At 71.4% G+C, this 115,343-nt stretch carries 93 protein-coding genes, 2 tRNA genes, 2 rRNA genes, 1 other RNA gene and 1 pseudogene (1 of these 99 running past the window's edge); 66 read left to right on the plus strand and 33 right to left on the minus strand.

Annotated features, from left to right (window positions below):
• Positions 1-73: ribosomal RNA gene (locus ACIQZN_RS04940) — 23S ribosomal RNA — on the plus strand; the annotation flags it as partial.
• 79 nt (positions 74-152) lie between these two features.
• A 5S ribosomal RNA gene (gene rrf, locus ACIQZN_RS04945) occupies positions 153-269 on the plus strand.
• A gap of 94 nt (positions 270-363) precedes the next feature.
• Here rrf and ACIQZN_RS04950 read toward each other — a convergent pair.
• From ACIQZN_RS04950 to ACIQZN_RS04970, 5 genes are read right to left on the minus strand one after another with little or no spacing between them, the layout of a single operon-like run.
• Positions 364-1,674: a DUF58 domain-containing protein gene (locus ACIQZN_RS04950; RefSeq protein WP_403988467.1), complete on the minus strand. Its 1,311-nt coding sequence runs from the start codon at positions 1,672-1,674 to the stop codon at positions 364-366.
• A gap of 11 nt (positions 1,675-1,685) precedes the next feature.
• Complete coding sequence (locus ACIQZN_RS04955) at positions 1,686-2,702, minus strand: AAA family ATPase (RefSeq protein ID WP_403988469.1); 1,017 nt, start codon at positions 2,700-2,702, stop codon at positions 1,686-1,688.
• Positions 2,699-3,907, minus strand: coding sequence for a DUF4350 domain-containing protein (locus ACIQZN_RS04960; RefSeq protein WP_403988471.1), 1,209 nt, complete (start codon positions 3,905-3,907; stop codon positions 2,699-2,701). Before ACIQZN_RS04960 ends, ACIQZN_RS04955 begins: the two co-directional genes overlap by 4 nt.
• Positions 3,904-4,590: a DUF4129 domain-containing protein gene (locus ACIQZN_RS04965; protein WP_403988472.1), complete on the minus strand. Its 687-nt coding sequence runs from the start codon at positions 4,588-4,590 to the stop codon at positions 3,904-3,906. The genes ACIQZN_RS04960 and ACIQZN_RS04965 overlap by 4 nt, the downstream gene beginning before the upstream one ends.
• Before the next feature lie 4 nt (positions 4,591-4,594).
• Complete coding sequence (locus tag ACIQZN_RS04970; RefSeq protein WP_403988474.1) at positions 4,595-6,067, minus strand: glycerophosphoryl diester phosphodiesterase membrane domain-containing protein; 1,473 nt, start codon at positions 6,065-6,067, stop codon at positions 4,595-4,597.
• Positions 6,068-6,207: 140 nt separating this feature from the next.
• On the opposite strand from ACIQZN_RS04970, the gene mtnA reads away from it, so the two are divergent.
• The 7 genes from mtnA to ACIQZN_RS05005 all read left to right on the plus strand — a co-directional run bounded on the left by mtnA (position 6,208) and on the right by ACIQZN_RS05005 (position 14,706).
• Positions 6,208-7,353, plus strand: a complete 1,146-nt coding sequence (gene mtnA, locus ACIQZN_RS04975; protein WP_403988476.1) for an S-methyl-5-thioribose-1-phosphate isomerase — start codon at positions 6,208-6,210, stop codon at positions 7,351-7,353.
• A 4-nt stretch (positions 7,354-7,357) separates the two neighbouring features.
• Positions 7,358-8,047: a two-component system response regulator MtrA gene (mtrA, locus tag ACIQZN_RS04980; RefSeq protein ID WP_005316841.1), complete on the plus strand. Its 690-nt coding sequence runs from the start codon at positions 7,358-7,360 to the stop codon at positions 8,045-8,047.
• 1 nt (position 8,048) lies between these two features.
• The gene (mtrB, locus tag ACIQZN_RS04985) at positions 8,049-10,088 is read left to right on the plus strand and encodes an MtrAB system histidine kinase MtrB (protein WP_403988479.1); all 2,040 of its coding nucleotides are present in this window, start codon (positions 8,049-8,051) and stop codon (positions 10,086-10,088) included.
• Positions 10,089-10,173: 85 nt separating this feature from the next.
• A complete protein-coding gene (locus tag ACIQZN_RS04990; RefSeq protein ID WP_403989141.1) occupies positions 10,174-11,943 on the plus strand; it encodes an LpqB family beta-propeller domain-containing protein in 1,770 nt (589 codons plus the stop codon).
• A 66-nt stretch (positions 11,944-12,009) separates the two neighbouring features.
• Complete coding sequence (locus tag ACIQZN_RS04995; RefSeq protein WP_403988481.1) at positions 12,010-12,756, plus strand: ComF family protein; 747 nt, start codon at positions 12,010-12,012, stop codon at positions 12,754-12,756.
• 322 nt (positions 12,757-13,078) lie between these two features.
• The gene (gene hpf, locus ACIQZN_RS05000; protein WP_403988483.1) at positions 13,079-13,768 is read left to right on the plus strand and encodes a ribosome hibernation-promoting factor, HPF/YfiA family; all 690 of its coding nucleotides are present in this window, start codon (positions 13,079-13,081) and stop codon (positions 13,766-13,768) included.
• Positions 13,769-13,953: 185 nt separating this feature from the next.
• Complete coding sequence (locus tag ACIQZN_RS05005; RefSeq protein ID WP_365681963.1) at positions 13,954-14,706, plus strand: response regulator transcription factor; 753 nt, start codon at positions 13,954-13,956, stop codon at positions 14,704-14,706.
• A gap of 39 nt (positions 14,707-14,745) precedes the next feature.
• Here the strand turns inward: ACIQZN_RS05005 and ACIQZN_RS05010 are convergent, their stop codons facing one another.
• Positions 14,746-15,921: a winged helix-turn-helix domain-containing protein gene (locus ACIQZN_RS05010; RefSeq protein WP_403988486.1), complete on the minus strand. Its 1,176-nt coding sequence runs from the start codon at positions 15,919-15,921 to the stop codon at positions 14,746-14,748.
• A 10-nt stretch (positions 15,922-15,931) separates the two neighbouring features.
• Positions 15,932-16,522, minus strand: coding sequence for a GNAT family N-acetyltransferase (locus ACIQZN_RS05015; protein ID WP_403989143.1), 591 nt, complete (start codon positions 16,520-16,522; stop codon positions 15,932-15,934).
• 251 nt (positions 16,523-16,773) lie between these two features.
• On the opposite strand from ACIQZN_RS05015, the gene secA reads away from it, so the two are divergent.
• Positions 16,774-19,593, plus strand: coding sequence for a preprotein translocase subunit SecA (gene secA, locus ACIQZN_RS05020; protein WP_403988488.1), 2,820 nt, complete (start codon positions 16,774-16,776; stop codon positions 19,591-19,593).
• A gap of 388 nt (positions 19,594-19,981) precedes the next feature.
• Here the strand turns inward: secA and ACIQZN_RS05025 are convergent, their stop codons facing one another.
• A complete protein-coding gene (locus ACIQZN_RS05025) occupies positions 19,982-20,401 on the minus strand; it encodes an Rv3235 family protein (RefSeq protein ID WP_403988490.1) in 420 nt (139 codons plus the stop codon).
• 285 nt (positions 20,402-20,686) lie between these two features.
• Between ACIQZN_RS05025 and ACIQZN_RS05030 the strand changes: the two genes are divergently transcribed.
• The 3 genes from ACIQZN_RS05030 to ACIQZN_RS05040 all read left to right on the plus strand — a co-directional run bounded on the left by ACIQZN_RS05030 (position 20,687) and on the right by ACIQZN_RS05040 (position 27,373).
• Positions 20,687-21,193, plus strand: a complete 507-nt coding sequence (locus ACIQZN_RS05030) for a DUF6912 family protein (RefSeq protein WP_403988492.1) — start codon at positions 20,687-20,689, stop codon at positions 21,191-21,193.
• 39 nt (positions 21,194-21,232) lie between these two features.
• Positions 21,233-21,910, plus strand: a complete 678-nt coding sequence (locus tag ACIQZN_RS05035; protein WP_403988494.1) for an HAD family hydrolase — start codon at positions 21,233-21,235, stop codon at positions 21,908-21,910.
• 459 nt (positions 21,911-22,369) lie between these two features.
• Positions 22,370-27,373, plus strand: coding sequence for an NAD-glutamate dehydrogenase (locus ACIQZN_RS05040; protein ID WP_403988496.1), 5,004 nt, complete (start codon positions 22,370-22,372; stop codon positions 27,371-27,373).
• Between the two features lie 196 nt (positions 27,374-27,569).
• Here ACIQZN_RS05040 and ACIQZN_RS05045 read toward each other — a convergent pair whose 3' ends face one another.
• Positions 27,570-28,340 (minus strand): ABC transporter ATP-binding protein, encoded by a 771-nt coding sequence (locus tag ACIQZN_RS05045; RefSeq protein ID WP_403988498.1) that lies wholly within the window; start codon positions 28,338-28,340, stop codon positions 27,570-27,572.
• Positions 28,333-29,271, minus strand: a complete 939-nt coding sequence (locus ACIQZN_RS05050) for an ABC transporter permease (protein ID WP_403988500.1) — start codon at positions 29,269-29,271, stop codon at positions 28,333-28,335. The genes ACIQZN_RS05045 and ACIQZN_RS05050 overlap by 8 nt, the downstream gene beginning before the upstream one ends.
• Positions 29,272-29,429: 158 nt before the next feature.
• Here ACIQZN_RS05050 and ACIQZN_RS05055 point away from each other — a divergent pair, with 158 nt between their 5' ends.
• The 5 genes from ACIQZN_RS05055 (at position 29,430) to ACIQZN_RS05075 (ending at position 37,168) form a co-directional block, all read left to right on the plus strand.
• Complete coding sequence (locus ACIQZN_RS05055) at positions 29,430-30,053, plus strand: TetR/AcrR family transcriptional regulator (protein ID WP_403988502.1); 624 nt, start codon at positions 29,430-29,432, stop codon at positions 30,051-30,053.
• A gap of 206 nt (positions 30,054-30,259) precedes the next feature.
• Positions 30,260-33,793, plus strand: coding sequence for a CDP-glycerol glycerophosphotransferase family protein (locus tag ACIQZN_RS05060; protein WP_403988504.1), 3,534 nt, complete (start codon positions 30,260-30,262; stop codon positions 33,791-33,793).
• A 156-nt stretch (positions 33,794-33,949) separates the two neighbouring features.
• A complete protein-coding gene (locus ACIQZN_RS05065) occupies positions 33,950-35,167 on the plus strand; it encodes a glycosyltransferase family 39 protein (protein ID WP_403989145.1) in 1,218 nt (405 codons plus the stop codon).
• Between the two features lie 41 nt (positions 35,168-35,208).
• On the plus strand, positions 35,209-36,723 hold the full coding sequence (locus ACIQZN_RS05070) for a methyltransferase domain-containing protein (RefSeq protein ID WP_403988506.1): 1,515 nt from the start codon (positions 35,209-35,211) through the stop codon (positions 36,721-36,723).
• Between the two features lie 70 nt (positions 36,724-36,793).
• Positions 36,794-37,168, plus strand: a complete 375-nt coding sequence (locus tag ACIQZN_RS05075; RefSeq protein ID WP_403988508.1) for a hypothetical protein — start codon at positions 36,794-36,796, stop codon at positions 37,166-37,168.
• A 63-nt stretch (positions 37,169-37,231) separates the two neighbouring features.
• Here ACIQZN_RS05075 and ACIQZN_RS05080 read toward each other — a convergent pair whose 3' ends face one another.
• From ACIQZN_RS05080 to ACIQZN_RS05100, 5 genes are all read right to left on the minus strand, one after another.
• Positions 37,232-39,388, minus strand: coding sequence for a CDP-glycerol glycerophosphotransferase family protein (locus ACIQZN_RS05080; RefSeq protein WP_403988510.1), 2,157 nt, complete (start codon positions 39,386-39,388; stop codon positions 37,232-37,234).
• Between the two features lie 310 nt (positions 39,389-39,698).
• Complete coding sequence (locus ACIQZN_RS05085) at positions 39,699-40,574, minus strand: carbohydrate ABC transporter permease (RefSeq protein WP_403988512.1); 876 nt, start codon at positions 40,572-40,574, stop codon at positions 39,699-39,701.
• Positions 40,571-41,986: a carbohydrate ABC transporter permease gene (locus ACIQZN_RS05090; RefSeq protein ID WP_403988514.1), complete on the minus strand. Its 1,416-nt coding sequence runs from the start codon at positions 41,984-41,986 to the stop codon at positions 40,571-40,573. Before ACIQZN_RS05090 ends, ACIQZN_RS05085 begins: the two co-directional genes overlap by 4 nt.
• 4 nt (positions 41,987-41,990) lie before the next feature.
• A complete protein-coding gene (locus ACIQZN_RS05095) occupies positions 41,991-43,361 on the minus strand; it encodes an ABC transporter substrate-binding protein (RefSeq protein WP_403988516.1) in 1,371 nt (456 codons plus the stop codon).
• 288 nt (positions 43,362-43,649) lie between these two features.
• Positions 43,650-47,048: an FHA domain-containing protein gene (locus ACIQZN_RS05100; protein ID WP_403988518.1), complete on the minus strand. Its 3,399-nt coding sequence runs from the start codon at positions 47,046-47,048 to the stop codon at positions 43,650-43,652.
• A 388-nt stretch (positions 47,049-47,436) separates the two neighbouring features.
• Here ACIQZN_RS05100 and ACIQZN_RS05105 point away from each other — a divergent pair, with 388 nt between their 5' ends.
• The 4 genes from ACIQZN_RS05105 (at position 47,437) to ACIQZN_RS05120 (ending at position 52,435) form a co-directional block, all read left to right on the plus strand.
• The gene (locus ACIQZN_RS05105; protein ID WP_403988520.1) at positions 47,437-49,110 is read left to right on the plus strand and encodes a serine/threonine-protein kinase; all 1,674 of its coding nucleotides are present in this window, start codon (positions 47,437-47,439) and stop codon (positions 49,108-49,110) included.
• Positions 49,111-49,287: 177 nt separating this feature from the next.
• Positions 49,288-50,529 carry a protein kinase gene (locus ACIQZN_RS05110; RefSeq protein WP_403988522.1) on the plus strand — a complete coding sequence of 414 codons (1,242 nt, stop codon included), beginning with the start codon at positions 49,288-49,290 and terminating at the stop codon, positions 50,527-50,529.
• Positions 50,530-50,587: 58 nt separating this feature from the next.
• Positions 50,588-51,694 carry a peptide chain release factor 2 gene (gene prfB / locus ACIQZN_RS05115; protein ID WP_403988524.1) on the plus strand — a complete coding sequence of 369 codons (1,107 nt, stop codon included), beginning with the start codon at positions 50,588-50,590 and terminating at the stop codon, positions 51,692-51,694.
• Between the two features lie 126 nt (positions 51,695-51,820).
• The gene (locus tag ACIQZN_RS05120) at positions 51,821-52,435 is read left to right on the plus strand and encodes a hypothetical protein (RefSeq protein WP_403988526.1); all 615 of its coding nucleotides are present in this window, start codon (positions 51,821-51,823) and stop codon (positions 52,433-52,435) included.
• A gap of 8 nt (positions 52,436-52,443) precedes the next feature.
• Here ACIQZN_RS05120 and ACIQZN_RS05125 read toward each other — a convergent pair whose 3' ends face one another.
• Positions 52,444-52,641 carry a hypothetical protein gene (locus tag ACIQZN_RS05125; RefSeq protein WP_403988528.1) on the minus strand — a complete coding sequence of 66 codons (198 nt, stop codon included), beginning with the start codon at positions 52,639-52,641 and terminating at the stop codon, positions 52,444-52,446.
• A gap of 267 nt (positions 52,642-52,908) precedes the next feature.
• On the opposite strand from ACIQZN_RS05125, the gene ftsE reads away from it, so the two are divergent.
• The 11 genes from ftsE (at position 52,909) to ACIQZN_RS05180 (ending at position 64,220) form a co-directional block, all read left to right on the plus strand.
• Positions 52,909-53,598, plus strand: coding sequence for a cell division ATP-binding protein FtsE (gene ftsE, locus ACIQZN_RS05130; RefSeq protein WP_161211420.1), 690 nt, complete (start codon positions 52,909-52,911; stop codon positions 53,596-53,598).
• A gap of 23 nt (positions 53,599-53,621) precedes the next feature.
• Positions 53,622-54,539 (plus strand): permease-like cell division protein FtsX, encoded by a 918-nt coding sequence (ftsX, locus tag ACIQZN_RS05135; protein WP_403988530.1) that lies wholly within the window; start codon positions 53,622-53,624, stop codon positions 54,537-54,539.
• A 68-nt stretch (positions 54,540-54,607) separates the two neighbouring features.
• Positions 54,608-55,795, plus strand: a complete 1,188-nt coding sequence (locus ACIQZN_RS05140) for a S41 family peptidase (RefSeq protein ID WP_403988532.1) — start codon at positions 54,608-54,610, stop codon at positions 55,793-55,795.
• A gap of 18 nt (positions 55,796-55,813) precedes the next feature.
• On the plus strand, positions 55,814-56,302 hold the full coding sequence (gene smpB / locus ACIQZN_RS05145) for an SsrA-binding protein SmpB (protein ID WP_403988534.1): 489 nt from the start codon (positions 55,814-55,816) through the stop codon (positions 56,300-56,302).
• A 123-nt stretch (positions 56,303-56,425) separates the two neighbouring features.
• Positions 56,426-56,813, plus strand: a transfer-messenger RNA (tmRNA) gene (gene ssrA, locus ACIQZN_RS05150).
• Between the two features lie 211 nt (positions 56,814-57,024).
• Complete coding sequence (locus ACIQZN_RS05155) at positions 57,025-57,420, plus strand: hypothetical protein (RefSeq protein WP_403988536.1); 396 nt, start codon at positions 57,025-57,027, stop codon at positions 57,418-57,420.
• Complete coding sequence (locus tag ACIQZN_RS05160; RefSeq protein WP_403988538.1) at positions 57,421-59,619, plus strand: glycosyltransferase; 2,199 nt, start codon at positions 57,421-57,423, stop codon at positions 59,617-59,619.
• The gene (locus tag ACIQZN_RS05165; RefSeq protein WP_403988540.1) at positions 59,616-60,869 is read left to right on the plus strand and encodes an acyltransferase; all 1,254 of its coding nucleotides are present in this window, start codon (positions 59,616-59,618) and stop codon (positions 60,867-60,869) included. Before ACIQZN_RS05160 ends, ACIQZN_RS05165 begins: the two co-directional genes overlap by 4 nt.
• A 129-nt stretch (positions 60,870-60,998) precedes the next feature.
• A complete protein-coding gene (locus ACIQZN_RS05170; protein WP_403988542.1) occupies positions 60,999-62,330 on the plus strand; it encodes a nitrate/nitrite transporter in 1,332 nt (443 codons plus the stop codon).
• Between the two features lie 129 nt (positions 62,331-62,459).
• Positions 62,460-63,629 (plus strand): uroporphyrinogen-III synthase, encoded by a 1,170-nt coding sequence (locus ACIQZN_RS05175; RefSeq protein WP_403989147.1) that lies wholly within the window; start codon positions 62,460-62,462, stop codon positions 63,627-63,629.
• Positions 63,630-63,650: 21 nt separating this feature from the next.
• The gene (locus ACIQZN_RS05180) at positions 63,651-64,220 is read left to right on the plus strand and encodes a GNAT family N-acetyltransferase (RefSeq protein WP_403988544.1); all 570 of its coding nucleotides are present in this window, start codon (positions 63,651-63,653) and stop codon (positions 64,218-64,220) included.
• On the opposite strand, the gene ACIQZN_RS05185 is transcribed toward ACIQZN_RS05180, so the two are convergent.
• Positions 64,217-64,756, minus strand: coding sequence for a GNAT family N-acetyltransferase (locus ACIQZN_RS05185; RefSeq protein ID WP_403988546.1), 540 nt, complete (start codon positions 64,754-64,756; stop codon positions 64,217-64,219). The two genes, ACIQZN_RS05180 and ACIQZN_RS05185, sit on opposite strands and share 4 nt — an antisense overlap.
• Before the next feature lie 105 nt (positions 64,757-64,861).
• Between ACIQZN_RS05185 and ACIQZN_RS05190 the strand changes: the two genes are divergently transcribed.
• The 3 genes from ACIQZN_RS05190 (at position 64,862) to ACIQZN_RS05200 (ending at position 69,734) form a co-directional block, all read left to right on the plus strand.
• Entirely contained in the window at positions 64,862-67,240 is a 2,379-nt protein-coding gene (locus tag ACIQZN_RS05190; RefSeq protein WP_403988548.1) for a HelD family protein, read from the plus strand.
• A gap of 426 nt (positions 67,241-67,666) precedes the next feature.
• On the plus strand, positions 67,667-69,100 hold the full coding sequence (locus tag ACIQZN_RS05195) for an NAD-dependent malic enzyme (protein WP_383299383.1): 1,434 nt from the start codon (positions 67,667-67,669) through the stop codon (positions 69,098-69,100).
• 352 nt (positions 69,101-69,452) lie between these two features.
• Positions 69,453-69,734, plus strand: coding sequence for an HU family DNA-binding protein (locus ACIQZN_RS05200; protein WP_017237029.1), 282 nt, complete (start codon positions 69,453-69,455; stop codon positions 69,732-69,734).
• Positions 69,735-69,827: 93 nt separating this feature from the next.
• On the opposite strand, the gene murA is transcribed toward ACIQZN_RS05200, so the two are convergent.
• Positions 69,828-71,168: a UDP-N-acetylglucosamine 1-carboxyvinyltransferase gene (gene murA, locus ACIQZN_RS05205; protein ID WP_018100785.1), complete on the minus strand. Its 1,341-nt coding sequence runs from the start codon at positions 71,166-71,168 to the stop codon at positions 69,828-69,830.
• Between the two features lie 275 nt (positions 71,169-71,443).
• Here murA and ACIQZN_RS05210 point away from each other — a divergent pair, with 275 nt between their 5' ends.
• From ACIQZN_RS05210 to ACIQZN_RS05245, 8 genes and pseudogenes are all read left to right on the plus strand, one after another.
• Positions 71,444-72,004 carry a YqgE/AlgH family protein gene (locus ACIQZN_RS05210; protein WP_018100784.1) on the plus strand — a complete coding sequence of 187 codons (561 nt, stop codon included), beginning with the start codon at positions 71,444-71,446 and terminating at the stop codon, positions 72,002-72,004.
• A 29-nt stretch (positions 72,005-72,033) separates the two neighbouring features.
• Entirely contained in the window at positions 72,034-72,321 is a 288-nt protein-coding gene (locus ACIQZN_RS05215) for a DUF3039 domain-containing protein (RefSeq protein ID WP_161211408.1), read from the plus strand.
• Between the two features lie 256 nt (positions 72,322-72,577).
• The gene (locus ACIQZN_RS05220) at positions 72,578-74,197 is read left to right on the plus strand and encodes an IS200/IS605 family accessory protein TnpB-related protein (RefSeq protein WP_403988551.1); all 1,620 of its coding nucleotides are present in this window, start codon (positions 72,578-72,580) and stop codon (positions 74,195-74,197) included.
• Between the two features lie 221 nt (positions 74,198-74,418).
• Positions 74,419-74,544, plus strand: a pseudogene (locus tag ACIQZN_RS05225) (carbohydrate ABC transporter permease); the annotation flags it as partial.
• A 4-nt stretch (positions 74,545-74,548) separates the two neighbouring features.
• Positions 74,549-76,180, plus strand: a complete 1,632-nt coding sequence (locus ACIQZN_RS05230; RefSeq protein ID WP_403988553.1) for a beta-N-acetylhexosaminidase — start codon at positions 74,549-74,551, stop codon at positions 76,178-76,180.
• Between the two features lie 305 nt (positions 76,181-76,485).
• Positions 76,486-77,382 carry a xanthine dehydrogenase family protein subunit M gene (locus ACIQZN_RS05235; RefSeq protein WP_143616248.1) on the plus strand — a complete coding sequence of 299 codons (897 nt, stop codon included), beginning with the start codon at positions 76,486-76,488 and terminating at the stop codon, positions 77,380-77,382.
• Positions 77,379-78,884, plus strand: a complete 1,506-nt coding sequence (locus ACIQZN_RS05240; protein ID WP_403988555.1) for a 2Fe-2S iron-sulfur cluster-binding protein — start codon at positions 77,379-77,381, stop codon at positions 78,882-78,884. The genes ACIQZN_RS05235 and ACIQZN_RS05240 overlap by 4 nt, the downstream gene beginning before the upstream one ends.
• Entirely contained in the window at positions 78,881-81,217 is a 2,337-nt protein-coding gene (locus ACIQZN_RS05245) for a xanthine dehydrogenase family protein molybdopterin-binding subunit (protein WP_403988557.1), read from the plus strand. The genes ACIQZN_RS05240 and ACIQZN_RS05245 overlap by 4 nt, the downstream gene beginning before the upstream one ends.
• Before the next feature lie 54 nt (positions 81,218-81,271).
• Here the strand turns inward: ACIQZN_RS05245 and ACIQZN_RS05250 are convergent.
• Positions 81,272-81,346, minus strand: a tRNA-Cys gene (locus tag ACIQZN_RS05250).
• 183 nt (positions 81,347-81,529) lie between these two features.
• On the opposite strand from ACIQZN_RS05250, the gene ACIQZN_RS05255 reads away from it, so the two are divergent.
• The 4 genes from ACIQZN_RS05255 to ACIQZN_RS05270 all read left to right on the plus strand — a co-directional run bounded on the left by ACIQZN_RS05255 (position 81,530) and on the right by ACIQZN_RS05270 (position 86,933).
• Positions 81,530-82,993 carry an MFS transporter gene (locus tag ACIQZN_RS05255; protein ID WP_403988559.1) on the plus strand — a complete coding sequence of 488 codons (1,464 nt, stop codon included), beginning with the start codon at positions 81,530-81,532 and terminating at the stop codon, positions 82,991-82,993.
• Between the two features lie 190 nt (positions 82,994-83,183).
• On the plus strand, positions 83,184-84,965 hold the full coding sequence (locus ACIQZN_RS05260; RefSeq protein WP_403988561.1) for a DEAD/DEAH box helicase: 1,782 nt from the start codon (positions 83,184-83,186) through the stop codon (positions 84,963-84,965).
• Between the two features lie 431 nt (positions 84,966-85,396).
• Complete coding sequence (locus tag ACIQZN_RS05265; protein ID WP_403988563.1) at positions 85,397-86,038, plus strand: IclR family transcriptional regulator; 642 nt, start codon at positions 85,397-85,399, stop codon at positions 86,036-86,038.
• Positions 86,039-86,159: 121 nt separating this feature from the next.
• Positions 86,160-86,933: a PDZ domain-containing protein gene (locus ACIQZN_RS05270; protein ID WP_403988565.1), complete on the plus strand. Its 774-nt coding sequence runs from the start codon at positions 86,160-86,162 to the stop codon at positions 86,931-86,933.
• 13 nt (positions 86,934-86,946) lie between these two features.
• Here ACIQZN_RS05270 and ACIQZN_RS05275 read toward each other — a convergent pair whose 3' ends face one another.
• The 5 genes from ACIQZN_RS05275 to ACIQZN_RS05295 are packed head-to-tail and all read right to left on the minus strand — an operon-like array spanning position 86,947 to position 91,171.
• Positions 86,947-87,912: a glycine betaine ABC transporter substrate-binding protein gene (locus tag ACIQZN_RS05275; protein WP_403989149.1), complete on the minus strand. Its 966-nt coding sequence runs from the start codon at positions 87,910-87,912 to the stop codon at positions 86,947-86,949.
• Between the two features lie 8 nt (positions 87,913-87,920).
• On the minus strand, positions 87,921-88,790 hold the full coding sequence (locus ACIQZN_RS05280; RefSeq protein ID WP_403988567.1) for an ABC transporter permease: 870 nt from the start codon (positions 88,788-88,790) through the stop codon (positions 87,921-87,923).
• On the minus strand, positions 88,787-90,007 hold the full coding sequence (locus ACIQZN_RS05285; protein WP_403989151.1) for a betaine/proline/choline family ABC transporter ATP-binding protein: 1,221 nt from the start codon (positions 90,005-90,007) through the stop codon (positions 88,787-88,789). The genes ACIQZN_RS05280 and ACIQZN_RS05285 overlap by 4 nt, the downstream gene beginning before the upstream one ends.
• A 28-nt stretch (positions 90,008-90,035) precedes the next feature.
• Positions 90,036-90,683, minus strand: a complete 648-nt coding sequence (locus ACIQZN_RS05290; protein WP_147974598.1) for an ABC transporter permease — start codon at positions 90,681-90,683, stop codon at positions 90,036-90,038.
• A 14-nt stretch (positions 90,684-90,697) separates the two neighbouring features.
• Positions 90,698-91,171, minus strand: coding sequence for an Lrp/AsnC family transcriptional regulator (locus tag ACIQZN_RS05295; protein WP_073964974.1), 474 nt, complete (start codon positions 91,169-91,171; stop codon positions 90,698-90,700).
• 129 nt (positions 91,172-91,300) lie between these two features.
• Between ACIQZN_RS05295 and hppD the strand changes: the two genes are divergently transcribed.
• Positions 91,301-92,446, plus strand: coding sequence for a 4-hydroxyphenylpyruvate dioxygenase (gene hppD / locus ACIQZN_RS05300; protein ID WP_161210500.1), 1,146 nt, complete (start codon positions 91,301-91,303; stop codon positions 92,444-92,446).
• A 69-nt stretch (positions 92,447-92,515) separates the two neighbouring features.
• On the opposite strand, the gene ACIQZN_RS05305 is transcribed toward hppD, so the two are convergent.
• Positions 92,516-94,219 carry a tetratricopeptide repeat protein gene (locus tag ACIQZN_RS05305; protein WP_403988570.1) on the minus strand — a complete coding sequence of 568 codons (1,704 nt, stop codon included), beginning with the start codon at positions 94,217-94,219 and terminating at the stop codon, positions 92,516-92,518.
• Between the two features lie 97 nt (positions 94,220-94,316).
• On the opposite strand from ACIQZN_RS05305, the gene ACIQZN_RS05310 reads away from it, so the two are divergent.
• Positions 94,317-95,684 carry an FAD-binding oxidoreductase gene (locus ACIQZN_RS05310; protein WP_403988572.1) on the plus strand — a complete coding sequence of 456 codons (1,368 nt, stop codon included), beginning with the start codon at positions 94,317-94,319 and terminating at the stop codon, positions 95,682-95,684.
• 26 nt (positions 95,685-95,710) lie between these two features.
• Here ACIQZN_RS05310 and ACIQZN_RS05315 read toward each other — a convergent pair whose 3' ends face one another.
• Positions 95,711-96,187, minus strand: coding sequence for an SsgA family sporulation/cell division regulator (locus ACIQZN_RS05315; protein ID WP_403988574.1), 477 nt, complete (start codon positions 96,185-96,187; stop codon positions 95,711-95,713).
• A 223-nt stretch (positions 96,188-96,410) separates the two neighbouring features.
• Here ACIQZN_RS05315 and ACIQZN_RS05320 point away from each other — a divergent pair, with 223 nt between their 5' ends.
• Entirely contained in the window at positions 96,411-97,424 is a 1,014-nt protein-coding gene (locus ACIQZN_RS05320; RefSeq protein ID WP_403988576.1) for an RDD family protein, read from the plus strand.
• Positions 97,425-97,500: 76 nt separating this feature from the next.
• Positions 97,501-98,166 (plus strand): RDD family protein, encoded by a 666-nt coding sequence (locus tag ACIQZN_RS05325; protein WP_391268342.1) that lies wholly within the window; start codon positions 97,501-97,503, stop codon positions 98,164-98,166.
• Here the strand turns inward: ACIQZN_RS05325 and ACIQZN_RS05330 are convergent.
• Complete coding sequence (locus ACIQZN_RS05330; RefSeq protein ID WP_403988578.1) at positions 98,159-98,446, minus strand: hypothetical protein; 288 nt, start codon at positions 98,444-98,446, stop codon at positions 98,159-98,161. The two genes, ACIQZN_RS05325 and ACIQZN_RS05330, sit on opposite strands and share 8 nt — an antisense overlap.
• A 417-nt stretch (positions 98,447-98,863) precedes the next feature.
• On the opposite strand from ACIQZN_RS05330, the gene ACIQZN_RS05335 reads away from it, so the two are divergent.
• Both ACIQZN_RS05335 and ACIQZN_RS05340 read left to right on the plus strand, forming a co-directional pair.
• The gene (locus ACIQZN_RS05335; protein ID WP_403989153.1) at positions 98,864-101,212 is read left to right on the plus strand and encodes an immune inhibitor A domain-containing protein; all 2,349 of its coding nucleotides are present in this window, start codon (positions 98,864-98,866) and stop codon (positions 101,210-101,212) included.
• Between the two features lie 124 nt (positions 101,213-101,336).
• Positions 101,337-101,663 carry a hypothetical protein gene (locus ACIQZN_RS05340; protein ID WP_403988580.1) on the plus strand — a complete coding sequence of 109 codons (327 nt, stop codon included), beginning with the start codon at positions 101,337-101,339 and terminating at the stop codon, positions 101,661-101,663.
• A 5-nt stretch (positions 101,664-101,668) separates the two neighbouring features.
• On the opposite strand, the gene ACIQZN_RS05345 is transcribed toward ACIQZN_RS05340, so the two are convergent.
• Both ACIQZN_RS05345 and ACIQZN_RS05350 read right to left on the minus strand, forming a co-directional pair.
• Entirely contained in the window at positions 101,669-102,253 is a 585-nt protein-coding gene (locus ACIQZN_RS05345; RefSeq protein WP_403988582.1) for an isochorismatase family protein, read from the minus strand.
• A gap of 160 nt (positions 102,254-102,413) precedes the next feature.
• Positions 102,414-103,742, minus strand: coding sequence for a nicotinate phosphoribosyltransferase (locus ACIQZN_RS05350; RefSeq protein WP_403988584.1), 1,329 nt, complete (start codon positions 103,740-103,742; stop codon positions 102,414-102,416).
• A gap of 90 nt (positions 103,743-103,832) precedes the next feature.
• Between ACIQZN_RS05350 and clpS the strand changes: the two genes are divergently transcribed.
• From clpS to ACIQZN_RS05390, 8 genes are all read left to right on the plus strand, one after another.
• Positions 103,833-104,147: an ATP-dependent Clp protease adapter ClpS gene (gene clpS / locus ACIQZN_RS05355; RefSeq protein ID WP_403988586.1), complete on the plus strand. Its 315-nt coding sequence runs from the start codon at positions 103,833-103,835 to the stop codon at positions 104,145-104,147.
• 48 nt (positions 104,148-104,195) lie between these two features.
• Complete coding sequence (locus ACIQZN_RS05360; protein ID WP_403988588.1) at positions 104,196-104,780, plus strand: DUF2017 domain-containing protein; 585 nt, start codon at positions 104,196-104,198, stop codon at positions 104,778-104,780.
• 317 nt (positions 104,781-105,097) lie between these two features.
• A complete protein-coding gene (locus ACIQZN_RS05365) occupies positions 105,098-106,546 on the plus strand; it encodes an amino acid permease (protein ID WP_403988590.1) in 1,449 nt (482 codons plus the stop codon).
• A 92-nt stretch (positions 106,547-106,638) separates the two neighbouring features.
• Positions 106,639-107,070 (plus strand): Mov34/MPN/PAD-1 family protein, encoded by a 432-nt coding sequence (locus tag ACIQZN_RS05370; protein ID WP_391268334.1) that lies wholly within the window; start codon positions 106,639-106,641, stop codon positions 107,068-107,070.
• 123 nt (positions 107,071-107,193) lie between these two features.
• Positions 107,194-107,319 carry a putative leader peptide gene (locus ACIQZN_RS05375; RefSeq protein ID WP_265547502.1) on the plus strand — a complete coding sequence of 42 codons (126 nt, stop codon included), beginning with the start codon at positions 107,194-107,196 and terminating at the stop codon, positions 107,317-107,319.
• A 130-nt stretch (positions 107,320-107,449) separates the two neighbouring features.
• Positions 107,450-107,728 carry a MoaD/ThiS family protein gene (locus ACIQZN_RS05380; RefSeq protein ID WP_018105612.1) on the plus strand — a complete coding sequence of 93 codons (279 nt, stop codon included), beginning with the start codon at positions 107,450-107,452 and terminating at the stop codon, positions 107,726-107,728.
• Complete coding sequence (locus ACIQZN_RS05385; RefSeq protein WP_403988593.1) at positions 107,728-108,678, plus strand: PLP-dependent cysteine synthase family protein; 951 nt, start codon at positions 107,728-107,730, stop codon at positions 108,676-108,678. The genes ACIQZN_RS05380 and ACIQZN_RS05385 overlap by 1 nt, the downstream gene beginning before the upstream one ends.
• Before the next feature lie 243 nt (positions 108,679-108,921).
• On the plus strand, positions 108,922-109,674 hold the full coding sequence (locus ACIQZN_RS05390; protein WP_403988595.1) for an MBL fold metallo-hydrolase: 753 nt from the start codon (positions 108,922-108,924) through the stop codon (positions 109,672-109,674).
• Positions 109,675-109,754: 80 nt separating this feature from the next.
• Here ACIQZN_RS05390 and ACIQZN_RS05395 read toward each other — a convergent pair whose 3' ends face one another.
• Positions 109,755-111,014, minus strand: coding sequence for a PTS transporter subunit EIIC (locus ACIQZN_RS05395; RefSeq protein WP_403988597.1), 1,260 nt, complete (start codon positions 111,012-111,014; stop codon positions 109,755-109,757).
• A gap of 264 nt (positions 111,015-111,278) precedes the next feature.
• Complete coding sequence (locus ACIQZN_RS05400) at positions 111,279-112,538, minus strand: PTS transporter subunit EIIC (protein WP_403988599.1); 1,260 nt, start codon at positions 112,536-112,538, stop codon at positions 111,279-111,281.
• Between the two features lie 223 nt (positions 112,539-112,761).
• Between ACIQZN_RS05400 and ACIQZN_RS05405 the strand changes: the two genes are divergently transcribed.
• From ACIQZN_RS05405 to rdgB, 4 genes are all read left to right on the plus strand, one after another.
• Positions 112,762-112,995, plus strand: coding sequence for a glucose PTS transporter subunit EIIB (locus ACIQZN_RS05405; RefSeq protein WP_018517946.1), 234 nt, complete (start codon positions 112,762-112,764; stop codon positions 112,993-112,995).
• 99 nt (positions 112,996-113,094) lie between these two features.
• Complete coding sequence (gene rph / locus ACIQZN_RS05410) at positions 113,095-113,832, plus strand: ribonuclease PH (protein WP_018105618.1); 738 nt, start codon at positions 113,095-113,097, stop codon at positions 113,830-113,832.
• Positions 113,833-113,955: 123 nt separating this feature from the next.
• Positions 113,956-114,348, plus strand: coding sequence for a hypothetical protein (locus ACIQZN_RS05415; RefSeq protein ID WP_403988602.1), 393 nt, complete (start codon positions 113,956-113,958; stop codon positions 114,346-114,348).
• Positions 114,349-114,380: 32 nt separating this feature from the next.
• Entirely contained in the window at positions 114,381-114,983 is a 603-nt protein-coding gene (gene rdgB / locus ACIQZN_RS05420) for an RdgB/HAM1 family non-canonical purine NTP pyrophosphatase (protein WP_403988604.1), read from the plus strand.
• Positions 114,984-115,028: 45 nt separating this feature from the next.
• On the opposite strand, the gene ACIQZN_RS05425 is transcribed toward rdgB, so the two are convergent.
• Together ACIQZN_RS05425 and ACIQZN_RS05430 are read right to left on the minus strand one after the other, a co-directional pair.
• Positions 115,029-115,102, minus strand: a tRNA-Leu gene (locus tag ACIQZN_RS05425).
• A 14-nt stretch (positions 115,103-115,116) separates the two neighbouring features.
• Positions 115,117-115,343, minus strand: the final stretch of a protein-coding gene (locus ACIQZN_RS05430; protein ID WP_403988606.1) for an HNH endonuclease signature motif containing protein. It continues 613 nt past the right edge of the window; 227 of the gene's 840 nt are visible here — the last part of the coding sequence; its start codon lies off the right edge, out of view; its stop codon occupies positions 115,117-115,119.

Genomic DNA, 115,343 nt, shown 5'->3' on the forward strand with positions numbered 1-115,343 from the left:
GTTGATAGGCCAGATGTGGAAGCCCGGTAACGGGTGGAGCTGACTGGTACTAATAGGCCGAGGGCTTGTCCTCAGTTGCTCGCGTCCACTGTGTTAGTTCTGAAATAACGAACAGCCGTGTTTTCATCCGGTTGGTTCAAATTTCATAGTGTTTCGGTGGTCATTGCGTTAGGGAAACGCCCGGTTACATTCCGAACCCGGAAGCTAAGCCTTTCAGCGCCGATGGTACTGCAGGGGGGACCCTGTGGGAGAGTAGGACGCCGCCGAACAATCATTGTGGGAAAGCCCCGTGCCATTGGCACGGGGCTTTTCTGCGTTTCAGCCCGGGCAGACCAGACGGGTCCGCCCTCCCGTCGCTCGTGCCTACAGGCGCCCCGCCGCTTTGAGTGCCAGATAGGCATCGGCGAGTGCGGGTGCGAGATCGTCCGGTGATGCATCGACAACGACCACACCGTGGCTCCTGAGTTGGTCCGCAGTGCGGCGACGCTGGGCCTGGGCCTCGACACCGGCGGCCGCCTCGTACATCGCGTCCACTGTTCCGCGCGCGCCGGCCATCTCCGCGATGCGCGGGTCGCTCACCGCTGCGATCAGCACCGTGTGCCGCTGGGTGAGCTGAGGCAGTACGGGCAGCAGCCCCTCCTCGACAGGAGCCGCGTCGAGGCTCGTCAGGAGTACAACGAGCGAACGCCGAGGAGCCTGCGCGATGGCCTCGGCGATGAGCCCTCGCGCATCGGTCTCGACGAGCTCCGGCTCCAGCGGTGTCAGGGCGTCGACCACGGCCGGCAGGACGTCCCCGGCCGCCCGGTCCTGGACCCTCGCCCTCGTACGGCGGCTGTAGGCGAGGAGGCCGACACGGTCGCCGGCGCGAGTGGCGAGTGCGGTGAGGAGCAAGGTCGCGTCCATCGCCGCGTCGAGGCGAGGCACATCGCCGACCCGGCCCGCCGAAGTGCGGCCGGTGTCGATGACGACCAGGACGTGCCGGTCGCGTTCCGGGCGCCAGGTCCGTACGGCGACCGTGGACTGGCGGGCGGTCGCGCGCCAATCGATCGACCGGACATCGTCGCCGGGAACGTAGGCGCGCAGGCTGTCGAACTCCGTGCCCTCCCCGCGCGTGAGCACGCTGGTACGACCGTCGAGTTCGCGCATTCTGGCGAGCCGCGAGGGGAGATGCTTCCGGCTTGTGAACGGCGGAAGGACGCGCACCGTCCAGGGCACCCGATGGCTGCCCTGGCGTGCGGCCAGGCCGAGGGGCCCGTACGAGCGGACGGTGATCTGTTCGGCCCGGCGGTCACCGCGGCGGGTGGGGCGCAGCATCGTGCTGATGCGCCTTCGCTCGCCGGGCGGGACAGCCAACTCGTGGCGGGAGGCGGACGACTCGGTTCCGGGTAGCCAGCTGCTCGGCGGCCAGGCATCGCGGAGATGTGCCCGCAGCAGGCGGCGGGAAGGGTTGACTACGGTGAGTTGCACTTCTGCCCGGTCACCAAGTCGAACGGATGTATCACCGGATCGGGTGAACTGAAGCGTTCGCACTGGCGCTGCCAGGGCATAGTCGCACAGAATTGCCAGTGAGAGCGGGGCATTGACCGCGAGCATTCCCGTCCAGCTCGGGGCCACGATGCCTACAGGGAGTGATCCCAGAGCCGCCAGCAGGGCGGCACGTCCGGTGAGGGCCACGGCTCATCGCCTCATCGAGGTACGGGGACTTGGGCGAGCACAACGGTGATGACGGAGTCGGGGGTGACCCCTTCCATCTGGGCTTCGGGGCGCAGTTGGATGCGGTGCCGGAGCGTCGGGAGGGCCAGCGCCTTCACATCGTCCGGGGTCACGTAGTCGCGGCCGGTGAGCCAGGCCCACGCTCGGGCGGTGGACAGCAGGGCGGTGGCTCCACGGGGGGAGACACCGAGAGAGACCGAGGGGGACTCACGCGTGGCACGACAGATATCGACTACGTAGCCGGCGATTTCGGGGGAGACAGCCGTCCTCGCGACCGCGGCGCGGGCGGCTTCGAGGTCGGCGGGCCCGACGACCGGTCGGATGCCCGCAGCCTTCAGATTACGGGGATCGAACCCATCGGCATGGCGGGTCAGGACAGCGACCTCGTCGGCACGCGTGGGCAATGGGACGGTCAGTTTCAGCAGGAACCGGTCCAGTTGGGCTTCGGGGAGGGGGTACGTGCCCTCGTACTCGACCGGGTTCTGTGTCGCGGCGACGAGGAAGGGGTCGGGCAGCGGACGGGGCGTGCCGTCGACGGTGACCTGACGCTCTTCCATCGCCTCCAGCAGAGATGACTGCGTCTTGGGCGGGGTCCGGTTGATCTCGTCTGCGAGGAGGAGGTTGGTGAAAACGGGGCCGGGCTGGAAGGAGAACTCGGTCGTGCGCGCGTCATAGACGAGGGACCCGGTGACATCGCTCGGCATCAGGTCGGGTGTGAACTGCACCCGCTTGGTGTCCAGTTCGAGTGACGCGGCGAGGGCTCGGACCAGCAGGGTCTTGGCCACGCCGGGGACGCCTTCGAGGAGGACGTGCCCTCGGCAGAGCAGGGCGACGACGAGTCCGGTGACGGCGGGGTCCTGGCCGACCACGGCCTTGGCGATCTCGGAGCGCAGCACCTCCAGAGCGGCGCGGGCTGCGTCGTGCGTGTCGGCGGCGGCGGGCCCGGCGGTTCCAGTTGTCCCGGTGGGCGCGGGAGGCGGGGCGCTCATGAGGTTCGGAACTCTCTTTCGAGGGAGTCGAGTTGGTCTGCCAGAAGTACGAGGGCCCGGTCATCGGAGGGGCCTGGGCCGAAGAGTAGATCGCTGAGGTTGCTGTGGGCCGGTCCGAGGCGTGCGGAGAGAGCGGGGAGGAGCACTGCGGGGGAGTGAGCGTCTCCGGGGGAGACACCGGCGAGTGGTGCCAGCGCGGTGCGCGTCGCGTGGCGGAGTGATGCGGCGGCGCGGTCGCGAGAGTTGGTTCTGCGGCTGAGCCGGGCTCGGCCCTCGGTGGACTCGGAGGCCCGGATGGCCACGGGTAGGCGCTCGTCGACGAGGGGGCCCAGGCGGCGGGCGCGCCAGACCGCTGCGAGCACGGCGGCGATGGCGAGTTGCAGTATGCCCCACCGCCAGCCGGACGGGATCAGCTCGATGAGGCTGCTCCGGCCGTCCGTGCTGTCAGTGGCGGAGGGATCGGTGAGCGAGGGGAGGTACCAGACCAGATGAGGGCGGGAACCGAGGAGTTGCAGGGCCAGGGACGCGTTGCCCTGGTGGTCGAGGCGTTCGTTGTACAGGAAGTCGGGGGAGCCCAGCAGGACGGTGTCGCCGGCTGCGGGCCGGCGCAGAAGGAGCACCGAGGAAAGGCCCCCTGCGGGGTAGCAGGCATCGGTATCAAGGCCCTCAGTGCCAAGGTGCTCGGCGTCGTAGCGGATGCCGCCCGTCTCGACGGCTCCGGCCCTTCGGGCCGCGGGCAGGGAGCAGTCCGGGGGCCGTGCGACCACGGGTACGGAGGGCTTCGCCCGCACACCGGGGGCCAGGGTGTCGAGGGAGGGGGAGTCGGCGCCGAGGAGCACGGTGCGGCCGGTCGTGCGGGCGGTCGCTGTGCGCAGAGCCCGCTGCTGGTGGGGCGTCAGCAGGTTGGGGCCGGTGACCAGAAGGGTCGTGTCGGGGCCGGTCGCGGATGCCGCGTCCCGGACGGTGGTGACGACGCGGACGGATATGCCGTGTTCCTTGAGGAGTTCGGCGATGGCTCTGCTGCCGTAGCGGTCCGCCGAGCGGGGGTCGAGGCGGCCGTGCTGGTCCCCGGAACGGGCGGCTGCCAGGGCTGTCGCGGCGACGACGAGCAGGAGGACGGCGAGCAGCACTCCGCGGGAGCGGCGCCATATCTCTTGAGGCGTGACGGATATGGAGGTGGAGGGGGCGGTGGCGGCCGGGGTCATTCGGCAGCCCCCTCGCGGGCGCCGGTGAGTCGCGGTGTGGCGGTTTCGACGGCGCGGTCGAGGTCGAGCAGAGTCAGGTACGCCGTCCGGTCGGCGGAGCGGCCCCCGTATGTGACGTCGTCGAAGACCCGGGCCGCCGCCCGCAGCCGTGTGTCGTACGGGGGAAGGGTGCGGCCCGCCTCCGCGGCCGCTTCGTCGGCGGTGCGTCCGGGGCGGGGGTCCAGCAGAGCCCGCTCTTCGAGGGAGCGGACGAGGGCACGCATCCGTTCCTGGACGGCCTGGTTCCAGCGGTCGGCTGCCGCGTGGACCTCGGCGGCTGCACGGTGCTCCGCGGCGCTGCGCGGGCCGTGCGTGAAGAGCGCTTCGGTGCGCCTCCGGCCGGGGTGCGGGGCGCCCAGCCGCCACCGGAGCGCGGCGGCGAGGGCGATGACGATCACGAGGAGAACGACCAGGCCGGCAGCCCCGCCCGGTGCGACGACGGAGGCCGCTGAGATGAGATCGCCGAACCAGGTCCACAGGTGGTCCAGGGCCCGTTGGAGGGGGTTCGGGTCGTTCTCGTGGTACGCGCCCTTGGACAGTTCGCGTCGGGCCGCCTCCCGGGCGGGGAGGCGGCCGGTGTCCACGGGGGCGCCGCCGCTCGTTCGTACCAGCAGTCGTGCTGCCGCCTCGCCCGCCCCCGGCACGGTGTCAGTTCCTGTTGTCGAAGCCGGGCAGGCCCGCTGCCTTGGCCAGGTCGAGGTCGAGCGCTTCGCGGCGGATGCGCTGGTCCACGTAGAGAAGGGCCATGACGCCGGCGGAGAGCGGATACGTGAGGGCGGCGGCGACCACGTCACCGATGGCGGAGACGATCAGGAACGGCCAGCCGAACTCGGTGGCTTCCCCGGAGAGGAAGGAGCTCAGGGTGCCGTCGTCGACGCCCACCGCGACGATGCCGAAGGGGATGGCGACCACCAGACCGACGATGAGCGTCAGCAGCCAGGTCAGGGCGAGAACGCCGAACGTCCGCCACCAGGCGTCACGGACCAGCTTCGCGGAGCGTCGCAGGGAGGCGGCGATCGGCTGCCGCTCCAGCATCAGCGCGGGGGCGGCCAGGCTGAAGCGGACCGACAGCCAGAGGAAGACGGCGGTCGCGGCGAGCAGCCCGAGCAGTGCGAGACCGGCTCCCGCGGTGTCGCCGATCAGGAACCCGGGCAGGATGCCGGCGGTCATGATCGCTCCGCCCATGACGGCGAGCAGGAGGGTCAGTCCCAGCATGGGGAGCAGCCGGGGGCGGGCTTCGGCCCAGGCTTCGGACAGGGTGACCGGGCGCCCCAGCACCGAGCGGCTGATCACCACGGTCAGCACCGACGTGGTGAAGATCGTGGCCAGCATCGAGATCAGCAGGGTCGGGGCGAGGTCGAGGAGGCTGTAGCGGAGCGATTCGGTGGCCTGGCGCAGCGCCTCGGAGCCGGTGGCGTTGCGGTCGACCGAGGGAGCGTCGGGCAGCAGATAGCGCTGGATGAGGAGGATGGCGGCCTGGGCGATCACGGAGACCGCGAGCGTGATGCCGAGGACCGTGCGCCAGTGGGCGCGCATGGTGGAGACGGCGCCGTCGAGGATCTCGCCGATGCCGAGCGGCCGGAGCGGGATGACGCCGGGTTTCGCCGCCGCCGGCGGCGGGCCGCCCCAGCCGGATCCTCGCGGCGGAGTGCCCCAGCCGGATCCCTGCGGCGAGGTGTTCCAGCCGGGGCCCGTGCTGGAACCGGAGCCGTGTGCCCGGGTGCCCCAGCCCGTGTTGGGCGGCGGGGCGGTGGGGCCGGTTCCGGTGGGGCTCGGAGGGGACCACTGGCCGGCGGGCGGCTGCTGGGCGGCCCAGGTTCCCGAGGGGGCGGTATCGTCGGCCGGTTCGGAGGGGCGGGGGATGCCTGTGTCGGGGCGGCCCGGCTCCCGGCCGGTCGTTTCCTGGCCCGCTGCTTCCTGGTCGGCTGCTTCTTGGCCTTCGGGCTTCCGGCGGTCCGGCTCCTGATCGGCCACTTGCCGGTCTGCCGCTTCTCGACGTGCCGGGTCCTGATCAGGCGATTCTCGGTCGGCCGGGGCGCGGTGGTCCGTTGCGTGGTCGTTCGTCCGCTGGTCGTCGGAGGGGGCGGATCCGGGCGAGGCCCAGCCCGGAGTGTCGTTCATTGTCGCTCCTTCGCGGTCCTGTCCGCGCGGCGCGGCGTCAGGCTGGCAGCCATCGTGCCACGCGTCGTTGCCGTCCGGCCCCGGCCCTGTGACCGGCTCGTGCCTTCAAGTCCGGGCGGGTCACCGGGCAGACTGGATGGATGGCTGATCAGGACGCGCAATCGCCGGTGGGCAGCGAGGCCGCCGGACTACCCTCAATTCGCTGGGACGAGCCTCCGGAAGGCCCCGTGCTGGTGCTCCTCGACCAGCGGCGGCTGCCCGCGGAGGAGACGGAGCTGGTGTGCACCGATGTGCCGGCTCTGGTGGCCGCGATCAGGACGCTCGCGGTACGGGGTGCGCCCCTGCTGGGGATCGCCGGTGCCTATGGCGTGGCCCTGGCCGCGGTGCGGGGCTATGACGTGGCGGAGGCCACCGGGCTCCTGGAGCGGGCGCGGCCCACCGCCGTGAACCTGGGATACGGCGTGCGCCGGGCCGCCGCGGGGTACTGGGCGGCGCTCGACAAGGGGGCCGGACAGGAGCGGGCGGGAGCGGTCGCACTGGCGGAGGCCAGGGCGCTGCACCGGGAGGACGCCGAGGCCAGCCGACGGATGGCCGGGCACGGGCTCGCGTTGCTGGACGAGCTGGTTCCGGGCGGGGGCCACCGGCTGCTGACCCACTGCAACACGGGGGCGCTCGTCTCCGGGGGCGAGGGCACCGCGTTCGCGGTGGCGCTCGGGGCCCACCGGGCGGGGCAGCTGAGGCGGCTGTGGGTGGACGAGACCCGTCCGCTGTTGCAGGGCGCCCGGCTGACCGCGTACGAGGCGGCGCGCAACGGCATGCCGTACAGCCTGCTCACGGACAATGCGGCGGGGTCGCTGTTCGCCGCGGGGGAGGTGGACGCCGTGCTGATCGGGGCGGACCGCATCGCCGCGGACGGGTCGGTGGCCAACAAGGTGGGGAGCTATCCGCTGGCGGTGCTCGCCAAGTACCACCACGTACCGTTCATCGTGGTGGCGCCGACGACGACCGTGGATCTGCTCACGGCGGACGGGGCGTCCATCGCCGTGGAGCAGCGTTCCGGGCGCGAAGTGACGGAGCTCACAGTCCTGCCGCGCGGAGCGGGGGACGAGGAGGCGGGCGGAATGCTCGTCGCCCCAGTGGGGACCCAGTCGTACAACCCCGCCTTCGATGTCACGCCGCCGGAGCTGGTCACGGCGATCGTCACGGAAGAAGGCGTAATCTCGCCGGTCACGGGGGCCGGGCTGGCAGAGCTGTGTGCCAGATCATCGCAGGTAACGATTAGCTAATGGGATGATGTCGTTTATGAAGGGACGCGTCCTTGTCGTCGACGACGACACCGCACTGGCCGAGATGCTCGGGATTGTGCTGCGTGGTGAGGGTTTCGAGCCGTCGTTCGTAGCGGACGGCGACAAGGCACTTGCTGCATTTCGAGAGGCGAAGCCGGACCTGGTCCTGCTCGACCTCATGCTGCCCGGCAGGGACGGCATCGAGGTCTGCAGGCTGATCAGGGCCGAGTCGGGTGTGCCGATCGTCATGCTCACTGCCAAGAGCGACACGGTTGACGTGGTGGTGGGCCTGGAGTCCGGGGCCGACGACTACATCGTCAAGCCGTTCAAACCGAAGGAGTTGGTGGCCCGGATCAGGGCACGTCTGCGCAGGTCCGAAGAGCCGGCCCCGGAGCAGCTGACCATCGGGGACCTGGTCATAGACGTCGCCGGGCACTCGGTGAAGCGGGACGGGCAGTCCATCGCCCTGACGCCGCTGGAGTTCGACCTGCTGGTCGCGCTCGCCCGCAAGCCGTGGCAGGTCTTCACCCGTGAGGTGCTCCTGGAGCAGGTCTGGGGTTACCGGCACGCGGCGGACACCCGTCTGGTCAACGTGCATGTGCAGCGGCTCCGCTCCAAGGTCGAGAAGGATCCGGAGCGGCCGGAGATCGTCGTGACCGTCCGTGGTGTCGGGTATAAGGCCGGACCGAGCTGACATGTCCCTGGGTAGCACTGCTCCGAAGCCCGGGGAGCCGGGAGTCCGTGCGGAGCGGGCTGCCGGTTCAGGGCACACCTCGTCCCCCGTCGAGCGCTTCCTGCAGGGCGGCCGGTTGTTCCAGGACCGGGCGCCCGGCGGGCCGGTGCCGCGTCTGCTGATGCGCTGGGTGCGGCGTCCGCTGCTGCCGGCCGTGCGGCTGTGGCGGCGCAACCTCCAGTTGCGCGTCGTCGCGGGCACGCTGCTGATGTCGCTCGGAGTGGTGCTCCTGCTCGGCCTCGTCGTGATCGGGCAGGTGCGCAACGGCCTGCTCGACGCGAAGGGCAAGGCGGCCCAGACACAGGCCGCGGGCGGGTTCGCGGCCGCCCAGGAGAAGGCCAACGCGCCGCTCACCCCCGTCGCCGGCGAGGTCGACGACGCGGCGGACGGCACGACCGAGAACAACTCCTGGCGCACCGAGCTCGTCGACCAGCTCGCCAGTGGCGGCAAGAACGCCTTCAACGTGATGGCGCTCAGTGCCGACGAGGGGGCCCGGGCGCCCCGTGGCTCGGGATACGTCAAGGCGTCGAGCCTTCCGCAGAGCCTGCGGGACGCGGTGAACAAGGGCCCCGGTGCCTTCCAGACGTACACGCTGATCCAGTACGAGAACGGGCAGGAGTCCCAGCCCGGCCTCATCGTCGGCAAGCGCCTCTACGACATCGACCGCGACCCGTACCAGCTGTACTACGTCTTCCCGCTCACGCAGGAGGAGAAGTCCCTGAACCTGGTCAAGGGCACGCTGGCGACCGCCGGCCTGTTCGTGGTGGTGCTGCTGGGTGCCATCGCCTGGTTCGTGGTGCGCCAGGTCGTCACCCCCGTACGCATGGCCGCAGGCATCGCCGAACGGCTCTCCGCCGGCCGGCTCCAGGAACGGATGAAGGTCACCGGCGAGGACGACATCGCCCGGCTCGGTGAGGCGTTCAACAAGATGGCGCAGAGCCTCCAGCTCAAGATTCAGCAGCTGGAGGAGCTGTCCCGGATGCAGCGGCGGTTCGTCTCGGACGTCTCGCACGAGCTGCGTACACCGCTGACGACGGTACGGATGGCCGCCGACGTCATCCACGAGGCGCGGGCCGACTTCGACCCCATAACGGCCCGGTCCGCCGAGCTGCTGGGCGACCAGCTCGACCGCTTCGAGTCACTGCTCTCCGATCTGCTGGAGATCAGCCGCTTCGACGCCGGTGCCGCCGCGCTGGAGGCGGAGCCGATAGACCTGCGGCAGGTGGTGCGCCGGGTGATCGGTGGCGCCGAGCCGCTCGCCGAGCGCAAGGGCACCCGGATCCGGGTCGTCGGCGACGAGCAGCCGGTGATCGCCGAGGCCGACGCGCGGCGCGTCGAGCGCGTCCTTCGCAACCTCGTCGTCAACGCCGTCGAGCACGGCGAGGGGCGCGACGTGGTCGTGCGGATGGGCGCGGCCGGCGGAGCGGTCGCCGTCGCCGTCCGGGACTACGGCGTCGGGCTGAAGCCCGGCGAGGCGACCCGGGTCTTCAACCGCTTCTGGCGGGCCGACCCGGCCCGGGCCCGGACCACCGGCGGCACCGGCCTGGGCCTCTCCATCGCGGTGGAGGACGCCCGGCTGCACGGCGGCTGGCTCCAGGCGTGGGGCGAGCCCGGTGGCGGTTCGCAGTTCCGGCTGACGCTGCCGCGTACGGCGGACGAGCCGCTGCGGGGCTCGCCGATACCACTGGAGCCGGAGGACTCGCGGCGCAACCGGGAGAGCCGGGAGCGGGCCGAGGACGCCTCCACGGACACCTCCGCCTCGGGCGGCGGGCACCGGCTGCTGGCCGTGCCCTCGCAGCACGCCGGTACGGGCCGTGCCCCGCTGCAGGTGCCCGGCCGGGCCGCCGTGCCGGCCAGGACCGCGCCCGCGTCGGTGCACCCGGCGGCCCTGCCGGGCAACGGGGCACGGGTGGTGCCGCGTCCCTCGGAGGAGCGGCAGGCCGGTCACAACGACTCTCCGGGGCGTGAACCGGGGCGGGAGGACACGATCCGTGAGGACTGACCGTCGTCAGGGCGGCCGTGGGCGTGTGGTGGGGGTGACCGTGCTGGTCGGGTGCGGCGCGCTCGTGCTGTCGGCGTGCGGCTCGATGCCCGTGTCCGGGGACATCAAGGCCGTCGACGCCTCGCAGCCCGGCGACTCCCAGGTGCAGGTGTACGCGGTCGCCCCCAGGGACGGCGCCACCCCGAACGAGGTGGTCGACGGCTTCCTGGAGTCGATGACCAGCGACGACTCCGACTTCCGGACGACGCGCAAGTACCTCACCAAGGAGGCGTCGCGCCGGTGGAAGCCGAGCGCGGAGACCGCCGTGCTGGCCAAGGCGCCGAACCGGAGCGACCGCCCGGTCCACGACCACGACCGCACCACGACCGAGGTCTCCTACACCCTCACCGGGGAGCAGGTGGCGACGGTCGACGAGCAGAACGCGTACCAGCCGCTCGTCCCCACGGACTTCTCCCGCACGCTCCACCTGGTGCGGGAGAAGACGCCGGACGGCAAGGAATGGCGCATCGACTCCGTGGCGGACGGCCTGGTGCTCGGCCAGTCCGACTTCAAGCGGCTGTACCGCTCGGTCAATAAGTACTACTTCGCGACCGGGCGGTCCGACGCGGAGGCCACCCTCGTCGCCGACCCTGTCTACCTCCGCAACCGGACCGACCCCTCGACCGGGATGGACACGGTGACGCAGGCGGTCCGCAGCCTTCTGCGGGGGCCGACCGACTGGCTGCGGCCGGCCGTCGCCTCGCGCTTCCCCAAGGGGACGGACCTCAGGAAGGGTGTCGGCTCGCTGACGCCCGACGACCGCAACGTCCTGAAGGTCCCGCTCGACAAGAACGCGGACGGGACCGGGCAGCGGGACTGCCGGATGATGGCCTCGCAGGTTCTCTTCACCCTCCGGGACCTGACCTCCGCGCGGGTCGAGCAGGTGGAGTTGCAGCGTTCCGACGGTTCGCCGCTGTGCGTGCTCGACGCGGACCAGGCCGAGGAATACGCCCCCGACGGCTCCTCGGGCGGACCCGACAGCCAGTACTTCGTCGATGCCAAGGGCCGGGTGGAGCGCATCCCGGGCAGCACCAGGGGCAGCGGCGAGCCGGAGCCGGTGGTCGGCCCCTTCGGCAGCGGCGCGCTGAAGGTGAGCGCGGTCGGCGTGGCCCGGGACGAGCAGTCGGCGGCGGTGCTCTCCCAGCACAACGAGTCGCTCTACGTGGCCTCCATCGCCTCGGACGGCGAGCTCCCCGTACCAGCCCTGACGAGCAAGGCGGCCGACCCCGATGACCGGCTGACGGCGCCCAGCTGGGACGGCCGGGGCGATCTCTGGGTCGCCGACCGCGACCCGGAGAACTCCAGGCTGCTGAGGCTGCCCCACGGCACGGACAAGCCGCAGGAGGTGACCGTGCCGAGCCTGGGCGGCAGCCGTATCGCCGGGCTGCGGCTCTCCTCGGACGGGGTGCGCATAGCGCTGCTGCTGACCAAGGACGGCCACACGACGCTGAAGATCGGCCGGATCGAACGGCTCGGCCCGGAGGACGACGCCGAGGTGTCCGTGGTCGACCTGCGTCAGGCGGCGCCACAGTTCGCCGATGTGACGGCGGTGTCCTGGTCCGGCCGCAGCCGCCTCGTGGTCGTCGGCAAGGAGCAGGGCGGTGTGCAGCAGGTCCGTTACGTGCAGACGGACGGCTCGACGCCCTCCTCGGGCGTCCTGCCCGGGGTGAACCAGGTGCTGGCCATCGCCGCCGCCGACGACGAGCAGCTGCCGCTGATGGCGGACACCTTCGGCGACGGGATAGTGAAGCTGCTCCCCGGGGACAACTGGCAGACGGTCCTCAAGGAGGGCTCGGCGCTGGTCTACCCGGGCTGACACCGCCGCCCTCCGGGGTTTTCCACAGGGGTGGCCCGCCGGCTCCCGGAGGGGCACAGTTGAGGTGTGCGGGGGTGGTGGCGGGAGATCAGCGGGCTCGTGCTTCCGGTGTCCTGCGGCGGCTGCGGCAGGGCGCGGGCGGAGCTGTGCGAGGCGTGCGGCGTACAGCTGCACGGAGGTGTGCCGCGCCGGGTGCGGCCCTCGCCGGAGCCGACCGGGCTGCCCGAGGTGCATGCCGCCGCCGGATACGAGGGCGCGGCGCGGGCGGTCCTGCTCGCCCACAAGGAGCGCGGCGTGCTCGCGATGGCGCGCCCGCTCGGCCGGGCGCTGGCGGGTGCGGTACGGGCCGGAGCCGGGCGGGATCCGGACGGGCGGCCTCTGCTGCTCGTACCGGTGCCTTCCGCGCGCCGGGCCGTCGCGGCGCGCGGGCACGACCCGGCGCGGCGTATCGCTCTGGCGGCGGCCGCCCAGCTGCGGCGGAACGGCGTCCCGGCGACTGTCGCCGCGGTGCTGCGGCAGCGGCGGGGAGTGGCCGACCAGTCGGGTCTGACCGCGGCGGAGCGCCGGGCCAACGTGGCCGGGGCGCTGGATGTGGCGGCCGGGGGCGGGAGGCTGCTCACCGCCGGACGGGTGGTGCTGGTGGACGACCTGCTGACCACGGGGGCCACGCTGGCCGAGGCGGCCCGGGCGCTCGACGCGGCCTGCGGGCGCGCGGGGTCCCGCGTGCGCGACGCGGCCGTGGTCGCGGCGCCCCCTCCGGCCTTCGACGCAGCATGTCCCGCCGGTCGGAAAATAAACCGGAACTGGAACTGAACTTGCATCGTTGCAGGTAGTGAGTGGGTAAAAAGACCTGAACGGAGGTACGTGCGAGTAGCGGGTGCCGACATCCGTCCGAGCAGGCTATGTTCGGTTGTGAGGAATGGTGAATGCCGGCCCTCGACGAATGCACCATCAGGTTTCAGGCAGGCGACCCACCAGTGGTTCGGAAACCGGAAATCGGGTGGGGTGAAACCCTTCCGGCTGGGGAGGAGGAGGTGGAAGTCACCGAGTCCGCGGTCCCGGCCCATCACCGGGACCAGGTGCAAAAGGGAGATGCTCCGCCGCCGAGCGGAGCGATCCGGGAACGGAGTTCTGCGTGGACATCGTCGTCAAGGGCCGCAAGACCGAGGTGCCCGAGCGGTTCCGCAAGCACGTGGCCGAGAAGCTGAAGCTGGACAAGATCCAGAAGTTCGACGGCAAAGTGATCAGCCTCGACGTGGAGGTGTCCAAGGAGCCGAACCCTCGTCAGGCAGACCGCTCCGACCGGGTGGAGATCACGCTCCGCTCGCGTGGACCGGTCATCAGGGCAGAAGCGGCCGCAGGCGACCCGTACGCAGCGCTGGACCTGGCCACCGGCAAGCTGGAGGCCCGGCTGCGCAAGCAGCACGACAAGCGCTACAGCCGCCGGGGCACGGGACGCATCCCCGCTGCCGAGGTCGGAGAGATGGTGCCGGACGCGGCGTCCTTCAACGGTGACGGCGAGCTGATTCCCGACGAGACGGCACAGCCCGTACCCACCACCAGGGTCGGTTCGCTGGAGGTGCAGGGCGAAGGACCGCTGGTGATGCGCGAGAAGACGCACGTCGCGGCGCCCATGTCGCTCGACCAGGCCCTCTACGAGATGGAACTGGTCGGACACGACTTCTATCTGTTCGTGGACAACGAGACGAAGGAACCCAGTGTCGTCTACCGGCGGCACGCCTACGACTACGGTGTCATCCACCTGAGGACCGACCCGCTGGCCGCCGACGAGGCGGGCGGCGCGGGCGGCGCACTCGGCGGCTGACGCCACCATCGAGTGGTGCCCCTGGAGCGTCCGCACGCCCCCAGGGGCACCCGTCTGTCACCAAGTCATCACCGCACTGCCGTCCCGGCATGAAATCATGGCGACCCAAGCCAATCGGTGCTCTGTGAACTGCCGTTGGCGGACCGTTCGTGAATTTCAGGCCGTGGCCTTCAGGGGGAGGAACGATGGCGGACACCTTCGGGCCCGTGCGCGACGCGAGTGATGCCGACGACGCACGGGACCTCGGCGGTGCGGACCGGGACGGCGGCTACCGCAAGGAGCCCATCCGGGTCCTGGTGGTGGACGACCACGCGCTTTTCCGCAGAGGCCTGGAGATCGTCCTCGCGCACGAGGAGGACATCGAGGTCGTCGGCGAGGCCGGGGACGGCGCCGAGGCGGTCGACAAGGCGGCCGATCTGCTCCCGGACATCGTGCTGATGGATGTGCGGATGCCCCGGCGCGGCGGAATCGAAGCCTGCACGTCCATCAAGGAAGTGGCACCCAGCGCGAAGATCATCATGCTGACGATCAGCGACGAGGAAGCCGATCTCTACGAGGCGATCAAGGCCGGCGCCACGGGTTATCTCCTCAAGGAGATCTCCACGGACGAGGTGTCCACCGCTATTCGCGCGGTCGCCGACGGGCAGTCCCAGATCAGCCCGTCCATGGCGTCGAAACTGCTCACCGAGTTCAAGTCGATGATCCAGCGAACCGACGAACGACGGCTGGTACCGGCGCCCCGGCTGACCGAACGGGAACTGGAAGTCCTCAAACTGGTCGCGACCGGCATGAACAATCGCGATATCGCGAAGCAACTGTTCATTTCCGAGAACACCGTGAAGAACCACGTCCGCAACATTCTGGAGAAGCTCCAGCTCCACTCCCGCATGGAAGCGGTCGTCTACGCCATGCGGGAGAAGATCCTGGAGATCCGGTGAGCCGGTGAGCCGGCGCGACGGCCGGCGCACCGGGCGCGGTCACACCAGGAGGCGGGCGATCTCCGCCGCGAGCGGCCCGCGCAGCTCCGGCGCTTCCACCCGCTCCAGCCGGACGTCCGTGCAGCCGACCCAGGACGCCGCCTCCACCAGGGCCTGAGCCATCGGTGCCACGGCCTTCGTACCCGCCAGGGACACCTGCCGGGCGATCAGCGTCGTCCCTTCGCGGGCCGGGTCGACCCGCCCCTGGAGCCGCCCGCCGGCCAGCAGCGGCATCGCGAAATAGCCGTGCACCCGCTTCTGCTTGGGCACGTACGCCTCAAGGCGGTGGGTGAAACCGAAGATCCGCTCGGTCCGCGCCCGCTCCCAGACCAGCGAGTCGAACGGCGAGAGCAGCGTCGTCCGGTGCCGGCCCCGGGGCTCGGAGGCCAGCGCCGCCGGGTCCGCCCAGGCCGGCTTCGACCAGCCCTCCACGGCCACCGGCACCAGCCCGGAATCCGCCACCACGGCGTCGAACTGCTCGCCCTTGAGGCGGTGGTAGTCGGCGATGTCCGCCCGGGTGCCCACGCCCAGCGACTGCCCGGCGAGCGCGACGAGGCGGCGCAGGCACTCCGCGTCGTCCAGGTCGTCGTGGAGCACGGTGTCGGGCAGGGCGCGCTCCGCGAGGTCGTAGACCCGCTTCCAGCCGCGCCGCTCGGTGCACACCACCTCGCCGTACATCAGGGCCCGTTCGACGGCCACCTTCGAGGCGGACCAGTCCCACCACTCCCCGCCGTTCTTCGCGCCGCCCAGCTCCGTCGCCGTCAGCGGGCCCTCGGCGGTCAGCTGCTTGATGACGGTGTCGTACGCGCCGTCCGGCAGGTCGTGGGACCACTGCGGCCGCGCCCGGTAGGCGCGCCGGCGGAACGCGAAGTGCGGCCACTCCTCGACGGGCAGGATGCACGCCGCGTGCGACCAGTACTCGAAGGCGCGACCGCCCGACCAGTACGCCTCCTCGACGGTGCGCCGCCCGATCGCGCCCAGGCGCGCGTACGGGATCAGCTCGTGCGAGCGGGCCAGCACCGAGATCGTGTCCAGTTGTACGGCGCCGAGGTGGCGCAGCACCCCGGGCACCCCCGACCGGCGGTCCGGTGCGCCCAGGAAGCCCTGGGCCCGCAGGGCTATCCTGCGGGCCTGGTCGGCGGAGAGTTCGACTGCGGGTGGCTGCACAGACGTCATGCTCCGCACTCTAGGGGGCGGCACTGACACCGCTGGGCGGTACGTAGGCGGCGGTGCCCGGCAGCCCCAGGTCGGCGGGGAGCAGCGCGCCCGTCCACGCATTGCGGCGCACGCCCTTGTTGAGCAGCCCCGAGCGCTGCTCGCCCTCCATGCGGAAGCCCGCGCGCAGCGCGACGGCCCGCGACGGGTCGTTGCCGGTCTCGGCCTTCCACTCCAGCCGGTCGCAGCCGAGCGCGGTGAAGGCCCACCGGGCGGCGCACAGCACGGCCTCGGTCATGAAGCCGCGGCCGCGCTGCTCCTTCGCGGTCCAGAAGCCGACCTCGTACAGGCCGGGGCCGGTGCGGCGGTTCATGCCGAGCGCGCCTATCAGCGGCCCGCCCTCGCGGGGCACCACGGCGAAGTTGTACATCGAGCCGTCCCGCCAGCCCTCGGGCGAGAGGCGTTCCGTGAAGAACTCAGCGTCGGCGCGGGCGTACGGCGAGGGGACGACCGTCCAGCGCTGGATGTCCGGGTCCTGGCACGCCTCGTACACCGCGTCGGTGTCGGCGGGGGTGAAGGGGCGCAGCAGCAGGCGGTCGGTGGTGAGGGTGATCGGTTCCAAGGGTTCCATGAAGGGATTCTGGTGAGGTGCCGGTGAGGGCGCGAGTACTTTTCGTGATTCCCCGGCACCTTCGGTGCCCTTCGTCCGTTGACTCTGAAGGGCACCGCGGGGAGAACGCGGTGGCAGCCCTCCCGGCGCGGCGTGGTCCTCGCTTACGATGACCGTTGCGGTGGGGCCCACCTGCCGTGCCCGTGCCCGAGTCCATCACACGACCCAGTGCCCAGGCCCGACCGGCAAGGAGACCAGCCTCAGTGTCCGTCTTCAACAAGCTCATGCGTGCAGGCGAAGGCAAGATCCTGCGCAAACTGCACCGCATCGCGGACCAGGTCAGCTCCATCGAAGAGGACTTCGTCAACCTCTCCGACGCCGAGCTGCGGGCGCTCACCGACGAGTACAAGGAACGGTACGCGGACGGCGAGAGCCTGGACGACCTGCTTCCCGAGGCGTTCGCCACCGTCCGCGAGGCGGCCAAGCGCGTCCTCGGCCAGCGCCACTACGACGTCCAGATCATGGGCGGCGCCGCGCTGCACCTCGGATATGTGGCCGAGATGAAGACCGGTGAGGGCAAGACCCTCGTCGGCACGCTGCCCGCGTATCTGAACGCCCTGTCCGGCGAGGGCGTCCACCTGATCACGGTGAACGACTACCTGGCCTCGCGTGACTCCGAGATGATGGGCCGGGTCCACAAGTTCCTGGGCCTCAGCGTCGGCTGCATCATCGCGAACATGACGCCGGCCCAGCGCCGCGAGCAGTACGCCTGCGACATCACGTACGGCACGAACAACGAGTTCGGCTTCGACTACCTCCGCGACAACATGGCGTGGTCGAAGGACGAGCTGGTCCAGCGCGGCCACAACTTCGCGATCGTGGACGAGGTCGACTCGATCCTGGTGGACGAGGCCCGTACCCCGCTGATCATCTCCGGCCCGGCCGACCAGGCCACCAAGTGGTACGGCGACTTCGCGAAGCTGGTCACGCGCCTCACCAAGGGTGAGGCGGGCAACCCGCTCAAGGGCATCGAGGAGACCGGCGACTACGAGGTCGACGAGAAGAAGCGGACCGTGGCGATCCACGAGTCCGGTGTCTCCAAGGTCGAGGACTGGCTCGGCATCGAGAACCTGTACGAGTCGGTGAACACCCCCCTCGTCGGGTACCTCAACAACGCCATCAAGGCCAAGGAACTCTTCAAGAAGGACAAGGACTACGTCGTCATCGACGGCGAAGTCATGATCGTCGACGAGCACACCGGCCGTATCCTCGCCGGCCGCCGCTACAACGAGGGCATGCACCAGGCGATCGAGGCGAAGGAGGGGGTGGACATCAAGGACGAGAACCAGACGCTCGCCACGATCACCCTGCAGAACTTCTTCCGCCTCTACGGCAAGCTCTCCGGCATGACCGGTACGGCGATGACCGAGGCCGCCGAGTTCCACCAGATCTACAAGCTGGGCGTCGTGCCGATCCCGACAAACCGGCCGATGCAGCGCGCCGACCAGTCCGACCTCATCTACCGCACCGAGGTGGCCAAGTTCGCCGCGGTCGTGGACGACATCGCCGAGAAGCACGAGAAGGGGCAGCCGATCCTGGTCGGCACCACCTCCGTCGAGAAGTCCGAGTACCTCTCGCAGCAGCTCTCCAAGCGCGGCGTCCAGCACGAGGTGCTCAACGCCAAGCAGCACGACCGGGAGGCGACGATCGTCGCCCAGGCCGGCCGCAAGGGCGCGGTGACCGTCGCGACGAACATGGCCGGACGAGGCACCGACATCAAGCTCGGCGGCAACCCGGACGACCTCGCCGAGGCCGAGCTGCGCCAGCGGGGCCTCGACCCCGTCGAGCACGTCGAGGAGTGGGCGGCCGCGCTTCCCGCCGCGCTGGAGAAGGCCGAGGAGGCCGTGCGGGCGGAGTTCGAGGAGGTCAAGGAGCTCGGCGGGCTCTACGTCCTGGGCACCGAGCGGCACGAGTCGCGCCGCATCGACAACCAGCTGCGCGGTCGTTCCGGCCGTCAGGGCGACCCGGGCGAGTCCCGTTTCTACCTGTCGCTCGGTGACGACCTGATGCGGCTGTTCAAGGCGCAGATGGTCGAGCGCGTCATGTCGATGGCCAACGTGCCGGACGACGTGCCGATCGAGAACAAGATGGTGACGCGGGCGATCGCGTCGGCGCAGTCGCAGGTCGAGCAGCAGAACTTCGAGACGCGTAAGAACGTCCTGAAGTACGACGAGGTGCTCAACCGGCAGCGTGAGGTCATCTACGGCGAGCGGCGCCGGGTCCTGGAGGGCGAGGACCTCCAGGAGCAGATCCGCCACTTCATGGACGACACGATCGACGACTACATCCGCCAGGAGACGGCGGAGGGCTTCGCCGAGGAGTGGGACCTCGACCGGCTGTGGGGCGCGTTCAAGCAGCTCTACCCGGTGAAGGTCACCGTCGCCGAGCTGGAGGAGACCGCGGGGGACCTGGCCGGGGTCACGGCGGAGTTCATCGCCGAGTCGGTCAAGGAAGACATCCACGAGCAGTACGACGAGCGGGAGAAGACGCTCGGCTCCGAGATCATGCGTGAGCTGGAGCGGCGTGTGGTGCTGTCGGTCCTGGACCGCAAGTGGCGTGAACACCTCTACGAGATGGACTACCTCCAGGAGGGCATCGGCCTGCGGGCCATGGCGCAGAAGGACCCGCTGGTCGAGTACCAGCGCGAGGGCTTCGACATGTTCAACGCCATGATGGAGGGCATCAAGGAGGAGTCCGTCGGCTACCTGTTCAACCTGGAGGTCCAGGTCGAGCAGCAGGTCGAGGAGGTGCCGGTCGAGGACGCGGCGACCTCGCTGTCCAAGGAGGACGCGGTGCCGGCCTCGCGGCCGGAGATCCGGGCGAAGGGGCTGGACGCTCCGCAGCGGCCGGATCGGCTGCACTTCTCCGCTCCCACGGTTGACGGGGAGGGCGGGGTCGTCGAGGGCGACTTCGCGAATGTGGACGGTGGGTCGGGGGGCTCCGGAGCGGGGTCGGATGGGCTTACTCGGGCGGAGCGGCGTAAGGCGCAGAAGTCTTCTGGGGGGCGGCGGCGTAAGAAGTAGCTTGCGCTGACGTTGTGGTTGTGGCTGGGCCGGGCACCGGGTGGTGTCCGGCCCAGCCGTGTTTGGGGTGGGGTGGGCGGTGCGGGTGGGTGTGCCTGCGGCGGGCTTCCCCTACCCGCCCCTTCCCGAAACCGGGGCTCTGCCCCGGGCCCCGCGCCTCAAGCGCCGGCGGGGCTGGGTGGGCGGCGGGGCTGGATGGCCGGTGGGGCTGGGTGGGCGGCGGGGCTGGATTATGGGCCCGTACGGGGCCTGTGCGGCTCTGTACGGGCTTCCCGGCCCTGCTGGCGGCCCCTTGGGCCCTTGGGGCACCGGGTCCTTTTGCGGGGCCCCAGGCCCCTCAAAGGGGCCCGTCACCCCGGCGGGCCTCGCGAGCGCCGGGCTCGTCGGCTCACCTTGTCCGCATCGGGGTGTTGCCCAGTTCCACCGCCGCGCAGCGCCAGCGGAGGTCTGGGCCCTGTTCCAGGCGGAAGGCCATGGCTCGGACTTCCTCGCCTGCGGCGATGCTCGCGCATGCCTCCACCACGCCGGGGGCCGGCTGGGCTCCTCGGCACATGCGGATGACCGGGCGGGTGCCTCGGGTGCGCAGAGGTGTCGTGGGGGCCAGTTCTGCCAGTTGGTCGTAGGCGTCGCCGATCGTGTGGCCCAGCATCCAGTGGACCGGGCGCTGGCCGCTCAGGACCGCCAGCAGGCGTTCCGCGAACCAGTGGTGGGGGCGCATGCGCCTCGGTACGCGGTGGCGCTGGGCGGGTACGGCTTCGGGCCTGCGGGTGTCCTGGCGTCCTGCGGGCCGGGTCCTGTTCGTGGTCATCTGTCGCCCCCGTGCTCCAGAGGCCCGGATATACCGGGCGGTAACTTCTGTTGGTGATCTTCTACGGGGGAGTCGGATTTGTCGCAAGTGTCGGGGGGAGGGGGTGGGGTGCGGTGGGATTCACCTGTCTGGGTGGTGGGCAGGGTGGTGGGGCGAGCTGCGGGCGGGGCGGGCAGGGTGAGTGGGCGGCGTGAGGTGGACGGGGGCCGGGGTGTACGCGTAACCCCAAAGGGGGACCTCGCACGTATCCTGAGGGCGTCTCCGACTACGAAAGCGGCCGAGCCCATGCGCGTGTACGTACCCCTGACCCTCGCCGCGCTCGCCGCCGCGCACCGGGCCGGTGAGCTGGGGCCCGGTCCGCTCACCGCCTACGCCGTCACCCCGGCGCTGCGCGAGTGGTACGTCTCCGACGACATCGAGGAGCTGGAGTACGCGGCGCTCAACCGGGCCGCCTCCGCCTCGCTGCGACTGATCGCCGGGGACCCGCAGGCCGCCCGGCGCCGCGTCGTCGTCGCCGTCGACGTGGCCGACGGGGACGCGGTCGCCGACCCGGACCACATCCTGGACGCCTCCTCGCTCGGCGAGGTCACGATCGCCTCCGCCGTCCCGCTGGCCAAGGCCGCCGCGGTGCACGTCGACTCCGACGACGCGGACGAGGACGTCACCGCCGCCGCGGCCGCGCTGGGGGCGGCGGACCTCGGGGACGACGACGCGCAGTTCACCGTCGACGGCGCCGAGGACCACGAGCTGCTGTGGTTCGGGGTGCAGGAGATCCCCGGTCTGATCGGGTAGGCGGGGCCGTTGTCAGTGGGGGCGAGTACCGTTTCCGGCATGGGGATCGCACCGGGGGAACACGACCGCACGCATCTGGTCTGGGACTGGAACGGCACACTGCTCGACGACAACACCGCCGTCGTCGGCGCGACCAACGCCGCGTTCGGCGAGGTCGGCCTGGCGCCGATCACCGTCGAGCAGTACCGGGAGATGTACTGCATCCCGATACCCCGGTTCTACGAGCGGTTGATGGGGCGGCTCCCCACCGACGCCGAGTGGGAGCGGATGGACGGGGTCTTCCACCGCCACTACACCGAGCAGCGCGACGCCTGCGGGCTGACCGCCGGGGCCGCCGAGCTGCTGGCCCGGTGGCAGCTGACCGGGCACAGCCAGTCGATCATGAGCATGTACCGGCACGAGGAGCTGGTCCCCGTCGTGCGCGGATTCGGCATCGAGCGGCACTTCGTCCGCGTGGACGGGCGCACCGGTCCGTCCGGCGGCAGCAAGTCGGAGTACATGCGGCGGCATCTCGCCGCCATGGACGGGATATCCCCGCAGCGCACGGTCGTCATAGGTGACGCGGTCGACGATGCCGTGGCCGCCGCGCACGCCGGTGCCAGGGCCGTTCTCTACACGGGTGGTTCGCACAGCCGTGCCAGCCTGGAGAAGGCCGGTGTGCCCGTCGTGGACACGCTCACCGAGGCCATCGCGCTCGCCGAGCAGCTGACCCGGTAGCCGGTCGCGCGTCCGCCGGGGGCGCCCCGGCGGTCGGTCGCGCATCCGCCGAGCGGCGCCCCGGTAGCCGGTCGCACGTCCGTCGGGTGGCGGCCCGGTGGTCGCGGAAGTGCTTTCGTCCATGCGTTCGTGCTGTCCAGAGTGTCAAATTTCGCGGCCTTCTTTTGTACACATCCGGATCGTGACGGTCACCGGTGCGGGCGAGATAGCCTGGTCCCGTGATCAGCGCGATATGCCTCGGGGGCAGCGAAGCCCCCGGCCCGCGCCCGGAGCGCCACCGTGCCCGGGCTGCCTCGGCTGATCCCTCCCGCCCGGACCGGCCGCAGGAAACGGCCGATACGGTCCCGGCGGTCTCTCATCGCGGCATAGCGTCGACCCCGACCGGAAACCCCGCGTCGTGGCGTTACGCCGACCTTTTCACCTACGTCACGCAACGGCGCGCGACAGGAGCCAGAGGACATGCAGACCAAGCTGGACGAAGCCAAGGCCGAGCTGCTCGCACGGGCCGCCAAGGTAGCTGACAACAGCCCGGGCGGTGGTGTCGGCGGGCCGGGCGGTGCCCCCCGGGTGCACGTCGCGTCCGCCGGGGCCGACGGCTCGGGGGCCGGGCAGGAGCAATCCCGCCAGGACGTCCTGCTCTCCTACCTCCAGCGCTACTACCTGCACACCGCCCCCGAGGACATCGAGGGCCGGGACCCGATCGACGTCTTCGGCGCCGCCTCCTCGCATTACCGGCTGGCCGAGGAGCGCCCCCAGGGCAAGGCGAACGTCCGGGTGCACACCCCGACCGTCGAGGAGAACGGCTGGACGTGCAGCCACTCCGTGGTCGAGGTCGTCACCGACGACATGCCGTTCCTGGTCGACTCCGTCACCAACGAGCTCTCCCGCCAGGGCCGCGGCATCCACGTCGTGATCCACCCGCAGGTCGTCGTCCGCCGCGACGTCACCGGCAAGCTGGTCGAGGTCCTGACCGACGGCACCCGCCGGAACGGCGGCAAGGGCCCCAAGGACGCCAAGGCGGGCCTGCCGCACGACGCGCTCGTGGAGTCCTGGATCCACGTCGAGATCGACCGCGAGACCGACCGCGAGGACCTCAAGCAGATCCAGCTGGACCTGCTGCGCGTCCTGTCCGACGTACGGGAGACCGTCGAGGACTGGGAGAAGATGCGGGGCGCGGCGCTCCGTATCGCCGACGACCTGCCCGGCGAACCGCTGGACGACCTCGCCGACGACGAGGTCAACGAGGCCCGGGAGCTGCTGCGCTGGCTCGCCGCCGACCACTTCACCTTCCTCGGCTACCGCGAGTACGAGCTGCGGGACTCCGACTCGCTGGCCGCCGTCCCCGGCACCGGACTCGGCATCCTGCGCTCCGACCCGCACCACACCGAGGACGAGGCGCACCCCGTCAGCCCGTCCTTCGACCGGCTGCCCGCCGACGCCCGCGCCAAGGCCCGTGAGCACAAGCTCCTCGTCCTGACCAAGGCCAACAGCCGGGCGACCGTGCACCGCCCCAGCTACCTCGACTACGTCGGCGTGAAGAAGTTCGACGCCGACGGCAACGTCATCGGTGAGCGCCGCTTCCTGGGCCTCTTCTCGTCCGCCGCCTACACCGAGTCCGTGCGCCGGGTCCCCGTCATCCGCCGCAAGGTCGCCGAGGTGCTGGAGGGCGCCGGGTTCACGCCCAACAGCCACGACGGCCGCGACCTGCTCCAGATCCTGGAGACCTACCCCCGCGACGAGCTGTTCCAGACCCCCGTCGACCAGCTGCGCTCGATCGTCACCTCGGTGCTCTACCTCCAGGAGCGGCGCCGGCTGCGCCTCTACCTGCGCCAGGACGAATACGGCCGCTACTACTCCGCGATCGTCTACCTGCCGCGCGACCGCTACACCACCGGTGTGCGGCTGCGGCTGATCGACATCCTCAAGGAGGAACTGAACGGCACCAGCGTCGACTTCACGGCCTGGAACACCGAGTCGATCCTCTCCCGGCTGCACTTCGTCGTCCGCGTCGCGCCCGGCAGCGAGCTGCCCAGCCTCACCGACGCCGAGGCCGACCGCATCGAGGCCCGCCTGGTCGAGGCCGCCCGCTCCTGGGCGGACGGCTTCCAGGAGGCGCTGAACGCCGAGTGCGGCGAGGAGCGCGCCGCCGAACTGCTCCGCCAGTACGGGCACTCCTTCCCCGAGGGCTACAAGGCCGACCACTCGGCGCGCGCCGCCGTCGCCGACCTCGTCCACCTCGAAGCGCTCAAGGAGAACGAGCGGGACTTCTCGCTCAGCCTCTACGAGCCGGTCGGCGCCGCCCCCGGCGAGCGCCGCTTCAAGATCTACCGCACCGGTGAGCAGGTCTCCCTGTCCGCCGTGCTGCCGGCCCTCCAGCGGCTCGGCGTCGAGGTCGTGGACGAGCGCCCGTACGAGCTGCGCTGCGCCGACCGTACGCACGCCTGGATCTACGACTTCGGGCTGCGGATGCCGCGGGCCACCGCCAACGGCGGCTACCTGGCCGACGGGGCGCGCGAGCGGTTCCAGGACGCCTTCGCCGCCGTGTGGACCGGCGAGGCGGAGAACGACGGCTTCAACGCGCTGGTGCTGAGCGCCGGGCTCGACTGGCGCCAGGCCATGGTGCTGCGCGCCTACGCGAAGTACCTGCGCCAGGCCGGTTCCACGTTCAGCCAGGACTACATGGAGTCCACCCTCCAGAACAACGTCCACACCACCCGGCTGCTCGTCTCGCTCTTCGAGGCCCGGATGTCGCCGGGCCGCCAGAGCGCGGGCACGGAGCTGACGGACGGGCTCCTGGAAGAGCTCGACGGGGCCCTCGACCAGGTCGCCTCGCTCGACGAGGACCGCATCCTGCGCTCCTTCCTCACCGTCATCAAGGCCACCCTGCGCACCAACTTCTTCCAGCACGCGGACGACGGCGAGCCGCACGCGTACGTCTCGATGAAGTTCGACCCGCAGTCCATCCCGGACCTGCCCGCGCCCCGCCCGGCGTTCGAGATCTGGGTCTACTCGCCGCGCGTGGAGGGCGTCCACCTGCGCTTCGGCAAGGTCGCCCGCGGTGGCCTGCGCTGGTCGGACCGGCGCGAGGACTTCCGTACGGAGATCCTCGGACTGGTCAAGGCGCAGATGGTGAAGAACACCGTCATCGTGCCGGTCGGCGCGAAGGGCGGCTTCGTCGCCAAGCAGCTGCCCGACCCGTCCGACCGGGACGCCTGGATGGCCGAGGGCATCGCCGCGTACCGCACCTTCATCTCGGCGCTCCTCGACATCACCGACAACATGGTGGCCGGCGAGGTCGTCCCGCCCAAGGACGTCGTCCGGCACGACGAGGACGACACGTACCTGGTCGTCGCCGCCGACAAGGGCACCGCGAAGTTCTCCGACATCGCCAACGAGGTCGCCGTCGCGTACGGCTTCTGGCTCGGGGACGCGTTCGCCTCGGGCGGTTCGGCCGGTTACGACCACAAGGGCATGGGCATCACCGCCCGGGGCGCCTGGGAGTCCGTCAAGCGGCACTTCCGCGAGCTCGGCCACGACACCCAGACCGAGGACTTCACCGTCGTCGGCGTCGGTGACATGTCCGGCGACGTCTTCGGCAACGGCATGCTGCTCTCCGAGCACATCAGGCTCGTCGCCGCGTTCGACCACCGGCACATCTTCATCGACCCGAACCCGGACGCGGCCACCTCCTACGCCGAGCGGCGCCGCCTGTTCGACCTGCCGCGCAGCTCCTGGGCCGACTACGACAAGGACCTGATCTCCGCGGGCGGCGGCGTCCACCCGCGCAGCGCCAAGTCCATCCCCGTCAACGCCCATATGCGCGAGGCGCTGGGCATCGAGGCCGGGGTCACCAAGATGATGCCCGCCGACCTGATGCAAGCAATCCTCAAGGCCCCCGTCGACCTCGTATGGAACGGCGGCATCGGCACGTACATCAAGTCCACCGCCGAGTCGAACGCGGACGTCGGCGACAAGGGCAACGACGCGATCCGCGTCAACGGCGCGGACCTGCGCGCCAAGGTCGTCGGCGAGGGCGGCAACCTCGGTGCCACCCAGCTCGGGCGCATCGAGTTCGCCCGGGACGGCGGCCGGATCAACACCGACGCGATCGACAACAGCGCCGGGGTGGACACCTCCGACCACGAGGTCAACATCAAGATCCTGCTCAACGGTCTGGTGCGGGACGGCGACATGACCGTCAAGCAGCGCAACAAGCTGCTCGCCGAGATGACCGACGAGATCGGGCACCTGGTGCTGCGCAACAACTACGCGCAGAACACGGCCCTGGCCAACTCGGTCGCCCAGGCGCCCTCCCTGCTCCACGCCCAGCAGCGCTTCATGCGGCGGCTCGGGCGCGACGGATACCTCGACCGGGCGCTGGAGTTCCTGCCCAGCGACCGGCAGATCCGCGAGCTGCTGAACGCCGGCAAGGGGCTGACGCAGCCCGAGCTGGCCGTGCTGCTCGCCTACACGAAGATCACGGCGGCGCAGGAGCTGATCGGGACCAGCCTGCCGGACGACCCGCACCTCCAGAAGCTGCTGCACGCCTACTTCCCGGAGCAGCTGCGCACGCGGTACGCCGAGGCGGTCGACGGGCACGCGCTGCGGCGCGAGATCATCACCACGGTGCTGGTCAACGACACCGTCAACAGCGGTGGTTCGACCTTCCTGCACCGGTTGCGGGAGGAGACCGGGGCCTCCATCGAGGAGATCGTGCGCGCGCAGTGCGCGGCCCGCGAGATCTTCGGGCTCGGTGAGGTCTGGGACGCGGTGGAAGCCCTCGACAACGAGGTCGCCGCCGATGTCCAGACCCGGATCCGGCTGCACTCGCGGCGGCTGGTCGAGCGCGGCTCGCGCTGGCTGCTGGGCAACCGGCCGCAGCCGCTGCAGATCTCCGAGACGGTCGACTTCTTCCGTGACGGTGTCGAGCAGGTCTGGGCGGCGCTGCCGAAGATGCTGAAGGGCGCCGACCAGGAGTGGTACCAGGGCATCCTGGACGAGCTGACCGAGGCGGGCGTCCCGGACGAGCTGGCGCAGCGCGTCGCCGGGTTCTCCTCCGTCTTCCCCGCGCTCGACGTCGTGGCGATCGCCGACCGTACGGGCAAAGAGCCGCTGGCCGTCGCCGAGGTGTACTACGACCTCGCGGACCGGCTGGGGATCACGCAGCTGATGGACCGGATCATCGAGCTGCCGCGGGCGGACCGGTGGCAGTCGATGGCGCGGGCGTCGATCCGCGAGGACCTGTACGCGGCGCATGCGGCGCTGACGGCCGATGTGCTGGCCGTGGGCAACGGGGCGTCGTCGCCGCAGGAGCGGTTCGAGGCGTGGGAGGAGAAGAACGCGGCGATTCTGGCTCGGTCGCGGTCGACGCTGGAGGAGATCCAGGGGTCGGATGCGTTTGATCTGGCGAATTTGTCTGTGGCTATGCGGACGATGCGGACGTTGCTTCGTACGCACGTCTAGGCTGCGCCGCGGTGGGTGGGCGGCTGCGGGTTCGTGGCCGCTCGCCCCTTTGTCCTCAATCGCCGGACGGGCTGAAAGATGCCCTCAATCGCCGGGCGGGCTGGGTGTGGCCGGACGGGCTGAAAGATGCCCTCAATCGCCGGGCGGGCTGGGTGTGGCCGGGCGGGCTCCGTTGAGCCTGCCCGGCGATTGAGGGCTACCGCTTCTTCGTGAAGGCTTCGTACTCCTTCATTACTTCCTTCGCCGGGCCGTCCATGCGGAGGGTTCCCGACTCCAGCCAGATCGCTCGGTCGCAGGTTTCGGTGATGGACTTGTTGTGGTGGCTCACCAGGAACACCGTGCCGGCCTGTTCGCGTAGTTCGAGGATGCGGGCCTTGCTGCGTTGCTGGAAGCGGGCGTCGCCCGTGGAGAGGGCCTCGTCTATCAGCAGGACGTCGTGGTTCTTCGCGGCGGCGATCGAGAAGCGGAGGCGGGCGCCCATGCCGGAGGAGTACGTGCGCATCGGCAGGGTGATGAAGTCGCCCTTCTCGTTGATGCCGGAGAAGTCCACGATCCCGTCGTAGCGCTCGCGGACCTCCGCGCGCGTCATGCCCATCGCGAGACCGCCGAGCACCACGTTGCGCTCGCCGGTCAGGTCGCCCATCAGCGCGGCGTTGACGCCGAGCAGCGAGGGTTGGCCGTGGGTGTGGACGCGGCCCTTCGACGCCGGGAGCAGGCCCGCGATGGCCTTCAGCAGGGTGGACTTGCCCGAGCCGTTGGAGCCGATCAGCCCGATCGCCTCCCCCTTGTACGCGGCGAAGCTGACGCCTCTGACGGCGTGCACCTCGCGCACCCCCGGGGCCTGCCGGCGCGAGGTGATCCGGCTCAGCGCGGAGGTGGCGCTGCCGCGCCCGGTACGGGCGCCGTTGACCTTGTACGTGATGTGGACGTCGTCCACGACGACGGTCGGGATCAGGGAATCAGCCACGTCCGTAACTCTCCTCGGCCTTCCAGAAGTAGACGAAGCCGCCCGCGCCGCACACCAGTGCCCAGCCGGCCGCGACCGCCCAGACGTGCGGGGGCAGCTGGTCCGCGCCGAAGCTGTCGATGAGCGCGAAGCGCACCAGATCGATGAAGACGGCCGCCGGATTCAGTTCGAGCGCCAGCTTCACCCAGTCCGGCACCCGGTCGCCGCGCAGCATCGTGTCCATGCTCCACATCACGCCCGAGGCGTACATCCAGGTGCGCAGCACGAACGGGGTGAGCTGGGCGATGTCCGGGGTGCGCGCGGCCAGGCGGGCCATGACCATCGAGATGCCGGTGTTGAACACGGCCTGGAGGGCCAGGGCCGGCACCGCGAGCAGCCAGGCCGGCTGCGGGTACTGCCCGAAGGCCAGCAGGATCAGGGCCAGCGCGCCCAGCGAGAACAGCAGCTGCTGGAGCTGTTGCAGGGCGAGCGCGATCGGCAGCGAGGCGCGCGGGAAGTGCAGCGCCCGTACGAGGCCGATGTTGCCGCTGATCGCACGGGTGCCCGCGGTGATCGAGGAGCTGGTGAAGGTCCAGATGAAGACGCCCGTGACCAGGAACGGCACGAAGTCGGGCACGCCGTGCTTCGTCTTCATCAGGATGCCGAAGATGAAGTAGTAGACCGTCGCGTTGAGCAGCGGGGTCATGATCTGCCAGATCTGGCCGAGCTTCGCCTGGCTGTACTGGGCGGTGAGCTTGGCGGTGGCGAAGGCCGTGATGAAGTGCCGCCGCCCCCACAGCTCCCGTACGTACGCGGGCAGCGAGGGGCGCGCCCCGCTCACGGTCAGCCCGTGGAGCGCGGCCAGCGCGGCGAGCTCGCCGGAGCCGTACACGGGCGGGGAGAGGGGCGGTGGGCTGTCCACCGGGGCCGGGGCTGTTGTCTGGCTCACCACGATCGCTTTCGACGGGAGGCGGGCAGGCGGGGGCACGGCGTACGGGCGGAGGAAGACGCGCCCGGCGACGGGACGGGACCGTATCGTCGCAACGCCGAGGGTAGGACGTACCGACGTCGGAACGCAACCGTTTCGTCGTCGCGGACTATGATTCGGCCATGACCACCGACCCCGGAAGCCGCCGCCGAGCCCCGGCGGGAGCCGCCGTCCTGCGCGAGGACGTGACCGACGCCATCCGCAGCGCGGTGTTCGCGGAACTCGCCGCGGTCGGGTTCGCCCGGATGTCCATCGAGGGCATCGCCCGCCGGGCCGGCGTCGGCAAGACCGCCGTCTACCGGCGCTGGAAGTCCAAGCTGCACCTGGTCCTGGACCTGGTCTCGGCCGTCGCCGCGCAGGGCATGCCCGCCCCCGCCACCGGCTCGCTTTACGGGGATGTGCGCGCGGTCCTCGAACTGGCCGCGTACGCCCTGCGCCACCCGCTGGCCTCCCAGGTCATCCCGGACCTGCTGGTCGAGGCGGCCAGGAACCCGGAGATCTCCGACGCCATCAAGGCCGCTCTGCTCGACCCGCAGCAGGGCGTCGCCGCCGTGGTGGTCCGGGACGCCGTCGCACGCGGCGAGCTGCCGCCCGGCAGTGACCCCGACCGCGCCCTCGACCTGATCGTCGGCCCGCTCTACTGGCGCCTCGCGGTGGTCCGGGGCGAGCTGCCCCCGGAGTATCTGGACGACCTCGCGGCCTCCGCAGTGGCGGCGCTCACACAGGGCGCGGACCCCGCCGGATGAATGCTCGCAGGGGTGTGCCAGCGTGCTTGTAGGGGTCACCCTTCGATCGGTTAATCTGGTGGGCGGGCCGCCCACCGGGCCTTCCGGGGCATGTGCACGGGGCGAGCACGGTGCAGGCGCAGTCACTCGTTCGGGACCGTAACCGGTGACCCCCGACCGCCTCTGCGGTTGAGCCCTACGGATAGCCAGGCCCTTGATGAACGGACGTGCTCAACATGCCGCCACGGCTCAGTGTCGTTGTCCCCGTCTACAACGTGGAACTCTTCCTGACGGACTGCCTGAAGTCCCTCGCGGAGCAGACCATGACCGACCTCGAGGTGGTGATGGTCGACGACGGGTCCACCGACGGCAGCGCCGCGCTGGCCGCCGAGTTCGCCGCGAGCGACGACCGCTTCAAGCTGGTCAGGCAGAAGAACGGCGGACTGGGCCACGCCCGTAACACCGGTTTCCGCAACGCGCACCCGGAGAGCCGCTACCTGGCCTTCTGCGACAGCGACGACATCATCCCGCCGAACGCCTACGAGCTGCTGGTCGAATCGCTGGAGGAGACCGGCTCGGACCTGGCGTCCGGCAACGTCCTGCGGCTGCGCGCCGGCGGCAAGCTGGTCCAGTCGCCGATGTTCCGCAAGCCCATGGCCACCACGCGCCGGCGCACCCACGTCTCGCGCGACCTGGACCTCCTCGGCGACCGCATCGCCTGCAACAAGGTCTTCCGCCGCTCCTTCTGGGACAAGCACGAGTTCGCCTTCCCGGTCGGCGCGCTGTACGAGGACATCCCCGTCGTGCTGCCCGCGCACTTCCTGGCCGGCTCCGTCGACATCGTCAAGGACCCCGTCTACTACTGGCGCGACCGCCCCGGCTCCATCACCACCAGCCGGGCCGTCGTCCGGGGTATCCACGACCGCGTCGCCCACGTCCAGGGCGTCTCCGAGTTCCTGGCGGAGAAGCGCACCCCCGCCGACAAGAACCACTACGAGGCGCACGCGCTGGCCAACGACCTCTGGTACTTCATGGAGGTCCTGCCGGACGGCGACCAGGAGTACCGGGACGCGTTCCTCACGTACACCAACAAGTTCATCGACCAGGTCGACCCCTCGGTGCTCGACGGGCTGCCGCTGCGCCTGCGCGTGATGTGGTACCTGGTACGCGAGCACCGCATGGACGAGCTGCTGGCGCTGCTCCTCCAGGAGAAGCGGGAGCCCGGCGCGTTCGAGGTCAGCGGCCTGCGCAAGCGCGTGGCCCACTACCCCGTGCTCACCCGGCCCGTGCCCGCGCCCGTGGCGCGCGTCGCCGACCGCGACCTGCCGCTCGCCGCCCGGCTGCGCGACGCCCGGTGGCGCGACGGCAAGCTGCACCTCAGCGGCTACGCGTACATCCGCAACCTGCCGGTCACCTCCGGGGCCAGTGAGTTCCGGATCGGCTGGCTGCGCGCCGGCCGGCGCCATGTCGTCCCGCTCCGGCTGCGCCGCACCGACGAGCCCGAGGCCACCGCCCGCTCCCGGCAGAGCCTGCACGACTACCACCGCGCCGGCTTCGAGATCTCCGTCGACGCCTCCAAGCTCCGCATCCAGGCCGACAGCGGCCCCAAGCAGCTCACCTTCCAGTTCCAGGTGGGCATCGCCCGGGGCGGCCTGCTGCGGCGCGCCTTCCCCTCGGTCCGCGAGGCATCCGTCGCGCCGCCCGTCCACCGCCCCGACGGCGACCACCGCATCGTCCCCGCCTTCGAGGGCGACAAGCTGGTGCTGCACTCCGAGCGCGTCGACGCCCGCTTCGAGACCCACGGCCCCGGCGAGCGGCCCGGCACCGTCAAGGTGTCCGGCGTGGTCCGCGCCCGCCTCGTCAAGGACGAGCTGACCCTGGTCCTGACGCACGGCGCCACCAAGACCACCGTCGAGGTCCCCGTCACCGTGGGCTCCGGCGCCGGGGCCGGCTGGAACCGCTTCACCGCCGAGCTGCCGCTCAGCGCGGTCGAGGAGAACCGCCCTGCCGACGAGGACGCCCCGAAGAGCGTCCCGTACAGCGTCCACCTGGTCGGCAAGGGCCTGAAGGCGTCGCTCGACGCCCCCGGCTCGGTCCACCCCGGCCGCTACCCGCTCGCCGACGGGCCGGACGGCGCCCGCCGCGAGCTGGCCCTCACCGTCAGCGCGCGCGGCAACCTGGTGATCGGCGACCGCCCCGTGCAGCCCGCCGTCGAGCTGGCCAGCTGGACGGACGACGGCCGGCTCTTCCTGGAGGGCACCTTCCCCGAGGACCCGGAGCGCCCGGTCGAGCTGGTCGTGCAGAACAGCGCCCACCGCGAGGAGCAGGTCTTCCCGGTCGAATTCACCGGACCCGAGAGCGCCCGCCGTTTCCGCGCCGAGCTGCGGCCCGACGCGGTGGAGGGACCGGGCGGCGCCGTGCCGCTCGGCGAGGGCAACTGGTACTTCTTCTTCCGGGACAAGGGCGCCGCCGACGAAAGCGGCGACCGCGCGCTGCGGCTCCCGGCCTCCGCCTTCCACACCCTGCCCGCCACCCGCACGCTCGGCGGCCGCGACTACACCCTGGAGCGCCGCTTCGGCGACCAGCTCCTCGTCGTCTCCGGCTCCGTGCTGAGCGCCGCCGAGCGCGGCCCGCGCGCCAAGCGCCTGCTGAGCGAGGCGTACGCGGCACAGCGCTCCGAGCCGCTGCGCGCCGCCGCGCTCTACAGCACCTTCGACGGCCGCCAGTACTCGGACTCGCCGCGTGCCGTCCACGAGGAGCTGGTGCGCCGGGGCACCGAGGTGGAGCACATCTGGGTCGTCCGCGACCAGCAGGCGATCGTCCCCGAGGGCGCCACCGCCGTCGAGCACGGCTCGGCCGCCTGGCACGAGGCGCTGGCCCGCAGCCGCTACGTCATCACCAACACGCAGCTGCCCGAGTGGTTCGTGCGCCGCGAGGACCAGACCGTCGTCCAGACCTGGCACGGCACCCCGCTCAAGCGCATCGGCCTCGAACTCGCGGGCACCGCCCAGGCGAACGCCGGGTACATCGCGACCCTCGCCGAGCGGGCCGAGCAGTGGAACTTCCTGGTCTCGCCGAACACCTTCTCCACCCCCGTCCTGCGCCGCTCGTTCGGCTTCGAGGGCGAGGTGCTGGAGTGCGGCTACCCGCGCAACGACATCTTCCACGCCCCGGACCGCGCCAAGGTCGCCACGGCGGTACGGGAGAAGCTGGGCATCCCGGCCGGCAAGCGCGTCGTCCTGTACGCACCGACGTGGCGCGAGGACCAGCGCCTCGGCGGCGGGCGCTACTCGCTGGGCCTCCAGCTCGACCTGGCCGCCGCCGAACGCGAACTCGGCGAGGACACCGTGCTCCTGGTGCGCCGTCACTACATGGTCACCGACCGGCTCCCGGACAGCGGTACGGGCTTCGTCAAGGACGTCTCGCGCTACCCGGACGTCGGTGAACTCATGCTCATCAGCGACGCCCTGGTCACCGACTACTCCTCGCTGATGTTCGACTTCGCCCAGACCGGGCGGCCGATGCTCTTCCACACGTACGACCTGGAGCACTACCGCGACACGCTGCGCGGGTTCAGCTTCGACTTCGAGAAGCGGGCGCCCGGGCCCCTGATCCCGGGCTCCGACGACCTGATCGCCGCGCTGAAGGATCCGGAGAAGGCCATCGCCGGACACGCCAAGGCGTACGAGCAGTTCCGGCACGACTTCTGCGACCTGGACGACGGCCGGGCCACCGCCCGCGTGGTCGACCGCATGCTGTAGCCGCCCCTGAGGGGGCCACGATGCCCGGCCGGACCGCACCGGCCGGGCATCGGCGTTTCCGGGGCCGGGCATCGGCCAGGGTTTACGCCACGGTGACGATTCGCTGCGTCGCATAGCGTCGCCGCCTTGCTACGTTCTGCTTTCATGGGTATCCGAATGTGGGGCGAAACGGACGCGCGGCGGGCCAGGACCGCCGTGCTCGTCGCGGCGACCGCAGGCCTCCTCACCCGCATGATCATCGCGGCCAACTCGCCCGGCCCCGCCGACGTGCGGATCTTCGCGGGGTTCGCGAAGGCCCTCACCGGGTACGGCCCCGTCCGCATCTACGCGCACCCGCTGCCCGGGCTCCCCGTCTACAACCACCCGCCGCTGGCCGGGTGGATGCTGCTGGGCCTGGACCGCCTCACCGAACTCGGCTTCTCCTTCGCCACGCTGATCCGCGTCCCCGCGTCGGCCGCCGACTTCGCCTGCGCCGTCCTCGTGTTCGAGATCGTCCGCCGCCGGGCCACCGTGCGCGCCGCGATGCTCTGCGGGATCGGGGTCGCCGTCAGCCCGGTGCTCATCGCGACCTCCGGCTACCACGGCAACACCGACGCCGTCGCCGTCGCCTTCGCGCTGGCCGCCGCCCACCTCCTGGCCGACCGGAAGGCGCCGCTCGCGGCGGGCGTCGCGGCGGCGCTGTCCATCAGCGTCAAGTTCATCCCGGTCGTGGTGATCCCGGCCCTCTTCGTGGCCGCGCTGCGCGGCGGGCGGCCGGTCCTGGTCCGCTTCGCCGCCGGGTTCGCCGGGGTCACCGCGCTCGTTTGGGGGCCGGCGCTGGTGATCGTGCCCATGGACCTGACGCACAACGTCCTGGAGTACGCGGGCGGCAGCTACCGGCTGTGGGGGCTCGTGCGGTTCGCGGACCTCCTCGGCCTGCCCGAGCCGGTCATCGCGTTCATGCAGGGCGGCGGCCACTTCCTCTTCGTGCTGGTCTGCGTGGCCGCGGGCGTCCGGCTCGCCTGGCTGCGGCCCGCCCAGGCCCCCGGCGTCGTCGCCGTCACGCTGGGCCTGCTGCTGCTCCTGTCCACCGCGTCCGGACTCCAGTACCTGACCTGGGCCGCCGCCGGGATGTTCGTGCTCGGCCCGGTCGAAGGGTTCGCCTACAGCGCGGTCGTCGGCCTGGTCGCCGTCCTCGGCTACAGCGGGCGGTCCGCCGTGCGCTGGAGCGAGCCCGTGCTGTACCTGGGCGCGGCCGGCTGGTTCGTCCTGGCGGCGGGCCTGTTCACCGGCGCCCGCCGCATCCTCGCCGCACCCCCGGACGCCATCCCCACCGAGCGGGCGCCGATCTCCGCACCCCGTACGGAATTCCGCTCCTGCTCCACCGTCGACTGATCCCGCAACCCTCGTCCCCGACCGCAACTGGAGAACGCCCCGTGAAGGAAAGCCCGAGCCCCAGGATCGGCATCCTGGTGGTCGCGTACAACGCGGAGACAACCCTGGAGAAGACCCTCGACCGGATCCCGGAGGACTTCCGGTCGCGGATCGACGAGATCCTCATCCTCGACGACGCGAGTCACGACGCCACCTTCACGGCGGGCTGCCGCTGGTCGCAGGCCGAGGGCATGCCCCGTACCGTCGTGATGCGGCACACCAAGAACCTCGGCTACGGCGGCAATCAGAAGGCCGGATACGCGCTGGCCGCCGAGCACGGACTCGACATCATCGTGCTGCTGCACGGCGACGGGCAGTACGCCCCCGAGTTGCTGCCCGAGATGGTCGCGCCCATCGAACGCGGCGAGTGCGAAGCCGTGTTCGGGTCCCGGATGATGACGTCCGGCAGCGCGCTCAAGGGCGGCATGCCGGTGTACAAGTGGCTCGGCAACCGCATCCTCACCCGGCTGGAGAACGGCCTCCTGGGCTCGGACCTCACCGAATTCCACTCCGGCTACCGCGCGTACAGCGTCGCCGCCCTCAAGCAGCTGCCGGTCGACCGGAACACCGATGCCTTCGACTTCGACACCCAGATCATCGTGCAGCTGCTGAACGCGGGCATGCGGATCAAGGAGATCCCCGTCCCCACCTACTACGGCGACGAGATCTGCTACGTCAACGGCATGAAGTACGCCAAGGACGTCGTCAAGGACGTCCTCGAATACCGGCTGGCCGTCAAGGGGTTCGGGACCTGCCGGTGGATCCCCAAGCCCGTCGAGTACGCCTTCAAGGAGGGCGACGGCTCCTCGCACGCGGTCATCCTGGAGAAGATGCGCGCGCTGCCCCCCGGCCGCGTCCTCGACCTCGGCTGCTCCGGCGGGCTGTTCGCCGAGCGGCTGGAGTCCCTGGGCCACGAGGTGACCGGCGTCGACTACGTGGAGGTGCCCGGCGTCCGCGACCGGTGCAGCCACTTCCACCTCGCCAACCTGGAGGAGGGGCTGCCCGCCGAGGCCGGGACCGGCTTCGACTACGTGGTCGCCGGTGACGTCATCGAGCACCTGTCCCGCCCCGAACGCGTCCTCGCCGAGGCGGCCGCCGTGCTGCGGCCGGGCGGCCGACTGCTGCTGTCCGTCCCCAACTTCAGCCACTGGTACTCCCGGCTGCGGGTCGCCGTCGGCGCCTTCGACTACGACCGCCGGGGCATCCTCGACGAAACGCATCTGCGCTTCTTCACCCGGGCCAGTCTGCGCCGCACCGTGCGCGCCGCCGGCTACGACGTCCTCGAACTCTCCTCCACCGGCGCGCCGTTCTGGTCGCTGCTCGGCCGGGGACCGCTCGCCGCCGTGCTCGGCGGGGCGTCGAGGCTGCTGACCCGCGTCCGGCCGACGCTGTTCGGCTATCAGCACGTCGCGCTGCTCACCCCGCACGCGGCCGAGACGATCATCGCTGGAGAGCACGTCGATGTACAGGACATCCTCAACCGACAGTACGTCCCCGCCGACCGGGTCGGTGTCTGAGGCGCCCCGCCCCGGAGCCGCGCCCGCCCGGACGGCCGAACCCGCCGCCCCCGCAGTCAGGAGCAAGTCCTTGACCCTCCCCAGTGTGCTGCTGCTCCTGTTCGCCGTGTTCTCGTCGGCGGGCGGCCAGATCATGCTCAAGCACGGGATGAAGGGCGCCGCGGCCGCCGCCGGGCGCGACGGCGGTTCCGTCGCCCTGCGTGCCGCGGGCAGCCCCTGGGTGGTGTTCGGGCTGCTGGTCTTCGCTGTGTCCGCGCTCGCCTGGATGACGACGCTGGCGAAGGTGCCGCTCTCCGTCGCGTACCCCTTCAACGCGCTCGGCTACCTGCTGATCGTGCTGGCCGGGGCGACCGTGCTGCACGAGCGGACCTCGCTGTGGACCTGGGGCGGCTCGCTGCTCGTGGTGGTCGGCCTGGTCACGGTCATGGCCGGTCAGCAACGCTAGCCGCGGTACGCCGAGGGGCCCGCGCCGGAACGTTCCGGTGCGGGCCCCTCGGCGTCGTACGGTCTAGGACTCCTCGCCCAGCAGCACGCGGCGCACCACGCGCTCGGAGGCGCGGCCGTCGTCGTACGGGCAGAAGCGCTCCTTGAACGCCTTGAGCAGCGCCTCGTTCTCCGGGCTGTTCCAGCTGCCGTCGGTGAAGATCGCCGCCAGCTCGTCCGTGTCCGTGGCCACAGCGCCCGGCGTCTCGCCCGGCTGCCCGGACAGCAGGTCGAAGACGACACCGCGGACCGTGCGGTACGTCTCCCAGTCCGGGGCGAGGATCACGATCGGGCGGTTCAGGTGGGCGTAGTCGAACATCACCGAGGAGTAGTCGGTGACCAGCGCGTCCGCCGCCAGGCACAGGTCCTCGACGCGCGGGTACGTGGAGACGTCGATGACCGACGCGTTCTCCGGGAGGCCCGAGCCGCCGTAGAAGTAGTGGGCGCGCATGAGGACCACGGTGTCCGGGCCGACGGCCGCGCAGAACCGGTCCAGGTCCAGGCGATTGGTGAAGCCCGCCTCGTAGTCGCGGTGCGTCGGCGCGTAGAGCACGGCGCGCTGGCCGGGGCGGATGCCCAGGTCCTCGCGGATCTTCGCGATCTGCTCCTCGGTGGCCGTCGCGAAGACGTCGTTGCGCGGGTAGCCGGTCTCCAGCGGGCGCGCCGCGCTCGGGTAGGCGCGCGACCACACCTCGGTGGAGTGCGGGTTGGCCGAGACGCTCCAGTCCCAGCGGTCCACGCGCTTGAGTAGCCGGTCGAAGTTGAGCCCCTGGGCGGCGGCCGGGTAGTTCTGCTGGTCCATGCCCATGATCTTCAGCGGGGTGCCGTGGTGGGTCATGACATGAATCTGGCCGGGGCGCTTGACCAGGTGGTCCGGGAAGTTGACGTTGTTGAAGAAGTACGTGGCACGGGCCAGCACCGACCAGTAGCGGCGGGTCCCGGGCACCACGTAGTCGATGCCCTTGGGCACCGAGTCCACGTTCTTCTTCGACACCACCCACACGCCGTGGATGTCGGGCGCCAGCTCCTTCGCCTTGCGGTAGATCGCCTCGGGGTTGCAGCTCACGCCGCGGTTCCAGTAGGCGGCGTACACGGCCAGCTTCGGGTCCAGGGGCAGCTTGCGCTGCGCCTTGTAGTAGCGCTTGGTGAACTGCTTCTTCGCCTTGGCGCGGGCCGTGCTGGGCGCGGCGCGCAGGCTGCGGCGGGTGGCGAGCGCGGTGTCCAGGGCGCCGAGCGCGGTGTACTTGCCGCCGCCCATCAGCTGCGGGCGCAGCCCCTTGGCGCCGCCGGGGAACGTGAAGCCCTCCGGGCGGTGCGCGCCGTGGAACGCGCCGACCGCGCCCACGTACTGCCGGCGGCGCTTGGTCACCGTGGGGTACGCGGTCAGCAACTCCTGCACGGCGCGGTCGAAGAGGAGGCCGCGCACGTCCTTCAGGGCCGGGCGCGCTTCCACGAAGGTCATCAGCGCGTCGTACGCCTCGACCAGCTCCAGCGGGGTCGAGCCCGTCCGGGGCTCCACGTCGTCCACGAGGCCGGGCAGGTAGCGCTGCTGGCGGTGCTCGACGCAGGCGGTGCCCAGCGTGGCCACCGAGGCCGCGACGGCGACGGTCGCCAGCGCGTACATCCGCTCGCCGTGCGGGCCCGGGCCGAAGGTCACGGTCTCGCGCTCCAGGACCGCGCGGCGGACCGCCCGGTTCCAGGAGACCGGGGCGATGTCCAGCAGGTCCGGGCGGGTCGCCAGGGTGAACGGGCCCTCGGGCATGCCGTCCAGCTTCTGCAGGGACCGGGTCGAGCGGACCTTGCCGCGGAAGGGGCGCTTCTGGTGGCCGAAGAGCAGCACGTCCGGGTCGCCGGCGGCGTCCAGCCGGTCCGCGACGGCCTGGAGCGCCTCGGGCAGGAAGACGTAGTAGCCCTCCAGGAAGAGGACGTACTCCCCGGCGGCCTCCTCGATCCCGGCGTTCCGGCGGCCGTGCGCCCCGGCGCCCGGCTCCAGGTGCACGGCCCGGACGCGGCTGTCGCGCGCGGCGAACTCGTCCAGGACCACGCCCGAGCCGTCCGGCGCGCCGTCGTCCACCCCGATGACCTCGATGTCCGTGAACGACTGGGAGAGCACCGACTCCAGGCACTCGCGCAGGCTTCCTCGGGCGCGACGGACGGGGATGATGACACTCAGCCGGGGCATACGGACTCTTTCTCGGACTGTGCGTACTGGGAGAGCACACAGCGTACTGGGGCGGGCTCCGCAGGACGGGTCAGGGGGCGGGCAGGCGTACGAAGGCCGAAGAGACGGGCGCGTCGGGCCCGTGAGCGGTCGACCGCGCGGCTGATGAAGGCCCCACTTATCATACTACCCGGGACAGTAAGTGAACCTTGGGCAATTCGGGGCGTGCCGGTCCATGACGGACGCCTCCGAAGCCCGTGATCCCGGGCACCACACGGCTGCGGGGCACCCCCGCCGGCCGGCCGGAGTGCCCCGCGCTGTGACGTACCCGCTACTTGACCGCCCCCGCCATCACGCCGGAGACGAACTGGCGCTGGAAGGCGAAGAACACCGCGAGCGGGATCACCATCGAGACGAAGGCGCCGGGCGCCAGCACGTCGATGTTGTTGCCGAACTGGCGCACCTGCTGCTGGAGCGCCACCGTGATCGGCGGCGATCCGGAGTCCGCGAAGATCAGCGCGACCAGCATGTCGTTCCAGACCCACAGGAACTGGAAGATCCCGAGCGAGGCGATCGCAGGACCGCCCAGCGGCATCACGACCCGGGTGAAGAGGCGTATCTCACCCGCCCCGTCCAGCCGCGCCGCCTCCAGCAGCTCCCGGGGGATCTCCGCGAAGAAGTTGCGCAGCAGGAAGATCGCGAACGGGAGCCCGAACGCGGTGTGGAAGAGCACCACACCGAGCGTCGTCTCGAAGATCCCGATCTCGCCGAACAGCTTCGACACCGGGATCAGCGCCACCTGTACGGGGACCACCAGCAACCCCACGACCAGCAGGAACCACCAGTCGCGGCCGGGGAAGTCCATCCAGGCGAAGGCGTATCCCGCGAGCGAGCCGATCACCACGACCAGGACCGTGGACGGCACGGTGATCATGATGGTGGAGAGCAGTGAGTCCGTGATCGCCGAATTGTCGAGCAGCCGGGAGTAGTTGTCGACGGTCAGCTCGGAGGGGGCGGTGAAGACCTGCCACCAGCCGGTCGACGCGATCTTGTCCGGGCTGCGCAGCGAGGACAGCAGCAGCCCGATCGTCGGCATCAGCCAGAACAGGGCCACCAGGACCAGGACGACCCGCATCACGCCGCCGCCGGCCCGTGCCGCGATCCGCGCGGCCGGCGACCGGGTCGCCGTCGCCGAGGGTGTCGTCATCGGCGCCCCTCCTTCCGTATCCGCCTGATGTTGAAGAGCATCACCGGGATCACCAGTAGCAGCAGGAGTACGGCGATGGCGCTGCCGACCCCGAGATCCGCGTCCGTGCCGAACGAGGACCGGTACAGCTGGAGCGCCAGTACGTTGGCGTCGTCCTGGGACGAGCCCGGCGCGATGATGAACACCAGGTCGAACACCTTCAGCACGTTGATCATCAGCGTGACGAGCACGACCGCGAGGACCGGCGCGAGCATCGGCACGGTGATCCGGCGGAACACCTGCCACTCGTTCGCCCCGTCCACCCGGGCCGCTTCGAGGAGTTCACGCGGCAGCCCGGCCAGGCCCGCCGCGATCAGCACCATCGCGAAGCCCGCCCACATCCACACGTAGCTCCCGATGATCCCGGGCGTCACGAGCGTCGGGCCGAGCCAGTCCACGCCGTTGTACGGCTCCCTGAAGTTGGAGGCGGGCAGCCGCAGTTCGGCGCCGTCCGCCGAGGCGGGCAGCGTGAACGTGCCGTCCGCCGCCGCCTTGGCGGTCGCGACGACCTCGCCGCCCTTGACGGCCTCCACCTTCAGGCCCTTGAGCCCGAGCTCCTTGGCGTCGATGACATTGGGCTTGCCGCCGCCGCCCTTGGTGAAGTCCAGCCACGCGGTGCCGGTGACCGCGCCGTCCCCGGCCGCCGCCGGGGCCTTGGCCGGTTGCGCGTCGCCGGGCATCTTCGCCGGGAGCACCCCGACCAGGGGCAGCTGGACCGGCTGCCCGGCGTGCACGGTCGTCTTCGTCACGAAGGTCCCGCCGGCCGCAGCCTTCAGCGGGGCCACGGGCAGCGGATGCGCCTTGGGGAAGCCCGCGGACTCGGCGAACGTGTCGTGCACGCCCACCCACACCGCGTTGGCGACCCCGCGCTCCGGCGCCTGGTCGTACACGAGCCGGAAGATGATGCCCGCCGCCAGCATGGAGATCGCCATCGGCATGAAGACGATCAGCTTGAAGGCCGTGCCCCAGCGGATGCGTTCGGTCAGGACCGCGAAGATCAGCCCGAGCGCGGTGGAGACCGTCGGTGCGAAGACCACCCAGATCGCGTTGTTCTTGACCGCTGTACGGATGGTGTCGTCCGTGAACAGCGTCTTGTAGTTGTCGATGCCGGCGAAGCCCGTGCCCGTCTGGTCGAAGAACGACCGGTAGACGGAGTACACGATCGGGTACACGACGAGCGCCCCGAGCAGCACCAGCGCGGGCAGCAGGAAGAGCCCCGCGATCACCCGGCGGGTGCCGGTCACGCTCCGGGGCGTGCGTCCCGGGGTGCCGGCCGGGGCGGCCTTTCTGGGGGCGGGCACGCGTGGCCCGCCGGACCGTTGCCTGTCGGCGGGGAGCGCCTCGTCGGCGCCCCCCGCTGCCGCTGTCGTCATGCCGTCAGCTCTTGTACGCCTTGGCCGCGTCGGACTCCAGCTTGGCTTGAGTCCCCGCGATGTCCTTCGGGTTCTTCAGGAAGTCCTGGAGGATCTTCCACTCGCCCTTCCCGGGCGTCCCGCCGAACGACTGCGGCGCCTGGTCGGACATGTCGAACCGGACGGCTTCCCCGGCCGCGATCAGCGCCTTCGCCATCGTGCGCTGCACGTCGTTCGGGTACGCGGCGGGGTCCAGGGTCTTGTTCGGTGAGATGAACCCGCCCTGCTCGGCGGCGATCTTCGCGGCGTCCGCGGAGGCGAGCCAGGTCAGCAGCGCCTGGGCGCCCTTGCCGTCCTTCAGCGCGACGGCCGCGTCGCCACCGGTCACCACGGGCGACTCGGCGCCGACCGCGGGGAACGGGAAGACCTTGGCGTCCGTGCCGATCTTCGCCTTCGTCTGCGCGATGTTGACCCCGACGAAGTCGCCCTCGTAGACCATGGCGGCCTTGGGCTGGTCGCCGCCGGTGAAGGTCTGGGTGACCGACGCCGGGAACTCGGTCTGCAGCGCGCCGTCCGCGCCGCCCGCGATCAGGGACGGCTTGCCGAACAGCTGGGCCAGCGTGGTCAGCGCGTCCTTGACGGACGGGTCCGTCCACTTGATCTTGTGCTGGGCGAGCTGGTCGTACTTCTCCGGGCCGGCCTGCGAGAGGTAGACGTTCTCGAACCAGTCGGTGAGCGTCCAGCCGTCCGCGCCGCCGACCGAGACCGGGGTGACACCCGAGGCGGACACCGTCTCGGCGGTCGACAGGAAGTCCTTCCAGGTCTTCGGCTCGCTCGCGCCCGCGTTCTCGAACGCCTTGGTGTTGTACCAGACCAGCGACTTGTTGGCGGCCTTGAAATACACCCCGTACTGGGTGCCGTCCACCTTGCCGAGGTCCCCCCAGACCTCTGCGTAGTTCCTGCCCAGCTCGGCCCGCGCCTCGTTGCCGACCGGCTTGGCCCACTTCTTCGCCACGGCCTGCTGGATCGCCCCGACCTGCGGGATCATCGCCACGTCCGGCGGCTGCCCGCCCGCGATCTTCGTACCGAGGAAGTTGATGATCGGGTCCTGCGCCGGGACGAACGTCACCGTCGCGCCGGTCCGCTTCTCGAACTCCTTGAGGACCTTGACGAAGTTGGCCTGCTCCGGACCCGTCCAGACCGCGGCGACAGAGAGCTTCTCACCGTCCAGTTTCGGTAAAGCGACACTCGGCGTGGAGTCCTCGCCCGTCGTGGCGCCGCCGTCGTCCGGCTTCTTGTCCCCGCCGTCACCGTCACCGCCGCAGCCGGTGAGGGCCAGCGCGCCGATGGCGGTGAACACCACGGCCGCTCTGCGAATCCGAAGGGTTGTGCGCATTGCTGCCCCGTCTCTCTGTCCGCGTGCGCCCACCGGGGCGCCGGATCGGGTCGGGAAGCCAGCGCTGCCGGTCGTGCGTCACGTCGTCGTGTGCGCACAGTCCTATGCCCGGCGTTCCGCTGTCGCAATACCGCCCTCGGTCTCAAATCCTTGATCGTGATGCCCTCGTGACGTCGGGTCAGTGCAGGTATCCGGCCATTGGGGGACGATCGGGCCGCCCCGTCCCGGCCCCGGTCGGGGGCTTTCGAGGGCGGCTCCGGCGTGACTCGGGCGCGGCTGGGCCGGCTTTCAGGTGGACAGGGGCGCGAGGGGGAGTGCGTTGACCGAACGCGCCGCCCGTTCCAGGGCGCTGGCGAGCAGCGCGAGGTCCGTCGGCCCGTTGCCCAGCTCGCGGACCGGGCGGCGGGTGGGCGGGTCGCCCATCCGCTCCCACTCCAGCGGGACGACCGTCGGCCGCAGCGTCGCCGTACGCGGGATGCGCCCGGTCACCCTGCCGCCCTGGAACGGCGTCACCCGCCCGTCCGGATGCCCCAGCCGCCCCCGGCCCGGCGCCGGTTCGTCCGGCGAGGGCGGGACCGCGGGCGGATCGAGCACGATGCGCAGCCGCGCGCCGCGGGCCAGCTCCGTGTCCTCCGTGCGGTCGGGGCGGGCCGAGGCCGCGACCAGGTGGATGCCCAGCCGGCCGCCGTCCCGGGCCACCGCCTCCAGCGCCCGCACCACCGAACCGGCCGCCGGCCGGCCCGGGCTCCCGAGCGCCGGGGCTATGAGCGCGTCGTAGTCGTCCACGAGCACCACCAGCCGGGGCAGCGGGGACGGGCCCGGGTCCACGGGGCGGCCGGCCCCCGGGCGCAGGCGCAGGGTGCCGCTGAGGGGGGCCTCGATGTCGCCCCGCTGCTCGGGGATCGGCGCGGCCGGGGGCGCGTCCTCGTGGCGGCTGTGCCACGCGGCGAAGTCGAGCTCGCCGAGCAGTTCGGCCCGCCGCTTCACCTCGCCGCCCAGTGCCTGGGCGAACTCCCGCATCCGGACCGGGTCCGAGGCCACCAGGTGCGTGAACGCGTGCGGCAGCTCCGTGCACGGCCCCAGCGACTCGCCGCGCTCGCCGCCGGCCCCGTCGACCAGCACGATGCCCAGCCGGTCCGGTCGGGCGGCGGCCGCCAGCGACGCCGCGACGGCCCGCAGCAGCTCGGTACGCCCGCTGCCGCCGGGGCCCTCGATGAGCAGATGCGGCCCCTCGTCCGCGAGATCCACGCTCACCGGCCCGCGCGGTCCTGCCCCGAGCACGACGACGGGCCGCCCTGCATGCACGGCCGGCCGCGCGACGGTCCGCGTGGCGGTCTGCGTCCCCCCGGCGCCATCACCGCGCGCGACGACCTGGGGCGCGTCGCCGCCACGGGGGCCGCTGACGCGGGGGCGGGCGGGGGAGGGGTAGGGGGTGCGGCCGGAGCCGGTGGTGGTGCTGTCGGGGTACGGGGTGCGGCCGGAGCCGCTGGTGTCGGTGCCGGGGTACGCCGTGCGCCCCGAGCCCGTCGTGGTGCTGTCGGGGTAGGCCGTGCGGCCGGAGTCGCCCGTGCCGGTGCCGGGGTACGGGGTGCGCCCCGAGCCCGTCGTGGTGCTGTCCGGGTACGCCGTGCGCCCCGAGTCGCCCGTGCCCGGGTACGCCGTGCGGCCCGAGCCCCTCGTCGTCGTGGACGGGTACGGCGTGCCGCCCGAGTCCGGGGCCTCCGACGCCGTGCGTTGCGCGCCCACCCGGGGCGCCGCGCGGTCGTCCGCCGTGGACGCCCAGCGGGCCATCAGGGAGGCCGGGGTGGCGCGGGCCAGGCCCAGTTCGTCCAGGAGGCGGGCGGACGGGGGGAGCGCCACCGGCACCTGGCGGCCCGGCAGTGCGGCCGACCCCTCCGCGCGCAGGGGTGCCAGCGCCCGGGCGAACCGCTGCGCCCAGTGCGCCGACACCGCGTCCACGGAGGCCACCGTGCCGTGGCCCGCCGCCCGGCCGCCCGCCGTGCGCAGCAGCCGCAGGGCCGTCGCCACGTCACCGCTGAGCATCCCCACCGCCCCGCACTCGCGGAAGGCGATCGACGCGTGGCAGGCGGCCTCGTACGTCGCGGCGACCGGTGAGGTGGGCGTCGCGGCCGGGGTCTCGGCCAGACAGATCAGATGGACGCCCGCCGCCGCACCGGCCGCGGCCAGCCGGGCCGTGTTCTCGCGGAGGACCGCCGCGCCGGGGTCGCCGTCGAGGATCACCACCGTGAACGGGCCCTCGTGGCTCCGGGCGGCCTCGGCGACCGCGGCCGGGTCCTGGCTCGCCCAGCCGGGGCCGAGGGGCCCGTCGTCCAGCCGGCGGACCAGCTCGGCGGTGCGGGCGAGCGCCTGGTCGCGGTCGTACGCGACGAGCAGCCGACAGTCCTGGCCGTGCATCGGGCGCAGATGGGGCAGCCAGCCCAGCCAGGCCCACTCGCGCCGCCGCTCCTCCGTGGTCCGCGCCCGGTCCGTGCTGATCAGCACGATCTCCAGGTCGGCGGGGGAGTGCAGCGCGGCCAGCTGGGCCACGGCGGACCGGGCGAGCCCGGACAGCCGCTCCCGGGGCCCGGCGAGCCCCAGCGAACCGGCCTCGCGCAGGCTCACGGTCACCGGCACGGCGGGCAGGTCGGCCCGGTCGGTGGTGCCCAGCCGGACCACCAGCGCCTCCGGGTGCGCGGGGTCGCGCTCCCACAGGCGGGGGCCCGGGCCGAGCGCGGTCAGCAGGACGGCGGCCGGATCGGGCCAGGTGCCCTCGGGGGCCGTGGGCAGCGAGGCGAAGGTGTCCGGGACGGGCGGGAGCGGCTCGGCGGGGGCGCTCGCGGGCTCCGGTTCGGCCCGGGCGCCCTTGAGCCGGCGGGCCCAGGCCCCTATGCCGCCGCGCCGGGGCGCCTCCTGCTCGGGGAAGCGGCCCGGGTGCCCGGCGGAGGACCCGGGCCGGGACCCGGCCCCGGGGTCTTCGGGGGCGGGCCGGTCGTGGTCGGGCCGGGCGGCCTCGGGGGAGGGGGCGGCCGTCGGGGCCGGGACCCGGGCCACCCGGAGGTGGCCCTCGCCGTCCGGGGCCGTCGGCAGCACCGGCGGACGCGCGCCGGAGGCGAGCCGCAGCGTCGACTCGCCGAGCCGCAGCAGCGCCCCCGGGGCCAGCCGGACCGGGCGGTCGTGGACCTCGGCCCCGTCCAGCGAGGTGCCGTTGGTGGAGCCCAGGTCGGCCACCGCGACCCGGCCGTCCTCGGAGACCGTCACCTCGCAGTGCAGCCGGGAGACGTCGGGGTCGTCCAGCGGGACATCGGCCTCGGCCGAGCGGCCGACGCGGACCGTGCCGCCGTGCAGCAGATGGACCCCGCCCGCGTCGGGACCGGCGACCACCTGGAGCTGGGCGGGGACCGCGTCGTCCCCGGTCTCGTCCTCGCCGGGCGCCTGGAGCGAGAGCACCGCGCCGTCGACCAGAGGCGGCTCACCGAGGGCGCAGCGCTGCGCGTCCAGCCGCTCCCGGCCCGCGAAGAGCACCACCGCACCGCTGCCGAGGGAGCCGTCGGGACCGGCGACGGCCATGGCCAGGCCCGAGGCGACGGAGGCCAGCGCCGTCCCCGCGGGGGCGGTGACCAGCACGTCGCAGGCGCGCGCCGGGGTCTGGCCGCTGGGCGGCGCGAGGACGGTCAGCCGGATCTGCATCGCCGTCAGCGGTCCCTTCTGCGCGCGGTGCCGGCCGGGGGAACGCCCTGTGATTCCCCCCACCCGGCACGGACGCGTCGTCCGGTACAGGTTCGTCACGCACCGCGAGGCTCCCGACCGCGCAGTCGTGCTCCAGGCATCCTCGCACCTGCCACTGACAACACGCCCGGCGGTCATCAGTTAGTGATCTTGAAACGTCTGCTGTGGCCCCAAAAAGTGCGGCATGACCGTTTCCGGGCACACGCCCTGGCAACCATCCGCCCCGGAAGGACGTCTTCCCCCGGTACCCGGACCCGGCCGCCCTTCCCCGTACAGCCTCTAGAGTGGGCCGGAAACTCCGGGGGTACCCGGGATCTCGATCCACCACGACCAGCAGGGAGCGCATGACGTGCGGCCGGTAGGCAGCAAGTACCTCCTGGAGGAGCCGCTGGGACGCGGTGCCACGGGCACCGTCTGGCGCGCCAGCCAGCGCGAGGCGGCGGGCGCCGAGGCGGCCGTGGCCGGCCGGCCCGGCGAGACCGTGGCGATCAAGGTCCTCAAGGAGGAGCTGGCCAACGACGCGGACGTGGTGATGCGGTTCCTGCGGGAACGCTCCGTCCTGTTGCGGCTGACCCACCCCAACATCGTGCGCACCCGGGACCTCGTGGTCGAGGGCGACCTCCTCGCCCTCGTCATGGACCTGATCGACGGCCCCGACCTGCACCGCTACCTGCGCGACAACGGCCCGCTCACCCCGGTCGCCGCCGCGCTGCTCACCGCGCAGATCGCCGACGCGCTCGCCGCGAGCCACGCCGACGGCGTCGTGCACCGCGACCTCAAGCCCGCCAACGTGCTGCTCGCCGACCCCGACGGCGCGATGCGCCCGATGCTCACCGACTTCGGCATCGCGCGCCTCGCCGACTCGCCGGGCCTGACCCGTACCCACGAGTTCGTCGGCACCCCCGCCTATGTGGCGCCGGAGTCCGCCGAGGGCCGCCCGCAGACCTCCGCCGTCGACATCTACGGCGCCGGCATCCTGCTGTACGAGCTGGTCACCGGCCGCCCGCCGTTCGCCGGCGGCACCGCGCTCGAAGTCCTGCACCGGCACCTCAGCGAGGAGCCGCGCCGCCCCAGCACCGTCCCCGAGCCCCTGTGGACGGTCATGGAGCGGTGCCTGAGCAAGGACCCGGACCGCAGGCCGAGCGCGGAGAACCTGGCCCGTGCCCTGCGTACCGTCGCCGAGGGCATCGGGGTGCACGCGAGCGCCGCGCAGATCGCCGCCGCCGACGGGGTCGCCGCCCTGCTCGCGCCCGACCCGGCGCCCACCGCCGTACCCGAGATCCCCGGCGCGGCCGACCCCACGCAGGTGCTGCCGAGCAACGCCGGCTCGTACGACCCGAACGGGGTCACCAGCGTCCTGCCGCACGGCGGCGCACCCGGCGGCGGCTCCCAGGCCGACCCGACCGCCGTCCTGCCGCCCGTGCCGCCGCGCCCCGACGGCGACCCGCGGCCCGAGGACCCGCACCCCTGGCAGTCCCAGCTCCGGGCCGCCCGCGACCGCAACGAGCAGACCCAGGTCCAGTACCTCGACCCGAGCGAGGACCCGCTGCGCCGCCGCCCGCAGCGCCGGCAGCAGCAGCCTCCGCAGCAGCCGCGCGACCGGCAGCCCGGATACCAGCAGCCGCAGCAGCCTCAGCACCAGCAATACGGGCAGCAGCAGCAACGGCAGCAGTACCAGCCGCAACGGCAGCAGCAGTACCAGCCGCCGCAGCGCCAGCAGTACCAGCCCCAGCCGCAGCAGCAGGCGTACGCGCCGCCGCAGCAGCCCCAGCAGCCGCAGCGCGCGCCCCGCGAGCCGAGGCAGCGCAGCGCCAACCCGATGAAGATCCCCGGGCTCGGCTGCCTCAAGGGCTGCCTGTTCACGCTGGTGCTGCTCTTCGTGGCGAGCTGGCTGATCTGGGAACTGACCCCGCTCAAGGACTGGATCGGACAGGGCCAGAGCTACTGGCACGCGATCACCGACGCCGTCTCCACGGTGAAGGACTGGATCTCCGACCTGGGCGGCAGCGGCAGCGGCGGCTGACCGCGCCCGGAGGCGTACAACTCTGTAGCTATATCGACTTCCGCGGACCAATTCCGAGGCAATTCGCCCGCAGAAGCGAAGGTTGGCGCCAACCACGGCACGCGGGCCCCCGATCGCCGCGTAACTTTGTCGACCGGGGGTTGTTGGGGTCCATCGCCAGCCGCTGAGGGAGCAGTCTTGGCACGGAAAATCGGCAGCCGGTACACCGCCCACCAGATACTGGGGCGCGGCAGCGCCGGCACGGTGTGGCTCGGGGACGGCCCCGAGGGCCCCGTGGCCATCAAACTGCTCCGCGAGGACCTGGCGTCAGACCAGGAGCTCGTCGGCCGGTTCGTCCAGGAGCGCACCGCGCTCCTCGGCCTGGACCATCCGCACGTCGTCGCCGTCCGCGACCTCGTGGTGGACGGCAACGACCTCGCCCTCGTCATGGACCTGGTCCGGGGCACCGATCTGCGCACCCGGCTCGACCGCGAACGCCGGCTGGCACCCGAGGCCGCCGTCGCCGTCGTCGCGGACGTCGCCGACGGCCTGGCCGCCGCGCACGCGGCCGGGATCGTCCACCGCGACGTCAAGCCCGAGAACATCCTGCTGGACATGGAGGGGCCGCTCGGTCCCGGCAACGCGCACCCCGCGCTGCTCACCGACTTCGGCGTCGCCAAGCTCATCGACACCCCGCGCCGGACCCGTACCACCAAGATCATCGGCACCCCGGACTATCTGGCCCCCGAGATCGTCGAGGGCCTGCCGCCGCGCGCCGCCGTCGACATCTATGCCCTGGCCACCGTGTTGTACGAGCTCCTCGCGGGCTTCACGCCGTTCGGCGGCGGCCACCCCGGCGCGGTCCTGCGCCGCCATGTCACGGAGACCGTCGTCCCGCTCCCCGGCATCCCCGACGAGCTGTGGCAGCTGCTCGTCCAGTGCCTGGCCAAGGCCCCCGCCTCCCGGCTGCGCGCCTCGGAGCTGGCCGCCCGGCTGCGCGAGCAGCTGCCTCACCTGGCCGGTATCCCGCCCCTGGACGTGGACGAGCCGGACGAGGAGCCGGAGGCCCCGCAGGGCTACGACGAGCAGCAGTACACCCCGGCCGGCGACGAGCCCCGCAGGCGCGGCGCGGTCCCGCTGGTGCCCGGCTCCACCCCGGACTCCAACCGCGACACCCACACGAGCATGCGCGTCCCGGGCCCCGACGAGCTGTCCGGCGGCCCCCGCGGCACCGCCCGCGCCCCGCGCGCCCCCGGCCGGCCCCGCCCCGGCTCGGCCCGCAACAAGGCGGCGGCCGTCCGCAAGCGCCGGCTGACCCTGGGGGCCGCGGCCCTCGTCCTGGTCGCCGGGATCGGCGCGGCCGGCTGGCTCGCCCTGGGCGGCGACGAGGCGGACCCGGGCCCCCAGGACACCCGGAACTCGGCCCCCGCACAGCCCTAGCGAGCGGTGATCCGGCAGCCCGAGGAACGTACGCGCCGACAGCCGTTACGCTGGACCCGTGGCAGTCGTCGATATTTCCGAAGAGCTGAAGTCCCTCTCCTCGACCATGGGGTCGATCGAGGCCGTCCTTGACCTGGATGCGCTGAGGGGGGACATCGCCGTGCTCGAGGAGCAGGCGGCCGCCCCGTCCCTGTGGGACGACCCGGAGGCGGCGCAGAAGATCACCAGCAAGCTTTCGCACCTCCAGGCCGAGGTCCGCAAGGCCGAGGGCCTGCGCGGCCGGATCGACGACCTCGAAGTCCTCTTCGAGCTCGCCGAGGACGAGGGCGACGCCGACGCGCTCGCCGAGGCGGAGACCGAGCTGGAGTCCGTCCGCAAGGCGCTGGACGAGATGGAGGTCCGCACCCTCCTCTCCGGCGAGTACGACGCCCGGGAGGCGCTGGTCACCATCCGCGCCGAGGCCGGCGGCGTCGACGCGGCGGACTTCGCCGAGCGGCTCCAGCGGATGTACCTGCGCTGGGCCGAGCGGCACAACTACAAGACCGAGGTCTACGAGACGGCGTACGCCGAAGAGGCCGGCATCAAGTCGACCACCTTCGCCGTCGAGGTGCCGTACGCCTACGGCACGCTCTCCGTCGAGCAGGGCACCCACCGTCTCGTGCGCGTCTCGCCCTTCGACAACCAGGGCCGCCGCCAGACCTCCTTCGCGGGCGTCGAGGTGCTGCCCGTGGTCGAGCAGACGGACCACGTCGAGATCGACGAGTCCGACCTGCGCGTCGACGTGTACCGCTCCTCCGGCCCCGGCGGCCAGGGCGTCAACACCACGGACTCCGCGGTGCGCCTGACCCACCTGCCGACCGGCATCGTCGTCTCCTGCCAGAACGAGCGCTCGCAGATCCAGAACAAGGCGTCCGCGATGAACGTGCTCCAGGCGAAGCTCCTTGAGCGCCGCCGCCAGGAGGAGCAGGCCAAGATGAACGCCCTCAAGGGCGACGGCGGCAACTCCTGGGGCAACCAGATGCGCTCCTACGTCCTGCACCCGTACCAGATGGTCAAGGACCTGCGTACGGAGTTCGAGATGGGCAACCCGGAAGCGGTCTTCAACGGCGAGATCGACGGCTTCATCGAGGCCGGCATCCGCTGGCGCAAGCAGAACGAGAAGTAGTCCGAGAATCGCCGCAACTCCCCCTGTGGCAAGGCGCATTGGCCCGGAACGTCCTTGACGTTCCCGGCACCCCCGGCGAGGGTGCTGGGGCAGCCTGACGAGAACGGCTCCAGGGGGTAGCGGTACATGACGAAGAAGACGCGCATCCGCGTCGCGCGGACGGCGGCGGGTGCGGTGATCGCCGCAGGCGCCTCGCTGACCGCCGCGGGCGCGGCAGAGGCCGTTGGTATCGGCGTCGACGTCGCGGGCGTGGAGACCGGCGTGCGGCCCACCGCCGAGCCGGGGGCCGAGGACCCGGGCGACGACGGCGACCCGTGCAGCCCGCTCGACCCGCGCTGCGAGCCGCCGGAGCCTTCGGCCACCCCGCCGCACCCTTCGGTCCCGCCGACCGGCCCGGCGGAGCCGAGCGACCCGCCCACGACCCCGGAGGACCCGCCCTCGACGCCCCCGAAGCCCTCGGCCACCCCCACGAAGGCGCCGACGCGGTCGGCGGACCCGGACAAGGGGCCGAGCGATACGGGCAGCGGCGTGGGGCAGATCGGGGTCTCGGGCGGCGGCGGCAACACGGACACCGACTCGGTCGGCAATCAGCCCGTGGAACAGAGCAAGGGCAAGGACGAACTCGCCGAGACCGGCGCGGGCGGGACCGCGTTCCTGCTGGTCGGCGCCGCGACGATGATCGCCGGCGGCATCGGCTTCCGCGTCCTGCCGGGCCGCGCGCGCAACCGTACGGCCGCCTAGGGGGCGCGCTACACGGTCTGGTGGGCCAGCAGGGCCAGGGCGGCCAGGAGCACCACGAGGAGCACGGCCAGCGTCGCTGGGCTGATCCCGGCGAACGGCCCGTGCTCCTGCTCCCGCATCCGCTCGCGGCTCGCCCGGCACACGGGGCAGCGACCCTCGGTGACGGGCGCCGCGCAGTTCGCGCACACCAGTCGGTCGTAGGTCATGCGCTTTCCTCCTCCCGCGCGGCGGAGCCGCACAAGCCATCTCTCCGCACAACGCTCACGGAAACGCAACCGTTCCCCTACCACTCTGCCAGCTCGCGGCCCGATCGGCCCGCCCCGCCGTCACACCCGGGGCCCTTCCCCGCCGTGCCGCCCCGGAATCGGGGCCGTTTCACCGTAAATCACCCATCCCGGTATGCGTGCCTGCACGGCTCAGCCCGGTTCGCGTATGGTCACGCTCACCTACTCCCGGCCGACCGTGGTGCATCCGTGATCCGATTCGACAACGTCTCCAAGACCTACCCGAAGCAGAGCCGTCCCGCTCTCCGGGATGTGTCGCTCGACATCGAGAAGGGCGAGTTCGTCTTCCTGGTCGGCTCGTCCGGCTCCGGCAAGTCCACCTTCATGCGGCTCATCCTGCGCGAGGAGCGAGCCAGCACGGGCGCCGTCCACGTCCTGGGCAAGGACCTGGCGCGCATGTCCAACTGGAAGGTGCCGCACATGCGCCGCCAGCTGGGCACCGTCTTCCAGGACTTCCGGCTGCTGCCCAACAAGACCGTCGCGCAGAACGTGGCGTTCGCCCAGGAAGTGATCGGCAAGCCGCGCGGCGAGATCCGCAAGGCGGTGCCGCAGGTCCTCGACCTCGTCGGACTCGGCGGCAAGGAGGACCGGATGCCCGGCGAGCTGTCCGGTGGTGAGCAGCAGCGCGTGGCGATCGCCCGGGCCTTCGTCAACCGGCCCATGCTGCTGATCGCGGACGAGCCGACCGGCAACCTCGACCCGCAGACCTCCGTCGGCATCATGAAGCTGCTGGACCGGATCAACCGGACCGGCACCACCGTGATCATGGCGACCCACGACCAGAACATCGTCGACCAGATGCGCAAACGCGTCATCGAGCTGGACAAGGGCCGTCTCGTACGCGACCAGGCGCGCGGCGTCTACGGCTACCAGCACTGAGCACCCAGCACTGAAAGGACGCCATGCGCGCCCAGTTCGTCCTGTCGGAGATCGGCGTCGGCCTCCGTCGCAACCTCACGATGACCTTCGCCGTCGTCGTCTCCGTCGCCCTCTCGCTCGCCCTGTTCGGCGGCGCGCTGCTCATGCGCGAGCAGGTCAGCACGATGAAGGACTACTGGTACGACAAGGTCAACGTCTCCATCTACCTCTGCGGCAAGGGCGACGCGGAGACGGTGGTCCAGTGCGCCAAGGGTGCGGTCACCCAGCAGCAGAAGGACGAGATCAAGAGCGATCTCAACAAGATGGACGTCGTGGAGAAGGTCATCTACGAGTCCAGCGACCAGGCGTACAAGCACTACCAGGACGAGTTCGGCGACTCCCCGATGGCCGGCAACATCACGCCGGACCAGATGCCGGAGTCCTTCCGGGTCAAGCTCAAGGACCCCACCAAGTACAAGGTGGTCGCCACCGCCTTCGCCGGGCGGGACGGGATCCAGTCGGTCCAGGACCAGAGAAGCATTCTGGACAACCTCTTCGGACTGATGAACGGCATGAACGTCGCCGCGCTGTTCGTGATGGCGCTGATGCTCGTCATCGCGCTGATGCTGATCGTCAACACCGTGCGCGTCTCGGCGTTCAGCCGGCGCCGGGAGACCGGCATCATGCGGCTCGTCGGCGCCTCCGGTTTCTATATCCAGGCCCCGTTCATCATGGAGGCCGCCTTCGCCGGTCTGATCGGCGGTGTGCTGGCCTGCGTCATGCTGCTGGCCGGGCGCTACTTCCTGATCGACGGCGGTCTGGCGCTCCAGGACAAGCTGAATCTGATCGACTTCATCGGCTGGGACGCGGTCCTCACCAAGCTGCCGCTGGTGCTGGCGATCGGCCTGCTGATGCCCGCCGTTGCCGCTCTCTTCGCCCTGCGCAAGTACCTGAAGGTGTGATGTGTGCCCCGTGAGGTGCACGCCCAACGTCCCGTGCGCCTGTGGGCCGTTGTCCTAGAATCGGCGCCATGTCGGACCCGGATTGTCGCGTCGGGCCCCGCGGTCTGCGCCGCGGGGCTGCCCTGACGCTGGTCTTCGCCGGCGTCCTCGCCACCGGGGCCGCGACCGGCGCGCTGCCCCACGGCCAGGCGCACGAGCCCCCGGTGCACCCCCGGTCCGTCGCCGCCACCGCCGACCGCGACGAGGTCGCGGAGGCCGCGGCCGACGCGGTCGCCGACGGCAAGTCCGGTACGGAGGCGGCCGAGGAGGTCGTCAGCCGCAGCGGCGACCGCTGGGGCGCGGTCTACGACCAGCGCGAGTACCAGGAGTTCGAGGACGCCCTCGGCGGCACGTACACCGGGGTCGGCCTCGCCGCCCGGCGCTCCGCCGACGGCCAGGTCGCCGTCGCCCGCGTCCAGCCCGGCAGCCCCGCCGACCGGGCGGGCATCCGCTCCGGCGACCTGCTCCGCACCGTGGACGGCCGCCGCGTCGACCGGCTGCCCGTCTCCGACGTGGTGTCCCTGCTGCGCGGCGACCGCACCGGCGCGAAGGCCGGGAGCACGGTCAGCCTCGGCGTCCGCCGGGGCGCCGCCACCCGGACCGAGACGCTGAGCCGGGCCCGGCTCACGGTCGAGTCGGTGACCGTGCGCCGGGTAGGGGCGCAGCGCTCGGCTCCGTCCGGGGCGGTGCGCATCGCGGTCGCCTCGTTCACCAAGGGCTCCGGGGCCGCCGTGCGCGACGCGGTCCGGGACGCGCCCGCGGGCGCCGGGGTGCTGCTGGACCTGCGGGGCAACCCGGGCGGACTGGTCACCGAGGCGGTCACCGCGGCCTCCGCCTTCCTGGACGGCGGCCTGGTGGCCACGTACGACGTGCACGGAGAGCAGCGCGCCCTGTACGCGCGGTCGGGCGGCGACACCGAGCGCCCCGTCGTCGTGCTGGTCGACGGGGGGACGATGAGCGCGGCCGAGCTGGTGACGGGGGCGCTCCAGGACCGGGGCCGGGCGGTCACGGTCGGCTCGCGGACCTTCGGCAAGGGCTCCGTGCAGATGCCGAGCAAGCTGGCGGGGGGCTCCGTGGCCGAGCTGACCGTCGGCCACTACCGGACACCGGCGGGCCACGGGGTCGACGGCAAGGGCATCACACCGGACCTCGCGGTGAGCTCCCAGGCCCAGGAGCGGGCCGAGACGGTATTGAGTGGCCTCGGGGGTGGGTCGTAGTGCGAAAATGGCCGCACTATGGCTAAGGAAAAGGACACCGGGCGCAAGCTCATCGCGCAGAACAAGAAGGCGCGCCACGACTACACCATCCTCGACACCTACGAGTGCGGGCTCGTGCTCATGGGGACCGAGGTCAAATCGCTCCGTATGGGCCGGGCGTCCCTGGTCGACGGCTTCGTCCAGATCGACGGCGGCGAGGCGTGGCTGCACAACATCCACGTCCCGGAGTACGTCCAGGGCACCTGGACCAACCACTCCGCCAAGCGCAAGCGCAAGCTGCTGATGCACCGGGCCGAGATCGACAAGCTGGAGTCGAAGTCGCAGGAGACCGGCCACACCATCGTGCCGCTCTCGCTGTACTTCCTGAACGGCCGGGTCAAGGCCGAGATCGCGCTCGCGAAGGGCAAGAAGGAGTACGACAAGCGCCAGACGCTGCGCGAGAAGCAGGACACCAGGGAGACGAACCGCGCCATCTCGGCGGCCCGCCGCCGTCAGCGGAGCGCCTGATCCGGGACCCGGCATCCGCCGCCGGCCCCTCCGGCAGGAATACGCTGGCATCGTCGTGCGTTGGTCACGTACGATGGCAGCACACCCCACGGAGGGTGTGGCACCACCTTGAAAAAACAACATGGGGATGATCGGTTTCGACAGCGGATGTCGAAGCAGGGGAAGCGAGTCGAGGAAGCGGCAATGATCTCGTAAACCATATGTCGCAACCAATAATCGCCAATTCCAAGCGCGATTCCTCCGCCTTCGCCCTCGCTGCCTAATTAGCAGCTAAGCGAAGACTCTGCGGAGTGTCAGCCCGGGGGTGATCCCGACCCGGATCCTGGCATCATTCAGGGATCTAAACTTCTGAGTCCGGTCACGGGTCTCAGAAGGAAATCAAACAGTGACTGGGCCTGTCGGAGGCTTGTCCGCGTGACCTCCGAGGCCGAGAAAAGCGTAGCGGACTGCACTCGGAGAAGCCCTGGTTCCGCACCGTTGGACGCGGGTTCGATTCCCGCCATCTCCACAAATTCCCATGTGGGCGAGGACCCCGCTGCCATCCGGCAGCGGGGTCCTCGTCGTTTCTGCGTCCGGGTGTGCCGGGAGGCCGGGCGTGCGCTACATTCATGGACCGGGTGCACTGTGGTAGGGGGCGCGTGGACAGGGTGGGGGCCCGTCCGGCGGCACACAACCGGTCAGTTGCGCGCACCCGATCCTGAGTGGGGGAAGTGCGTACAACAGTGGAAACTTGGCGTGAAGGTGCCCATGCGGGGCACACACACGAGCCGAACGAAGTCACCATCCAGCTGGACGGAATCGGACGGCAGCTCTCCGAGCTGCTACCGGAGCCATCCGCTCCGGACGACTCCGACGGCCCCGTCTTCGTGGACGAGAGCGGTCGGCGCGGCAAGACGCTGCGCCGCCTCGGCTGGGTCCTGGCAGCGGTCTTCGTCTGTTACGCGACGACCCTGGTCGTCGCCATGCTCGGCGGCAACTCCGCCGCCCCCGTACTCCCGCTGACCGGTCAGGAACAGCAGGTCACGGACACCACCGGGAACAAATCGACGGCCCCGGACGCCGGACTTCCCACCGGCGGGTCCCCGGACCCCGCGCAAGAACAAGAAGGCGCCAACTAGATGACCACCCCTGCCCCCCGGGGCAGGCGCAACTCCCACAGGAAGAAGCAGACCCGCCGGCGCAGACTTCCCATGCGCTACATGCTGCCGCTCCTGTTTCTCGTTGCCCTGCTCGCCATGCTGATGCTGCGTGGCTACGTGCACAGCGAAATCCTGGCCGACCACCGCATCCGGCCCCCCGTCGCGACCGACCGGGTGCCCGACCAGGTGCTGGACGGCGGACCGGTCATCGACGCCCGCTCCACCACCGAGCCCGCGAAGACCCTGCGCATCCCGGACCACCGGATCGTGCTGACCTTCGACGATGGCCCGGACCCGGAGTGGACGCCGAAGGTGCTCGACGAGCTGAAGGAGTACGGCGCCCACGGCGTCTTCTTCGTCACCGGCACCATGGCCTCGCGCTATCCGGACCTGGTCGAGCGCATGGTCAGGGAGGGGCACGAGGTCGGGCTGCACACCTTCAACCACCCCGATCTCTCCTACCAGTCCACCAGCCGCATCGACTGGGAGCTCTCCCAGAACCAGCTGGTGCTGGCCGGTGCGGCGGGCATCCGCACCTCGCTCTTCCGGCCGCCCTACTCCTCGTTCGCCGACGCCATGGACAACAAGTCCTGGCCGGTCACGCAGTACATCGGCAGCCGCGGCTACCTCACCGTCGTCAACAACACGGACAGCGAGGACTGGAAGCGGCCGGGCGTCCGGGCGATCATCGAGCGGGCCACGCCCAGGCACGGCAAGGGCGCGATCATCCTCATGCACGACTCCGGGGGGAACCGGTCCCAGACCGTCACCGCCCTGGGGAAGTTCCTGCCGAAGATGCAGAAGCAGGGGTACACGTTCGACAACCTCACCGACGCGCTCGGCGCACCCAGCGCGCACACCCCGGTCACCGGTTTCGACCTGTGGAAGGGCAAGGCGTTCGTCTGGGCGGTGGGCGTCTCGGAGCACATCACCGATGTGATGGTGGCCGGGCTCGCCGTGATCGGGGTGCTGGTCTTCGCCCGCTTCGGGCTGATGCTGCTGCTCTCCTTCGTCCACGCGCGCCGGGTCCGCGGACGCGGCTTCCGCTGGGGCGAACCCGTCACCCGCACGGTGACCGTCCTGGTGCCCGCGTACAACGAGAAGAAGTGCATCGCGAACACGGTGCGTTCGCTCCTGGCAAGTGACTATCCGGTCGAAGTCATCGTGATCGACGACGGCTCCACGGACGGCACCGCGGACATCGTCCAGCGGATGCGGCTGCCCAACGTCCGGGTGGTCCGCCAGCGCAACGCGGGCAAGCCCGCCGCCCTGAACAACGGCATCGCGCACGCCCGCAACGACATCATCGTGATGATGGACGGCGACACGGTCTTCGAACCGACCACCGTCCGCGAGCTGGTGCAGCCCTTCGGCGACCCGCGCGTCGGGGCCGTCGCCGGCAACGCCAAGGTCGGCAACCGCGACTCGCTGATCGGCGCCTGGCAGCACATCGAGTACGTGATGGGCTTCAACCTCGACCGCCGCATGTACGACGTGCTGCGCTGCATGCCCACCATCCCCGGCGCGGTCGGGGCCTTCCGGCGCCAGGCGCTGGAGCGGGTCGGCGGCATCAGCGAGGACACCCTCGCCGAGGACACCGACGTCACGATGGCCCTCCACCGGGACGGCTGGCGCGTCGTCTACGCGGAGAACGCCCGCGCCTGGACCGAGGCGCCGGAGACCGTGCAGCAGCTCTGGTCGCAGCGCTACCGGTGGTCGTACGGCACCATGCAGGCGATCTGGAAGCACCGCAAGGCGGTCATCGAGCGCGGCCCCTCGGGCCGGTTCGGCCGCGTCGGACTCCCGTTCGTGTCGCTGTTCATGGTCGTCGCCCCGCTGCTCGCCCCGCTCATCGACGTCTTCCTGCTGTACGGGCTCGTGTTCGGGCCCACCGAGAAGACCGTCGGCGCGTGGCTCGGCGTCCTCGCGGTGCAGCTGGTCTGTGCCGCGTACGCCTTCCGGCTCGACCGGGAGCGCATGACCCATCTGCTCTCGCTGCCCCTCCAGCAGGTCCTGTACCGGCAGCTCATGTACGTGGTGCTGCTCCAGTCCTGGATCACCGCTCTCACCGGCGGCCGGCTGCGCTGGCAGAAGCTGCGCCGTACCGGGGTCGTCGAGGCGCCCGGTGCGATGCCGTCCCCGCGGGCGCGCACCCAGGACCGGAGGCCCGTCGCATGACCTATCCGAGCGGGCCTCCTGCGTCCCCGCACCCGCCGCAGGGCAACGAACAGACCATGGCGCTGCGGGTGGTGCTGCCCACCCCCGTGCCCCCGCCCGGGCCGGCCGCCACCGCCGCGCCCGCCCCGGCCAAGGCCGGCCGGGACCGCTATCTCGACCTGCTGCGGGCCGTCGCGCTCGTCCGGGTCGTCGTCTTCCACCTCTTCGGCTGGGCCTGGCTGACCGTCGTGTTCCCGTCCATGGGCGTCATGTTCGCCCTGGCCGGATCGCTGATGGCCCGGTCGCTGGCCCGGCCCGCGTGGAGCGTGATCCGGGGCCGCGTCCGCAGGCTGCTGCCGCCCATGTGGGCGTTCTGCGCCGTCGTCGTGCCCGTGGTCTTCGCGCTCGGCTGGAAGCCGGTGCGCGAGGAGGGCGTCTGGTGGTTCCTCAAGCTGGGCTGCTACATCCTGCCGATCGGCACCCCGCCCTTCCCCTGGGAGAACGGCTCCGAGGGCGGCTGGCTGGAAACCTCCTGGGCCGAGCAGGGCATCGGGCCGCTCTGGTACATCCGCGCCTACCTGTGGTTCGTGCTGGCCTCCCCGCTGCTGCTCAAGGCGTTCCGGAAGCTGCCCTGGGTCACCCTGCTCGCCCCGATCGGGCTCACCGCCGTCATCGGCACCGGACTGGTCACCGTGCCCGGCACGGCCGGTGAGGGCCTGGTGGACTTCGCGGTGTTCGGCTCCTGCTGGATCCTCGGCTTCGCCCACCACGACGGGCTGCTGAAGACCGTCCCGCGCTACCTCGCCGTGTCGCTGGCCGCGATGCTGATGGCCTTCGCGCTGTGGTGGGGCGCCCACCACCTCACGGAGGAGGGCTGGAACCTGGACGAGATCCCGCTCGCCCAGGCCACCTGGTCGCTCGGGTTCTGCATGATCCTGCTCCAGTACGCCCCCTCCTGGCGGGAGCTGCCGGGCCGGCTGGCCGGGTGGGACAGCCTGGTCACCCTCGCCAACAACCGGGCGGTGACCATCTACCTGTGGCACAACATGCTGCTGATGGCCACCTTCCCGATCATCGACCTGCTCTGGGACGTGCCCTGGGTCGGCGACCACCTCGGCACGTACATCGACCGCGCGAACAACGCCCTGGCGCTGATCATCGTCTGGCCGCTGATCGGGCTGGCGATCCTCGCCGTCGGCTGGGTCGAGGACCTCGCCGCCAAGCGCCGCCCGAGGCTCTGGCCCAACGGCGCCGCCCGCGCCCGTACATGACCGTGCGCTCACCGGGCGGCCCCTCGCCCGGTGAGAGCAAGGTTGCCCACAGGTCACCTCGCGGCACGGCGCCGAAACGCGCGCTTCCTAGGTTCGGGACAACACCCCGACCACCCGTGGAGGCGCGTGATGGCAGGCCGTTGGATCGAGCAGTGGGACCCGGAGGACGAGACCTTCTGGCGGGACACCGGCGAGCGCGTCGCCCGCCGCAACCTCTGGTTCTCCGTCCTCTCCGAGCACATCGGCTTCTCCATCTGGACCCTGTGGTCGGTGATGGTGCTCTTCATGGGGCCCGAGTACGGGATCGACCCGGCCGACAAGTTCTTCCTGATCTCCACCGCCACCCTGGTCGGGGCCGTCGTCAGGGTGCCGTACACCTTCGCGGTCGCCCGCTTCGGTGGCCGGAACTGGACGGTCTTCAGCGCGCTCACCCTGCTCGTGCCGACGATCGCCGCCCTCGTCGTGATGGAGCCGGGCACCTCGTACGGCACCTTCCTCGCGGTGTCCGCGCTGACCGGCATCGGCGGCGGCAACTTCGCCTCGTCCATGACGAACATCAACGCCTTCTTCCCGATGCGCAAGAAGGGCTGGGCGCTCGGGCTCAACGCGGGCGGCGGCAACATCGGCGTGCCCGTCGTGCAGCTCGCCGGCCTCCTGGTCATCGGGACGGCCGGGGCCACGCACCCCAGGATCGTGCTCGCCGCGTACATCCCGCTGATCCTGCTCGCCGCCGGATGCGCCGCGCGCTACATGGACAACCTGGCGCCCGTGCGCAACGACACCGGGGCCGCGAAGGAGGCGGTGCGCGACCGGCACACCTGGATCATGGCGGTCCTCTACATCGGCACCTTCGGCTCCTTCATCGGCTACAGCTTCGCCTTCGGGCTCGTCCTCCAGACCCAGTTCGGACGGACCCCGCTCCAGGCGGCCTCGCTCACCTTCATCGGCCCGCTCCTCGGCTCGCTGATCCGGCCGGCCGGCGGCTGGCTCGCCGACCGGTACGGCGGGGCGCGCATCACCCTCGTCAACTTCGCCGCCATGGCCGCCGCGACCGGCGTCGTCGTATACGCATCCCGGATCGCCTCGCTGAGCGTGTTCCTCGTCGGCTTCACCGCCCTGTTCGCGCTGTCCGGGCTCGGCAACGGGTCGACGTACAAGATGATCCCGGGCATCTTCCACGCCCGGGCCATCGCCCAGGGGCTGCGCGGCGAGGAGGCCGCGGCCCGGGGGCGGCGGATCTCCGGCGCCGCGATGGGGCTGATCGGCGCGGTGGGCGCGCTCGGCGGGCTCGCCATCAACCTCGCCTTCCGGCAGTCCTTCCAGACCTCCGGCGCGGGCACGGCCGCCTTCTGGGCCTTCCTCGCCTTCTACGCGGTGTGCTCGGCGCTCACCTGGTCGGTATACCTTCGCCGCGCCGCGGCCGTACCGGCGAAGCCCCTGCTCGGCCATGCCGGGGTGTGATGATGGACGGGCGGTGCCGGGCGACGTAACGAGCGGGAAATACAGCTGAACCGGGCCTGTCACGCGGCGTTGGCAGGCTCGGACCTCCGCACCATCGAGCAGCAGCGGGACGAGAGCCGGGTAGACCTCATGCACGACGGACAACACGACGACCGACAGCACGGCGACGCGCGGCACGGGCCCCTCGCGGGCTTCACGGTCGGAGTCACCGCCGCACGCCGGGCGGAGGAGCTCGGCACGCTGCTGCGGCGCCGGGGCGCCACCGTGGTGCACGCGCCGGCCCTGCGGATCGTGCCGCTCGCCGACGACGGCGAACTGCTCGCCGCCACCCGGCAACTGGTCGCCGACAAGCCCGACGTGGTCGTCGCCACCACCGCGATCGGCTTCCGGGGCTGGATCGAGGCGGCCGACGGCTGGGGCATCGGCGACCGCCTCCTGGACACCCTGCGCGGGGTCGAACTCCTGGCGCGCGGCCCCAAGGTGAAGGGCGCGGTCCGCGCCGCCGGGCTGACCGAGGCGTGGTCCCCCGCCTCCGAATCCATGGCCGAGGTCCTGGAACGGCTTCTGGAGGAGGGCGTACGCGGCCGCCGCGTCGCGCTCCAGCTGCACGGCGAACCCCTCCCCGGCTTCGTGGAGGCGCTGCGCGAGGCCGGCGCCGAGGTGGTCGGCGTCCCCGTCTACCGCTGGATGCCGCCGGAGGACATCGCGCCGCTGGACCGGCTCCTCGACCTCACCGCCGCCCGCGCCCTGGACGCGCTGACCTTCACCAGCGCCCCGGCGGCGGCCTCACTGCTCGGCCGCGCCGAGGAACGCGGACTGCTCGCCGAGGTCGTCACGGCGCTGCGCGGCGACATCGTGCCGGCCTGCGTCGGACCGGTCACCGCCGTGCCGTTGCAGGCGCGCGGGATCGACACCGTCCAGCCGGAGCGCTTCCGGCTCGGCCCGCTCGTCCAGCTGATCTGCCGCGAACTGCCCGCCCGCGCCCGTACGCTGCCCATCGCCGGACACCGCGTCGAGATCCGGGGCCACGCCGTCCTGGTGGACGAGGAGCTGCGCGCGGTCCCGCCCGCCGGGATGGCCCTGCTGCACACCCTGGCCCGGCGCCCCGGCTGGGTGGTCTCGCGCGCCGACCTGCTGCGCGCCCTGCCCGGCAGCGGCACCGACGAGCACGCGGTCGAGACCGCCATGGCCCGGCTCCGCACCGCGCTCGGGGTGCCCCGGCTGATCCAGACCGTCGTCAAGCGCGGATACCGGCTGGCGCTGGACCCGGCTGCGGACGCCAAGTACGCCGGGGCCTGACCGGCCGGATAGCGTGCGGGCATGATCGACGACGCCCACCCGCTCGACGCGGGCATATGGCTGCGCCCCGCCAGGCTGTCCGACGCCGCTTCCCGCGCCGAGGCGCTGACCCGCAGCCGTACGTACATGAAGCCTTGGGAGCCCGCGCGCCCCGAGTCCTTCTACACCGAGGAGGGGCAGCGCGAGCGGCTGGCCGGGCTGCTCGCGGAGCGGGAGGCGGGGCGCGTGATGCCCTGGGTGCTGAGCGACTCCGAGGACCGGGTGGTCGGCGGATTCAACCTCAACGCCATCGTGTTCGGCTCCTTCCAGAGCGCCGTCCTCGGCTACTGGGTGGACGTGGAGTGCGCGGGCCGGGGCCTGGCGACGGCCGCCGTGCGCCGGATCTGCGAGCTGGCCCGCGACGAACTGCGGCTGCACCGGATCGAGGCGGGCACGGTCCTGCACAACACCGCGTCCCAACGGGTCCTCGCCAAGTGCGGATTCGAGGAGTTCGCGGTCGCCCCGCGCTATGTGCACATCGACGGCGAGTGGCGCGACCACCGCCTCTTCCACCGCATCCTGCACGACAACCCGGCGACCGGCGTGGTCTAGAGAGCGCGCGTGTGGCGGTGGCCCTCGCGCGGCCACGGCGGGGCCGGGGGCAGCACCTCCGCGAGCGCGTACCCGGCCTTCTCCGCGACCCGGCACGAGGCCGCGTTGTCCACCTGGTGCAGCAGTTCGAGGCGTACGAGCCCGGCCCCGGCGAACGTCTCGGACGCCCAGCCGGACAGCGCTTCCAGGGCGCGCGGCGCGATGCCCCGGCCCCGGACGGGCGCGACCGTCCAGTAGCCCACCTCCGCCGAGGGCGCGCCGGGCTCCGGGAACGAAAGGGCGACATTGCCCACCGGGCCCGCCCCGAGCTCCGTGTCCACCACCGCGAAGCTGTGCCGCAGCCCGCTCGCCCGGCCCTCCTCCTGGGCCCGCAGCCAGTGCGCGGCCGCCTCCTCGTCCGCCACCGGCGCCCGCGATCCGGCCTGCACGGCGGGGTCGCGGTAGGCGTCGAGGAGCACGCCCAGATCGCCCGGCCGCCAGGGCCGCAGTACCAGGGAACCGGACGACAGACGGGCATCGCGCGCGTGGGCGTTCACCCGCTCATCGTACGAGGGCGGTTCGACAGGCCCCCGGCAGGTGCGCGAAGGGCCCCCGTCGCATAGGGTTGACGGCTGCCCAATGCACGTCAGAAGGGGGCCTCGGTGGCCGCGCAGGATGCCGCTGTCGATTCGTTGCGGGACCGGGAAATCGGTGTCGAGCAGGAACATCTCGACCGGGTGTACCACCGCCTTGAGGAGAAGATCCACGAGGCGGAATTTCTCATGGACGACGCCGTGAAACGCGGCCAGGTCGGGACACCGGGGGCGCTCGCCGAGCGCGACGCCCAGGTGTTCCGCGCCGGAATCCACCTCAACCGGCTGAACAGCGAGTTCGAGGACTTCCTCTTCGGGAGGATCGACCTCCTGCTCGGCAAGGACGGCGAACGCGGCCCCGACGGCGCGTACACCTCCGTCGAGCCCGCCGACGACGTCGTGCGCGAGGACGACACCGCCGACATCGCCGAGACGCTGCACATCGGCCGCATCGGGGTCCTCGACTCCGACTACGCGCCGCTCGTCATCGACTGGCGGGCCCCGGCCGCGGCCCCGTTCTACCGCTCCACGCCCAAGGAGCCGGGCCGGGTGGTCCGCCGCCGCGTCATCCGCTCCAAGGGCCGCCGGGTCCTCGGCGTCGAGGACGACCTGATGCGCCCCGAGCTGACCGCGTACCTGGACGGCGAGACGCTCCCGGTCGTCGGCGACGGCGCCCTGATGGCCGCGCTCGGACAGGCCCGCAGCCACACCATGCGGGACATCGTCTCGTCCATCCAGGCCGAGCAGGACCTCGTCATCCGGGCCCCCGCCGCCTCCGTCACCGAGGTCTCCGGCGGCCCCGGCACCGGCAAGACCGCGGTCGCCCTGCACCGCGCCGCGTACCTGCTCTACCAGGACCGGCGGCGGTACGCGGGCGGCATCCTCATCGTCTCGCCGACGCCCCTGCTGGTGGCCTACACCGAGGGCGTGCTGCCCTCGCTCGGCGAGGAGGGCCAGGTCGCGATCCGCGCGGTCGGCTCCCTCTCCGACGACGCGGCGGGACCCGAGGGCGCCACCGCCTACGACGAACCGGCCGTCGCCCGGATCAAGGGCTCCTCGCGGATGCTCCCGGTCCTGCGCAAGGCGGCGCGCGGCGCGCTGGAACAGCCCGCGCCCCGGACCGCCCCCGCCGGCGGGCAGCTGGAGTTCGGTGAGGCCGAGGAGGCCCCGCAGCCCGCCGGCACGCCGACCCGGCTGCGCGTGGTCGCCTTCGGTGCCCGGGTCGAGCTCCAGGAGGACGAGCTGCGGCGCATCCGCAACAACGTCCTCGGCGGGACCGCCCCGGTCAACCTGCTGCGCCCGCGCGCCCGCCGGCTGCTGCTCGACGCGCTGTGGAACCGCTCCTCCGGCCGGGGGCGCTACACCGACCCGGAGCTGGCGGCGGAGCTGCGTACCTCCTTCGACGAGGACGTGTCCACGGAGACCCCGTTCATCGAGTTCCTGAACGCCTGGTGGCCCGAGCTGACCCCGCGCGGGGTGCTCGCCGCGATGGCCGACGAGAAGCGGCTCGCCCGGTGGGCCCGGCGCACGCTCAACCAGGGCGAGGTGCGCCGGCTCGCGCGCTCCCTCAAGCGCCTGGACGCCGCCGGACAGGGGCCGCTCTCCGTGCACGACGTGGCGCTCCTGGACGAGCTGCACACGCTGCTCGGCACCCCGAGCCGGCCCAAGCGCAAGCGCGAGGCGGACCCGCTGGACCAGCTCACCGGTCTGGAGGAGCTGATGCCCCGCCGCGAGGAGACCCAGTGGGAGCGCGCCGAACGGCTCGCCGCCGAGCGCACCGAGTACGCCCACGTCATCGTGGACGAGGCGCAGGACCTCACGCCCATGCAGTGGCGGATGGTCGGCCGGCGCGGCCGGCACGCCACCTGGACGATCGTCGGGGACCCGGCGCAGTCCTCCTGGTCCGACCCGGACGAGGCGGCGGCCGCCCGTGACGAGGCGCTGGGCAGCCGCCCGCGCCGGAATTTCACGCTGACCGTCAACTACCGCAATCCGGCGGAGATCGCCGAGCTGGCCGCGAAGGTGCTGGCCCTCGCCATGCCCGGCATGGAGTCCCCGGCAGCCGTCCGCTCGACGGGCGTGGTCCCGCGCTTCGAGACCGTGCGCGGCGACGACCTGGCCGGGACCGTGCGCGAGGAGGCCCGGCGGCTGCTCGCCGAGGTGGACGGCACGGTCGGCGTCGTCGTGGCGATGAACCGGCGCGCCCAGGCCCGTGAGTGGCTGGCGGAGCTGGGCGACCGGGTGGTGGCGCTCGGCAGCCTGGAGGCCAAGGGGCTGGAGTACGACGCGACGGTGGTGGTCTCGCCGGCCGAGATCGCGGACGAGTCCCCGGCCGGGCTGCGCGTGCTGTACGTGGCGCTGACCCGGGCGACCCAGCAGCTGACGGTGGTCTCGGGGGAGCGGGACCTGCCGGACGAGGACGGGGTGCCGGACCTGCTCAGGGACTGAGAGGGGCCGGGAGAGGGGGCGCGTGGGGGCCGATTCCGGTCAACCCGCGCTGCGGGAATCGCTTTTCCAGGTGATTTGTTAGCCTGGGGGTGACACCGGCTCGATCCAAGCCCCCGGGCCCAACCTTAGTCGCTTCGAGCGACCACTTGCCGCGAGGCGAGCATGGCGGGCCGGTGTCGTCAACGTAAGAAGAGGCCCGCGTCACCTCCCGGTGGCGCGGGCCTCTTCGCGTACCCGGGACGTTCCCGGGGAGGGGTTCCGCTGCGCCGCACTCTCTCGTATGGTGGAAAACAGTTTCCGCGCTGCGACAGTCATTAACGGCTACTCGTCGGTAGGTGCGAATATCGGAAGGCGTGTCCGCTGCCGGGCCTGCTCGGGCTTCGGACGCGCATAGCAATGAAGCTAAGGAAAGCGAAGGACTCGGCCATGGCAACGGCGCCCAGCGTCTCGTACTCGATGACGGTCAGGCTGGAGGTGCCCGCGAGCGGCACCGCGGTCTCCCAGCTCACCACGGCCGTGGAGTCCTCCGGCGGTTCGGTCACCGGCCTCGACGTGACCGCTTCCGGCCACGAGAAGCTGCGGATCGACGTCACGATCGCCGCCTCCTCCACCGCGCACGCCGACGAGATCGTCGAGGGACTGCGCGGTATCGAGGGCGTCGTGCTCGGCAAGGTCTCCGACCGTACGTTCCTCATGCACCTCGGCGGCAAGATCGAGATGGCGTCCAAGCACCCCATCCGCAACCGTGACGACCTCTCGATGATCTACACCCCCGGCGTGGCCCGGGTCTGCATGGCGATCGCCGAGAATCCCGAGGACGCCCGCCGCCTCACCATCAAGCGCAACTCCGTCGCAGTCGTGACGGACGGCTCGGCGGTGCTCGGCCTCGGCAACATCGGCCCCAAGGCCGCGCTGCCCGTCATGGAGGGCAAGGCGGCCCTCTTCAAGCGCTTCGCCGGCATCGACGCGTGGCCGATCTGCCTGGACACCCAGGACACCGACGCCATCGTCGAGATCGTCAAGGCCATCGCGCCCGGCTTCGCCGGGATCAACCTGGAGGACATCTCCGCGCCGCGCTGCTTCGAGATCGAGGCCCGGCTGCGCGAGGCCCTGGACATCCCCGTCTTCCACGACGACCAGCACGGCACGGCGATCGTCGTGCTGGCCTCGCTGACCAACGCGCTGCGCGTGGTGGGCAAGGCCATCGGGGACGTGCGGGTGGTCATGTCCGGCGCCGGAGCGGCCGGTACGGCCATCCTGAAGCTCCTCATCGCCGCGGGCGTCAAGCACGCCGTCGTGGCCGACATCCACGGCGTCGTGCACTCCGGCCGCGAGGACCTGCGGTCCGCCGACCCGGACTCGCCGCTGTGCTGGATCGCCGACAACACCAACCCGGAGAACATCACCGGCACCCTCAAGGAGGCCGTGGTCGGCGCCGACGTCTTCATCGGCGTCTCCGCCCCCAACGTGCTCGACGGGGACGACGTGGCGGCCATGGCGGACGGCGCCATCGTGTTCGCGCTCGCGAATCCGGACCCCGAGGTGGACCCGGCGATCGCCCGCCGCACCGCCGCCGTCGTGGCCACCGGCCGTTCGGACTTCCCGAACCAGATCAACAACGTGCTGGTCTTCCCCGGCGTCTTCCGGGGCCTGCTCGACGCCCAGTCGCGCACCGTCAACACGGACATGATGCTCGCCGCCGCGCGCGCCCTGGCCGACGTGGTCGCCGAGGACGAGGTGAACGCGAACTACATCATCCCGTCGGTCTTCAACGACAAGGTCGCCGGAGCGGTCGCCGGGGCCGTCCGGGACGCCGCGCGGGCCGCCGGAGCCACTGTGACGGCGCCCACGTCCGTCTGACTCCGGCGCGTCGCGGGTCGCGGCGCCCCAAACGCCCCTTTAGGGTGGGCGGGCGACGCGTCCCGCAGAGCTCCGCAATGCTGCGGAGGGCTCTGGGGGAGTCGACGGGACGTCACCACGACGAGGCAGTGGTGCTGTTCGCGCGGCTCCCGGAGGGTGCCGGATTGGCTTTCCCGCCGCAGGTGGGGGCAGGATGTTTCCTCAAGGACTACGTCCAGGGGAGACCCCACAGGGCGCGAGGTCTACCGGACCCTCTCAAGGGCGGACCCGGGTACGGGGACTGTCCGAGGGCCCTGGCAGCATCGGCTTCGATCTCACGCCTCACAGGCAAGAAGAACACGGGAGTAACAACATGAACCGCAGTGAGCTGGTGGCCGCCCTGGCCGACCGTGCCGAGGTGACCCGCAAGGACGCCGACGCCGTGCTGGCCGCTCTCGCCGAGACCGTCGGTGAGGTCGTCGCCAAGGGCGACGAGAAGGTCACCATCCCCGGTTTCCTGACCTTCGAGCGCACCCACCGTGCCGCTCGCACCGCTCGTAACCCGCAGACCGGCGACCCGATCAACATCCCGGCCGGCTACAGCGTGAAGGTCTCCGCGGGCTCCAAGCTCAAGGAAGCCGCCAAGGGCAAGTAAGACCCCTGGGCACGACGGAGGGCGGCCACCCCACCCGGGGTGGCCGCCCTCCTGCATTCGGCCCGTCAGCGGCCGCTCAGGCCGCTCGGGCGGTCAGACCAGCGAGCCGCCCGGCAGCTCCACCTTCGCGCCCAGCTTCTCCAGCTTGTCCATGAAGTTCTCGTAGCCCCGGTTGATCAGGTCGATGCCGTGCACCCGGGAGGTGCCCTGGGCCGCGAGGGCGGCGATCAGGTACGAGAAGCCGCCGCGCAGGTCCGGGATGACCAGGTCCGCGCCCTGGAGCTTCGTGGGGCCCGACACGACCGCGGAGTGCAGGAAGTTGCGCTGGCCGAAACGGCAGTCCGAGCCGCCCAGGCACTCGCGGTAGAGCTGGATGTGCGCGCCCATCTGGTTCAGCGCGGAGGTGAAGCCGAGCCGGGACTCGTACACCGTCTCGTGGACGATGGAGAGGCCCGCGGCCTGCGTCAGCGCGACGACCAGCGGCTGCTGCCAGTCCGTCTGGAAGCCGGGGTGCACGTCCGTCTCCAGCGCGATGGCGTTGAGCGCGCCGCCCGGGTGCCAGAAGCGGATGCCCTCGTCGTCGATCTCGAAGGCGCCGCCCACCTTGCGGTAGGTGTTCAGGAACGTCATCATCGAGCGCTGCTGGGCGCCCCGGACGTAGATGTTGCCCTCGGTCGCCAGGGCGGCGGACGCCCAGGAGGCGGCCTCCAGGCGGTCCGGGAGGGCGCGGTGGGTGTAGCCGTCGAGGCGGTCCACGCCGGTGATCCGGATGGTCCGGTCGGTGTCCATCGAGATGATCGCGCCCATTTTCTGCAGGACGCAGATCAGGTCCTCGATCTCCGGCTCCACGGCCGCGTTGGACAGCTCCGTGACGCCCTCGGCGAGCACCGCGGTCAGCAGCACCTGCTCGGTGGAGCCCACCGAGGGGTACGGCAGCCGGATCTTGGTGCCGCGCAGCCGCTGCGGGGCCTCCAGGTACTGCCCGTCCGCCCGCTTCTCGATCGTCGCGCCGAACTGGCGGAGCACGTCGAAGTGGAAGTCGATCGGCCGGCCGCCGATGTCGCAGCCGCCGAGCCCCGGGATGAACGCGTGGCCCAGGCGGTGCAGCAGCGGACCGCAGAACAGGATCGGGATGCGCGAGGAGCCCGCGTGCGCGTCGATGTCGGCGACGTTGGCGCTCTCGACGTGCGTGGGGTCCAGGACCAGCTCGCCCGGCTCCTCACCGGGGCGGACCGTCACCCCGTGCAGCTGGAGCAGCCCGCGCACCACGCGTACGTCGCGGATGTCGGGCACGTTGCGCAGCCGGCTGGGCCCGCTGCCGAGCAGCGCGGCGACCATCGCCTTGGGCACCAGGTTCTTGGCGCCTCGGACGCGGATCTCGCCCTCCAGCGGGGTTCCGCCGTGGACAAGCAGGACATCGTCTGTGCCGGTCATGAATCTCGCGTTCCGGAGTGGTCGGGCAGGGGGCCAAACGAAAGAGTAATGGGCCCGCACCCCCGTTCCGTAGGGGAACGGGTGGTGTACGAACGTCATGAATCCGCCACAACACGCTCTGCTGCGCGGGCCTTGCGGAGGGTCACCGTCCGGATCCTCGGCCGGGCCGTGCGCTCCTCGTGCACCCGTGCGCCCTGAGCTGCGCTCGGGCACCGAGCGCGACGACCGTGTCACTTGGCCCCCGCCACGGCCCGGGATGCGGGATCATTTCTGCCATGACCGAGGTGTCCTCGCTCACAGGGCGGCTGCTCGTGGCCGCGCCCGCCCTGGCGGACCCGAACTTCGACCGCGCGGTCGTGCTGCTCCTCGACCACGACGAGGAGGGCTCCCTCGGCGTGGTCCTCAACCGGCCGACCCCGGTGGGCGTCGTGGACATCCTGGCGGCCTGGGCCGGGCTGACCGGTGAGCCGGAGGTCGTCTTCCAGGGCGGCCCGGTCTCGCTGGACTCCGCCCTCGGGGTCGCGGTGATCCCGGGCGGTGAGGGCCCGCTCGGCTGGCGCCGGGTGTACGGGGCGATCGGCCTGGTGGACCTGGAGGCGCCGCCCGAGCTGCTGGCGGCGGCCGTGGGCTCGCTGCGGATCTTCGCGGGGTACGCGGGCTGGGGGCCGGGACAGCTGGAGCGCGAGCTGTCCGAGGGCGCCTGGTACGTGGTGGAATCGGAGCCCGGTGACGTGTCCTCGCCGCGCCCGGAGGGCCTGTGGCGTGCGGTCCTGCGCCGGCAGCGCAGCGAACTGGCCATGATCGCCACGTATCCGGACGACCCTTCGCTGAACTGATGTCCCGTTCTTCAGTACGCTTGGCGGTTATGAGCACTCTTGAGCCCGAGCGCGGGGCAGGTACCGGAACCCTCGTGGAGCCGACACCACAGGTGTCGAACGGCGACGGCGACCACGAGCGCTACGCCCATTACGTCCAGAAGGACAAGATCATGGCGAGCGCCCTGGAGGGCACCCCCGTGGTCGCACTGTGCGGCAAGGTCTGGGTACCGGGGCGCGACCCCAAGAAGTACCCGGTCTGCCCGATGTGCAAGGAGATCTACGAGTCCATGGGCGCCGGCGGCGACAAGGGCAAGGGCGACAAGGACAAGAAGTAGCGGCCACCGGTACGGCCCGCAGCTGAAGGTCCGGGAGACCCCCGGGGCGCGCATCCGCGTGCCCCGGGGGTTTTTCGTGTGCCGTTGCACGGGCTGCTCCGTCGGTCGGCAGGGGCTCGGTGCGGACGGTGGCGGCATCTGGGAGTGAGTGCGGTGGTGGGCTCGGGACGTGAGTTCTGGGGTCGAATGGGTGACCTTGATGGTGGGTGCTCGTTGTCCTGGGTGACAGGTGCGGGCCGGTGTGGGGGAGGACGGGGTGCGGGAGTTGGCGGCGCCGTTCGTGGTACCCGGGCCGTCCGGCGTGGCGGTGAGGGGCCGCCTCAAGCACGTCACCGCTGAGGACGAGCGGGTTTTGCGGGCCGTAGGCGCGTATCAGGGTGGGCTGGCGTCGCGGGATCTGAAGGTGCGGTGTGCGGACGGCCTGGATCACCGTGCGGAAACGTGGGCTGCGCGAAAGCGAGGGCTGACAACAGCTTCATCGTCGCGGATTGCGGGGGCTATCACGAAGGCGTCGCATGATCAGTGGGCACTGGCCCGGCGGTCGTTGGCCGCACATATCCGCACACTTGAGGCGGGAATCAGGACACTTCGGCACCGGCTGTCGTTGCCGATCGGGGCTAAGGGCACGAAGCGTGCGGCGGGTGGCTATCGGTCGAGGGGTGAGTGGTTCCAGAAGTCCCGTCGTCTGAAGTGCTTGGAGGACCGGCTTGCGGCTGCTGTCGCGGACTGGCGGACGGGGCAGGTCCGGGTCGTGCGCGGTGGGAAGCGCCTGTTGAACACCCGCCATCATCTCGCGGAGGCGGGGCTGACGGAGGCGGAGTGGCGTCAGCGGTGGGAGGCGGGGCGGTGGTTTCTGGCGGCGGACGGGGAGTCGGGGAAGCGGTACGGGAACGAGACGATCCGCATCACCCCCGGAGGGCAGGTCAGCATCAAACTTCCCGCCCCGTTGGCCCACCTGGCCAACACCACGCATGGCCGCTACACCCTCACCCCCAGGGTCGGGTTCGCGCACCGGGGTGTGGAGTGGGCCGACCGTATTGAGGCGAACCGTGCTGTCGCCTACCGCATCCACTACGACACCGGCAGGGGGCGCTGGTACCTGACTGCGTCCTGGCAACGACCCGTCGTACGGACTCTCCCTCTGGAAGCAGCGAGGGCCGAGGGTGCGATCGGTGTGGACACTAACGCCGATCACTTCGCCGCCTACCGCCTCGACACGCACGGCAACCCGGTCGGCGAACCCCACCGCTGTCCGTACGACCTGTCCGGAACGGCCGCACATCGTGACGCGCAGGTCCGCCACGCCCTCACCCGCCTCCTGCACTGGGCCCGCCGAACCGGTGTCACCGCGATCGCGATCGAGGATCTGGACTTCAGCGCGGAGAAGACGCGGGAGAAGCACGGCCGCAGGAAGGGTTTCCGGCAGTTGATCTCCGGCCTGCCCACCGGCAAGCTCAAGGCCCGCCTGGTCTCCATGGCCGCCGAACACGATCTGGCGATCATCGCGGTCGACCCGGCCTACACATCACGGTGGGGTGGTCAGCACTGGCAGAAGCCGCTGACCACGCCCCGCCGGAAGATGTCCCGTCACGATGCCGCCGGTATCGCGATCGGGAGACGCGCCCTCGGACACCCGATCCGGCGTCGGACGACACCGCCCTCACACGACCGGAGTGATCGTGTGAGGCATCGGACCGTCCAGGCCGCACCAGGTGCCCCAGGGTGTGAGGGACCCCGCCCCCGCATCCCCGGACCACGGACACGATCCGTGCCGCCGGACGCGGCGAGAACGCGGGCAACCAGGACATCCAACACCGTTTGGGGTGTCCGCAGCGAACAGGAATGGGTTCAAGGCACACTCCTGTTCGGTGACTAGGAACGGTTCCCGGATGAAGTTTTCTCCCCCTGAAACGTCACTCCGGACGCAGCGCTCCCTGCCGAGCCTCACGGCCAGCGTCATGCGCGTCGCAAACCTCCAATGCCGTTGCCGGGAAAGGAAGAAGGAGCATGTCGCGGGTCTGCCTGTTCGAGATGGCCACCCAGCAGCCAGGCTCGTGTCGTCTCCCAGCCCGGCCTTTTGCAGCCGGGTAGTTGGCACCCGACGAGAACGACTGGGGCGGGATCATGGCAGCCTCGACGGTGATGACCGTGCCCGTGCTGGTCTTCTTCGTACTCGTACAGCGACGCCTGGTCTCCGGACTCGGCGGAGCGGTTAAGGACTGACGTCATGAACATGGATCTGATCCCGGCCCCCGCGCGCGCCGGTGACCAGGGGCGCTGCGGATTCCTGCTCGACGCGTCCACCACCGTCGCGGCGGCCCCCGGCACCGAGACCACCGAACGCTGGCTGCGCGCCACCCTCGGCGCGGCCTTCGGCGTGCCGCTCGCACCGGGCGCCGAGGGCGCGCCGCGGTCCGTCCGGCTGCGCATCGACGAGACCCTGCCCGCCGAGGGCTACCGGCTCACCACCCTGCCCGACGAGGGCGTCGCCCTCACCGGCGGCAGCCCCGCCGGGGTGTTCTGGGGCGCCCAGACCCTGCGCCAGCTGCTGGGCCCGCAGGCTTTCCGGAAGGCGCCGACAGGTGCCGGCACGGCCGCCTTCGGGTTCACCGACATCGAGGACGCGCCCCGCTTCGGCTGGCGCGGCCTGATGCTCGACGTGGCACGGCACTTCATGCCCAAGGACGACGTCCTGCGCTACCTCGACCTGCTCGCCGCGCACAAGCTGAACGTCTTCCACTTCCACCTCAGCGACGACCAGGGCTGGCGCGTCGAGATCAAGCGGTACCCCCGCCTCACCGAGGTCGGCGCCTGGCGTCCCCGTACCAAGTACGGGCACCGGGCCTCCGAGCTGTGGGACGAGACCCCGCACGGCGGTTACTACACCCAGGACGACATCCGCGAGATCGTCGCCTACGCCGCTGCCCGGCACATCCGGGTCGTCCCCGAGATCGACATCCCCGGCCACTCGCAGGCCGCGATCAGCGCCTACCCGGAGCTCGGCAACACCGACGTCATCGACACCTCGGCGCTCGGCGTCTGGGACAACTGGGGCGTCACACCGAACGTCCTGGCCCCCACCGACCACGTCCTGCGGTTCTACGAGGGCGTCTTCGAGGAGCTCCTCGAACTCTTCCCGCCGGAGACCTCGCCGTTCGTCCACGTCGGCGGCGACGAGTGCCCCAAGGACCAGTGGAAGCGGTCGCCCGCCGCGCAGGCCCGCATCAAGGAGCTCGGCCTGGCGGACGAGGACGAGCTCCAGTCCTGGTTCATCCGCCACTTCGACACCTGGCTCACCGGGCGCGGCCGCCGCCTCATCGGCTGGGACGAGATCCTGGAGGGCGGCCTCGCGCCCGGCGCCGCCGTCTCCTCGTGGCGCGGCTACGCGGGCGGCATCGCGGCCGCCGAGGCCGGGCACGACGTGGTCATGTGCCCGGAGCAGCAGGTCTATCTGGACCACCGTCAGCACGGCGGCCCCGACGAGCCGATGCCCATCGGGTACGTGCGCACCCTTGAGGACGTCTACCGCTTTGAACCCGTTCCGCCGTCCCTGAGCGAGGAGGCGGCCCGGCACGTCCTCGGCACCCAGGCCAACGCCTGGTCCGAGGTCATGCAGAACCGGGCCCGCGTCGACTACCAGGTCTTCCCCCGCCTCGCCGCCTTCGCCGAGGTCGCCTGGTCCGCCCTGCCCGCCCCGGGCGAACGGGACTTCGCCGATTTCGAGCGCCGCATGACCGCCCACTACGCCCGGCTGGACGCCCTCGGCGTCGGCTACCGGCCGCCGTCCGGACCGCTGCCCTGGCAGCAGCGCCCCGGCATCCTCGGACGCCCGATCGAGGGGGCACCCCCGAACGTGTGAGCCCGGCCCCAACCCGCTCTCCCGCCACCACGGCCCCTGCGACCGTGGTGGCGGCGGCGTTTCCCGACTGCCGTTCCTGGTAACGGAGAAAGCCGTACGGAGGCGCGTAAGACCGGCAAAGGGTGCTCACCGCCGAACCCGCGCGAAACGGGACCATTACCCTGAACGTTGGCGGATACACCCTTCGCGGACCTGCGCGTCGGGCCGGTCCGAAGATGTGCCAGAGTTGCCACGTCCGGGCTTCGAGCACGTACCGTACGGCGAAACAGGCGGGAGCGCCGGGACACCGGGAAGGGGCAGCTGGGTTGACCACGCACGCACCGCAGGCGACGCAGTCCGTGACGCTGCCTGCCTCGCTGGACGAGGCGGTGGCGGCACTCGGCGCCATGCCGGCCGCCGTCCCCGTGGCAGGCGGCACGGACCTGATGTCGGCCGTCAACAAGGGGCTCCTGCGCCCCTCCGGTCTGGTCGGACTCGGCCGGATCAGCGAGCTGCGCGGCTGGCACTACCAGGACGGGCACGCCCTCCTGGGCGCCGGCCTGACCCACGCCCGCATGGGGCGGCCCGACTTCGCCGCCCTCATCCCCGCGCTCGCCGCCTCCGCCCGCGCCGCGGGCCCCCCGCAGATCCGCAACGCCGGCACGCTCGGCGGCAACATCGCGACCGCCGCCCCGACCGGGGACGCGCTGCCGGTGCTCGCCGCCCTGGAGGCCGAGCTCGTCATCGCCGGACCCGGCGGCGCCCGCCGTGAGATCCCCGTCTCCCATCTGCTGGCCGGCCGCGAGATGCTGGAGCCCGCCGAGCTGATCGGCTTCGTCCGGGTGCCCCTGCTGCACGCCCCGCAGGTCTTCCTCAAGGCCACCGGCCGCACCGGCCCGGGCCGCGCCACCGCCTCCGTCGCGATCGTCCTCGACCCGGCCAGGCGCGGGGTGCGCTGCGCGGTCGGCGCCATCGCCCCGATGCCGCTGCGCCCGCTGGAGGCGGAGCGCTGGATCGCCTCGCTGATCGACTGGGACGGGGCGCGCGGCCTCGCCCCCGACGCGCTGGCCGCCTTCGGCGAGTACGTCGCGGCCGCCTGCATCCCGGACCAGGAACCACCCGCCGACGGGGGAGAGGCACCACCGCTGCCCCCCGCCGTACTGCACCTGCGGCGCACCGTCGCCGCGCTCGCCCGACGCGCGCTGGGGAGGGCACTGTCGTGAGCAAGGAGAACCCCGCCGAGCAGCAGCACGGCGGCTGGCAGCCGACCCCGCAGGGCGACTACGACGGCGACGCGACGGCCTTCGTCCAGCTGCCGCCCGAGGACCTGGCGGACATCCCGCTGGCCGCGCCCGGCCACGGCTACACCCCGCCGATGATCCTGCCGCTGACCCCCGCCGCCGACCGCGACCCGGCGGCCGCCGGCAACTGGACCGTCCAGGCCCCGGAGCAGCAGCCCGGACAGCCCGCGCCCGACGCGGTGCACTGGCCCGACCCGAACCAGCAGTCCGGTTACGGCTACCCGCACCCCGAGGAGCAGCAGCACACCGGCTCGTACCAGGAGCCGTACGGTACGGAGCCGGCCGCCACGGGCCAGTGGGCGGTGGACACCTCGTCCTGGCCGGCCCCGGCCGCCCCGCTCCCGGACGACTCCGGCGAGCTGTACACCCCGCCCCCCGCCGCCGACTGGTACGCGGACCGCCCGGCCACACTGCCGGGGGGCGCCCCGGCGCCCTGGGCGCTGCCGGACGCGGCCGAGGCCGCGGAGCCGGAGGCGGGTGACCCCGCCGATGCTCCGGGCGACGCGCGGACGGACGTCCAGGCCGACGCCCTGGCCGCAGACCCCGCCGACGCGCCGACCGGCGCTCCCGCCGGCGACGCGCGGACGGACGTCCAGGTCGGCGTCCCCGCCGAGAGCGCTCCCGAGGCGGCGGAGCCGGCAGACATCGAGCAGGCCGCGCCGGGCCCGGAGGCCGACGCCCTCGCGGACGCGCCCCACACCGAGCCCGCGGCCGAGCCGGCCCCAGAGGCTGTGCCGGAGCCGCAGGAGCCCGAGGCGGAGGACGCCGTCCCGCCCGCGGAGGCGCCCGAGGCCCCGGCCCCGGAGGGGCCCCCGCTGCCCAGCGAGCACCCCGCCGCCTCGTACACGCTGCACGTCAACGGCGTCGACCGGCCCGTCACGGACGCCTGGATCGGCGAGTCCCTGCTCTACGTGCTGCGCGAGCGCCTCGGCCTCGCCGGCGCCAAGGACGGCTGCTCGCAGGGCGAGTGCGGGGCGTGCAACGTCCAGGTGGACGGGCGGCTCGTCGCCTCCTGCCTGGTCCCCGCCGCCACGACCGCCGGCAGCGAGGTCCGTACGGTCGAGGGCCTGGCCGTCGACGGCGAACCGTCCGACGTGCAGCGGGCGCTGGCGGACTGCGGCGCCGTCCAGTGCGGCTTCTGCATCCCCGGCATGGCGATGACCGTCCACGACCTCTTGGAGGGCAACCACCGCCCCAGCGAGCTGGAGACGCGCCGCGCGCTGTGCGGCAACCTCTGCCGCTGCTCCGGCTACCGGGGCGTCCTGGACGCGGTCAACGAGGTCATCGCGGGCCGCGAGGCCGCCGCCGAAGCCGCCGCCGAGGAGACCGGGGGCGGCGAGCCGGAGGAGCCCCGCATCCCGCACCAGGCGGCGCCCGGCGCCGGTAGTGTGCAGGCCCACCAGCAGGACGGAGGCATGGCGTGAGCAACGACGCGGCCGGCGCCACCCCCACGACGATCACCATCCCGTCGCCGGCCGGCCCGGGCGGACCCGAGACCGAGCAGCCGCGGCTCGGCATCGGCGCCTCGCTGCCGCCGGCCGACGCCCGCGCCAAGACCGAGGGCACCTTCCCGTACGCCGCCGACCTGTGGGCCGAGGGCCTGCTCTGGGCGGCCGTCCTGCGCTCCCCGCACGCGCACGCCCGCATCGTCTCCATCGACACCTCGGCCGCCGCCGAGATGCCCGGGGTGCGCGCGGTCGTCACCCACGAGGACGTCCCGGGCGAGGCCCTGTACGGCCGCAAGGTCGTGGACCGCCCCGTCTTCGCCTCCGACCTGGTCCGCCACCACGGCGAGCCGATCGCCGCCGTCGCCGCCGACCACCCGGACACCGCCCGGCTCGCCGCAGCCGCGATCGCCGTCCAGTACGAGGTGCTGGACCCGGTCACCGACCCGGAGAAGGCGTTCGAGGCCGAGCCCCTGCACCCCGACGGCAACCTCATCCGCCACATCCCGCTGCGCTACGGCGACCCGGAGGCGGTCGGCGAGGTCGTCGTGGACGGGCTGTACCGCATCGGCCGCCAGGACCCCGCCCCGATCGGCGCGGAGGCCGGGCTCGCCGTGCCCCGCCCGGACGGCGGCGTCGAGCTCTACACCGCGTCCACGGACCCGCACACCGACCGCGACCTGGCCGCCGCCTGCTTCGGCCTCGAACCGGAGCGGGTCAAGGTCGTCGTCACCGGAGTGCCCGGCGCGACCGGCGACCGCGAGGACCCCGCCTTCCAGCTGCCGCTGGGCCTGCTCGCCCTGCGCACCGGCTGCCCGGTCAAGCTGGCCGCCACCCGCGAGGAGTCCTTCCTCGGCCACGCCCACCGCCACCCGACCCTGCTGCGCTACCGCCACCACGCGGACGCGGAGGGCCGCCTGGTCAAGGTGGAGGCCCAGATCCTGCTGGACGCGGGGGCCTACGCGGACGCCTCCTCGGAGTCGCTGGCCGCCGCGGTCGCCTTCGCCTGCGGCCCGTACGTCGTCCCGCACGCCTTCATCGAGGGCTGGGCCGTCCGTACGAACAACCCGCCGTCCGGCCATGTCCGGGGCGAGGGCGCGATGCAGGTCTGCGCCGCCTACGAGGGCCAGATGGACAAGCTGGCCGCGAAGCTGGGGATCGACCCGGCCGAGCTGCGCATGCGCAACGTGCTGTCCACCGGCGACATCCTGCCGACCGGGCAGACCGTGACCTGCCCCGCGCCCGTCGCCGAACTGCTCACCGCCGTCCGCGACCACCCGCTGCCCGCCCTGCCCAAGGACGCCCCGGAGGACGACTGGCTGCTGCCGGGCGGCCCCGAGGGCGCGGGCGAACCGGGGGCGGTGCGGCGCGGCGTCGGGTACGCGCTGGGCATGGTCCACATGCTGGGCGCGGAGGGCGCCGACGAGGTGTCCACCGCCACGGTCCGGGTCCACGACTCGGTCGCCACCGTCATCTGCGCGGCCGTCGAGACGGGCCAGGGCTTCTCCACGCTGGCCCGGCAGGTCGTCCAGGAGACCCTGGGCGTCGAGGAGGTGCACGTCGCCTCCGTCGACACCGACCAGCCCCCGGCGGGCGCGGCCACCCACGGCCGGCACACCTGGGTCTCCGCCGGAGCCGTCGAACGCGCCGCGAAGATGGTCCGCACCCAGCTCCTCCAGCCCTTGGCACACCAGTTCGGGATGTCCACGGAGCTGCTCCAGATCACGGACGGCAAGATCACCTCGTACGACGGGGTGCTCTCCACGACCGTGTCGGAGGCGCTGGACGGCAAGGAGCTGTGGGCCACCGCGCAGTGCCGCCCGCACCCCACCGAACCGCTGGACGAGTCCGGGCAGGGCGACGCCTTCGTGGGCATGGCGTTCTGCGCGGTCCGCGCGGTGGTCGACGTCGACATCGAGCTGGGCTCGGTCCGCGTCGTCGAGATGGCCGTCGCCCAGGACGTCGGCCGCGTCCTCAACCCGTCCCAGCTGGCGACCCGTATCGAGGCGGGCGTCACCCAGGGCATCGGCGCCGCCCTCACCGAGAACCTCCGTACCGCCCGCGGCCTGGTCCGCCACCCGGACCTCACCGGCTACGCCCTGCCGACCTCGCTGGACGCGCCGGAGATCCGCATCGTGAAGCTGGTCGAGGAGCGCGACGTGGTCGCCCCGTTCGGCGCGAAGCCCGCGTCGGCGGTCCCGGTCGTGACGTCCCCCGCCGCGGTCGCGGCGGCGGTCCGCGCGGCAACGGGCCGCCCGGTCAACCGCCTCCCGATCCGCCCCCAGGCAGCGGTCGTGTCACCGAAGGGCTGAGACGCCCCGCACACGGAAACCGCCCGCCCCCGGGAGCGGGGGCGGGCGGTGACGTGGAGACCGTGACCGGATTCGAACCGGTGTAACTCGAGTTGCAGTCGAGCCCCTGAGCCTCTCGGGCACACGGTCCTGCGTGGTGTCGCTGTACCGACCGTAGGGCCGGGCGGAGGGGCGCTCAAGGGTTCCGGCGGCCGTGCAACGGGACTGCCATACGCCGTTCACGATCGCGGCGGCGGGCCTAGGTCCAACGGACGAGGGCGGGGGCGACCGCCGACAGGGTTCATCAGGGGTTTCGCCCCTTACTCTTGGCTCATGACCGCCCTGGAACCGCGTGACGCCGACGTCCCGCGCCTCATCGAAGACGTCGACGCCCCCGCCCCGGCGGGGCCCGTGCTGCCGGACGGGATTCTCGGGCGGACGTACCGGGCGCTCAGTATCGGCATCGTCTCCGTGGTGTTCCTGATCGCGTTCGAGGCCACCGCCGTGGGGACCGCGATGCCGGTCGCCGCGCGCGAGCTGCACGGCATCCCGATGTACGCGTACGCGTTCTCGGCGTACTTCACCACCAGCCTGTTCGCCATGGTGCTGTCCGGGCAGTGGGCCGACCGTCGCGGCCCGCTCGCCCCGCTGGCCACCGGGATCAGCGCCTTCGCGGCCGGGCTGCTGCTGTCCGGGACCGCGGGCTCGATGTGGATGTTCATCGCGGGACGGGCCGTCCAGGGGCTCGGCGGCGGGCTGGTGATCGTCGCGTTGTACGTGGTGATCAGCCGGGCCTACCCGGAGCATCTGCGGCCGGCGATCCTGGCCGCGTTCGCCGCGAGCTGGGTCATCCCCTCGGTCGTCGGGCCGCTGGCGGCCGGCAGCGTCACCGAGCACCTGGGCTGGCGCTGGGTCTTCGTCGGCATCCCGGTCCTGATCGTCTTCCCCCTCGCGCTCGCGCTGCCCGAGATCCGGCGCATGGCGTCAGGACCGGCGGACCCGGAGGCGCCGGTGGAGGCGTACGACCGCCGGCGCATCGCGCTCGCGCTGGGCATCTCGCTGGGCGCCGGGCTGCTCCAGTACGCCGGCCAGGAGAGGAACTGGCTGTCCCTGCTGCCGGCCGCCGCCGGAGCCGCGCTGCTCGTCCCCGCGATCCGCGGCCTCCTGCCCCACGGCACGTGGCGCGCGGCGCGCGGGCTGCCCGCGGTGGTGCTGCTGCGCGGCGTCGCGGCCGGGTCCTTCATCGCCGCCGAATCGTTCGTCCCGCTGATGCTGGTCACCCAGCGCGGGATGTCCCCGACCCTGGCGGGCCTCTCCCTGGCGGCGGGCGGCGGCACCTGGGCGCTGGGCTCGTACGTGCAGTCCCGGCCCCGCCTGGAACCGCACCGCGAGCCCCTGATGGTCGGCGCCATGGTCCTGGTCGCCCTCTCCATCGCGGCGGCCCCGGCCGTGCTGATCAGCTCCGTGCCCGTCTGGACCGTCGCGGTCGCCTGGGCCTTCGGCTGCTTCGGCATGGGCGTGGTGATCGCCTCCACCAGCGTGCTGCTCCTGAAGCTGTCCGCCCCCGAGGAGGCCGGTGCCAACTCGGCCGCCCTCCAGATCTCCGACGGCCTCTCCAACGTGCTCCTGCTGGCCGCGGGCGGCGCCGCCTTCGCGGCCCTCGGCGGCGGCACGATGGACGCCACGGAGACGGCCGCGTCCACCTCCCACCCGGCCGCCTTCGCGGTCGTCTTCTTCCCGATGGCGGTGGTCGCCCTGGCGGGGGCGTGGGTGGCGGGGCGGGTACGGGAACGGTGAGCGGGCGCCGGGCCGGCGCCGTACGGCAGTCGTCGTGTGAGAGCCGTCGCACTTACGTGTGCGGTGGTGCGGTACACCGCGGTACGGGGCAGCCGCCCCGGTAGGGTGGCCCGGTTGTCGTATCGCGTGCGGAGCCGGTCCGGCCCGCGCGGACAGCGCCCACGTACCCGAGAGACCCGAACCGGAGACCGTGACTACTACCGCCTCCCACCACCTCTCACCCGCCTTCCCCGGCCGCGCCCCCTGGGGCACGGCCGGAAAGCTGCGAGCCTGGCAGCAGGGGGCCATGGAGAAGTACATCCAGGAGCAGCCGCGCGACTTCCTCGCCGTCGCCACCCCCGGCGCCGGGAAGACCACCTTCGCGCTGACCCTCGCCTCCTGGCTGCTGCACCACCACGTCGTGCAGCAGGTCACCGTCGTCGCGCCCACCGAGCACCTGAAGAAGCAGTGGGCCGAGGCGGCCGCCCGGATAGGGATCAAGCTGGACCCCGACTACAGCGCCGGTCCGCTGAGCAAGGAGTACCACGGGGTCGCCGTCACCTACGCGGGTGTCGGCGTCCGCCCGATGCTGCACCGCAACCGGTGCGAGCAGCGCAAGACCCTGGTCATCCTCGACGAGATCCACCACGCCGGTGACTCCAAGTCCTGGGGCGAGGCGTGCCAGGAGGCGTTCGACCCGGCGACCCGGCGGCTCGCGCTCACCGGCACCCCCTTCCGGTCGGACACCAACCCGATCCCCTTCGTCGTGTACGAGGAGGGCAACGACGGCATCCGGCGCTCCTCCGCCGACTACACCTACGGCTACGGGAACGCCCTGGCCGACGGCGTCGTGCGCCCGGTGATATTCCTCAGCTACAGCGGCAACATGCGCTGGCGCACCAAGGCGGGCGACGAGATCGCCGCCCGGCTCGGCGAGCCGATGACCAAGGACGCCATCGGGCAGGCGTGGCGCACCGCGCTGGCGCCCACCGGCGACTGGATCCCCAATGTGCTGAGCGCCGCCGACAAGCGCCTCACCGAGGTCCGCAAGGGCATCCCGGACGCGGGCGGGCTCGTCATCGCCACGGACCAGGAGTCTGCACGCGCGTACGCCAAGATCCTGAAGAAGGTCACCGGCGAGACGCCCGCCGTCGTCCTCTCCGACGAGAAGGCCGCCTCGAAGAAGATCGACAAGTTCAGCGCGGACGACTCGCGCTGGATGGTCGCCGTCCGCATGGTGTCCGAGGGCGTCGACGTGCCGCGCCTGGCCGTCGGCGTGTACGCGACCACCATCTCGACCCCCCTCTTCTTCGCCCAGGCCGTCGGCCGCTTCGTGCGCTCCCGCAGGCGCGGCGAGACCGCGTCCGTCTTCGTGCCCACCATCCCGATGCTCCTCGACTTCGCCAACGAGATGGAGGTCGAGCGGGACCACGTCCTCGACAAGCCCAAGAAGGGCAGCGACGAGGAGAACCCGTTCGCCGAGGAGGACAAGCTCCTCGCCGACGCGGAGAAGCTGGAGGACGAGGAGACCGAGGAGCAGCTGCCCTTCGAGGCCCTGGAGTCCGACGCGGTCTTCGACCGGGTGCTCTACGACGGCGCCGAGTTCGGCATGCAGGCGCACCCCGGCAGCGAGGAGGAGCAGGACTACCTCGGCATCCCCGGGCTCCTCGAACCGGACCAGGTCCAGCTGCTGCTCCAGAAGCGGCAGACCCGGCAGATCGCGCACAGCCGCCAGAAGCCGGCGTCCGAGGCCGATCTCCTGGAGAAGCCCGCCGAGGACCGCCCGGTCGTCACCCACAAGCAACTCCTCGGCCTGCGCAAGCAGTTGAACACCATGGTCTCCGCCTACACCCACCAGAGCGGCAAGCCGCACGGCGTGATCCACACCGAGCTGCGCCGGGTCTGCGGCGGGCCGCCGAGCGCCGAGGCCACCGCCGGGCAGATCGAGCAGCGGATCAAGAAGGTCCAGGAGTGGGCGACGCGGATGCGCTGACCCGCGTACGACACCCCAGGCCCCGGACCCTCGCCGAGAGGGTGCCGGGGCCTTGTCGATCAGTGAATCGGCCGAAAAAATTTTCACGTTGAGTTAACCGTGGTTCACATCCCGTCTACGGAGCGTCGCGGGAGAGTCGGCCGACCTGGACGCGCGTAGATGCGCGATGAACGGTCCGCGCGCCGCTGACCGGCACTTATGCTCGTGCGGCGCAACCGGGTTTTCAAGGGCGACCGGATTCTGGACGAGGGCTTCCGCTGAGCGGACTCCCTCGCTACTGTCCAAAAAATGTGAACGCCCCGTGGCAATGTGGCCGCGGAGCGCAGCCGGTGCCTTGGCCAGGCCGGCGGCCTCTCCGTGCGTCGCCCCGGGACCGGTGGCGCACATTCCACGGGACAGCCGCGGCCGCTCACCACGGAGGAGAGGGCGTCGTGACCGCGGAGACCTCCCAGACGCTCGACAGAGGACTGCGTGTCCTCAAACTGCTCGCCGACACCGACCACGGCCTGACGGTCACCGAGTTGTCCAACAAACTCGGCGTCAACCGCACCGTGGTCTACCGTCTGCTCGCCACGCTGGAGCAACACGCTCTGATACGCCGTGACTTGGGCGGCCGTGCCCGCGTCGGCCTCGGCGTCCTGCGCCTGGGCCGCCAGGTCCACCCCCTCGTCCGCGAGGCCGCGCTTCCGGCGCTGCGCTCCCTGGCCGAGGACATCGGGGCCACCGCCCACCTCACCCTGGTCGACGGCTCCGACGCGCTGGCGGTCGCCGTGGTCGAACCGACCTGGACCGACTACCACGTCGCCTACCGGGCGGGCTTCCGCCACCCGCTGGACCGGGGCGCCGCGGGCCGGGCGATCCTCGCCGCCCGCCAGAGGCCGGTGGGCGAGACCGCCTACACCCTCACCCACGGCGAACTCGAAGCGGGTGCCTCCGGCGCGGCGGCGGCGCTCATGGGCGTGACCGGGGTGGAGGGCAGCGTCGGCGTCGTCATGCTGGCGGACTCCGTCCCCGAGCGCGTGGGCCCCCGCGTGGTGGACGCGGCCCGGGAAGTCGCGGACGCGTTGCGCTGACGGCCCCGGCTCGCCCCGGCAAACCCAGCCCGTCCGGCGTTTGAGGACGGAACCGGTTGGCCGGGGGCCGGCGCCCTCGGCGGCCCGGGGCGGCGGGCGGGCCGCACGTTAGATTGGACCGGTGTCCACACAGCGCCTCGCCCTCGCCGCCCTCCCCGTCGTCGCCCTCCTCGGCGTAGCCGCCTTCGCACCGCTGCCGTTCACGCTGGCGCAGCCCGGGACGACCGCGAACGTGCTCGGGGACGACCACGGCACGCCCGTGATCAGCATCGAGGGCACGCCCACCCGCCCCACCAAGGGCGAGCTGCGGATGACGACGATCGTGGCGACGGGCCCGAAGGCGGACGTCGGCATCAAGGACGTCGTGGACAGCTGGTTCCGTACGGACCGGGCCGTGCTGCCCCGGGACTCCGTCTACCCGACGGGCGGCTCCGAGAAGGAGATCGAGAAGCACAACCTGGACGACATGGCGGAGTCCCAGGACGACGCCGTCGACGCCGCCCTGAACTACCTGGGCCGCAAGCCCGGCTCGGTCGACGTCACCCTGCACCTGGCGGACATCGGCGGCCCCAGCGCCGGGCTGTTCTTCGCGCTCGGCATCGTGGACAAGCTGGACGGCGACGGCTCGGGCGGCGACCTCACCGGCGGCCGCACCGTCGCGGGCACGGGCACCATCGACGCGGACGGCAAGGTCGGCGCGGTCGGCGGGGTCTCGCTCAAGACACAGGCGGCCCGGCGGGACGGGGCGACCGTCTTCCTCGTACCGAAGGCGGAGTGCTCGGAGGCGAAGTCCGAGCTGCCGAAGGGCCTGCGGCTGATCCCGGTCACGACGCTGAAGGACGCGGTGAACTCGCTGCGGGCCCTGGATCGAGGCGGCAAGATCCCCAGCTGCTGACCGGACGGAACCGTCAGCCCTCCTTGATGAACCCCTCCTCGATCAGCCAGTCCTTCGCCACCTCGTGCGGGTCCTGCCCGTCGACATCCACCCTGGCGTTCAGCACCTGGGCGACCTCCGTGTTCAGCCGCTTGCTGAGCGGATCGAGGAGGCCCGCGATCTCCGGGTACTTCTCCAGCGTCGGGGTGTGCACCACGGGCGCCGCGTTGTAGTTGGGGAAGAAGTGCTTGTCGTCCTCCAGTACGTCCAGGTTCATCGCCTTGATGCGGCCGTCCGTGGTGAAGACCTCGCCGAGCAGGCAGGAGTCGGACTTGGAGACCTGGGTGTAGATGATCCCCGCGTCCATCTTCTTGATGTTGGACGCCGGCAGGGACATCCCGTACGCCTTCTCCATGCCGGGCAGCCCGTCGTCGCGCGAGGCGAACTCGTTCTCGACGCAGACCGTCACCGCCGACGGGTTCTTCTTCGCCAGCGCGGCCACGTCGGAGAGCGTCTTCAGGTGGTACTTGGCGTTGTTCCTACGGCTGATGGCCAGCGCGTACGTGTTGTTGAGAGTGGACGGCTCCAGCCAGGTCACCCCGTTCTTCAGGTCCGCGTCGCGCACCGCCCGCCACTGCTCCATCGGGTCCGTGATCGGCTTCGCGTGCCCGAGGTACGTGATCCAGCCGGTGCCCGTGTACTCGTACTCGGCGTCCGCGTCGCCCTGGATGACCGCCTCGCGGGCGCTGATCGAGCTCGGCAGGTTCGTCCGGTCCAGGACCTCCGCCCCGGCCGCCTTGAAGATCAGCCCGATCATCTGGCCCAGGATGATGTTCTCGCTGAAGTTCTTCGAGGTGACGGTCAGCGACGCGCCGTCCAGCGGCTGCCCCTGCCCGACCGACCCGGGCACCACGTCGTCCACCATCGGCGACCCGCTCTTCAGCCCGCACCCGGCCAGCACCAGGGACAGCGCGGCCCCTGCCGCGAGCGCCCCGCGCATCCGCGTCCTCATCGCCCCACCTCCAGGCCGCGCGGGGTCAGCGCCACCTCGGCCAGCGAGGCCAGCCAGTCCACCAGGAGCGCGAGCACCACCGTCAGCACCGAGCCGAGCACCAGGACCGGCATGCGCTGGGTCTGGATGCCCGAGGTGATCAGGTCGCCGAGCCCGCCGCCGCCCCCGAAGGTCGCCAGGGTCGCCGTGCCCACGTTCAGGACGAGCGCGGTCCGGACCCCGGCCAGGATCAGCGGCACGGCGAGGGGGAGTTCGACCTTGGTCAGGGTGCCCATGGCCGACATGCCGATGCCGCGCGCGGCCTCCACCATGCTCGGCTCGATCGCCTTGAGACCGGCGACCGTGTTGGACAGCACCGGCAGCACCGCGTAGATCACCATGCCGGTGATCGCGGTGGACGGGCCGATGCCGAGCCAGATCACCAGCAGCGCCAGCAGACCGATCGCCGGGGTCGCCTGACCGATGTTGGCGATCGCCGTCACCACGGGGGCCGCCTTGGTCAGGCCGCGCCGGGTCAGCGCGATGCCCAGCGGAATGGCGATGATCAGCACCCAGAAGGTGGAGATCGCGGTCAGCTTCACGTGCTGCCACCAGCGCACCTCGACCGTGTCACCGGCGATCGAGTTCTCCGCGATCGAGTCCAGGTGGACGTTCTCGATCCAGACGTACGTGAGGACCAGCACGACCGCGAGGACCGCCGGGAGCACCACCAGCTTCCGCCAGGTGATCCGCCGCGCCGGCTTCCGCGCCTGCGGGGCGGGCCGCTGCTCCTCCTCCGCCTCCTCGTCGCGGAAGGCGTGCCCCTTCACATCGTGCTCGCCCGGCGGCCGTGCGGGGGAGGAGCCGGAGGGGGAGTCGGGGGTCATGCGCCCGCACCGCCCTCCAGCTCCTCGGCGGTCTGGTGGACCCGCAGCTCCTCCAGGTCGTGCTGGTGCTCGATGGCGGCCAGCCGGTCCGCCTCCAGGAGCTCGTGCACCGAGTTCATCAGGGTGTGCATGTCCACGACCCCGGTGAACTCGCCGCGCCGCCCGGTCACCGCGACCCGCCCGCCGCTGTCGGTGAGCACCGCCTCCAGCGCGTCGTGCAGGGTCGCGTCCCGGGTCACCGTGTCGTGGACCAGCTGTCCGGCGCGGGCGAGGGAGCCCCGGGCCCGCATCAGGTCGCCGCGCCGCAGCCACTTGTAGGGGCGGCCCCGGCGGTCCAGCATCAGCAGCTCGTTGTGCGAGCCGCTGCGCAGCTTGTTGAAGATCTCCTGGAGCGGGTCGTCCACGGTCACGGTCGGGAAGTCGGCGATCTCCACCTCGCGTACCCGGGTCAGGTTGAGCCGCTTCAGGGCCGCGCCCGCGCCGACGAAGCCGGACACGAAGTCGTCGGTCGGGTTGGTGAGGATGGCCTCCGGGGTGTCGAACTGCGCGATGTGCGAGCGCTCGCGCAGCACGGCGATCCGGTCGCCCAGCTTGATCGCCTCGTCGAAGTCGTGGGTGACGAAGACGATCGTCTTGTGCAGCTCGTGCTGGAGCCGGATCAGCTCGTCCTGGAGGTGGTCGCGGGTGATCGGGTCGACCGCGCCGAACGGCTCGTCCATCAGCAGCACCGGCGGGTCGGCGGCCAGCGCCCGGGCCACGCCCACGCGTTGCTGCTGACCGCCGGAGAGGGCGCGCGGATAGCGGCCGTGGAACTCGCGCGGGTCGAGCCCGACCAGGTCGAGCATCTCCTCCACCCGGTCCTTCACCCGGGACTTGGACCAGCCCACCATCTTCGGGACCAGGGCGATGTTCTCGGCGACCGTCATGTGCGGGAAGAGCCCGGAGGACTGGATCGCGTACCCGATCTTCCGGCGCAGCTTCACCGGGTCGATGTCGGTGACGTCCTCGTCGTCGATCCGGATCCGCCCCGAGGTGGGCTCGATCAGCCGGTTGATCATCTTCAGCGTGGTGGACTTCCCGCAGCCGGACGGGCCCACGAAGATCACGGTCTCGCCGGCCTTGATCTCCATGGAGACGTTCTCCACGGCGGGGTTCGGGTTGCCCGGGTAGCGCTTGGACAGGCTCTCCAGCTGGATGGCGGCGCCGGAGGTGGCCATCGGCTCCGGCACGGTCTCGGTCGCGGTCTCAGACACGGATCCCCCTCGGGATGGTGAGCCGGCCCAGCAGGACGTACGCGGCGTCGAAGAGCAGGGCGAGGATGACGATGCCGAGGGTGCCCGCGAGCACCTGGTTGATCGCGTTGGCGCTGCCCAGCGAGGCGATGCCCCGGAAGATCTCGTTGCCGAGGCCGGGCCCGGAGGCGTACGCGGCGATGGCGGCGATCCCCATCAGCATCTGCGTGGAGACCCGGATGCCGGTCAGGATCGGCGGCCAGGCCAGCGGCAGCTCCACCTTGAACAGCCGGGCGGTCCGCGACATCCCGATGCCCTTCGCCGCGTCCACCAGGGCCGGATCGACGCCGCGCAGGCCCACGATCGCGTTGCGGACGACGGGGAGCAGCCCGTACAGCGTCAGCGTGATCACCGTGGGGGCGACGCCGAGGCCGACCAGCGGGATCAGCAGACCGATGGCGGCCAGGGACGGGATGGTGAGCACGGTCGCCGTCGAGGTGATCGCCACCGATGAGCCCCAGCCGCTGCGGTAGCTGACGACCCCGATCAGGACACCGAGCGCGGTGGCGATGACCATGCACTGGAAGACCGCGCTGACGTGCTGGAAGGCGTCGGTGAGCAACTGCTGATGACGGTTGGCCACGTACTCCCAGAAGCTCATCCGTCCTCCTCTGCTCAGTCGGTGTCGCGCGCCGCCTGTTCCACGAGCGGGATGACGCGGAGCGGCACGGGGTTCTCCATGACGATGGCCGTGGAGGCCCGGACGATGCCATCAAATCCGACAACCCGGTCGATCACCCGCTGGAGATCCGCGTTGGACCGGGCCACGAGCCGGCACAGCATGTCCCCGTGCCCGGTGGTGGTGTGCAGCTCCAGGACCTCCGGTACGCCGCTCAAGTGCGCCCGTACGTCGGCGCCTTGGCCCTGTTTGATCTCCAGCGTCGCGAACGCGGTGACCGGGTAGCCGAGGGCCGCCGGATCGACGTCCGGGCCGAGACCGCGGATGACGCCATTCGATTGAAGGCGGTCCAGCCGCGCCTGCACCGTCCCGCGTGCCACACCCAGCCTGCGCGACGCCTCCAGGACACCGATCCTGGGTTCACGCGCCAGAAGCACGATGAGCCGCCCGTCCAGTCGGTCGATCGCCATGCCCGGCCTCCGTCGGTGTGATGGGCACCATGTACAGATAGTCCGGCCATCATGGCCAACCGCTGTACAGGTTGACCAGTGATTACGGGAACTGTTGCGCACCTTGCGGAGTGGCGGGAACCTCTGGGCATGACAGAGACGATGCACAGCACCCCCGAGACGTCCCGGCAGGCCGACCCCTTCCCCGTCAAGGGGATGGACGCCGTCGTCTTCGCCGTGGGCAACGCCAAGCAGGCCGCGCACTACTACTCGACCGCCTTCGGCATGAAGCTGGTCGCCTACTCCGGCCCCGAGACCGGCAGCCGCGAGACCGCGAGCTACGTGCTCACCAGCGGCTCCGCCCGCTTCGTCCTCACCTCCGTCGTCAAGGCGTCCTCCGACTGGGGCCACTTCCTGGAGGACCACGTCACCGCGCACGGCGACGGCGTGATCGACCTCGCCATCGAGGTCCCGGACGCCCGCGCGGCCTACGCGTACGCCGTCGAGCACGGTGCCACCGGCATCGAGGAGCCCTACGAGACGAAGGACGAGCACGGCACCGTCGTGCGCGCCGCCATCGCCACGTACGGCAAGACCCGCCACACCCTGGTCGAGCGCTCCGGCTACGACGGCCCGTACCTGCCGGGCTACGTCGCCGCGAACCCGATCGTCGAGCCGCCGGCCAAGCGCTTCTTCCAGGCCATCGACCACTGCGTCGGCAACGTCGAGCTCGGCCGGATGAACGAGTGGGTGGCGTTCTACAACAAGGTCATGGGCTTCACGAACATGAAGGAGTTCGTGGGCGACGACATCGCCACCGAGTACTCCGCGCTCATGTCCAAGGTCGTCGCGGACGGCACGCTCAAGGTCAAGTTCCCGATCAACGAGCCGGCCATCGCGAAGAAGAAGTCGCAGATCGACGAGTACCTGGAGTTCTACGGTGCCGCCGGTGTCCAGCACATGGCGCTCGCCACGAACGACATCGTCGCCTCGGTGAAGGCGATGCGGGCCGCCGGTGTCCAGTTCCTGGACACCCCGGACTCGTACTACGACACGCTCGGCGAGTGGGCCGGCGAGACCCGGGTGCCGGTCGAGACCCTGCGCGAGCTGAAGATCCTCGTGGACCGCGACGAGGACGGCTACCTGCTCCAGATCTTCACCAAGCCGGTCCAGGACCGTCCGACCGTCTTCTTCGAGATGATCGAGCGCCACGGCTCCATGGGCTTCGGCAAGGGCAACTTCAAGGCCCTGTTCGAGGCGATCGAGCGCGAGCAGGAGAAGCGCGGCAACCTGTGACCCGCAGGGCATGAGTGAGGGGCGGGCCGCTTTCCGGCCCGCCCCTCCGTCTGTACATCAGCCTGTACGTCAGTGAACGGCCGCCGCCGGTGCCGGTGACGCCTGTACGGGGGCCTGCGCGACGGCCGCCGCGGGTGCCGGACCGTCGGGCTGCTGTTGCTGCTGTTGCTGCTGTTGCTGCTGCGGCGCCGGGGCCTGCGGCGCGGGGGCCTGAGGCGCAGGAGCCTGGGGTGCCGGGACCTGCGGCGCCGGGGGCTCCGGGGCCGGCGGCGGCTGCATGTCCGCCGGGCCGCCCGCCGGGGGCTCGCCCAGGGTGTCCAGCGCCTCCTGGGCCAGCGGCGCGTCCAGCGGCGAGAACTTCGGGTTGGTCCGCAGCGCCCCCTCCAACTGGCGGCGCGCCGAGCCGTAATCGCCCAGCGCGCGCTGCACCATGCCCAGGTGGTACGCGTACGAGGCGTTCTGCCCGCCCGCGTCCACCGCCCGCTGCGCGTACTCCAGCGCCCCGTCCGAGTCCCCCGACCGGTGCAGCGCCCAGCCCAGCGCGTCCGCCACCGCCGCGCTGCGGTGGCCCCGCCGCCACTCCGCCCGCAGCAGCTCCACCGCCGCGTCCACGTCGCCGTGCGCGGCCTCGAAGCGGCCCAGGAGCAGCGACTCGTCCACGCCGCGCGCCTTGCCCCGGTCCAGGGCCGTCCGCAGCTTCTCGTACTGGCCCACCGAATCGCCGTCGAGCCCCTGCGACTCGTACAGCTCGCCCAGCTCAAGGAGATAGGCCGGGCGCGGCGACTTCGCCAGAGCGGCCTGGTAGTCCCGCACGGCCTCGTCGGTGCGCCCGAGGGCCGCCAGCGCGCGGGCCCGGCCGGCCAGCGACGGCTGGTGGCCCTTCTCGACGCGCAGCGCCGCCCCGTACTGCGCCACGGCCTCCTTCGGCTCGCCCCGCTCCCAGGCCAGGTCGCCGAGCCTGGACAGGCAGGCGGCCTTCTCGGCGGGTGTCTTCGCCCGGTTCGCCGCGTCCTGCGCGGTGGCGAGAGCGTCCTCGCGCCAGCCCCGGTCGCGGTACATCTCGGCGGCCCGGCCGAGCGCGGGGACACCGGCCCGCAGCTCGGTGAACCGCTCCACCGCCGTGATCGCGGACTTCTGGTCGCCGAGGCCGTTGTAGGCGTCGATCAGCTGCGGGTAGACCGTCCACTCCTTGGGCTGCCGCGCCCGGACCGTCTCCCCCCACTTCTTGGCGGTCACGAAGTCGCGGCGGGCGTTGGCCAGCGAGGCGAGGCCCACCCAGGCGGCCGTGTTGCCGCTCTCGCCGGGCCGCACGTCCAGCGACCGCTTCAGCGCCTGCTCGGCGCGGCTGTAGTACGCCGGGTCGGCGGCCCGCCGCCCCACCTCCACGTACGCCGAACCCAGCACCGCCCAGGAGTCCGCGTCCGAGGGGTGCGTGCCCACCCACTTCTGCCGGTCCCCGATGAGCGCCGTCAGATCGGCGAGCGCGGCCGGGGAGCCGGCGGCCGTCGCGGACAGCGCGCGGGAGACCGGGCCGGCCACCGGCGGCGCCGCGTCCTTGTCGTCGTCGGGCACCGCGACCACCGCGCCCGTCACCAGGACCGCGCCCGCCACCATGCCGAAGGCGGCCCGGCGCAGCGTCGTGCGCATCGTGGGGGGAGGCGGCTCGGCCGGGGGCGCGGAGTCCGGCGGGGACGCGTCCGGGGCGGGCCAGTCGGTGTCGAAGGAGTACTCGGGCCCGGAGGCCCCCGGGGGCTGCTGAGGCGTGAGATCCATGCCGCTCACTGTGCGTCAGTATGAAGATCACACCGAGCCTTGGGATCGCCACCGCAGACGGGTTCACACCAATGGGCCCGGGTGTCACGCTTGGATCATGGACGATCTCCTCGAACAGCTGCGCGCGGGCCTCCCCGCCGGGGCCGTGCTCGCCGACCCGGACGTCACCGCCTCCTACGCCCACGACATGGCGAGCTTCTGCGAGGCCGGCGCCCCCGCCGTCGTCGTGCTCCCGCGCACCGTGGAACAGGTCCAGCACGTCATGCGCACCGCCACCGCGCTGCGCGTCCCGGTCGTCCCGCAGGGCGCCCGCACGGGCCTGTCGGGCGCCGCCAACGCCACGGACGGCTGCATCGTGCTCTCCCTGGTGAAGATGGACCGCATCCTGGAGATCAGCCCCGTCGACCGGGTCGCCGTCGTCGAGCCGGGTGTCATCAACGCCGTGCTGTCCCGCGCGGTGGACGAGCACGGCCTGTACTACCCGCCGGACCCGTCCAGCTGGGAGATGTGCACCATCGGCGGCAACATCGGCACCGCGTCCGGCGGCCTGTGCTGCGTGAAGTACGGGGTCACCGCCGAATACGTCCTCGGTCTCGACGTCGTCCTCGCGGACGGGCGCCTGCTCAGCACCGGCCGCCGCACCGCCAAGGGCGTCGCCGGATACGACCTCACCCGCCTCTTCACCGGCTCCGAGGGCAGCCTCGGGATCGTCGTGAAGGCCGTCCTCGCGCTGAAGCCCCGGCCGCCCCGGCAGCTCGCCCTGGCCGCCGAGTTCGCCGACGCGGCGAGCGCCTGCGACGCGGTCTGCCGGATCATGGAGAGCGGCCACACCCCGTCACTCCTCGAACTGATGGACCGTACGACCGTCCAGGCGGTCAACCGGATGGCGAACATGGGCCTGCCCGAGACCACCGAGGCCCTGCTGCTCGCCGCCTTCGACACCCCGGACCCTGCCCCCGACCTCGCCGCCGTCGGCGCCCTGTGCACCGCCGCCGGCGCCACGGACGTCGTTCCGGCACAGGACGCGGCCGAGTCCGAGATGCTCCTCCAGGCCCGGCGGATGTCGCTGACCGCGCTGGAGACCGTCAAGCCGGCGACGATGATCGACGACGTGTGCGTACCGCGCTCCCGGCTCGGCGCGATGCTGGCGGGCACGGCGGAGATCGCCGAGAAGTACGGCCTCACCATCGGGGTCTGCGCCCACGCGGGCGACGGCAACACCCACCCCGTCGTCTGCTTCGACCCCGCCGACGCCGACGAGTCCCGGCGGGCCCGGGAGTCCTTCGACGCGATCATGGCGCTCGGCCTCGCCCTCGGCGGCACCATCACCGGCGAGCACGGGGTGGGCGTGCTGAAGAAGGAGTGGCTGGCCCGGGAACTCGGTGAGACCGGCGTCGAGCTGCACCGGGGCATCAAGCAGGCGTTCGACCCGCTGGGCCTGCTCAACCCGGGCAAGGTGTTCTGACCGGCCCCGGAACCGGCCCGCGCTCCTCAATTCTCCCCGTCCTGCGACTCGTCCGACGGCCACGGGTCGCTCATCCACAGATCGTCGGCCGGCAGCGGCGCGAGGAGTTCGGCCAGCCCCTCGTCGATGCCGAGCCGCCCGGTCTCCGTACCCGGCGGCACCACGCGCAGCGTCCGCTCCACCCACACCGCGACGGCCGCGGACGGCACTTCGAGCAGCGCGTTGCCGTCCGGGGACGTCAGCGCCACGCAGATGACGTGGTTCCCGTCCACCTTGGTGGGCCAGATCCGCACGTCCCCCTGCCCGCACGGCCGGAACACCCCCTCCACCAGCAGGTCCCGGGCGAACGTCCAGTACACCGGCGCGTCCGAGGTGATGTGGAAGGTGATGTGCACCGCGTACGGGTCCTCCGTGCGGTACGTCAGCCTGGCCGGTACGGGGATGCTGCGCTCGGGCGACAGGACCAGCTTGAGTTCCAGCTCGCGTTCCACGACGGTGTGCATGACGGCGTCCTTCCGTTGTCCGGGACCGGTCCCACCGACCGGCCCGCTCAGGTGAGAGCGCCCTCCGCGCGATCCATTACGCGACTTCGCGAAAAAAGTTCGCGCGACCGGAAACGTGTGACCGGAAAGTGGGCCAAACCTCAGGACCGGCCCGGGAGTACGCGCCTGTCTGGTAGATGTGGACCCCTGTATTGAGGCCGCGAAGAGATACGGGACCACGGTGATGAGCGCCCCAACCCCGGCACCCGGTGACGAGAGCCCCGGCGAGGGGTACTACCCCGACCCGTCCATCCCCGGTTACGTCCGCTACTGGAACGGCGCCTCCTGGGTGCCCGGCACCAGCCGCCCCGCCCCGCAGCGGGAGCCGGACGAACCGGCGGTGGTCGAGGAGACCGGCCCGGTCTTCCTGGACGAGGAGGGTTACGAGGACGGCCGCCCCGAACCGGCCATCGCCTGGCAGGCCGACGCCTCCCACCAGTCCGGCTTCGCCGGTGACCGTGTCTCCTGGGGCGGTACGGAGGCCCCGGAGCCCCCGGCCCCCGAGGAGGCGACGCCCCCCGCGCAGAGGGTTCCGTCCTCAAGCGCCGGACGGGCTGGGTTGCAGCCACCCCAAGCCCGTCCGGCGCTTGAGGACGGAACCGGTGAGGCGGACCCGGCTGAAGGCACGTTGACCCTCCGCACGCGCCCCGCACCGGTCACCCCCTGGAAGCCCCCCGCCGACGACCCCTTCCGGGACCTCATCGCGTCGCGGACCGAGGGCCGCCCCGCCCCGCTCGGCAAGCGGTTCGTCGCCCGGCTCATCGACACCGTCGTGCTCGGCGCGCTCACCGCCGCGGCCGCCGTGCCGCTCGCCGGCCGCGCCGTGGACCACATCGACGGGAAGATCGACGCGGCCCGGCAGACCGGCGAGACGGTCACCGTCTGGCTGCTGGACTCCACCACGGCCGCGCTGGGCGGCGCGCTGCTGGGCGTGTTCCTCATCCTGGGCGTCCTCCTCGACGCGCTGCCGACCGCGAAGTGGGGCCGTACGCTCGGCAAGAAGCTGTGCGGCATCGACGTACGGGACATCGAGTCCCACGAGACCCCCGGCTTCGGCGCCGCCCTGCGCCGGTGGCTGGTGTACGGCGTGCTGGGCCTCCTGGTCGTCGGGATCGCCGACGTGCTGTGGTGCCTGGTGGACCGGCCCTGGCGCCAGTGCTGGCACGACAAGGCGGCCCGGACCTTCGTCGCGGGCTGACACCATCCGCCGAACGGCGTCCCCCGAACGCACCTGAGCCGTTGCGGGGCCCCGGGCCCCGCGATGCACTGCCCCCATGAGCAACGATCAGCCGCCGCCCGGTCAGCCGCCCGAGGACGACCCGTTCAGGAAGCAGCCGCCCGGGGACCAGCCGCCGCCGTCGTCCGGCTCGCCCTACGGCAGCGCACCGCCGCCTCCGCCGCCGTACGACCCGGGACCCTACGGGGGAGGCGGTCCGTACGGCGGTGCGGACCCCCTGGCGGGGATGCCGCCGCTCGCCGAGCCCGGCAAGCGCATCCTGGCCCGGCTGATCGACTTCCTGATCATCTCGATCCCGCTGTATCTGATCTCGCTGCCGTGGGGCGGCGCGGTCGAGGTGTCGGACAGCAACGGCAACGACGACGTCGGCGACGTCTTCGCCCAGACCTACAGCGGCCATCAGCTGCTCTGGTCGCTGATCGGGCTCGTCTGCTACGTCGCGTACGACACGTACTTCACGCACAAGGACGGCCGCACGCTCGGCAAGCGGCTGCTGAAGATGCGGGTCGCGATGCTCAACGACGGCAGGGTGCCGGACACCGGCGCGGCCTTCCTGCGGGCCGTGGTGCTGTGGCTGCCGGCGCTGCTGTGCTGCCCCTGCCTGTGGTGGCTGATCAACATCGTACTGATGTTCACGGACAAGCCCTACCGGCAGGGGCTCCAGGACAAGGCGGCCAAGACGGTGGTGGTCACCGTCAACTGAGGTTCGAGGCGGAGACGCGCGCGCGGTCCTCGTCGCGGGCGGCGGGTGCGGTGCCACGGTGTACGGAGACCGGGGCGGTCGTGCCCGCCGCCTTCGCCGCGTACCGGCGCGACTTCGCGGGTACGGTGACGGACACCGCGAGTCCGAGGGCGAGCGCGACCGTACCGACGACGGCGATACCGAGGCCCGAACTGGTGCGGAACAGCAGCAACATGGCCAGGGTCGAGAAGACGACGGTGACCGAACCGTAGGAGAGCTGTGCGGCAGTAGGACGCGGCATGGCGTTTTCCGTCCTCGGGACGTCGGATGGGCGGTCTCTCAACACGGTCGCGCTGTCAAGCGACTCTATGACGGTGGATGCCCTGGAGGAACGGGTGGTAAGCGTAACCTAACCCACAGTACCGGTGCATGGGGGGCGCACGGAGTCATCCCCCGCGCCCCCGGGGAGGGTTGACGCGCCGGTGAACCGCGAACGCCTCGTCCGCATAGCGGAACGGTGCTCCTGCATAGTGCACTTGCTCCGTTCAAGTCAAGGTCTGTCTTTTCTTCCGTAACTCCGGTCGAATGTCGTCACTTGTGACGCGTTTCCGCGCGCGGCCTCTCCACACTCCCGGGCCGTCGCCGCGGGCGCCGGGGAGGACTGCATCACGTGATCATTAAGAGACGGGCGCTTCGGACCGGAGCGGTTGTCGTGGCCATGGCCGCGACCGCCGCGACCGCATCCGCCTTCGCCACCGCTCAGGCAGATGACCAGGCGTCAAGCACCGCTGCCTCGATCGACCGCCGGGACCCGGGGTCGGCCAAGGGCAACGAGCACGACCTGGAGGGCCCGTACAGCAAGCAGCAGGCCGAACAGCGCCAGGCTGCCCTGGAACAGGTCATATCCGGCGACAAGAAGGTGTCGTCGCGCGGAGGCTCCCAGGTCGTCAAGCTCGACAGCAACAAGTACGTCGAGCTCGGCCGTGAGAAGACCGACAAGATCTTCACCGTGCTGGTGGAGTTCGGCGACAAGGTCGACGACACGACCACGTACGACCCGGACGGCGCGGGCCCCAAGCCCCCCGTCAAGAAGTACGGCGGCACGCCGGGTCCGCTGCACAACAAGATAGCCAAGCCGGACCCGAAGAAGGACAACAGCACCGCCTGGCAGGCCGACTACAACCAGGCCCACTTCCAGGAGCTGTACTTCGGCACGGGTGCGGGCAAGCACTCCCTGAAGACGTACTACGAGAAGACCTCGTCCGGCCGTTACTCGGTCGACGGCGAGGTCTCCGACTGGGTCAAGGTCCCGTACAACGAGGCGCGCTACGGCTCGAACTACTGCGGTTCGACCAACTGCGCCAACGCCTGGGACATGATCAAGGACGGCGTCAACGCCTGGGCCGCGGACCAGAAGGCCAAGGGCCGTACGCCGGAGCAGATCAAGACGGACCTGGCGCAGTACGACCAGTGGGACCGTTACGACTACGACAACGACGGCAACTTCAACGAGCCCGACGGCTACATCGATCACTTCCAGATCGTGCACGCGGGTGAGGACGAGTCCGCCGGCGGCGGCGTCGAGGGCACCAACGCCATCTGGGCGCACCGCTGGTACGCGTACGGCACCAACGCCGGCGCCACCGGCCCGGCGAACAACAAGGCCGGCGGCACCGAGATCGGCGACTCCGGCATCTGGGTCGGCGACTACACCGCGCAGCCCGAGAACGGCGGCCTGGGCGTCTTCGCCCACGAGTACGGCCACGACCTCGGTCTCCCGGACCTCTACGACACGACCAACACCGCCGAGAACTCGGTCGGCTTCTGGTCGCTGATGTCGGCGGGCTCCTGGCTCGGCACGGGCAACGGTGCCATCGGGGACATGCCCGGTGACATGACCGCCTGGGACAAGCTCCAGCTGGGCTGGCTGAACTACGCCGAGGCCAAGGCCGCGACGAAGTCCACCCACAAGCTGGGCGTGTCCGAGTACAACACCAAGGACAAGCAGGCGCTCGTCGTCGAGCTGCCCAAGAAGGCCGTCACCACCGCCGTCACGACGCCCGCCGAGGGCGCCAAGCAGTGGTGGAGCGACATGGGCGACAACCTCAGCAACACGCTGTCGCGCCCCGTCGACCTCACCGGCAAGTCCAAGGCGTCCCTGGACCTCCAGGGCTGGTGGGACATCGAGAAGGACTACGACTACCTCTACACCGAGGTGTCCACCAACGGCGGCACCAGCTGGACCGCGATCGACGGCACCGCCGACGGTCAGCCGATCCCGCGCGACGCCAGTGACAAGCCGGCCCTGACCGACGTCTCCGGCAAGTACCAGAAGCTGTCGTACTCGCTGGACGCCTACGCGGGCCAGAAGATCGACATCCGCTTCCGTTACGCCACCGACGGCGGCGCGGGCGGCGTGGGCTTCGCGGCCGACACCATCTCGGTGACCGCCGACGGCACCGCGCTCTTCACGGACAACGCCGAGGGCGACGACAACGGCTGGACCAGCAAGGGCTTCTCGCGGGTCGGCAAGTCGTTCGAGAAGGACTACCCGCAGTACTACCTCGCGGAGAACCGTCAGTACGTCAGCTACGACCAGACGCTGAAGACGGGCCCGTACAACTTCGGGTTCTCCACGACCCGTCCGGACTGGGTCGAGTACTACCCGTACCAGAACGGCCTGCTGGTCCAGCTCTGGGACACCTCCCAGAAGGACAACAACGTCTCGCAGCACCCGGGCCAGGGCCTGATCCTGCCGGTGGACGCGCACGCCAAGCCGCTGAAGTGGGCGAACGGCACGCTCATGCGCAACAAGATCCAGCCCTTCGACGCGCCGTTCAGCTGGTACCCGACGGACGGCTTCACGCTGCACCTGGCCGACCAGGCCGTGAAGGTCAAGCCGCAGCTCGGCGTCCCGGCCTTCGACGACCACACGGGCACCTACTGGTACAAGGAGAACCCGACCGGAAGCGTCAAGGTTCCTGACACCAACACCAAGATCACGATCGTCAGCGAGCCGCTCAGCGGCGACACGATGACCGTCCAGGTCGGTGCCTCGAAGAAGTAGTACCGCATCATCGCAGGTCACAGCATGATCGGCCGTCGCCCTCTAGCGGGCGGCGGCCGATCGTGTTTAGGTGCCCCTGTTCACTTTCTTATTGACACGATGTCTCACGGGGGAGCTCGTACGCATGGCAGGCGGAGGATTCAGCAAGTTGCCGAACGGCAGTGTGGTCGTCGCGATCACCCTGCCCACCCCGGCGGAGGGCCCCGGTCCCGGCGCCCCCGTCCGGGTCCTGGTGCACGCGGCGAACCGGGCCCGCGCCCTGACCCGGCTGCGCAATCTGGGCCTGCGCGCCGTCTACCTCCGGGGCAACGCCGAGCCGCCCACCCCGGACGAGATCACCGCCGTCCTGCACCACCCGGACGGCGTCCTGTGGCGCGCGAGACCCGGCTGCGCGCAGGAGCTCTGGCACCCGATCCGAGCCCTGCTGAGGCCCGCCGCGCCGGCGGCCTAGGCCGCTCAGACGACCGGCTTGCCGGTCAGCGTCACGCCCGCGCCGCGCAGCTCGGCCAGCGCCCGCTCCGTCGTCGCCTCGGCGACGCCCGCGGTCAGGTCCAGCAGCACCTGCGTGGCGAAGCCCTCGCGGGCGGCGTCCAGCGCGGTCGCGCGCACGCAGTGGTCGGTCGCGATGCCGACCACGTCGACCTCGCGGACGTCCCGCTCGCGCAGCCACTCGGCAAGGCCGGTGCCGTTCTCGTCCAGCCCCTCGAAGCCGCTGTACGCCGCCGCGTGGGCGCCCTTGTCGAACACGGTGTCGATGGCCCCGGAGGCGACCGCGGGGGCGAAATTGGGGTGGAAGCCCACGCCCTCGGTCCCGGCCACGCAGTGCGACGGCCAGGAGTGCTCGAAGTCGGGGGTCGCCGAGAAGTGGTCCCCGGGATCGATGTGGTGGTCCCGGGTGGCCACCACGTACCGATAGGCGGGCCGGCTCTCGCCGATCAGGTCCGTGATGGCGGCGGCGACATCGGCACCCCCCGCCACGGCGAGGCTCCCGCCCTCACAGAAGTCGTTCTGAACGTCCACGACGATCAAGGCGCGGTGCATGGTGGCTGTCCTTCGGGGAGTGGGGGAGCGGTGCGGGGGACGATCCCGAGCCTAGAGTTTCCAGCGGTCCAATCAAGTGCGCCCGTCGCGCACAATCAAGCCCGTCCGGCGATTGAGGACGAAGCGGCGCCCCGGAGCCCCGGGCCCTACGGCGCCCCCGTCACACGTACTCCGTGGGGATGACCGCCTCGCCGCGCGACAACTGCATCGCCGACAACGGCAACCCCGCCCGCGCGGCGACATGCCGCGCCCGCGCCGCGTCCAACGGCTCCCGCGCGACCACCTCGCCGCCCCGGACCAGCTCCACCAGCAGCTGCCGGCCGGCCAGCTCCTCCGGGACCGGACCCGTGCCGATCACCTCCGCCTCGGCCACGCCCTCCTCGTCCAGCCGGCGGGCCGCCCACTTGCGGCCGCCCTTGGAGGACTTCGCGCCCATCGACTTCTTCGCGACCGGCCGCAGCTCGTCGGCCGGGTCGCCGGACCCCGCGCGGGCGACGAGCTTGTAGACCATCGAGCACGTCGGATGCCCGCTGCCCGTGACGAGCTGCGTGCCCACCCCGTACGCGTCCACCGGCGCGGCGGCCAGCGAGGCGATGGCGTACTCGTCCAGGTCCGAGGTCACCACGATCTTCGTCTCCGTGGCGCCCAGCTCGTCCAGCTGCTGGCGCACCCGGTGGGCGACGAGCAGCAGATCGCCCGAGTCGATCCGTACCGCACCCAGCTCGGGCCCGGCGATCTCGACCGCCGTACGGACCGCCTCGGTCACGTCGTACGTGTCCACCAGCAGCGTCGTCCCGCGCCCCAGCGAGTCCACCTGGGCCCGGAACGCGTCCCGCTCCGAGTCGTGCAGCAGGGTGAAGGCGTGGGCGCTCGTGCCGACCGTCGGGATGTTGTAGCGGAAGCCGGCCGCCAGGTCCGAGGTGGTGTCGAAGCCGCCGATGTACGCGGCACGGGCCGAGGCGACCGCCGACAGCTCGTGCGTGCGGCGCGCGCCCATCTCGATCAGCCGCCGCCCGCCCGCCGCCGCCGACATCCGGGAGGCCGCCGCGGCGATGGCCGAGTCGTGGTTGAGGATCGAGAGGATCACCGTCTCCAGCAGCACGCACTCGGCGAAGGAGCCCTCCACCCGCAGGACCGGCGAGCCCGGGAAGTACACCTCGCCCTCCGGGTAGCCCCAGATGTCGCCGCCGAACCGGTAGTCCGCCAGGTAGTCCAGCGTCGGCCCGTCCACGATCGCCTGGTCGCGCAGGAAACCGAGCATCTCGTCGTCGAAGTGGAAGTTCTCCACCGCGTCCAGGACCCGCCCGGTGCCCGCGACGACGCCGTAGCGCCGCCCCTCCGGCAGCCGGCGGGTGAACGCCTCGAAGACCGAGTGCCGTCCGGCCGTCCCGGCCTTCAGCGCGGCCTGCACCATCGTGAGCTCGTACTGGTCGGTGAAGAGCGCTGTCGACGGCACACCGACCCGTCGCCCAAGGTCCGCAGAGTTCATGCCGGGGATGCTACCCCTATTTCGTCAGAGTGACGAGATGGGGGTGCCGGGGTGGGGCCGTTTGTGCGAGGGGCCACAGCGGGTGGCAGCATGGGACAGGTGAGCGTCGCCCCTACAGAGATCACACGTCCCGAATCGGCCGAGGACCACCTCGTCGTCCCCGAGCCCGACGTCCCCTGGGTGACGCTGGTCCACAACGACCCGGTCAACCTCATGAGCTATGTGACCTATGTGTTCCAGGCGTACTTCGGCTACTCCAAGGACAAGGCGCACAAGCTGATGCTCGACGTCCACCAGAAGGGCCGCGCCGTCGTCTCCAGCGGCAGCCGCGAGGAGATGGAACGCGACGTCCAGGCCATGCACGGCTACGGGCTGTGGGCCACGCTCACCCAGGACCGCAACTAACACCGCACGCCCCCCCCCGCACCGCCCGACCATCATCGGAGAGAACCCATGGCCGGCCACTTCGAGGCCACTCCCGGCGGCGGCGCGGCCGTCGCGCTCGACGAGGTGGAGATCGCGATCCTGCGCTCCCTCGCCGTCCAGCTGCTCGAACTCATCGGCCCCGGCGACGAGCCCGCCGAGGGCGAGGACCCGCTCGCCGCGCTCTTCGCCGAGGGCCCCAGCGAGCCCCCCACCGACCCGGCCCTGGCCCGCCTCTTCCCCGAGGCGTACGGCGACAAGGACGACGAACTGCGCGCCGCGTCCGCCGAGTTCCGCCGCTTCACCGAGAACGACCTGCGCACCCGCAAGCGCGACGACGCACTCGTCGTCGTACGGACGCTGGATGCGCTCACTCCCGCCGGTGACGGCGCCGCCGTGCTCACCCTCACCGCCGACGAGTGCCGCAACTGGCTCGGCTCGCTCAACGACCTCCGGCTCACCATCGGCACCCGCCTCGACGTCAGCGACGAGGACGAGGGCGAGGAGGGCTCGCTCTACCGGCTCCCGGACAGCGACCCCCGAAAGCCCATGGTCATGGCCTATCTCTGGCTCGGCGCGCTCCAGGAGACCCTGGTCGAGACCATGATGCCGTGACACCGGGTGCGCGCCCGGTCACGGTGTTCGCTCAACGGACACTCAAATCCGAATAACGATCGCGTCACCTGAACGGTCTTTTTTGCAGCGCCCGTTCCGCCTTGTCCCCTTTTACTTGTGGTGTGCGCCACATATCGTCCGCCGGATCGCCGTCACGCCCGTGATAAATCTTCACGACCACCCGGGAACGCCACCCCTGTTCCCGGGTAGGCGCTATCAGCCGGTAACCACCGGCGGCACTCCATCCGTATCCGGGGGGATCAGGACCTGATCCGCGGCCGAAAGGCGCGGATCGGCGTGGAGAAAGGCGCAACCACATGACATCGGCGCAGATCGACGACAAGGGGCCCGACGGCCCGCACGCCGCGGCCGCGGATGCCACGACTTCCGCCGAGGGCTACCAGAGAGCACTCGGCGCCCGCCAGATCCAGATGATCGCGATCGGCGGGGCCATCGGCACCGGGCTCTTCCTCGGCGCCGGAAAGGCCATCGCCAAGGCCGGACCCAGCCTCATCCTGGCCTACGCCATAGCGGGCCTGGTCATCTTCTTCATCATGCGCGCACTCGGCGAACTCCTCATGTACCGCCCGGTCTCGGGCTCGTTCTCGGAGTACGCACGCGAATTCATCGGCCCCTTCGCGGGCTACGTCACCGGCTGGACGTACTGGCTCTTCTGGGTCGTCACCGGAATCACCGAAGTCACCGCGGCCGCCCAGTACATGACGTTCTGGTTCGACATTCCGCAATGGGTTTCGGCCCTGGTCTTCACGTTCATTCTGTACGGCGTGAACCTCATCTCCGTAAAGCTCTTCGGTGAGCTGGAGTTCTGGTTCTCGATGGTCAAGGTCACCGCCATCGTCGGCATGATCCTGATCTGCGCCGGAATCCTCACCCTCGGCTTCTCGGACGCCGGGGACACCGCGAGCGTCACCCATCTGTGGTCCGACGGCGGATTCTTCCCGCACGGCATCAAGGGCACCCTGATGACCCTGCAGATCGTGATGTTCGCCTTCCTCGCCGTCGAACTCGTCGGCGTCACCGCCGGTGAGTCCAAGGACCCCAAGACCGTCCTGCCCAAGGCCATCAACACCGTGCCCTGGCGCATCGCCGTCTTCTACGTCGGCGCCCTCATCATGATCCTCTCGGTGGTGCCCTGGACCGAGTTCTCGCCCGGCGTCTCCCCGTTCGTCGAAGCCTTCAAGAAGATGGGCCTCGGCGTCGGCGCCGGCATCGTCAACTTCGTCGTCCTCACCGCCGCGCTCTCCTCCTGCAACTCCGGGATGTACTCCACCGGCCGCATGCTGCGCGACCTCGCGCTCAACGGCCAGGGCCCGAAGTTCTTCACCCGGCTCACCCGCAGCGGCACCCCGCTCATCGGCACCACGGTCTCCGCCGCGCTCATGCTCGTCGGCGTGTGGGTCAACTACCAGTGGCCCGGCGACGCCTTCACCTACGTCGTCTCCTTCGCCACGATCTCTGGCATGTGGGCCTGGATCATGATCCTGATCAGCCAGATCCGCTACCGCCGCCTCGCCGACCGAGGACTGCTCCCGCAGTCCTCCTTCCGGGCCCCCGGCGCCCCGTACACCAGCGCCTTCGCGCTCGCGTTCATCGCCGTGGTCATCGTCATGATGGGCATCGACAAGGACACCAGGATCTCGCTCTACTGCGCCCCGCTGTGGGCCCTGATCCTCGGCGTCTCCTACCTGGTCCTGAAGTCCAGGAACCCGGAGGGCAAGGCGTTCGCGGAGCGCGTCAAGCGCTGAGTCGTACGCCTCCCACCAGGGACGTTTCACCATGCGGGCCCCCGCGTACCACTCCTCGGTACGCGGGGGCCCGTCGTCCTATCCTGGGCGCCATGCTGACCATCACCCAGACGCTGTACGACCAGATCGTCGCGCACGCCCGCGCCGACCACCCCGACGAGGCGTGCGGCGTCGTCGCCGGACCCGCCGGCAGCGGCCGCCCCGAGCGCTTCATCCCGATGCTCAACGCCGCGCGCTCACCCACGTTCTACGAGTTCGACTCCGGCGACCTGCTCAAGCTGTACCGCGAGATGGACGACCGCGACGAGGAGCCGGTGATCGTCTACCACTCGCACACGGCGACCGAGGCGTACCCCTCGCGCACCGACGTCACGTACGCCAACGAGCCCGGCGCCCACTACGTGCTCGTCTCCACCGCGGACACCGACGAGGCGGGCCCCTTCCAGTTCCGCTCGTACCGGATCGTGGACGGTGGGATCACCGAGGAGGAGGTGGCGGTCGTCGAGGCGTACCCGGCGGCCTGACCACCCCGGCAGCGGTGCGACAGGGCCGTGCGGACCCCGGCCCTGTCCGCCCACCGAACGCCGAACATCCACCAGGTGAGATCACACTCCGAATCCCCGACCGGGAATCGATACGATGACCGCATGGTTCCCCATGACGTGAGTGACAAGACGCCGGGCTCGCTGCTCGTGGCGCGCCTGCACGTCGACCTGTGCCGCCTCTCCAGCGCGATCTGTACGAACCACCGGTCCGCCGGCCGCGCGGCCTGAGCCGGTCCGCACCCGGGCGCCGCCGCCGACCGGCCGGGCGCCCACCGCACCACGTACCGACCCCGCGCGGGGGCAGAGCCGCACGCCCCACGCCCACCGCCACCACTCCGCTTCGACAGGAGCCCACGCCATGGCCATCGAGGTCCGCATCCCGACCATCCTCCGCACCTACACCGACGGCGCCAAGGCCGTCGAGGGCCAGGGGGACACCCTCGCCGACCTCTTCACGGACCTGGAGAGCCGCCACACGGGCATCCGTGAGCGGATCGTGGACGGCGACCAGCTGCGCCGCTTCGTCAACGTCTACCTGAACGACGAGGACGTCCGCTTCCTGGACGGCATCTCCACCAAGCTCAGCGACGGCGACAGCATCACCATCCTCCCGGCCGTCGCCGGCGGCATGAACTGATGCGCTTCGACAGCCCGCTCGCCGCAGTGGGCAACACCCCGCTCGTCCGCCTGCCGCGGCTGTCACCGTCGGACGACGTCCGCATCTGGGCCAAGCTGGAGGACCGCAACCCCACCGGCTCGATCAAGGACCGCCCCGCGCTCCACATGGTCGAGCAGGCGGAGAAGGACGGCCGGCTCACCCCCGGCTGCACGATCCTGGAGCCCACCAGCGGCAACACCGGCATCTCGCTCGCGATGGCAGCCAAGCTCAAGGGCTACCGCATCGTGTGCGTGATGCCGGAGAACACCTCGCAGGAGCGGCGCGACCTGCTCGCCATGTGGGGCGCCGAGATCATCTCCTCGCCTGCGGCGGGCGGCTCCAACACGGCGGTCCGCGTCGCCAAGGAGCTGGCGGCCGAGCACCCGGACTGGGTGATGCTCTACCAGTACGGCAACCCGGACAACGCGGGTGCGCACTACGCGACGACCGGTCCGGAGATCCTCGCCGACCTCCCCTCGGTCACCCACTTCGTCGCCGGCCTCGGCACGACGGGGACGCTCATGGGCGTCGGCCGCTACCTGCGGGAGCACGTCGAGGGCGTCAAGATCGTCGCCGCCGAGCCGCGCTACGACGACCTGGTCTACGGCCTGCGCAACCTCGACGAGGGCTTCGTGCCCGAGCTGTACGACGCGTCGGTCCTGACCACGCGCTTCTCGGTCGGCTCCGCCGACGCGGTGACCCGCACCCGCGAACTCCTCCAGCAGGAGGGGATCTTCGCGGGCGTCTCCACGGGGGCGGCGTTGCACGCCGCGATCGGGGTGGGCAACAAGGCCGTGAAGGCCGGGGAGAGCGCGGACATCGTGTTCGTCGTGGCCGACGGGGGCTGGAAGTACCTGTCCACGGGCGTGTACACGGCGCCGACCACGGAGGCGGCGATCGAGACGCTGCACGGCCAGCTCTGGGCGTAACCGCTCGTCCCCCGGAGGGGCTGGATTTGGCTGCGGCCATTTCCAGCCCCTCCGGCGTTTGAGGAGCGGGGTCCGGGTCAGCGCCCCGGAACGCCACCCGAACCGGTGACAGCGCAGGTGAGTTCCCCCACAACGAGCCACCCCGAAGGAGCGACCCGCTCTTTCGCGCCTTACGCTCAACAAACCGCACCGCGAGAACCGCACGAACCCTCCCCGTTCCCACGTCTCGGAGGTTCACGCTCCATGAAGCTCACCGTCGTCGGCTGCTCCGGCTCGTTCCCCTCCGCGGGATCGGCATGCTCGAGCTACCTCGTAGAGGCCGACGGCTTCCGGCTGCTCCTCGACATGGGCAACGGCGCCCTCGGCGAGCTGCAGCGCCATGTAGGTCTCTACGACCTCGACGCCATCTTCCTCAGCCACCTGCACGCCGACCACTGCATCGACATGTGCGCGTACTTCGTCGTCCGGTACTACCCGCACGGCGGCGACCGCCCCGCCCGCATCCCGGTCTACGGCCCCGAGGGCACCGAGCAGCGGCTCACCACCGCGCACGCGGACACCCCGTCCGACCACGCGATGAGCGAGGTCTTCGACTTCCACACGCTGAAGCCGGGCTGGTTCGAGATCGGCCCCTTCTCGGTGCGTACGGAGAAGCTCTGCCACCCCGTCGACACCTTCGGCATCCGCATCGAGCACGGCGGCTCCTCGCTCACGTACTCCGGTGACACCGGCACCTGCGAGGCCCTGGACGAGCTGGCCGAGGGCACGGACCTCTTCCTCTGCGAGGCGTCCTTCGTGCACGGCAAGGAGGACATCCCGGACCTCCACCTCAACGGCCGCGAGGCCGGCGAGCTGGCGGCCCGGGCGGGCGTCGGCCGCCTGGTGCTCACGCACATCCCGCCGTGGACCGACGCCGAACGCAACCTCTCCGACGCCCGCGAGCTCTTCACCGGCCCGACGGAACTCGCGGCGCCGGGCGCGGTGTACGAAGTCTGAGCGGCGCGCTCCTCGTACGCGTACGACGAAGCCCTCACCTTCCGCCGGGAAGGTGAGGGCTTCGGGCTGTCGGGCCGGACCTACTTGGTCAGGTCCTCGACCTCCTCCTCGGGCTCGCGGCCCGGGGTGGTGAGGTTGAACTTGATGATCGCGAAGCGGAAGGTGAAGTAGTAGATCGCCGCGAAGACCAGACCGATCGGGATGATCATCCACGGCTTGGTGGCGTGGGTCCAGTTCAGTGCGTAGTCGATGAACCCGGCCGAGAAGTTGAAGCCCGCGTGGACGCCCAGGCCCCAGGTGATGGCCATCGACGCGGCGGTCAGCACGGCGTGCAGCACGTACAGGACCGGCGCGATGAACATGAACGAGAACTCGATCGGCTCGGTCACACCGGTGACGAACGAGGTCAGCGCGAGCGAGACCATCATGCCCATCACGGCCTTGCGGCGCTCGGGGCGGGCGGTGTGCGCGATGGCGATCGCGGCGGCCGGGAGGCCGAACATCATGATCGGGAAGAAGCCGGACTGGAACATACCCGCGGTCGGGTCGTCGGCCAGGAAGCGCGGGATGTCACCGTGGACGACCTCGCCGGCCGCGTTGGTGAAGTCACCGAGCTGGAACCAGGCGACGGTGTTCACGAACTGGTGCATACCGATCGGGATCAGCGCGCGGTTGATCCCGCCGAACAGCGCGGCGCCGCCGGAGCCGAGACCGGTCATCCACTCGCCGAAGTTGGATATGCCGTCACCGATCGGCTCCCAGATCAGACCGAAGAAGACACCGACGATGACGCCGACGAAGGCCATGATGATCGGGACGAGACGACGGCCGTTGAAGAAGCCGAGCCAGTCGACCAGCTTCTTGCGGTGGTACCGCTGCCACAGGACAGCGGCGAGCAGCCCCACGATGATGCCGCCGAAGACGCCGGGGTCGTTGTACGTCGCGGCGACGTCGACACCCTTGTTGGCCGTCGTGTTGACCACCGCGTCGGTGACCGGGAACGCCTGGAGCACCTTGCTGTAGACCAGGAAGCCCACGAGAGCGGCGAGCGCGGTCGAGCCGTCCGACTTCTTCGCGAAGCCGATCGCGACGCCCACGCAGAACAGGAGCGGCAGGGCGCCGGTGATCGAGCCGCCGGCCTTGTCGAAGACGGATGCGACCTTGTCCCATCCGAGCCCGTCGGCGCCGAACACGTCGGGCTGGCCCAGCCGGACCATGAGACCGGCGGCCGGGAGCACCGCGATCGGCAGCTGCAGGCTGCGACCCACCTTCTGCAGGCCCTGGAACAGGCCGGAGCCCCGCTTCTTCGCGGGGGCCGCCGTAGCGGTGGCCGTACTCATCAACTTCCTCCAGTAAGCAAGGCGCCGCCGGGGACAGGGGGTTTTGGGTGGGCGACGACTCGAGAAACGTGTTGCGCGAAGCTTCACGTGGTCTGGACCACTGAGTGGTGTAGACCAGTTGTAGCACGGTGAGGGTTAGATAAGGAACCTGCAATTTGCGACTACTTCGCAGCAGCCACCGCATACGCACCGTGACATGCGAAAAGCCCCCGGACCGCATGGTCCGGGGGCCGCGCTCACAAGGTCAGTGACCTTGCGTAAAGGTTACTTCGTGAGGTTCCTCTCGATGTCCTCCTCCACCTCCTCGGGCTCGCGGCCCGGGGTCGGCAGATTGAACTTGGTGATCGCGAACCGGAAGATCACGTAGTAGACGACCGCGAAACAGGCGCCGATGGGCAGGATCAGCCACGGTTTCGTATCCAGATGCCAGTTGACGACGTAGTCGATCAGCCCCGCCGAGAAGCTGAACCCCGCGTGCACCCCCAACGCCCAGGTGATGCCCATCGACGCACCGGTCAGGAGCGCGTGCACCCCGTACAGCAGCGGCGCGACGAAGAGGAACGAGAACTCCAGCGGCTCCGTCACGCCCGTCACGAACGACGTCAGCGCGACCGACAGCATCAGCCCGGCGACCTCCTTGCGTCGCTCCGGCCGCGCGGTGTGCGCGATGGCCAGCGCCGCCGCGGGCAGCCCGAACATCATGATCGGGAAGAAGCCCGAGGTGAACTGCCCGGCCGACGGGTCCCCGGCGAAGAACCGGGAGATGTCGCCCTGGACCGTGCCCCCGTCGCTCCCGGTGTACTCGCCCGCCTGGAACCAGAAGAACGTGTTCAGGAACTGGTGCATGCCGATCGGGATCAGCAACCGGTTGGCGAAACCGAAGATCGCCGCGCCCCAGGCGCCCAGGTTGATCAGCTGCTTGGCGAACCAGGTCAGCGCGTCGCCCACCGGCTGCCACAGCAGCCCGAACAGCACGCCCAGGATCACGCAGAGGAACGCCATCAGGATCGGGACGAGCCGGCGGCCGTTGAAGAAGCCGAGCCAGTCGACCAGCTTCGTCCGGTGGTAGCGCTGCCAGACCACGGCCGTCAGCAGCCCGATGAGGATCCCGCCCAGCACGCCCGGGTTCTGTGGCATCCCGTCCGGGAGCTCCTTGGTCACCGAACCGTCCACCGGGAACGCCGTCAGCACCCCCCGGTAGACCAGGAAGCCGGCGACGGCGGCGAGCGCGGTCGAGCCGTCCGCCTTCTTCGCGAAGCCGATCGCGACGCCGATGCAGAAGAGCAGCGGCAGACCCAGCTCGCCGTCGAGGATCGCGGTACCGCCGTTGAGCAGGACCTTCGCGAACTTGTCCCAGAAGCGTCCGTGCAGGGAGGAGTCGAAGAGGTTGCCGAGGCTGACCAGCAGGCCCGCCGCGGGCAGGACGGCCACCGGCAGCTGCAGGCTGCGGCCGACCTTCTGCAGGCCCTGGACCGGCCCGTTCCACCACTTCCGCTGCGGTAGCGCGGCCGCGTTCGAACTCATCGGCATCCTCCCGGAACACGCCTGGTTTGGCGGTCGTCGCATACTGGTGTAGACCAGTCGCGATACGGTGCGGAGCCCGGCCCGGAAGGCGGGGCGCCGGTGATCGTCATCATTGGGGACCGTGCGGTTGCCCGCCCGAGAAGTTGGGCCAACCGTGCGTTACCGTGACGAAACGGACCCATGGTGGGCCGTCACATGTACGTGAAGAACCAGGGAGAAGGCCATGGCCAGCAAGGCTGAGAAGATCGTCGCCGGGCTCGGCGGAATCGAGAACATCGAAGAGGTCGAAGGCTGCATCACGCGCCTCCGCACCGAGGTCATCGACCCGAGCAAGGTCGACGAGGCCGCGCTCAAGGCCGCCGGCGCGCACGGCGTCGTGAAGATGGGCACCGCGATCCAGGTCGTCATCGGCACCGACGCGGACCCGATCGCGGCCGACATCGAAGACATGATGTGACGACCGCCTGAACCCGCTTCCGCAGGCCCCGCCCACCCCGGGCGGGGCCTGCGGCGTACCCGGAAACCGGGGACCCCGTCACCCGATAGGCTCGGCGCCATGTCTCGTATCGACGGCCGCACCGCCGACCAGCTCCGTCCCGTCACCATCGAACGCGGATGGAGCAAGCACGCCGAAGGTTCCGTGCTCATCTCCTTCGGCGACACCAAAGTCTTCTGCACCGCCTCCGTCACCGAAGGCGTGCCGCGCTGGCGCAAGGGCAGCGGCGAAGGCTGGGTCACCGCCGAGTACTCGATGCTGCCCCGCTCCACCAACACCCGCGGCGACCGCGAATCCGTACGCGGCAAGATCGGCGGCCGGACCCACGAGATCAGCCGGCTCATCGGCCGCTCGCTGCGCGCCGTCATCGACTACAAGGCTCTCGGCGAGAACACGATCGTCCTGGACTGCGACGTCCTCCAGGCCGACGGCGGCACCCGCACCGCCGCCATCACCGGCGCCTACGTCGCCCTCGCCGACGCCGTCGCCTGGGCCCAGGGCAAGAAGATCATCAAGCACGGCCGCAAGCCGCTGACCGGCACCGTCGCCGCCATTAGCGTCGGCATCGTGGACGGCACCCCGCTCCTCGACCTCTGCTACGAGGAGGACGTCCGCGCCGAGACCGACATGAACGTCGTCTGCACCGGCGACGGCCGCTTCGTCGAGGTCCAGGGCACCGCCGAGGCCGAACCCTTCGACCGTACGGAGCTCAACGCGCTGCTCGACCTCGCCACCGCCGGCTGCGTCGACCTCGCCAAGCTCCAGAACGAGGCGCTGGCCACCACGCTCGGCGCCTGAGAAGCCGAACCGAGAAGGTAAAGAGGCAACCAAGTCCCGCCGGGCGGCGTCGATACGCATACGGGCGCACGGGTCGAACCGTGCGCCCGTCCGCGTATCCGCACCCCGGGGAGGGACCACACCATGGCCACGCGCCACCGGCTCCACCGCACCGCACTGGCCGTCACCGCCGTACTGATCACCGCCACCGCGGCGGCGGGCTGCGGCGCCCTCGACAAGACGCTCGACTGCGTCCGCACCGCCGACGCCATCGCCACCAGCGTCGACAACCTCCGCCAGGCCGTCTCCAACGCCTCCAACGACCCCACCCAGGCGTCCGAGGCCCTGGACCAGATCCAGGAGGAGCTGGGCAACCTCGGCGACAAGACGGACGACGCCGGCCTCTCGAAGGCCGTCGACGACCTCCGCTCCGGCGTCACCAACGTCCGCGACGCCATCGACAAGGGCGACGCCACCCCGGACATCACCCCGGTCACCGACGCGGCCGGCGAGATCGCCAAGGTCTGCACCCCGTGAGCCGGTGGGGCGGGTCCGGCGATACTGGACGCATGACCCGCCTCATCCTCGCCACCCGCAGCGCCGGGAAGATCACCGAGCTCCACGCGATCCTCGCCGACGCGGGCCTCACGCACGAGCTCGTCGGTGCCGACGCGTATCCGGAGGTCCCCGACGTCAAGGAGACGGGCGTCACCTTCGCGGAGAACGCCCTGCTCAAGGCCCACGCCCTCGCGCAGGCCACCGGCCACCCCGCGATCGCCGACGACTCCGGCCTCTGCGTGGACGTCCTCGGCGGCGCCCCCGGCATCTTCTCGGCCCGCTGGGCCGGCACCCACGGCAACGACCGCGCCAACCTGGACCTGCTCCTGGCCCAGCTCGGCGACATCTCCGACCCCCACCGCGGGGCCTACTTCGCCTGCGCGGCCGCCCTCGCCCTCCCGGACGGCACGGAACGCGTGGTCGAGGGCCGCCTGACGGGCACCCTCCGCCACACCCCCGCCGGCGGCTACGGCTTCGGCTACGACCCGATCCTCCAGCCGGACGACGAGACCCGCACCTGCGCGGAACTGACCCCGGCCGAAAAGAACGCGATCAGCCACCGCGGCAAGGCGTTCCGGGCGCTGGTACCGGTGGTGCGGGAGCTGGTGGGCTGACGCAGAGATGCCCGGCCCCGAGGGGGCCGGGCATCTTGCTTCAGGTACGCCCGGTCGGATTCGAACCGACATACACGGCCACCTAAAGGCCGCCGCTCAAACCGTTGGCGTACGGGCGCATACCTTCGAAAGCTTACCGCCTCGGCGTGGTGCGGCGGGTGCGTTTGGAGAACGTTGCTGTTTGGCTGTGGCACGAAGGGCAGAGATAGCGCAGGTTGGCCCGACGGTTGTCGACACGGTTCCCATTGATGTGGTCGATCTCCAGCACGAGGCGTTTCCCCCGCCACGACTCGCCGGTTCCGCACACCGCGCAGGCGCGTGGGACCCCTACGTCGTCAAGTGCGCGTCTCAAGAGGGACG

It is taken from the genome of Streptomyces sp. NPDC097595 (genome assembly GCF_044761525.1).
Taxonomy (GTDB): Bacteria; Actinomycetota; Actinomycetes; order Streptomycetales; family Streptomycetaceae; genus Streptomyces; species Streptomyces drozdowiczii_A.

Excerpts from the sequence above, each read along its gene's own strand:
- ACIQZN_RS05295 (WP_073964974.1), bottom strand. The coding sequence starts at position 91,171 with ATGGCGATCGACCGACTGGACGGGCGGCTCATCGTGCTTCTGGCGCGT.
- clpS (WP_403988586.1), top strand. The coding sequence starts at position 103,833 with ATGGGACAGGTGAGCGTCGCCCCTACAGAGATCACACGTCCCGAATCG.
- ACIQZN_RS05275 (WP_403989149.1), bottom strand. The coding sequence starts at position 87,912 with ATGCGCGGGGCGCTCGCGGCAGGGGCCGCGCTGTCCCTGGTGCTGGCC.
- ACIQZN_RS05090 (WP_403988514.1), bottom strand. The coding sequence starts at position 41,986 with ATGACGACAGCGGCAGCGGGGGGCGCCGACGAGGCGCTCCCCGCCGAC.
- ACIQZN_RS05215 (WP_161211408.1), top strand. The coding sequence starts at position 72,034 with ATGAGCACTCTTGAGCCCGAGCGCGGGGCAGGTACCGGAACCCTCGTG.
- ACIQZN_RS05310 (WP_403988572.1), top strand. The coding sequence starts at position 94,317 with ATGGACGATCTCCTCGAACAGCTGCGCGCGGGCCTCCCCGCCGGGGCC.
- ACIQZN_RS05350 (WP_403988584.1), bottom strand. The coding sequence starts at position 103,742 with ATGAACTCTGCGGACCTTGGGCGACGGGTCGGTGTGCCGTCGACAGCG.
- ACIQZN_RS05165 (WP_403988540.1), top strand. The coding sequence starts at position 59,616 with ATGACCTATCCGAGCGGGCCTCCTGCGTCCCCGCACCCGCCGCAGGGC.
- ACIQZN_RS05175 (WP_403989147.1), top strand. The coding sequence starts at position 62,460 with ATGCACGACGGACAACACGACGACCGACAGCACGGCGACGCGCGGCAC.
- ACIQZN_RS05005 (WP_365681963.1), top strand. The coding sequence starts at position 13,954 with ATGGCGGACACCTTCGGGCCCGTGCGCGACGCGAGTGATGCCGACGAC.
- ACIQZN_RS05400 (WP_403988599.1), bottom strand. The coding sequence starts at position 112,538 with ATGAGTTCGAACGCGGCCGCGCTACCGCAGCGGAAGTGGTGGAACGGG.
- ACIQZN_RS05080 (WP_403988510.1), bottom strand. The coding sequence starts at position 39,388 with ATGCCCCGGCTGAGTGTCATCATCCCCGTCCGTCGCGCCCGAGGAAGC.
- ACIQZN_RS05380 (WP_018105612.1), top strand. The coding sequence starts at position 107,450 with ATGGCCATCGAGGTCCGCATCCCGACCATCCTCCGCACCTACACCGAC.
- rdgB (WP_403988604.1), top strand. The coding sequence starts at position 114,381 with ATGACCCGCCTCATCCTCGCCACCCGCAGCGCCGGGAAGATCACCGAG.
- ACIQZN_RS05395 (WP_403988597.1), bottom strand. The coding sequence starts at position 111,014 with ATGAGTACGGCCACCGCTACGGCGGCCCCCGCGAAGAAGCGGGGCTCC.
- mtrB (WP_403988479.1), top strand. The coding sequence starts at position 8,049 with ATGTCCCTGGGTAGCACTGCTCCGAAGCCCGGGGAGCCGGGAGTCCGT.
- ACIQZN_RS05370 (WP_391268334.1), top strand. The coding sequence starts at position 106,639 with ATGCTGACCATCACCCAGACGCTGTACGACCAGATCGTCGCGCACGCC.
- ACIQZN_RS05315 (WP_403988574.1), bottom strand. The coding sequence starts at position 96,187 with ATGCACACCGTCGTGGAACGCGAGCTGGAACTCAAGCTGGTCCTGTCG.
- ACIQZN_RS05285 (WP_403989151.1), bottom strand. The coding sequence starts at position 90,007 with ATGGCCACCTCCGGCGCCGCCATCCAGCTGGAGAGCCTGTCCAAGCGC.
- ACIQZN_RS05010 (WP_403988486.1), bottom strand. The coding sequence starts at position 15,921 with ATGACGTCTGTGCAGCCACCCGCAGTCGAACTCTCCGCCGACCAGGCC.
- smpB (WP_403988534.1), top strand. The coding sequence starts at position 55,814 with ATGGCTAAGGAAAAGGACACCGGGCGCAAGCTCATCGCGCAGAACAAG.
- ACIQZN_RS04990 (WP_403989141.1), top strand. The coding sequence starts at position 10,174 with ATGCCCGTGTCCGGGGACATCAAGGCCGTCGACGCCTCGCAGCCCGGC.
- ACIQZN_RS05335 (WP_403989153.1), top strand. The coding sequence starts at position 98,864 with ATGGCCGCGACCGCCGCGACCGCATCCGCCTTCGCCACCGCTCAGGCA.
- ACIQZN_RS05040 (WP_403988496.1), top strand. The coding sequence starts at position 22,370 with ATGCAGACCAAGCTGGACGAAGCCAAGGCCGAGCTGCTCGCACGGGCC.
- ACIQZN_RS05290 (WP_147974598.1), bottom strand. The coding sequence starts at position 90,683 with ATGAGCTTCTGGGAGTACGTGGCCAACCGTCATCAGCAGTTGCTCACC.
- ACIQZN_RS05345 (WP_403988582.1), bottom strand. The coding sequence starts at position 102,253 with ATGCACCGCGCCTTGATCGTCGTGGACGTTCAGAACGACTTCTGTGAG.
- murA (WP_018100785.1), bottom strand. The coding sequence starts at position 71,168 with ATGACCGGCACAGACGATGTCCTGCTTGTCCACGGCGGAACCCCGCTG.
- ACIQZN_RS05280 (WP_403988567.1), bottom strand. The coding sequence starts at position 88,790 with ATGACCCCCGACTCCCCCTCCGGCTCCTCCCCCGCACGGCCGCCGGGC.
- ACIQZN_RS05030 (WP_403988492.1), top strand. The coding sequence starts at position 20,687 with ATGCGCGTGTACGTACCCCTGACCCTCGCCGCGCTCGCCGCCGCGCAC.
- ACIQZN_RS05415 (WP_403988602.1), top strand. The coding sequence starts at position 113,956 with ATGGCCACGCGCCACCGGCTCCACCGCACCGCACTGGCCGTCACCGCC.
- ACIQZN_RS05095 (WP_403988516.1), bottom strand. The coding sequence starts at position 43,361 with ATGCGCACAACCCTTCGGATTCGCAGAGCGGCCGTGGTGTTCACCGCC.
- ACIQZN_RS05230 (WP_403988553.1), top strand. The coding sequence starts at position 74,549 with ATGAACATGGATCTGATCCCGGCCCCCGCGCGCGCCGGTGACCAGGGG.
- ACIQZN_RS05170 (WP_403988542.1), top strand. The coding sequence starts at position 60,999 with ATGGCAGGCCGTTGGATCGAGCAGTGGGACCCGGAGGACGAGACCTTC.
- ACIQZN_RS05340 (WP_403988580.1), top strand. The coding sequence starts at position 101,337 with ATGGCAGGCGGAGGATTCAGCAAGTTGCCGAACGGCAGTGTGGTCGTC.
- hppD (WP_161210500.1), top strand. The coding sequence starts at position 91,301 with ATGACAGAGACGATGCACAGCACCCCCGAGACGTCCCGGCAGGCCGAC.
- mtrA (WP_005316841.1), top strand. The coding sequence starts at position 7,358 with ATGATGTCGTTTATGAAGGGACGCGTCCTTGTCGTCGACGACGACACC.
- ACIQZN_RS05200 (WP_017237029.1), top strand. The coding sequence starts at position 69,453 with ATGAACCGCAGTGAGCTGGTGGCCGCCCTGGCCGACCGTGCCGAGGTG.
- ACIQZN_RS05125 (WP_403988528.1), bottom strand. The coding sequence starts at position 52,641 with ATGACCTACGACCGACTGGTGTGCGCGAACTGCGCGGCGCCCGTCACC.
- ACIQZN_RS04970 (WP_403988474.1), bottom strand. The coding sequence starts at position 6,067 with ATGAACGACACTCCGGGCTGGGCCTCGCCCGGATCCGCCCCCTCCGAC.
- ACIQZN_RS05065 (WP_403989145.1), top strand. The coding sequence starts at position 33,950 with ATGTGGGGCGAAACGGACGCGCGGCGGGCCAGGACCGCCGTGCTCGTC.
- ACIQZN_RS05320 (WP_403988576.1), top strand. The coding sequence starts at position 96,411 with ATGAGCGCCCCAACCCCGGCACCCGGTGACGAGAGCCCCGGCGAGGGG.
- ACIQZN_RS05025 (WP_403988490.1), bottom strand. The coding sequence starts at position 20,401 with ATGACCACGAACAGGACCCGGCCCGCAGGACGCCAGGACACCCGCAGG.
- ACIQZN_RS05405 (WP_018517946.1), top strand. The coding sequence starts at position 112,762 with ATGGCCAGCAAGGCTGAGAAGATCGTCGCCGGGCTCGGCGGAATCGAG.
- ACIQZN_RS05085 (WP_403988512.1), bottom strand. The coding sequence starts at position 40,574 with ATGACGACACCCTCGGCGACGGCGACCCGGTCGCCGGCCGCGCGGATC.
- ACIQZN_RS05375 (WP_265547502.1), top strand. The coding sequence starts at position 107,194 with ATGGTTCCCCATGACGTGAGTGACAAGACGCCGGGCTCGCTGCTCGTG.
- ACIQZN_RS05055 (WP_403988502.1), top strand. The coding sequence starts at position 29,430 with ATGACCACCGACCCCGGAAGCCGCCGCCGAGCCCCGGCGGGAGCCGCC.
- ACIQZN_RS05210 (WP_018100784.1), top strand. The coding sequence starts at position 71,444 with ATGACCGAGGTGTCCTCGCTCACAGGGCGGCTGCTCGTGGCCGCGCCC.
- ACIQZN_RS05255 (WP_403988559.1), top strand. The coding sequence starts at position 81,530 with ATGACCGCCCTGGAACCGCGTGACGCCGACGTCCCGCGCCTCATCGAA.
- ACIQZN_RS05305 (WP_403988570.1), bottom strand. The coding sequence starts at position 94,219 with ATGGATCTCACGCCTCAGCAGCCCCCGGGGGCCTCCGGGCCCGAGTAC.
- ACIQZN_RS05180 (WP_403988544.1), top strand. The coding sequence starts at position 63,651 with ATGATCGACGACGCCCACCCGCTCGACGCGGGCATATGGCTGCGCCCC.
- ftsX (WP_403988530.1), top strand. The coding sequence starts at position 53,622 with ATGCGCGCCCAGTTCGTCCTGTCGGAGATCGGCGTCGGCCTCCGTCGC.
- ACIQZN_RS05160 (WP_403988538.1), top strand. The coding sequence starts at position 57,421 with ATGACCACCCCTGCCCCCCGGGGCAGGCGCAACTCCCACAGGAAGAAG.
- ACIQZN_RS05325 (WP_391268342.1), top strand. The coding sequence starts at position 97,501 with ATGAGCAACGATCAGCCGCCGCCCGGTCAGCCGCCCGAGGACGACCCG.
- ACIQZN_RS05330 (WP_403988578.1), bottom strand. The coding sequence starts at position 98,446 with ATGCCGCGTCCTACTGCCGCACAGCTCTCCTACGGTTCGGTCACCGTC.
- ACIQZN_RS05365 (WP_403988590.1), top strand. The coding sequence starts at position 105,098 with ATGACATCGGCGCAGATCGACGACAAGGGGCCCGACGGCCCGCACGCC.
- mtnA (WP_403988476.1), top strand. The coding sequence starts at position 6,208 with ATGGCTGATCAGGACGCGCAATCGCCGGTGGGCAGCGAGGCCGCCGGA.
- ACIQZN_RS05120 (WP_403988526.1), top strand. The coding sequence starts at position 51,821 with ATGACGAAGAAGACGCGCATCCGCGTCGCGCGGACGGCGGCGGGTGCG.
- ACIQZN_RS05390 (WP_403988595.1), top strand. The coding sequence starts at position 108,922 with ATGAAGCTCACCGTCGTCGGCTGCTCCGGCTCGTTCCCCTCCGCGGGA.
- ACIQZN_RS05195 (WP_383299383.1), top strand. The coding sequence starts at position 67,667 with ATGGCAACGGCGCCCAGCGTCTCGTACTCGATGACGGTCAGGCTGGAG.
- ACIQZN_RS04955 (WP_403988469.1), bottom strand. The coding sequence starts at position 2,702 with ATGAGCGCCCCGCCTCCCGCGCCCACCGGGACAACTGGAACCGCCGGG.
- rph (WP_018105618.1), top strand. The coding sequence starts at position 113,095 with ATGTCTCGTATCGACGGCCGCACCGCCGACCAGCTCCGTCCCGTCACC.
- ACIQZN_RS04960 (WP_403988471.1), bottom strand. The coding sequence starts at position 3,907 with ATGACCCCGGCCGCCACCGCCCCCTCCACCTCCATATCCGTCACGCCT.
- ACIQZN_RS05140 (WP_403988532.1), top strand. The coding sequence starts at position 54,608 with ATGTCGGACCCGGATTGTCGCGTCGGGCCCCGCGGTCTGCGCCGCGGG.
- ACIQZN_RS05035 (WP_403988494.1), top strand. The coding sequence starts at position 21,233 with ATGGGGATCGCACCGGGGGAACACGACCGCACGCATCTGGTCTGGGAC.
- ACIQZN_RS05360 (WP_403988588.1), top strand. The coding sequence starts at position 104,196 with ATGGCCGGCCACTTCGAGGCCACTCCCGGCGGCGGCGCGGCCGTCGCG.
- ACIQZN_RS05100 (WP_403988518.1), bottom strand. The coding sequence starts at position 47,048 with ATGCAGATCCGGCTGACCGTCCTCGCGCCGCCCAGCGGCCAGACCCCG.
- ACIQZN_RS05385 (WP_403988593.1), top strand. The coding sequence starts at position 107,728 with ATGCGCTTCGACAGCCCGCTCGCCGCAGTGGGCAACACCCCGCTCGTC.